The organism is Haloplanus sp. GCM10025708, from assembly GCF_042663985.1.
GTDB lineage: Archaea > Halobacteriota > Halobacteria > Halobacteriales > Haloferacaceae > Salinirarus > Salinirarus marinus.
Genome location: NZ_JBHSZA010000011.1, coordinates 2,800,513 through 2,891,075, shown reverse-complemented (window position 1 = coordinate 2,891,075; position 90,563 = coordinate 2,800,513). Strand labels below are relative to the sequence as shown.

The 90,563-nt window shown below is 67.9% G+C and carries 90 protein-coding genes, 1 tRNA gene and 19 pseudogenes (1 of these 110 running past the window's edge); 49 read left to right on the top strand and 61 right to left on the bottom strand.

What is annotated here, in order from left to right:
• Positions 1-216: 216 nt before the first annotated feature.
• Positions 217-1,197 (top strand): tRNA 2-thiolation protein NcsA, encoded by a 981-nt coding sequence (gene ncsA / locus ACFQJD_RS19295; RefSeq protein ID WP_379796104.1) that lies wholly within the window; start codon positions 217-219, stop codon positions 1,195-1,197.
• Between the two features lie 46 nt (positions 1,198-1,243).
• On the opposite strand, the pseudogene ftsZ reads toward ncsA, so the two are convergent.
• The 3 genes and pseudogenes from ftsZ to ACFQJD_RS19280 form a co-directional block, all read right to left on the bottom strand.
• Positions 1,244-2,429, bottom strand: a pseudogene (gene ftsZ, locus ACFQJD_RS19290) (cell division protein FtsZ).
• Positions 2,430-2,431: 2 nt separating this feature from the next.
• Positions 2,432-2,608: a ribbon-helix-helix domain-containing protein gene (locus tag ACFQJD_RS19285; RefSeq protein ID WP_379796100.1), complete on the bottom strand. Its 177-nt coding sequence runs from the start codon at positions 2,606-2,608 to the stop codon at positions 2,432-2,434.
• A gap of 221 nt (positions 2,609-2,829) precedes the next feature.
• Positions 2,830-3,366 (bottom strand): double zinc ribbon domain-containing protein, encoded by a 537-nt coding sequence (locus ACFQJD_RS19280; protein WP_379796098.1) that lies wholly within the window; start codon positions 3,364-3,366, stop codon positions 2,830-2,832.
• 134 nt (positions 3,367-3,500) lie between these two features.
• Here ACFQJD_RS19280 and ACFQJD_RS19275 point away from each other — a divergent pair.
• A tRNA-Tyr gene (locus tag ACFQJD_RS19275) sits at positions 3,501-3,573 on the top strand.
• A 69-nt stretch (positions 3,574-3,642) separates the two neighbouring features.
• On the opposite strand, the gene ACFQJD_RS19270 is transcribed toward ACFQJD_RS19275, so the two are convergent.
• Positions 3,643-4,659, bottom strand: coding sequence for a metal-dependent hydrolase family protein (locus ACFQJD_RS19270; protein ID WP_379800371.1), 1,017 nt, complete (start codon positions 4,657-4,659; stop codon positions 3,643-3,645).
• A gap of 296 nt (positions 4,660-4,955) precedes the next feature.
• Here ACFQJD_RS19270 and ACFQJD_RS19265 point away from each other — a divergent pair, with 296 nt between their 5' ends.
• The 12 genes and pseudogenes from ACFQJD_RS19265 to ACFQJD_RS19210 all read left to right on the top strand — a co-directional run bounded on the left by ACFQJD_RS19265 (position 4,956) and on the right by ACFQJD_RS19210 (position 13,367).
• Positions 4,956-5,093 (top strand): hypothetical protein, encoded by a 138-nt coding sequence (locus ACFQJD_RS19265; protein ID WP_379796094.1) that lies wholly within the window; start codon positions 4,956-4,958, stop codon positions 5,091-5,093.
• Positions 5,090-5,665 (top strand): annotated as a pseudogene (locus ACFQJD_RS19260) (amidohydrolase family protein); the annotation flags it as partial. The gene ACFQJD_RS19265 and the pseudogene ACFQJD_RS19260, both read left to right, overlap by 4 nt.
• Positions 5,666-5,672: 7 nt before the next feature.
• Entirely contained in the window at positions 5,673-6,554 is an 882-nt protein-coding gene (locus ACFQJD_RS19255; RefSeq protein WP_379800369.1) for an N-acyl-D-amino-acid deacylase family protein, read from the top strand.
• A 53-nt stretch (positions 6,555-6,607) separates the two neighbouring features.
• Positions 6,608-7,231: an HAD family hydrolase gene (locus ACFQJD_RS19250; protein WP_379800367.1), complete on the top strand. Its 624-nt coding sequence runs from the start codon at positions 6,608-6,610 to the stop codon at positions 7,229-7,231.
• A 16-nt stretch (positions 7,232-7,247) separates the two neighbouring features.
• Positions 7,248-8,149 (top strand): annotated as a pseudogene (cbiB, locus tag ACFQJD_RS19245) (adenosylcobinamide-phosphate synthase CbiB).
• Between the two features lie 77 nt (positions 8,150-8,226).
• Positions 8,227-9,003 (top strand): adenosylcobinamide-GDP ribazoletransferase, encoded by a 777-nt coding sequence (gene cobS, locus ACFQJD_RS19240; protein ID WP_379796093.1) that lies wholly within the window; start codon positions 8,227-8,229, stop codon positions 9,001-9,003.
• A pseudogene (locus ACFQJD_RS19235) lies at positions 9,003-9,553 on the top strand (NTP transferase domain-containing protein). The gene cobS and the pseudogene ACFQJD_RS19235 overlap by 1 nt, the downstream one beginning before the upstream one ends.
• A gap of 154 nt (positions 9,554-9,707) precedes the next feature.
• A pseudogene (locus ACFQJD_RS19230) lies at positions 9,708-10,716 on the top strand (aminotransferase class I/II-fold pyridoxal phosphate-dependent enzyme).
• Positions 10,709-11,416 carry an adenosylcobinamide amidohydrolase gene (locus ACFQJD_RS19225; RefSeq protein WP_379796091.1) on the top strand — a complete coding sequence of 236 codons (708 nt, stop codon included), beginning with the start codon at positions 10,709-10,711 and terminating at the stop codon, positions 11,414-11,416. The pseudogene ACFQJD_RS19230 and the gene ACFQJD_RS19225 overlap by 8 nt, the downstream one beginning before the upstream one ends.
• Positions 11,417-11,554: 138 nt before the next feature.
• Positions 11,555-11,908: a 4a-hydroxytetrahydrobiopterin dehydratase gene (locus ACFQJD_RS19220; RefSeq protein ID WP_379796089.1), complete on the top strand. Its 354-nt coding sequence runs from the start codon at positions 11,555-11,557 to the stop codon at positions 11,906-11,908.
• A gap of 79 nt (positions 11,909-11,987) precedes the next feature.
• Positions 11,988-12,254 carry a hypothetical protein gene (locus ACFQJD_RS19215; RefSeq protein WP_379800365.1) on the top strand — a complete coding sequence of 89 codons (267 nt, stop codon included), beginning with the start codon at positions 11,988-11,990 and terminating at the stop codon, positions 12,252-12,254.
• A gap of 96 nt (positions 12,255-12,350) precedes the next feature.
• Entirely contained in the window at positions 12,351-13,367 is a 1,017-nt protein-coding gene (locus ACFQJD_RS19210; protein ID WP_379796086.1) for a DUF7504 family protein, read from the top strand.
• Here ACFQJD_RS19210 and ACFQJD_RS19205 read toward each other — a convergent pair.
• From ACFQJD_RS19205 to ACFQJD_RS19190, 4 genes and pseudogenes are all read right to left on the bottom strand, one after another.
• Positions 13,321-13,644: a HalOD1 output domain-containing protein gene (locus tag ACFQJD_RS19205; RefSeq protein WP_379796084.1), complete on the bottom strand. Its 324-nt coding sequence runs from the start codon at positions 13,642-13,644 to the stop codon at positions 13,321-13,323. The two genes, ACFQJD_RS19210 and ACFQJD_RS19205, sit on opposite strands and share 47 nt — an antisense overlap.
• 55 nt (positions 13,645-13,699) lie before the next feature.
• Positions 13,700-14,149 carry an OsmC family protein gene (locus tag ACFQJD_RS19200; protein ID WP_379796082.1) on the bottom strand — a complete coding sequence of 150 codons (450 nt, stop codon included), beginning with the start codon at positions 14,147-14,149 and terminating at the stop codon, positions 13,700-13,702.
• Positions 14,150-14,232: 83 nt separating this feature from the next.
• Positions 14,233-14,773, bottom strand: a pseudogene (locus ACFQJD_RS19195) (hypothetical protein).
• Positions 14,770-15,543, bottom strand: coding sequence for an AAA family ATPase (locus ACFQJD_RS19190; protein ID WP_379796079.1), 774 nt, complete (start codon positions 15,541-15,543; stop codon positions 14,770-14,772). Before ACFQJD_RS19190 ends, ACFQJD_RS19195 begins: the two are co-directional and overlap by 4 nt.
• A 211-nt stretch (positions 15,544-15,754) precedes the next feature.
• Here ACFQJD_RS19190 and ACFQJD_RS19185 point away from each other — a divergent pair, with 211 nt between their 5' ends.
• Positions 15,755-16,423, top strand: a complete 669-nt coding sequence (locus ACFQJD_RS19185; protein WP_379800363.1) for a hypothetical protein — start codon at positions 15,755-15,757, stop codon at positions 16,421-16,423.
• 220 nt (positions 16,424-16,643) lie between these two features.
• On the opposite strand, the gene ACFQJD_RS19180 is transcribed toward ACFQJD_RS19185, so the two are convergent.
• A complete protein-coding gene (locus ACFQJD_RS19180) occupies positions 16,644-16,790 on the bottom strand; it encodes a rubrerythrin-like domain-containing protein (RefSeq protein ID WP_379796076.1) in 147 nt (48 codons plus the stop codon).
• A gap of 215 nt (positions 16,791-17,005) precedes the next feature.
• Between ACFQJD_RS19180 and ACFQJD_RS19175 the strand changes: the two are divergent.
• The 4 genes and pseudogenes from ACFQJD_RS19175 to ACFQJD_RS19160 all read left to right on the top strand — a co-directional run bounded on the left by ACFQJD_RS19175 (position 17,006) and on the right by ACFQJD_RS19160 (position 19,845).
• Positions 17,006-17,823 (top strand): annotated as a pseudogene (locus ACFQJD_RS19175) (M48 family metalloprotease).
• Positions 17,820-18,740 carry a hypothetical protein gene (locus ACFQJD_RS19170; RefSeq protein ID WP_379796075.1) on the top strand — a complete coding sequence of 307 codons (921 nt, stop codon included), beginning with the start codon at positions 17,820-17,822 and terminating at the stop codon, positions 18,738-18,740. The pseudogene ACFQJD_RS19175 and the gene ACFQJD_RS19170 overlap by 4 nt, the downstream one beginning before the upstream one ends.
• Positions 18,741-18,811: 71 nt before the next feature.
• Complete coding sequence (locus ACFQJD_RS19165) at positions 18,812-18,949, top strand: hypothetical protein (RefSeq protein ID WP_379796073.1); 138 nt, start codon at positions 18,812-18,814, stop codon at positions 18,947-18,949.
• Positions 18,950-19,113: 164 nt separating this feature from the next.
• Positions 19,114-19,845 (top strand): DNA-directed RNA polymerase subunit epsilon, encoded by a 732-nt coding sequence (locus tag ACFQJD_RS19160; protein WP_379796071.1) that lies wholly within the window; start codon positions 19,114-19,116, stop codon positions 19,843-19,845.
• A gap of 175 nt (positions 19,846-20,020) precedes the next feature.
• Here ACFQJD_RS19160 and ACFQJD_RS19155 read toward each other — a convergent pair whose 3' ends face one another.
• The 19 genes and pseudogenes from ACFQJD_RS19155 to ACFQJD_RS19065 form a co-directional block, all read right to left on the bottom strand.
• Positions 20,021-20,533 carry a TrmB family transcriptional regulator gene (locus ACFQJD_RS19155; RefSeq protein ID WP_379796069.1) on the bottom strand — a complete coding sequence of 171 codons (513 nt, stop codon included), beginning with the start codon at positions 20,531-20,533 and terminating at the stop codon, positions 20,021-20,023.
• Between the two features lie 143 nt (positions 20,534-20,676).
• Positions 20,677-20,886 (bottom strand): hypothetical protein, encoded by a 210-nt coding sequence (locus ACFQJD_RS19150; protein WP_379796067.1) that lies wholly within the window; start codon positions 20,884-20,886, stop codon positions 20,677-20,679.
• 92 nt (positions 20,887-20,978) lie between these two features.
• Positions 20,979-22,550 carry an amidase gene (locus tag ACFQJD_RS19145; protein WP_379800361.1) on the bottom strand — a complete coding sequence of 524 codons (1,572 nt, stop codon included), beginning with the start codon at positions 22,548-22,550 and terminating at the stop codon, positions 20,979-20,981.
• A gap of 2 nt (positions 22,551-22,552) precedes the next feature.
• Positions 22,553-23,250 (bottom strand): annotated as a pseudogene (locus ACFQJD_RS19140) (ABC transporter ATP-binding protein).
• Between the two features lie 2 nt (positions 23,251-23,252).
• Entirely contained in the window at positions 23,253-24,017 is a 765-nt protein-coding gene (locus ACFQJD_RS19135; protein ID WP_379796063.1) for an ABC transporter ATP-binding protein, read from the bottom strand.
• Positions 24,014-24,295: a hypothetical protein gene (locus tag ACFQJD_RS19130; protein ID WP_379796061.1), complete on the bottom strand. Its 282-nt coding sequence runs from the start codon at positions 24,293-24,295 to the stop codon at positions 24,014-24,016. Before ACFQJD_RS19130 ends, ACFQJD_RS19135 begins: the two co-directional genes overlap by 4 nt.
• Positions 24,286-25,119, bottom strand: coding sequence for an ABC transporter permease subunit (locus ACFQJD_RS19125; RefSeq protein ID WP_379800359.1), 834 nt, complete (start codon positions 25,117-25,119; stop codon positions 24,286-24,288). The genes ACFQJD_RS19130 and ACFQJD_RS19125 overlap by 10 nt, the downstream gene beginning before the upstream one ends.
• A gap of 35 nt (positions 25,120-25,154) precedes the next feature.
• Positions 25,155-26,021 carry an ABC transporter permease subunit gene (locus ACFQJD_RS19120; RefSeq protein WP_379796055.1) on the bottom strand — a complete coding sequence of 289 codons (867 nt, stop codon included), beginning with the start codon at positions 26,019-26,021 and terminating at the stop codon, positions 25,155-25,157.
• The gene (locus ACFQJD_RS19115) at positions 26,021-27,376 is read right to left on the bottom strand and encodes an ABC transporter substrate-binding protein (RefSeq protein WP_379800357.1); all 1,356 of its coding nucleotides are present in this window, start codon (positions 27,374-27,376) and stop codon (positions 26,021-26,023) included. Before ACFQJD_RS19115 ends, ACFQJD_RS19120 begins: the two co-directional genes overlap by 1 nt.
• A 159-nt stretch (positions 27,377-27,535) precedes the next feature.
• Complete coding sequence (locus ACFQJD_RS19110) at positions 27,536-28,057, bottom strand: Lrp/AsnC family transcriptional regulator (protein ID WP_379796051.1); 522 nt, start codon at positions 28,055-28,057, stop codon at positions 27,536-27,538.
• Positions 28,058-28,083: 26 nt separating this feature from the next.
• A pseudogene (locus tag ACFQJD_RS19105) lies at positions 28,084-29,425 on the bottom strand (aminotransferase class III-fold pyridoxal phosphate-dependent enzyme).
• 95 nt (positions 29,426-29,520) lie between these two features.
• Positions 29,521-29,988 (bottom strand): DUF7261 family protein, encoded by a 468-nt coding sequence (locus tag ACFQJD_RS19100; RefSeq protein WP_379796049.1) that lies wholly within the window; start codon positions 29,986-29,988, stop codon positions 29,521-29,523.
• Between the two features lie 240 nt (positions 29,989-30,228).
• Positions 30,229-30,606, bottom strand: coding sequence for a DUF7262 family protein (locus tag ACFQJD_RS19095; RefSeq protein ID WP_379800355.1), 378 nt, complete (start codon positions 30,604-30,606; stop codon positions 30,229-30,231).
• Positions 30,576-31,310 carry a DUF7263 family protein gene (locus tag ACFQJD_RS19090; RefSeq protein ID WP_379800353.1) on the bottom strand — a complete coding sequence of 245 codons (735 nt, stop codon included), beginning with the start codon at positions 31,308-31,310 and terminating at the stop codon, positions 30,576-30,578. Before ACFQJD_RS19090 ends, ACFQJD_RS19095 begins: the two co-directional genes overlap by 31 nt.
• Positions 31,307-31,744 (bottom strand): DUF7266 family protein, encoded by a 438-nt coding sequence (locus tag ACFQJD_RS19085; RefSeq protein ID WP_379796045.1) that lies wholly within the window; start codon positions 31,742-31,744, stop codon positions 31,307-31,309. The genes ACFQJD_RS19090 and ACFQJD_RS19085 overlap by 4 nt, the downstream gene beginning before the upstream one ends.
• Entirely contained in the window at positions 31,737-31,928 is a 192-nt protein-coding gene (locus ACFQJD_RS19080; protein WP_379795988.1) for a DUF7289 family protein, read from the bottom strand. The genes ACFQJD_RS19085 and ACFQJD_RS19080 overlap by 8 nt, the downstream gene beginning before the upstream one ends.
• Positions 31,929-32,005: 77 nt before the next feature.
• On the bottom strand, positions 32,006-32,452 hold the full coding sequence (locus ACFQJD_RS19075; RefSeq protein WP_379795986.1) for a DUF7289 family protein: 447 nt from the start codon (positions 32,450-32,452) through the stop codon (positions 32,006-32,008).
• Complete coding sequence (locus tag ACFQJD_RS19070) at positions 32,449-34,362, bottom strand: type II secretion system F family protein (RefSeq protein WP_379796038.1); 1,914 nt, start codon at positions 34,360-34,362, stop codon at positions 32,449-32,451. The genes ACFQJD_RS19075 and ACFQJD_RS19070 overlap by 4 nt, the downstream gene beginning before the upstream one ends.
• Entirely contained in the window at positions 34,359-36,611 is a 2,253-nt protein-coding gene (locus ACFQJD_RS19065) for a type II/IV secretion system ATPase subunit (protein ID WP_379796036.1), read from the bottom strand. Before ACFQJD_RS19065 ends, ACFQJD_RS19070 begins: the two co-directional genes overlap by 4 nt.
• A 156-nt stretch (positions 36,612-36,767) precedes the next feature.
• Here ACFQJD_RS19065 and ACFQJD_RS19060 point away from each other — a divergent pair, with 156 nt between their 5' ends.
• Both ACFQJD_RS19060 and ACFQJD_RS19055 read left to right on the top strand, forming a co-directional pair.
• On the top strand, positions 36,768-38,132 hold the full coding sequence (locus ACFQJD_RS19060) for a PH domain-containing protein (protein ID WP_379796034.1): 1,365 nt from the start codon (positions 36,768-36,770) through the stop codon (positions 38,130-38,132).
• A gap of 127 nt (positions 38,133-38,259) precedes the next feature.
• On the top strand, positions 38,260-38,973 hold the full coding sequence (locus ACFQJD_RS19055; protein WP_379800351.1) for a PH domain-containing protein: 714 nt from the start codon (positions 38,260-38,262) through the stop codon (positions 38,971-38,973).
• 34 nt (positions 38,974-39,007) lie between these two features.
• Here the strand turns inward: ACFQJD_RS19055 and ACFQJD_RS19050 are convergent, their stop codons facing one another.
• The 7 genes and pseudogenes from ACFQJD_RS19050 to ACFQJD_RS19020 all read right to left on the bottom strand — a co-directional run bounded on the left by ACFQJD_RS19050 (position 39,008) and on the right by ACFQJD_RS19020 (position 44,607).
• Complete coding sequence (locus tag ACFQJD_RS19050) at positions 39,008-39,247, bottom strand: hypothetical protein (protein ID WP_379795976.1); 240 nt, start codon at positions 39,245-39,247, stop codon at positions 39,008-39,010.
• A 44-nt stretch (positions 39,248-39,291) separates the two neighbouring features.
• Positions 39,292-40,287, bottom strand: a complete 996-nt coding sequence (locus ACFQJD_RS19045; protein ID WP_379796030.1) for a PAS domain-containing sensor histidine kinase — start codon at positions 40,285-40,287, stop codon at positions 39,292-39,294.
• A 212-nt stretch (positions 40,288-40,499) separates the two neighbouring features.
• A pseudogene (locus ACFQJD_RS19040) lies at positions 40,500-41,795 on the bottom strand (PAS domain S-box protein); the annotation flags it as partial.
• A gap of 167 nt (positions 41,796-41,962) precedes the next feature.
• On the bottom strand, positions 41,963-42,622 hold the full coding sequence (locus ACFQJD_RS19035; protein ID WP_379795970.1) for an ABC transporter permease: 660 nt from the start codon (positions 42,620-42,622) through the stop codon (positions 41,963-41,965).
• Positions 42,619-42,924 (bottom strand): hypothetical protein, encoded by a 306-nt coding sequence (locus ACFQJD_RS19030; RefSeq protein ID WP_379795968.1) that lies wholly within the window; start codon positions 42,922-42,924, stop codon positions 42,619-42,621. Before ACFQJD_RS19030 ends, ACFQJD_RS19035 begins: the two co-directional genes overlap by 4 nt.
• A gap of 4 nt (positions 42,925-42,928) precedes the next feature.
• Positions 42,929-43,276 (bottom strand): hypothetical protein, encoded by a 348-nt coding sequence (locus ACFQJD_RS19025; protein WP_379796028.1) that lies wholly within the window; start codon positions 43,274-43,276, stop codon positions 42,929-42,931.
• Positions 43,273-44,607: an ABC transporter substrate-binding protein gene (locus ACFQJD_RS19020; RefSeq protein ID WP_379800349.1), complete on the bottom strand. Its 1,335-nt coding sequence runs from the start codon at positions 44,605-44,607 to the stop codon at positions 43,273-43,275. The genes ACFQJD_RS19025 and ACFQJD_RS19020 overlap by 4 nt, the downstream gene beginning before the upstream one ends.
• Before the next feature lie 291 nt (positions 44,608-44,898).
• Between ACFQJD_RS19020 and ACFQJD_RS19015 the strand changes: the two are divergent.
• From ACFQJD_RS19015 to ACFQJD_RS18980, 8 genes and pseudogenes are all read left to right on the top strand, one after another.
• A pseudogene (locus ACFQJD_RS19015) lies at positions 44,899-45,967 on the top strand (dipeptide epimerase).
• Between the two features lie 60 nt (positions 45,968-46,027).
• Positions 46,028-47,206, top strand: coding sequence for a serine hydrolase domain-containing protein (locus ACFQJD_RS19010; RefSeq protein WP_379796024.1), 1,179 nt, complete (start codon positions 46,028-46,030; stop codon positions 47,204-47,206).
• Complete coding sequence (locus ACFQJD_RS19005; protein ID WP_379795998.1) at positions 47,137-47,418, top strand: hypothetical protein; 282 nt, start codon at positions 47,137-47,139, stop codon at positions 47,416-47,418. Before ACFQJD_RS19010 ends, ACFQJD_RS19005 begins: the two co-directional genes overlap by 70 nt.
• Positions 47,419-47,565: 147 nt before the next feature.
• Entirely contained in the window at positions 47,566-48,030 is a 465-nt protein-coding gene (locus ACFQJD_RS19000; RefSeq protein ID WP_379796022.1) for an ABC transporter permease, read from the top strand.
• The gene (locus ACFQJD_RS18995; RefSeq protein ID WP_379796020.1) at positions 48,003-48,479 is read left to right on the top strand and encodes an ABC transporter permease; all 477 of its coding nucleotides are present in this window, start codon (positions 48,003-48,005) and stop codon (positions 48,477-48,479) included. The genes ACFQJD_RS19000 and ACFQJD_RS18995 overlap by 28 nt, the downstream gene beginning before the upstream one ends.
• Before the next feature lie 10 nt (positions 48,480-48,489).
• Entirely contained in the window at positions 48,490-49,620 is a 1,131-nt protein-coding gene (locus tag ACFQJD_RS18990) for an ABC transporter ATP-binding protein (protein WP_379795962.1), read from the top strand.
• Positions 49,617-50,195 carry an ATP-binding cassette domain-containing protein gene (locus ACFQJD_RS18985; RefSeq protein WP_379795960.1) on the top strand — a complete coding sequence of 193 codons (579 nt, stop codon included), beginning with the start codon at positions 49,617-49,619 and terminating at the stop codon, positions 50,193-50,195. Before ACFQJD_RS18990 ends, ACFQJD_RS18985 begins: the two co-directional genes overlap by 4 nt.
• Positions 50,177-50,581 carry an oligopeptide/dipeptide ABC transporter ATP-binding protein gene (locus ACFQJD_RS18980; RefSeq protein WP_379795958.1) on the top strand — a complete coding sequence of 135 codons (405 nt, stop codon included), beginning with the start codon at positions 50,177-50,179 and terminating at the stop codon, positions 50,579-50,581. The genes ACFQJD_RS18985 and ACFQJD_RS18980 overlap by 19 nt, the downstream gene beginning before the upstream one ends.
• A 114-nt stretch (positions 50,582-50,695) precedes the next feature.
• Here ACFQJD_RS18980 and ACFQJD_RS18975 read toward each other — a convergent pair whose 3' ends face one another.
• Positions 50,696-52,081 carry an amidase family protein gene (locus ACFQJD_RS18975; RefSeq protein WP_379800347.1) on the bottom strand — a complete coding sequence of 462 codons (1,386 nt, stop codon included), beginning with the start codon at positions 52,079-52,081 and terminating at the stop codon, positions 50,696-50,698.
• 119 nt (positions 52,082-52,200) lie between these two features.
• Here ACFQJD_RS18975 and ACFQJD_RS18970 point away from each other — a divergent pair, with 119 nt between their 5' ends.
• The gene (locus ACFQJD_RS18970) at positions 52,201-52,392 is read left to right on the top strand and encodes a hypothetical protein (RefSeq protein WP_379800345.1); all 192 of its coding nucleotides are present in this window, start codon (positions 52,201-52,203) and stop codon (positions 52,390-52,392) included.
• Positions 52,393-52,396: 4 nt separating this feature from the next.
• Here the strand turns inward: ACFQJD_RS18970 and ACFQJD_RS18965 are convergent.
• Both ACFQJD_RS18965 and ACFQJD_RS18960 read right to left on the bottom strand, forming a co-directional pair.
• Positions 52,397-52,983 (bottom strand): annotated as a pseudogene (locus ACFQJD_RS18965) (FAD-dependent oxidoreductase).
• A gap of 55 nt (positions 52,984-53,038) precedes the next feature.
• On the bottom strand, positions 53,039-53,968 hold the full coding sequence (locus ACFQJD_RS18960; protein WP_379800343.1) for a VOC family protein: 930 nt from the start codon (positions 53,966-53,968) through the stop codon (positions 53,039-53,041).
• 181 nt (positions 53,969-54,149) lie between these two features.
• On the opposite strand from ACFQJD_RS18960, the gene ACFQJD_RS18955 reads away from it, so the two are divergent.
• A complete protein-coding gene (locus ACFQJD_RS18955; protein ID WP_379800341.1) occupies positions 54,150-54,863 on the top strand; it encodes an acyl-CoA dehydrogenase family protein in 714 nt (237 codons plus the stop codon).
• A complete protein-coding gene (locus tag ACFQJD_RS18950; RefSeq protein WP_379800339.1) occupies positions 54,791-55,309 on the top strand; it encodes an acyl-CoA dehydrogenase family protein in 519 nt (172 codons plus the stop codon). Before ACFQJD_RS18955 ends, ACFQJD_RS18950 begins: the two co-directional genes overlap by 73 nt.
• Here ACFQJD_RS18950 and ACFQJD_RS18945 read toward each other — a convergent pair.
• Genes ACFQJD_RS18945 through ACFQJD_RS18935 form a run of 3 tightly spaced genes read right to left on the bottom strand, consistent with a single transcriptional unit; the run spans position 55,206 to position 57,252 of the window.
• The gene (locus ACFQJD_RS18945) at positions 55,206-56,123 is read right to left on the bottom strand and encodes a DUF7351 domain-containing protein (protein WP_379800337.1); all 918 of its coding nucleotides are present in this window, start codon (positions 56,121-56,123) and stop codon (positions 55,206-55,208) included. The two genes, ACFQJD_RS18950 and ACFQJD_RS18945, sit on opposite strands and share 104 nt — an antisense overlap.
• Positions 56,124-56,173: 50 nt before the next feature.
• The gene (locus tag ACFQJD_RS18940; RefSeq protein WP_379800335.1) at positions 56,174-56,995 is read right to left on the bottom strand and encodes a mechanosensitive ion channel family protein; all 822 of its coding nucleotides are present in this window, start codon (positions 56,993-56,995) and stop codon (positions 56,174-56,176) included.
• A complete protein-coding gene (locus tag ACFQJD_RS18935) occupies positions 56,992-57,252 on the bottom strand; it encodes a hypothetical protein (RefSeq protein ID WP_379800333.1) in 261 nt (86 codons plus the stop codon). The genes ACFQJD_RS18940 and ACFQJD_RS18935 overlap by 4 nt, the downstream gene beginning before the upstream one ends.
• A 455-nt stretch (positions 57,253-57,707) precedes the next feature.
• On the opposite strand from ACFQJD_RS18935, the gene ACFQJD_RS18930 reads away from it, so the two are divergent.
• Positions 57,708-58,130: a hypothetical protein gene (locus ACFQJD_RS18930; RefSeq protein WP_379800331.1), complete on the top strand. Its 423-nt coding sequence runs from the start codon at positions 57,708-57,710 to the stop codon at positions 58,128-58,130.
• A 60-nt stretch (positions 58,131-58,190) separates the two neighbouring features.
• Positions 58,191-59,095: pseudogene (locus tag ACFQJD_RS18925) on the top strand (serine/threonine-protein kinase RIO2).
• Positions 59,096-59,139: 44 nt separating this feature from the next.
• Here ACFQJD_RS18925 and ACFQJD_RS18920 read toward each other — a convergent pair.
• From ACFQJD_RS18920 to ACFQJD_RS18910, 3 genes are all read right to left on the bottom strand, one after another.
• Positions 59,140-59,340: a hypothetical protein gene (locus ACFQJD_RS18920; RefSeq protein ID WP_379796005.1), complete on the bottom strand. Its 201-nt coding sequence runs from the start codon at positions 59,338-59,340 to the stop codon at positions 59,140-59,142.
• Entirely contained in the window at positions 59,337-61,295 is a 1,959-nt protein-coding gene (locus ACFQJD_RS18915; protein WP_379800329.1) for a hypothetical protein, read from the bottom strand. The genes ACFQJD_RS18920 and ACFQJD_RS18915 overlap by 4 nt, the downstream gene beginning before the upstream one ends.
• Positions 61,296-61,473: 178 nt before the next feature.
• Positions 61,474-61,848 (bottom strand): VOC family protein, encoded by a 375-nt coding sequence (locus ACFQJD_RS18910; RefSeq protein ID WP_379800327.1) that lies wholly within the window; start codon positions 61,846-61,848, stop codon positions 61,474-61,476.
• A 216-nt stretch (positions 61,849-62,064) separates the two neighbouring features.
• Between ACFQJD_RS18910 and ACFQJD_RS18905 the strand changes: the two genes are divergently transcribed.
• The 3 genes from ACFQJD_RS18905 to ACFQJD_RS18895 all read left to right on the top strand — a co-directional run bounded on the left by ACFQJD_RS18905 (position 62,065) and on the right by ACFQJD_RS18895 (position 65,664).
• Positions 62,065-62,655, top strand: coding sequence for a 50S ribosomal protein L15e (locus ACFQJD_RS18905; protein WP_379800325.1), 591 nt, complete (start codon positions 62,065-62,067; stop codon positions 62,653-62,655).
• Between the two features lie 945 nt (positions 62,656-63,600).
• Positions 63,601-64,410 (top strand): SAMP-activating enzyme E1, encoded by an 810-nt coding sequence (gene ubaA / locus ACFQJD_RS18900; RefSeq protein ID WP_379800323.1) that lies wholly within the window; start codon positions 63,601-63,603, stop codon positions 64,408-64,410.
• A 69-nt stretch (positions 64,411-64,479) separates the two neighbouring features.
• Entirely contained in the window at positions 64,480-65,664 is a 1,185-nt protein-coding gene (locus tag ACFQJD_RS18895; RefSeq protein WP_379800321.1) for a CaiB/BaiF CoA transferase family protein, read from the top strand.
• Positions 65,665-65,746: 82 nt separating this feature from the next.
• On the opposite strand, the gene ACFQJD_RS18890 is transcribed toward ACFQJD_RS18895, so the two are convergent.
• Positions 65,747-66,304, bottom strand: coding sequence for a MaoC family dehydratase (locus tag ACFQJD_RS18890; protein WP_379800319.1), 558 nt, complete (start codon positions 66,302-66,304; stop codon positions 65,747-65,749).
• A 110-nt stretch (positions 66,305-66,414) separates the two neighbouring features.
• Between ACFQJD_RS18890 and ACFQJD_RS18885 the strand changes: the two are divergent.
• A pseudogene (locus ACFQJD_RS18885) lies at positions 66,415-68,409 on the top strand (PAS domain S-box protein); the annotation flags it as partial.
• On the opposite strand, the gene ACFQJD_RS18880 reads toward ACFQJD_RS18885, so the two are convergent.
• Together ACFQJD_RS18880 and ACFQJD_RS18875 are read right to left on the bottom strand one after the other, a co-directional pair.
• Positions 68,336-69,022, bottom strand: a complete 687-nt coding sequence (locus ACFQJD_RS18880; protein WP_379800317.1) for an acetate--CoA ligase family protein — start codon at positions 69,020-69,022, stop codon at positions 68,336-68,338. The pseudogene ACFQJD_RS18885 and the gene ACFQJD_RS18880 overlap by 74 nt on opposite strands.
• Before the next feature lie 115 nt (positions 69,023-69,137).
• A complete protein-coding gene (locus tag ACFQJD_RS18875) occupies positions 69,138-70,547 on the bottom strand; it encodes a CoA-binding protein (RefSeq protein WP_379800315.1) in 1,410 nt (469 codons plus the stop codon).
• A 99-nt stretch (positions 70,548-70,646) separates the two neighbouring features.
• Between ACFQJD_RS18875 and ACFQJD_RS18870 the strand changes: the two genes are divergently transcribed.
• Entirely contained in the window at positions 70,647-71,114 is a 468-nt protein-coding gene (locus ACFQJD_RS18870) for a hypothetical protein (protein WP_379800313.1), read from the top strand.
• Here ACFQJD_RS18870 and ACFQJD_RS18865 read toward each other — a convergent pair.
• The 8 genes and pseudogenes from ACFQJD_RS18865 to ACFQJD_RS18830 form a co-directional block, all read right to left on the bottom strand.
• Positions 71,111-72,255 (bottom strand): annotated as a pseudogene (locus tag ACFQJD_RS18865) (CaiB/BaiF CoA transferase family protein). The gene ACFQJD_RS18870 and the pseudogene ACFQJD_RS18865 overlap by 4 nt on opposite strands.
• A 34-nt stretch (positions 72,256-72,289) precedes the next feature.
• On the bottom strand, positions 72,290-73,072 hold the full coding sequence (locus tag ACFQJD_RS18860) for an enoyl-CoA hydratase/isomerase family protein (protein WP_379800311.1): 783 nt from the start codon (positions 73,070-73,072) through the stop codon (positions 72,290-72,292).
• A gap of 94 nt (positions 73,073-73,166) precedes the next feature.
• A complete protein-coding gene (locus ACFQJD_RS18855) occupies positions 73,167-73,478 on the bottom strand; it encodes a hypothetical protein (protein ID WP_379800309.1) in 312 nt (103 codons plus the stop codon).
• A gap of 51 nt (positions 73,479-73,529) precedes the next feature.
• A pseudogene (locus tag ACFQJD_RS18850) lies at positions 73,530-73,823 on the bottom strand (2-isopropylmalate synthase); the annotation flags it as partial.
• A 32-nt stretch (positions 73,824-73,855) separates the two neighbouring features.
• Positions 73,856-74,269 (bottom strand): annotated as a pseudogene (locus ACFQJD_RS18845) (citramalate synthase); the annotation flags it as partial.
• 78 nt (positions 74,270-74,347) lie between these two features.
• Positions 74,348-74,683 (bottom strand): annotated as a pseudogene (locus ACFQJD_RS18840) (hypothetical protein); the annotation flags it as partial.
• Positions 74,684-74,807: 124 nt separating this feature from the next.
• Positions 74,808-75,752: pseudogene (locus ACFQJD_RS18835) on the bottom strand (MmgE/PrpD family protein); the annotation flags it as partial.
• Positions 75,753-75,906: 154 nt separating this feature from the next.
• Positions 75,907-76,308 carry an acyl-CoA thioesterase gene (locus tag ACFQJD_RS18830; protein ID WP_379800307.1) on the bottom strand — a complete coding sequence of 134 codons (402 nt, stop codon included), beginning with the start codon at positions 76,306-76,308 and terminating at the stop codon, positions 75,907-75,909.
• 23 nt (positions 76,309-76,331) lie between these two features.
• On the opposite strand from ACFQJD_RS18830, the gene ACFQJD_RS18825 reads away from it, so the two are divergent.
• Together ACFQJD_RS18825 and ACFQJD_RS18820 are read left to right on the top strand one after the other, a co-directional pair.
• Positions 76,332-76,763 (top strand): VOC family protein, encoded by a 432-nt coding sequence (locus ACFQJD_RS18825; RefSeq protein ID WP_379800588.1) that lies wholly within the window; start codon positions 76,332-76,334, stop codon positions 76,761-76,763.
• A gap of 6 nt (positions 76,764-76,769) precedes the next feature.
• Positions 76,770-77,783 carry a 3-hydroxyacyl-CoA dehydrogenase family protein gene (locus tag ACFQJD_RS18820; protein ID WP_379800305.1) on the top strand — a complete coding sequence of 338 codons (1,014 nt, stop codon included), beginning with the start codon at positions 76,770-76,772 and terminating at the stop codon, positions 77,781-77,783.
• Positions 77,784-78,110: 327 nt separating this feature from the next.
• On the opposite strand, the gene ACFQJD_RS18815 is transcribed toward ACFQJD_RS18820, so the two are convergent.
• Together ACFQJD_RS18815 and ACFQJD_RS18810 are read right to left on the bottom strand one after the other, a co-directional pair.
• Positions 78,111-78,590, bottom strand: a complete 480-nt coding sequence (locus ACFQJD_RS18815) for a halocarboxylic acid dehydrogenase DehI family protein (protein ID WP_379800303.1) — start codon at positions 78,588-78,590, stop codon at positions 78,111-78,113.
• 63 nt (positions 78,591-78,653) lie between these two features.
• Positions 78,654-78,785 carry a hypothetical protein gene (locus ACFQJD_RS18810; protein ID WP_379800301.1) on the bottom strand — a complete coding sequence of 44 codons (132 nt, stop codon included), beginning with the start codon at positions 78,783-78,785 and terminating at the stop codon, positions 78,654-78,656.
• 285 nt (positions 78,786-79,070) lie between these two features.
• Here ACFQJD_RS18810 and ACFQJD_RS18805 point away from each other — a divergent pair, with 285 nt between their 5' ends.
• On the top strand, positions 79,071-80,129 hold the full coding sequence (locus tag ACFQJD_RS18805) for a TatD family hydrolase (protein WP_379800299.1): 1,059 nt from the start codon (positions 79,071-79,073) through the stop codon (positions 80,127-80,129).
• Positions 80,130-80,367: 238 nt separating this feature from the next.
• On the opposite strand, the gene ACFQJD_RS18800 is transcribed toward ACFQJD_RS18805, so the two are convergent.
• Both ACFQJD_RS18800 and ACFQJD_RS18795 read right to left on the bottom strand, forming a co-directional pair.
• Positions 80,368-81,201 (bottom strand): amidohydrolase family protein, encoded by an 834-nt coding sequence (locus ACFQJD_RS18800; RefSeq protein WP_379800297.1) that lies wholly within the window; start codon positions 81,199-81,201, stop codon positions 80,368-80,370.
• Positions 81,198-81,647 carry a MaoC family dehydratase gene (locus ACFQJD_RS18795; protein ID WP_379800295.1) on the bottom strand — a complete coding sequence of 150 codons (450 nt, stop codon included), beginning with the start codon at positions 81,645-81,647 and terminating at the stop codon, positions 81,198-81,200. The genes ACFQJD_RS18800 and ACFQJD_RS18795 overlap by 4 nt, the downstream gene beginning before the upstream one ends.
• 170 nt (positions 81,648-81,817) lie before the next feature.
• Between ACFQJD_RS18795 and ACFQJD_RS18790 the strand changes: the two genes are divergently transcribed.
• Entirely contained in the window at positions 81,818-81,967 is a 150-nt protein-coding gene (locus ACFQJD_RS18790) for a hypothetical protein (RefSeq protein ID WP_379800293.1), read from the top strand.
• 118 nt (positions 81,968-82,085) lie between these two features.
• The gene (locus ACFQJD_RS18785) at positions 82,086-82,826 is read left to right on the top strand and encodes a DUF429 domain-containing protein (RefSeq protein WP_379800291.1); all 741 of its coding nucleotides are present in this window, start codon (positions 82,086-82,088) and stop codon (positions 82,824-82,826) included.
• 112 nt (positions 82,827-82,938) lie between these two features.
• On the opposite strand, the gene ACFQJD_RS18780 is transcribed toward ACFQJD_RS18785, so the two are convergent.
• The gene (locus ACFQJD_RS18780) at positions 82,939-83,133 is read right to left on the bottom strand and encodes a cold-shock protein (protein ID WP_379800289.1); all 195 of its coding nucleotides are present in this window, start codon (positions 83,131-83,133) and stop codon (positions 82,939-82,941) included.
• A gap of 97 nt (positions 83,134-83,230) precedes the next feature.
• Between ACFQJD_RS18780 and eif1A the strand changes: the two genes are divergently transcribed.
• The 5 genes from eif1A (at position 83,231) to solA (ending at position 90,310) form a co-directional block, all read left to right on the top strand.
• Positions 83,231-83,515: a translation initiation factor eIF-1A gene (eif1A, locus tag ACFQJD_RS18775; protein ID WP_379800287.1), complete on the top strand. Its 285-nt coding sequence runs from the start codon at positions 83,231-83,233 to the stop codon at positions 83,513-83,515.
• 176 nt (positions 83,516-83,691) lie between these two features.
• A complete protein-coding gene (locus tag ACFQJD_RS18770) occupies positions 83,692-85,680 on the top strand; it encodes an Eco57I restriction-modification methylase domain-containing protein (protein WP_379800286.1) in 1,989 nt (662 codons plus the stop codon).
• Between the two features lie 487 nt (positions 85,681-86,167).
• Positions 86,168-87,883, top strand: coding sequence for a hypothetical protein (locus tag ACFQJD_RS18765; protein ID WP_379800284.1), 1,716 nt, complete (start codon positions 86,168-86,170; stop codon positions 87,881-87,883).
• Positions 87,884-88,114: 231 nt separating this feature from the next.
• Positions 88,115-88,897: a 2-amino-3,7-dideoxy-D-threo-hept-6-ulosonate synthase gene (locus ACFQJD_RS18760; protein ID WP_379800282.1), complete on the top strand. Its 783-nt coding sequence runs from the start codon at positions 88,115-88,117 to the stop codon at positions 88,895-88,897.
• Positions 88,898-89,170: 273 nt separating this feature from the next.
• Positions 89,171-90,310, top strand: a complete 1,140-nt coding sequence (gene solA / locus ACFQJD_RS18755) for an N-methyl-L-tryptophan oxidase (RefSeq protein ID WP_379800280.1) — start codon at positions 89,171-89,173, stop codon at positions 90,308-90,310.
• Between the two features lie 246 nt (positions 90,311-90,556).
• On the opposite strand, the gene ACFQJD_RS18750 is transcribed toward solA, so the two are convergent.
• Positions 90,557-90,563, bottom strand: partial view of an FkbM family methyltransferase gene (locus tag ACFQJD_RS18750; protein ID WP_379800278.1) — the 3' end only. The gene runs 695 nt beyond the window's last position; only the last 7 of its 702 coding nucleotides appear in the window; the start codon falls outside the window, past its right edge; the stop codon is at positions 90,557-90,559.

The window sequence follows — 90,563 nt, the reverse complement described above, 5'->3', positions numbered from 1 at the left end:
CCGGCTGGCGAGCGAGGCGTACAGATCGCGGAGGGAAGTTCGTGACGTCCGTCGGCTGCGGTCGGGGCGCTGAAAGAGCGCTACGGGAACGAGAACGGACCGGCCGGGGCGACCGGTCGGACGCAGACGACGGAGGTCATCCCGTCGGACGGGTCCGTCATAGAAGCTGTGTCCGACAACGAAACCGACATACCCGCGCCGAGACAATCGGAGGCAATGGACTGCGACAAGTGCGACCGCGAGGCCGTCATGCACGCGGCGTACTCCGGGGCCCACCTCTGTGACGCCCACTTCTGTACGTCCGTCGAGAAACGCGTCCGGCGGCGCATCCGAAGCGACGCCCTGGTTCCGTCCGATGCGTCGCCCGAGAACCCCCAGACGTGGGTCGTCGGTCTCTCCGGAGGGAAAGACAGCGTCGTCCTCACGCACATCCTGGACGAGACGTTCGGGCGCGACCCGCGAATCGACCTCGTCGCCCTCACCATCCACGAGGGCATCGAGGGCTACCGCGACGAGAGCCTCGACGCCTGTCTCGAACTGTCGGAGGCGCTGGAGATGCGCCACGAGGTGGTCGCCTACGACGACGAGTTCGGCGTCCGCATGGACGACGTGGTGGAGTCGGACCCGATGGACATGGCCGCCTGTGCCTACTGCGGCGTCTTCCGGCGCGACCTCCTCGAACGCTACGCCGACGAGTTCGGCGCGGACAAACTCCTCACCGGTCACAATCTCGACGACGAGGCCCAGACCGCGCTGATGAACTTCCTGGAGGGCGACCTCGAACAGATGGCCAAGCATTTCGACGCGAGCATCGGCCCCTTCGCCGCCGGCGACGACGACCTCCGCGAACGCCCGGCGTCCGACCGGTTCGTCCCCCGGGCGAAACCCCTGCGCGACGTGCCCGAGAAGGAGATCGCCCTCTACGCGCATCTGATGGACCTCCCGACGCATATGGCGGAGTGTCCCCACGCCTCGGAGGCCTACCGCGGCGAGATTCAGGAACTGCTCCTCGAACTCGAAGAGAACCACCCAGGGACGCGACACTCGATTATGGCGGGCTACGAGGAACTCGCCGCGCTCGCGGCCCAGCGCTACCGCGACGACGGGACGGGAGCCGACCTGACCGACTGCGAGCGCTGTGGGTCGACGACCAGCGGAGACGTCTGTCGGAAATGCCGGCTACTGGAAGCGCTCTGAGCGTCGCTGGCGGCGCTGGGCTCGAAGAAACCGATCGACGGCGACGTTATTTGATGACGTCGACGCCGTTTCGCTGTTCGAGCTGGTCGTGTCCGCCGTCGGACTGCCACGACGCAGTGCTGGAGTCGGCGTTGGCGCTATCGCCGGCGTTCGCGTCGAACTCCGACCCGCCACCGTTGAGGCTCTGGCGGGAGCGGTCCGCCTGCTTTTGCGTGCTCGGGCCGAGGACCTGTGCGCTCTGGACGCCCGTCATGATGGCCATGACGCGGACCTTGCCCTTGTACTCGTCCTGAATGCGCGCGCCCCAGATGACGTTGGCACTGGCTTCCAGGCGTTCGGTGATGTTGTTGGCGATGCCTTCGGCCTCTTTCAGCGTGAGGTCGGGGCCGCCCGTGATGTGGACGAGACCGCCGGAGGCACCCCGGTAGTCGACGTCGAGCAGTGGGTGGTTCATCGCGTCGTTCACCACCTCCTGGGTCTTGTTCTTGTCCTGCGTCTCGCCGACGAGCATCACCGCGACGCCGCCCTGATTCATGATCGTGGACATGTCCGCGTAGTCCAGATTGATGAGAGGGCTGGGTGATGGTCTCGGAGATGCCCTTGACCGTCTCCGCGATGATCTGATCCATCACGGAGAAGGCCTTGCCGATGGGCAGGTTCGGGACGTAGTCGAGCAGGCGGTTGTTGTCGAGGACGATGATCGAGTCGGCCTCGCCGCGAAGCTTCTCGAGGCCCTCCTCGGCCTTGACCGTCCGCGCGCGTTCGACGTTGAACGGCGTGGAGACCATGCCGACGACGATCGCGCCCTGTTCTTTGGCGATCTTCGAGACGACGGGGGCGGCACCGGTACCGGTGCCACCTCCCATGCCGGCGGTCACGAACACGAGGTCCGCTTCGCCGAGGACCTCTTTGATGGTGCCCTGGGCCATTTCGGTGGCGCGCTCGCCCATGGAGGGGTCGCCGCCAGCGCCGAGACCCTGCGTGAGGGACTTGCCGACCAGGATCTTCGTGTCGGCCTCGACCATCTTGAGGTGCTGTTTGTCCGTGTTGATCGCGATCGTGTCCGCGCCGTCGACGCCGATGTTGTAGAGACGGTTGACGGTGTTGTTACCCGCGCCGCCACAGCCGACGATGACGATGCGCGGATCGCCGAACTGGTCGTCCTCGTCGTCGAGGTCGCGCTGTTGTTCGGCTTCTTCGTGCTCGATCGCCTCCTGAACGAATCCCTGCATCGTTACACCTTCGCCCAGCTGCGGTTGCTCCGCGACTCGCGGGACTCGTTCTGTTCGTTGAGCATCTCACGGACGGCCGAGCGAATCGCCTCGCTCCGATTCGGGAACTCTCCCGTCTCGACCATCTGCTCTACTTCCTCGATCTGCTGCTTCGGAATTCGTAGTGTCACACGCTCCATTGTTTCATTCCCCGGTAAGACGGCAGGGACGCGCCCCGTGATTTGTCTTACACGCCGAAATCGGCCGCACTGGGGTCGTCCCCGTGCGATTTCCGGCTATGTAAGACGGGCCGTCTTACGCAATCGTATTGACAGGGGGATACATTATAAAAGTAACGGCGGTTGTCTTACACATCCTCGGAAGTCGCGTATACACGGAGTATAGCGCGTTTACTCGGGGTTTAGGGCCTGTCGAGGACGTCAGCAGCGGGGGTACGGCGACCACAGCTGGGACAGAACGCCCAGCCTGACCGGATTTCGTCCCCGCATTCACAGAACACCCGGTGGGACGTCTTCTCCCCGCAGTTCGGGCAGTAAACGTGCTCGCCATCCAGATTCTCGCCGCATTGCCCGCACGTTTTACGCGACGCGTTCGACGTCTCCCCCGCGTTTTCGGCCCGCGTCTTACGCGGCGTGTCAGCCGTCTCACGTTCGACTGAGGCGTCGGGTGAATCGGACGTAGCGCCGTCGAGCGTGACGTTTACGTTGATATCGGGCGCGGCAGGCGACGCGCGGCCACCGACCGCGTCCAGCCGTTCCGCGATGAGTGCGTCCACGCGCGAGGCGAGCGCGTCGTCGACCGACGAGTCGGCGGTGCCCTCCTCAGCGTCGTCGAGATACGAGCGCAACGCTTCGCGCATGACCTCGCTCTTGGAGGCGTCGAACGCCTCCAGCCGTTCGACGAGGTCGTCGTCGGCGCGGAACGTTATCTTGCTCATCGTTAGCTCATGCGACCGGGGATTATTTGAATCTTCCCACCTGTCTGACGACTGTCTGTCGCTCGTCTGTCAGCGGACATCCGACGGACGCGAATGGCAATTTTTAAGCGCGAATCCTCGCTACCTGTAGCCGTCCGCTCTTAGCTCAGCCTGGTAGAGCAGCCGACTGTAGATCGGCTTGCCCCCGTTCAATTCGGGGAGAGCGGACTTCTCTTGCGAACGAAACGAGCAGCGAGAAGCGTCCTCGACCGAAGCGAGCGGACGGCTTCCCGCGCGTCATACGCGAGAGCATCCGCGCGGCGAACGGTACACCTCGCCGTCTTTCACGACGAGCGACGGCGAGCCGACCGCACCGATATCGTCGCGTGGGTCCCGCGAGTAGCCGACGACGTCCGCCGGCGTCCCCGCCTCGACGACGCCGAGGTCGGGGTGGTCCAGCTGGACGGCCGCGTTGTACGTCGTGGCCGCGAGTGCGTCCTCGGGATCCTGTCCGAACTCGACCATGCACTCGAGTTCCCGGTGGAGGCCCGGGTGCGGGAGGTTCGGTGACCCCGCGTCGCTCCCGGCGACGATCCGGGCGTCGTTCTCGACGGCGCGCGCGAACACCTCGGCGTGGCGCTCGTAAACCGACCGTGCGTTCTCGGCGGCGTATCCGGGTATCGAGTCGCTCCGGGCGATGTCGCGGTAGATGAACACCGTCGGATCGTAGGCGACGTCCTTCTCTATCAGGAGCGAGAGCGTCTCGTCGTCCATGAGGTTGCCGTGCTCGACGGTGTCGACGCCGGCCTCGACGGCGTTTCGGATCCCTTCGGTGCCGACCGCGTGAGCGGCTACCTGCAGGTCGAAGCGGTGCGCCTCGTCGACGACGGCGTCGAGTTCCTCGAACGAGAGTTCGCTCGCACCCGGGTCCTCCCCGACGGCCTGCCCGTAGACGCCGCCCGTCGCACTCACTTTGATCAGATCCGCCCCGCGACTCCGGAGCGTTCTGACGGCCGACCGAACCGCGTCGACGCCGTCGGACTCGATGCCCCAGAACGGGTCGTGTCCGCCGGTGATGATGATCGTCCGACCGCTGGCGAACGTGCGCGGCCCCGGAATCTGTCCCTCGCGTATCGCCGCGCCGACGGTTATCGCGACGTCGTCGGTGCTCCCGACGTCGCGAACCGTCGTGACGCCCGCCCGTAGCTGCCGGCGCGCGTTCTGGACCGCCTCGACGACCGTCTCCGCACGCGACTGGGCGCGGAGGGACGCGACCGGGTCTGCGCTCCCGTCCCAGACGTAGTGGACGTGCATGTCGACGAGACCGGGCGACAGAAAGCCGACGTCGTACGCCTCGGCGGACGACGACGGAGCGTCCTCGCAAACCTCCCGAATCTCACCGTCGGAGACGACGACCCCGGTCCGGTCGGAGGCCGTGTTTCGCGTCCCACACGTCGCCGTGGAGAACGACGTCGTCGCTCATCCCGACTCACCGCCGGTGCGCTCGGAGCGTGTCTCGCGCATCAGTCGCCTCAATGTGAATCGTTCACATCAAGCTACCGGCGAGGACCACGGGAGTACTTTTCACGGCGCTCGCCGAACCGAGTAGTATGTCGGACGTCGTCTTCGAACGCGCTCGCGTCGTCGACGGAACGGGCGCACCGTGGTTCCGAGGCTCCGTCGTCGTGCGGGACGGGGTCGTCTCAGCCGTCTCGAGGAGTCGACCCCCGACGTCGACGCCAGCGTGACCGTCGACGTGGACGACCGGGTGCTCTGTCCGGGGTTCGTCGACACGCATTCACACTCCGATCTGATGCTGTTCGACTCGCTTCTCGAACCCAAGGTTCGGCAGGGAATCACCACCGAGATACTGGGACAGGACGGATTCTCGATGGCCCCGATGTACCGGGACGGCGGCGCGGACGAGTGGCAACGGCAGTTGCGCGCGCTGGATGGCGACGTCAACGTGGACTGGACCTGGGGGAGCGTCGCGGACTACCTCGACGCCGTCGACGCCGCGGGCGTGCCGCTGAACGTCGGCCTCCTCGTCGGCCACGGGACGGTCCGGTTCAACGTCCTCGGCATGGCGGACCGCGATCCGACCGACGCCGAATTCGAAGAGATGGCGGAACTCGTGACCGAAGGCCTCGAAGACGGCGCGCTCGGCTTCTCGACCGGTCTCATCTACACGCCGTGTACGTACGCCAACCGAGCGGAGGTGCAACGACTCGCCGCCCGCCTCGGGCCGTACGGTCGCCCGTTCGTCGCACACGTCCGGAGCGAAGGGCGGTGGCTCTGGGACGCGCTCGACGAGTTCGTCGACGTCGGTGCCGAGGCGGGCATCCCGCTCCACCTCTCGCACTGCAAGGTCGCCGGGACCCAACAACAGGAAAGCCGACCGGGCGCTGGCGCTCGTCGAGGCGGCGCGCGACCGCGGCGTCGACCTCACCGTCGAGCAGTACCCCTACACCGCGGCCAGCACGATGCTCTCCGTCGTGTTACCGCCGTGGGTCCACGCCGACGGCCCGGACGGGACGATAGAACACCTGACCGACGAGCAGTCCCGCGACCGCATCCACGCCGACGTCGAACGCTGGCGCATCGACGGCTGGGAGAACTTCGGGGCGCTGACCGGGTGGGAGAACCTCGTCGTCTCGAACGTCGAGAGCGAGGCGAACGCCGCCCCAGAGGGGAAGAGCATCGCGGAGATCGCCGACGAACGCGGCGTCCGGGCCACGGACGCAGTCTGTGACCTCCTCGCGGAGGAGGAACTCGGCGTCAGCATCGTCGCCCACATGCTCGAGGAAGGCGACGTGCGAGAGATCCTGTCGAACGAGCGCGTCTGCGTCGCCACGGACGGCCTCTTCGGCGGCAAACCACACCCGCGCGTGTACGGCACGTACCCCCGAATCCTGGGGACGTACGTCCGCGAGGAGAACCTGCTCACGCTCGAAGAAGCCGTGCGGAAGATGACGTCGCTTCCGGCGCGGGCGATGGGACTCGACCGCAAGGGTCTCGTCCGCCAGGGCATGGACGCCGACCTCGTCGTCTTCGACCCCGCCACCGTGCGTAGCACCGCGACGTTCGACGACCCGCGCCGGCATCCGAAGGGAATCCACCACGTCCTCGTCGACGGCGAGTTCGTCGTCCGCGACGGCGAGACGACGGGCGAGACGCCGGGGCGAGCGATTCGCGCCGGCGTCGAGTAGCGGCGCGCGCTCGCACCAGCATATTCAAGTTCGTTTTCGCTAACTACGAGGCAGTGGCAGTCTCGTTCGACCTCTTCGGAACGCTCGTGTGCGTCCCGTCTCCGTCGGACCCGGCGGCCGCCGTCGGCGACGCCCTCGACGAGCGAGGCGTCCCCGTCCCCGCCGACTGGGACGACGCCTATCGCGAACGACACGTCGACGCGCCGCCGGGCGCGGAGACACCCCTGCCGGCACACGTCGCGGCCGCGCTCCGGAGCCGCGGCGTCTACGCGCCGGGCGCCGTCGTCCGCCGCGCCGTCGCCGCCGCCTTCGACCCGGACGTTCGAACACGAGAGGGAGCGGCCGTCGCCCTCGACGCCGCGCGCACCGCCGGTCCGGTCGCCCTCTGTTCGAACTGTAGCGTCCCTGGTCTCGTCTCCCGCGCGCTGGCCCGCGCAGAACTCGACCGCGACGCGTTCGACGCCGTCGTCACCAGCGTCGGGTGTGGCTGGCGGAAACCGGACGAACGCGCCTTCCACGCCGTCGCCGCCGAACTCGGCGTGCGTGCGGACGACCTCGTCCACGTCGGCGACGACGAACGAACCGACGGCGGCGTCGAGTCGGTCGGCGGCTGCTACGTCGACGTGTCCGACGCCCCGCTCGCCGAACTCCCACAGCGACTGGAGGCGACGCCGTGACGCCGTTTCCCGGGGAGTGGCGACGGCCGTCTTGCTGGCGGCCGCGCTCGACCGACTGGTCGCCGAGCCACCGGCCCGCGCCCATCCCGTGGCGTGGATCGGCCGGGCGATCACACGCGTCGATCGACGCTGGACGCGGCCGCGCCTCGTCGGCGTCGCCGTGGCCGTCCTCCTGCCGCTGAGCGCCGCCGGCCTCGTCGGCGCGGGCGTCGCCGTCGCCGAGCGCGCCCACCCGGCCGTCGCCGCCGTCGCCGCCGGCCTCGTCCTGTTTTCCGCGACGAGCCGTCGACTGCTGCTCGACACCGCGAGAGGCGTCACCGCGGCGTCGGACGCCGATCTCGACGCCGCCCGGACGGACCTGCGAGCCCTGGCCGGACGGGACGCGTCGACGCTGTCCGCCGCCGAGGTCCGAGCGCCGCCGTCGAGAGCGCCGCCGAGAACCTCGCCGACGGGCTGGTGGCTCCGCTCGCGGCCTTCGCGCTCGTCGCTCCGCTCTCGCTCCTCGCCGCCGCGGGCGCGACGTGGGTCAAGACCGTCAACACGCTCGACTCCGTGCTCGGCTACCGCTCGAAACCGGTCGGCTGGGCCAGCGCCCGCCTCGACGACGCCGTCATGTGGCTTCCCGCCCGCGCGAGCGCCGTCCTCGTCGCCGTCGCGGCCGGGCGACCTGGGTCGCTGGTCGCCGCCCGCCGCGAGGCCCGCGCGCCGGCGTCGCCGAACTCCGGGTGGCCGATGGCGACGCTCGCCGTCGTCCTCGGCGTCCGCCTCGAGAAACCGGGCCACTACGCGCTCGACGGCGGGAAGGGACTCCCGTCCGTCGACGACGCGAGACGCGGCGTCCGCGTCGTCGGCCGCGCCGGACTGCTCGCGTTCGGCGTCGCAGCGTGTCTCCCGCCGGGGGTGCGAGCGTGGTTCTGAGCGTGCTTCGCGGTGTGCTTACTACGCTCCGCGGTGTGCTTACTACGCTCCGCGCTGTGCTTACTACGCTCCGCGCTGTGCCCGCTGCACTTCGGGGCGCGCTCGCGTTCCTCACGCGCCTGCCCGTCGGCGGCGGCGAAGCAGCGTGGGACGCCTTCCGTCGAACCCCCGCCGCGTTCACCCTCGCCGGCTACGTCGTCGGGGCGCTCGCCGCGCTCCCGTTTCTGCTCGCGGCACCCGTCACCGCCGTGGCCGTCCTCTATCTCGTCGGCCTCTATCTCGTCACCGGCGTCACCCACGCCGACGGCCTCGCCGACCCTGGCGACGCGGCGGCCGTCCACAGCACCGGCGGCGGAGACGACGCGCCGTCGGCGACCGACCGCCGACGGGCCGTCCTGAAAGACTCCGCTACCGGCGTCGGGGGCGTCCTCGCGCTCTCGCTCGCGCTCGTGGCGCTCGCGTTCGGCGCGCTCGGGATGGCCGAAGCGACGCCGGCGGTCGGGGTCCGTCTCGCTCTCGCCGCCGAGGTGGGCGCAAAGGCGGGCGTCGCCACCGTCGTCTGCCTCGGCGACGCGGCACACGAAGGGCTCGGCTCCGCCGTCGTCGACGAATCCGGACCGGCGTCGCTCCTGCCCGCCCTCCTCGTGGCGCTTCCGGCCGCGGCGTTCGCGCCGGCCGGCAGTACGCCGGCCCTGGTCGTGGCCGTCGCCGCCGGTCCCGTCGTCGCGCTGGCCGTCGCCCGGTGGAGTCGTCGGCGGCTCGGCGGCGTGAGCGGCGACGTCCTCGGCGCGACGAACGAACTCGGGCGGGTCGTCGCCGTCCACGCGGGGGTGATCGCGTGGACGCTCTCGTGATGTGCGGCGGCGAGGGGACGCGCCTCCGTCCCGAGTACGAGGCGGAGAAACCGCTCGTCGACGTCGGCGGGATACCCATGGTCGACCGGGTGATCGAAGCCCTCGCGGCGAGCCACGCCGACGACGTCTTCGCCGTCGTCTCGCCGCAGACGCCGGCGACGCGGAGCCACCTCGTCGACCGGGGCGTGGCCGTTATCGACGCCCCAGGCGAGGGCTACGTCGCCGATCTGCAGTACGCGCTCGACCGGGTCGAGCGCCCCGTCCTCACCGCCGTCGCGGACCTCCCACTGCTCGAACCGATCCTCGTCGACCGCACTCTGGCCGTCGCCGGTGGCGGGTCGCTCACCGTTGTCGTGCCGGCGGAACTGAAACGCCGACTCGGCGCGAGCGCGGATTCGGCGTTCGAACGCGACGGGAGGAGTTCGCGCCGACCGGGCTCAACGTGGTCGGCGAGGCCGACGACGCCACGTACGTGAGCTACGACGCCCGACTCGCCGTGAACGTGAACCGACCGTCCGACGTCGAACTCGCGGCGGCGTTGTGTGCGTAGGCCCCGATGCGGGACAGGGATCGTCGCGGACGACGACGGGGTCGGGGCCGCCGAGTCCGGACGCCGGCCGCGTGCACTGGCTCGCGGAGGGAGTGTGTGCGAATCGTTGTCGCGGACGGAACACTTGAGGCATTGCAGTACATCACCCGCACCCATGGATCCTGAAGCCGTCGCTGGGGTCGAGCGCGTGGCACACGGGGGCAGCCGATCTGCGCCTGCTCGATTTCAGCGCGAACACGAACCCCGAGCGACCGTCGGGTGTCGTCGGAATCTACGAGTCCGCGTTCGGGGCCGCGAGCGAGTACCCCGCCGACGACTACTGCGAGTTCCGGACGGCGGCCGGGGCCTACGTCGGCTGTGAACCCCGAGATGTCGTCCCGACCAGCGGCGGTCTGGCCGCCATCCGTCTCGCGCTGAACGTCGTCGTCGAAGCCGGCGAGTCGGTGCTGGTCCCGACGCCGAGTTTCGGCGAGTACGACCGGGAGATCAGGCTTCAGGGCGGACTCCCGGAGGCGGTCCCGTACGACGAACTCCTCGACGCCGATCCGTCTGACCACGCCGCCGCCATCGTCTGCAACCCGAACAACCCGACCGGCGACGCCTACCCGACGGACGAACTCGTCCGGTTCGCCGAGCGCTGCCGGCGGGCCGGGACGACCCTCGTCGCGGACGAGGCGTTCCTCGATTTCACCAACCGCCCCAGCCTCGCGGGCGAGCCGGGCGTGGTCGTCGCGCGGTCGCTCACCAAGATGTTCGGCCTCCCGGGGTTGCGGGCGGGGTTCGCCGTCGCCACGGGCGACCTGCGCGACCGCCTGGAGACGGCGCGGCTGACGTGGACGCTCTCGACGCCCTGTGCCGACGTCGGCGCATACTGCATGAAACAGACCGAGTTCGTCGAGCGGACGCGCCGCCGCGTCGAGTCGGAGCGCGAACGGATGCGAGCGGCGCTGTCGACGCGGTTCGACGTCCACCCCTCGGACGCCCCCTTCCTCCTCCTCGACGTCTCCCCGCACGACGCGTCGACGGTGATCGACGCCGCGCGGGAACGCGACATCGTCCTCCGCGACGCGACGACGTTTCCCGGCCTCGACTCGCACGTCCGCGTCGCCGTCAAACGCCCCTCACAGAACGACTGCCTGCTCGACGCGCTGTCGGATGTTTGAGGCGACGCGCGCCCGCGGCGTCTGTCGCCTCCGGCGCGAGGGAGCGCGGTGGCTCTCGACCGGCTTCGGCGGCGGCTTTACCGACGCACCGGCCGCCTACAACGTCACCGTCCCCGAGGGGTTCTCGCGCACCGACCTCGGGGCGTTCGTCGCCGAACGGTGCACCGACGCCGGCTTCGACGACGAGGGCCCCGCCCTGCTGACCGGCGTCGACCAGCGCCACGCCCGGTGTGCCCGCTTCGGCCCCGTCGAGGCCGTCGTCACGGCAGGGCTCTCGAACCCCGCGGCGCTCCCGGTCGACGCCGACTCGCGGGGCACGGCCGTCCCCCGCGCCGATGACGACACGCCGACGCCCGGGACGGTGAACGTCGTCCTCGGGACGACGCGCGCGCTCGACGCCGGCGCGCAGGCGAACCTGCTGGCCCTCGTCGCCGAGGCGCGGACGGCGACGTTGCTCGCCACCACCGGCTTCACGGGGACGACCAGCGACGCCGTCGTCGTCGCCTGCGACCCGTCGGGCGAGCCGACGTCGTTCTCCGGGAGTGCCACCGAGGTGGGCCACGCCGCGCGCGTCTGCGTCCGCGACGCCCTCCGCGCAAGCCTCGCCTCCCGGTATCCCGACGACGACTTCCCCGACGCCGTCGCCGACGCCGACCACGGCGTCGTCACCGAGGGCCGGGCGGACGTCTCGCCGGTGTGAACGGCGACGGATCGGCCACCACGACGTCCGCGGGTCGCACCGACGCGGCGTCTTCGTCGAGCGCTGCGGTGGCTCGACGCCGGAATCTGCCTCACGCGAGGGGTGAAATACAAGCGCGGGGCTCCCGTACGGGGAGGCATGGACAAGGCACTGGCGGACTACGAGTGCGAGGCCTGCACCTCGGAGGACGAACCGCTCACGGAGGCGGAGTACGCCGACTATCTCGCGGAACTCGACGGCGACGTCTGGGAGGTAGTCGACGACCACCATCTCGAAGGGACCTACGCGTTCGACGACTTCCGCGACGCGCTGGAGTTCACCTACGACGTCGGCGAGCTGGCCGAGGAGGAATGGCACCACCCGGACCTCCACCTGTCGTGGGGCGAGGTGCGAGTCGAGATGTGGACGCACAAAATCGACGGGCTACACGAGACCGACTTCGTGATGGCGGCGCGGATGGACCGGATCCACGAGGCGTACGCGCCGGAGTGAGCGCGCCGCTCGGGTTCGAGCCCCCGCCGGCCACTGACGTACCGGCACGCACTTGTCCGTGTCCCGACAATCGCCGACCATGGTCGGGTCGCGGACACTCACCGCACTCCTGGGATTCGCCGTCAGCCTCGCCGCGAGCGTCGCCGCGTGGTACTACTTCGACACCCTGCTGGTGTTTCTGTTCGTCCCGTTCGTGCCGCTGCTCTTCCGCCGAGGGAACGAGGCGGAGCCACCGCCCGTCAGGGAGTGTCCGACGTGTGGATTCACCACCCGGAACCCGTCGTACGACTACTGTCCGCGCGACGGAACCGACCTCGACGTGCGCGGCGACGGAACCGATCGCTAGTGACCCGATTGCGTCGGGAAAGGGAGGATGCCAACAGTCGACACGGCACATTTATTAGTCCGTCCACAGGAATGTCTTCCCGACAGGACGTTCGATATGGTGGGCCCGAACGACGTCGACGACGAATCCACGGGGCAACGCGACGACTGGCAGGGCGACCCCGAGCCGGCGACGGCGCTCGTGCTCACGTCACGAAGCGAACTCGGGGCGGCGGACGCCTGCGCCCACCGACTGACGGCCGCCGACCCCGCCGAGGAGAACGTACTGGTGGTCACGTACACGCAGTTGGTCGACGACGTACTCGACCGCTGGCGTGACGTCTCCGGGGCGATGCCCGCTGCGTTCGGCCTCATCAGTTTCGCCGAGTCCACTCGTTCGGCCGCCCGGTCACCGTCGACGCCGACGTCTCTCCCCGGGAGCAACGTCACGCTCACGGCGATGAATGACCCGGGCGACCTGCAGGGCCTCGGGACGGCCATCACGCTGTATCTCGACGACTGGGCCGACGACGGCCGGCGAACGGTCGTCTGTGTCGACTCGCTGACCCCGATGCTCCGCGAACGCGGCACCGAGCAGGTGTTCCAGTTCCTCCACGTCCTCACGGGATACGTCAAGCGAGCGGACGCGTGTACACGTCCACCTCGACCCAACCCGACACGACGACCGGACGATAAAGACGCTCGAGCCGCTGTTCGACGACGTCTGTGGGTCCGAGACGGACGCCGGGGCCGAGCGGTCGTCGGCCGCGGACGTCGAACGCGACGTCGTTCGCAATCCGCGGCGGCGCTACATCCTCGCGTACCTCTACGATCACGAGAACCCGGTCGGACTGCGCGCGCTCGCCGCCGGCGTCGCCGCCACCGAGAACGACGCCGAGGTCGACGATCTCACGTCGTTAGAGTGCGACCGGGTGTACACGGCGCTGGCGGCCTCACACCTCCCGCAGTTACAGAACGCCGGCCTCGTGGAGTTCGACACCGACGGGAAAGAGGTGACCCTCTCGCCGGCGGCGAGGCGGAATCGACGGCTCAGGCAGTACGTCGAAGAGTTCTCCGAGTGACGGCGGCTACTCCTCGAACGACGGGTCGATCAGCAGTTCGCCGTCGTTGGTGATCTCGACTTTACACCCCGCGAGGACGAACGACAGGTCTCCGCCTCGGCGCGGCGTGCCGTCGTGTTTGTCCTCGAAGATGGCGTTGAGGGCGTCCGGCTGGACGACGTCGTTGAGATGTACCTGCGTCGGGTCGCGACCCGTGACGTCCATCACGGCGTGGACCACGGTCACGCTGAGTTCCGTGTCGCCCGTTTTCTCGTAATCGACCGCGTACACCCGTCGTTCGGAGTCGTATTCGGGAACTACCCGGCCCGGATCATCGCTTTCTTGGCGCATAGGGAGTCGTCTCGTCTAGTCAGTGCAGTGGAAGGATACATAAGTATGTGGGTGGTCACGCCGTCGAGACGCTGATGTCGAGAGGCGTCTCGTATCTGAGGTTGTCCGTGACCGGACATCGCTCTTCGACCGTCGCGATCCAGCCGTCGAGCGTCTCCTCATCGGCGTCGGTGTCCACGTCGACGGTGACGCGAATCTCCTCGTAGCCCGCACGCGGTTCGTCCGACGTTCCCTGGAACTTCCGCGGGTCGACGTCGCCCTCGGCCGAAAACGACATCGAGCGGACGTCGATGTCCATCTCGTCGGCGACGAGATGTCCGACGACGTTGAGACACCCCGAGAGGGAGGCGAGGACGTACTCGAGCGGATTGGGGCCGTCGTCGGTGCCGCCGAGGGACTCGGGTTCGTCGATTACCAGTTCGAAATCGCGGACCTCGACCGTCGTCTTGGTCGCGTTGTCGCTCACTGCCTCGGTGCCGAACGAAACGAGATTCTGCTCCGACATACGTCCGGGGACGATTGCCACGAACTAAATGCTACCGCAGGCCCGTGTCGGCGGAGTGGTCCAATGCGGCCGAGAGTCCCCACTCACCCGTCGTCCAATGCGGCTGAGAGTCCCCACTCCTCGGCGCGGGTCCGGGCTTCCTCCCGGGCTTGTTCGCGGATGGCCTCGATTTTCTCCTCGTCTTCGAGAAACGCCTCCACGGGATCGGCCGGGTCGCCGGCGTCGAGTCGGTCGTCGGGGGCCGCCTCGCGAGTGCGTTCGGCGAGAGCCAGGTCGCCCGCGAGGCGGTCGGCGGGGACGTCGGGTGCGACCCGGAGCTCGGGGGTGTCGTGGGTGTCTTCGAGGGCCGCGGCGTCGACTTCGTAGAGTTCGACGCTGTACGGGCCGGGACCGCGAGGTCGGCGAGGGCGTCCGCGCCGCCGCGGTCAGTCTCCGTGTTGTACGCGAGCACCGGCACCCCCGAGTCGAAGGTGACGATGCCGGCGGTCCCCTCGTCAGGAGGAGCGCGTCCTGCGGTTCGAAGACGGCGTACCCCGTGAGTTCGCGGTCGAGCGCCGACGCGAGGGCGACGCCGGGGTCGCTGACGACCCGCGATCGGACGAGACGGCCACGTGGGATTCTCATACTTCGTCGGGAACGACGGCGCTCCGGAAGCGGTCGGCCACGTCCTCGCTGTCGCCGGCGCGGACGTCGATGCGGGCGGCGGCGTCGCGGAAGGCCTCGGCCGCCGTCGACTCCGGCGCGTACGAGAGCAGGGGTTCGCCGGCGCGCCGGGCGTCGCTGGCGACGTCGCTCTCGGGGACGACGCCGAGCGTCCGACCGCCGAAGTAGCGTTCCGCCCGGTCGACCACGCGGTCGACGTCCGCGTCGTCGCGGATGCGGTTGAACAGGATGCCCGCCGTCTCCGTCCCGTACGACCGGGCGTACTCCTGGACCTTCAGGCCGTCGCTGAGCGAGGGGATCGTCGGCTGGAGGACGACGACCGTGCGGTCGGCGAGCACGACGGGCAGGACGGCGCTCTTCGAGCCGAGGGCGGCCGGCGAGTCGAGCAGGAGGACGTCGGTGTCGGCGGCGAGGTCGGCGACGACGCCGCGGAGGCGTTCGGGGTCTGCCGCCCGAAACGCGGCGAGACTCGTCCCGCAGGGGACGACGTGCATCCCGAATCGCTCGTAGACGGCCGCCGAGACGTCGGTGGCGACGTCCTCGACGAGCAGGTCGTGCAGCGTCACGTCGACGTCGTCGAGACCCGTATGAAAGAGGAGGTTCGCCATGCCCGTGTCGGCGTCTACCACCGTCACGTCGTACTGCTCCGCGAGCGCCATCCCCAGCGCGAGCGTGCTGGTGGTCTTGCCGGTCCCACCTTTCCCGCTCGCCACCGCGAACGCCTCGACCATTGGCGTGGACTCCCGTCCGCCCGCGAATAAAGCTTCGCCTCCCGCGCCGGTCACTCCGTCCGGAACCGAAGCCGATAGTCGTAGTACGCGCCGTCGTAGCGGAGCATCCGGCGTCCTCGTCGTCGACGCCAGCGTCCTTCCGGACGTCGCCGTCGAGGTAGGCCCGTTCGTGCATCGCTCGCAACACGTCCCGGTAGCCCGACGAGTAGGGGTGGGACTCGCTGTAACCCCCGGTTCGCGCCGACTCCATCACGTTCCGCGCCGCCGGCGAGAGAGCGTCTCGCGAGATACGGGCGTCGACGAACTTCGCCCGGAGAATCGCCTCCATGCGCTCGGGCGACTCCGCGACCGGTTCGACTGTCGCCCGGTAGACGGGTCCGTGAAACTGTTCGCGGTCGATTTCGACCGCGTAGACCGTCTCACGGTACGTGACGTGAGTCGGGCCGTCGTCGGCCAGCAGCCTGCTCGCGTCGACGGCCTCGCCGCTCCCGTAGACGTAGCCGCCGCGCCGGACCAATCCCCACGGCACGCCGCCTTCGTTGCCGCGCGCCCGGGCGGCGAAGTACGCGACTTCGACGGCTTTCCGGTCGACCGCGGGAAGGCGGGAGGCGGCCACGCCGTCGGGCGTCGCCGAGTCGTTCGGATCGCCGACGTCCGACAGTCGAAGGACCGGACGGGTCGCCGTCGCTTCGTCGACGACGACCGAGTCGAGGCGGTAGTAGGTGCCGTTCCGTTCGGTGTAGGTTGGGTCCTCCGGAGTCGAATCGAACGGCGTCCGGTACCGCGTCGTGTAGGGCCGGCCGTCGCGGGCCGCCTCGAACGCTCGTTCGTCGTGGGTGAGCCGAGTCTCCGAGAGGTCGTCGACGAACTGTTCGCGTAGCGATCGGCCGTCGCGGGAGAGCGTGAGCGCCAGCACCCGCGTCGAGTCGTCGGCGTCGCCCCCGTCGAACGCGCCGAGACATCCGGAGAGCGCCGTAGCCACGGTCGACGCGACGACCGCCGACAGAAATCGCCGTCGGGAGGGAGGGGAATCTGACATACGCCCTCTCGGCGAGGAACGCATAAATGCCTGCTCGTAGCTCAAACGCACGTCGTCGTCATCACTCGCGCGGGAGCGATACGTTCTGCATCCGCGACCCACACACCGGACAGACGCTGACGCGGTCGTCCGAGACGACGCGTTCCAGACAATCGATGCATTCGAACTGCTGTTCGTCCGTCGACGGGTGCGAATCCGATCGGACCATAACTCGTACCGAGCTTTTCGTTCTCGGATATAAACCTACTCTTAATATTCTTAAATGATTCAATATCAAATCCCGATATAGAGGTCGGTTCGTGAAATAATAGTAGCACGGCGGACCCGGGTTTTGTATCCGGTCGAGCGTCGCCTCCGCGGACGACCGGTCGCGTTTCGTCCCGAGTCAGTGGACATAAAGTCCGAGAACCGCTGGATTCGACCATGCGACATCTCGGGCTGAAGGTCCGAATGGTCGTCGTCGGCAGCATCCTGTTCGGCTTCTACGCGCTACTCGCCGCCGTGGCGTTCGCCATGGGCGTGGGGCTCCCCATCGTCCTCGCCGGATCGGTGCTGTTCGTCGGCGTCCAGCACGTCCTCGGGAAGAAAGTCGCGCTCTGGAGCGTCGGCGCTGAGGAGCTGTCCGAAGAGCGACACCGGACGGTTCACGACCGGGTCGACCGCCTGAGCGACGAGATGGGTATCGAGAAACCCCGGCTGATGGTGGCCGACATGGGCGTGCCGAACGCCTTCGCGGTCGGGCGCAAGGGCGCGGGCGTCGTCGTCGTCTCGTCGGAACTCCTCCGGCTGCTCGAACCGGACGAACTGGAGGGCGTCCTCGCACACGAACTCGCGCACATCCGCAACCGGGACGTGGTGATGATGGTCCTCGGACAGAGCATCGCGTCGCTCGTCGGCATCGCCGTCCAGTGGAGCATCTTGCTCACCGGCGACAACGACATCGCGGACTTCGCCCTGAGCATGGTCGCCGGAACGCTGAGCCAGTTGGTCGTGATGGTGTTCGTCCTCGCCATCTCGCGCTACCGCGAGTACGTCGCCGACAGCGACGCCGCGGACGCCATCGGCGGCGGCGACCCCTCGCTCGCGCCCTGGAGAAGATCCAGCGCGGCGCACGGGGCGGCGCGGACGTCGAATCGAACGTGAACGCCCTCTGTATTTTCGGTGGAGAGCGCGGTCTCCTGCGCTCCCTGTTTGCGACGCATCCGCCGGTCGAGAAGCGCATCGACCGCCTCCGGGAGTGAACGCGGCGACGATGGATCGACGCCGTCGGCTCTTCGCGGCCGCCCTCGGCGTCGGGGCGGGGGCGATCAGTCTCTCGCACAGTCGCGTCCCCGACGGCGTGCCGTTCTCGCCGGTGGTCGCCCGCGGTCGCGTCGGTGCGGACTTCGTCGACCGAACCGAGCTCGCCGCCGAGGGGACGGTTCGCGGCGAGATGGACGACCTGTCGGCCTACGCACGGCCGGGGTTCGACCCCGACGCCGTTGCCCCCGCAGTCCGCCGCTTCTACGAGGAGACGGCCGACTACCGGATGGCCTACCGCGTGCGGTGGCACCGCGGCTTCCGCCTCGGCGCGGCCGCTGCTACCCGGCTCACGAGTCGCCTCCGTCAGCTGAACCTCCCCGGCCCGGGCGACGCGGAGGTGCGTCACCTCGAGAGCCGTTTCGTCCCGCTCCGCACCGACTGTGACCCGCGCGACGGTGCGCGGGCGTGGATTCGAACCGATGCCGCGACGGGAAACGCCGTCTTCGTCGCCCTTTATGCGAGCCACGTCCACGACGGGATCCGCGACGTCAACATCGCCGTTCCGCTCCCGTACTGTAATCTGAGCACCGTGCTCCGTCCGGAACAGCTCGACGCGGGCGGCGTCGAACTCACCACGCGCCGTCCCGGCCACCCCGGCCTCTACCTCGTGACCCGCCGCGGAGCGGCCGCCGCGCCGATGGACCAGCGATTCCGAGTGTGGCCCTCGACGGCCGACGCACCCGCCCCCGACAGCGTACGGTCGCTCGCGCGTCGAGTCGACCGCGATACGTCGGACGACTGCGACGCGGTGCTCGCCCGCCACGCGATGTGGGTCCTCGGCCAGCGATTTCTCACCGTCGACTACGTCGCCGGGCGGTCGCCTTTAAGTCGTTCTCGTCACAACGGAGAGATATAGAGGGCGTTCGCGGGCGCTTCGTTTTCGACGACGCCGCTACAGTCAAGGTCACGACGCCGCTGTACGGAACCATGGGCGAATACTACGTCACCTGTGACGGACGGCGAGTCGACGGGCCGTTCGAGACGCGCGCCGAGGCCAAACGGGTCGCCGCCGACCGGAACGCACACGACGTCGGCACCCACTACGCGGTGACGAAAGTCGCGTGAGTCGGGGGACCCGCGTTCCTTTAAGTCGTTCTCGTCACAACGGGAAGATATAGAGGGAGTTTCTCGCGGGAACCGCACGCTTCGAGCGCTCGCGCCGCCGGGCGTGCCGGCCGCCGCGCCCGCGACCGAAGTTTGAACTACGGCGAGCGACGAGTCCGTACCGAATGACCGACCGCGGAATCCCGACTCGCTCGCGGCCGTCGGCAAACTCGGCGGAGCAGCACGCTCGTCTCGACGTTCGTCCGGGTTCGGGCGCGCTCGCGCGGTCCGCGGCCAACCGCGACGTCCACACGCGGCGCTGGGGCGTCGTCTCGCCCGCGGCGACGCTCATCGGTCGCGCGGAGTCGCCGTCCGCGGACGTCTCCGAGACGGTACGGCAGTTACACGACGAGCGCCACGCCGCGATGGCGGGTCACGGCGAACGGATGCACCGCCTCGACAAACTCCGCATCACCCACGCGCTGTGCAGTCACCTGTCGCTGACGCCGTGGCAGCGTGACCGCGCCCTCGGTATCGTCCGCGACCTGGACTTCTCGGCGTTCGGCAGCCAGCGCGCGATCGAGAAGGTGGCGCTGGTCGCCATCCGCTACGTCGTCGACGACGACCGGAAACGACGGCTCGGCCTGCACGACACCGAGTGGGTGAACGACCGCTCGCCCGAGGAGTTGCAGTCGCTGTACGACCGCTTCGACTCCGTCAAAGACGAGGCCGCCTTCGAGGACCTCCTGGACGCCCACGACCTGGACAAGACGAGTCTGAACCGCCTCCACCGGACGCTCCGCGAGGAGGTCGAGTCGCGGGGCGTCGGCGGGGTCGCTCTCGGGCGAAACCCGTATCGCGACCCGAACCTGCCGGACGTGCGGGACCGCGAACGGACGACCGAATCGGACGAGTAACGCCCCGCGCCGGGGCAACTGCGTACGCGACAACGGCCGCGTTCGGCGCGACGGGACCGCCGTCGGGGACGCGGGAATCCCCGACGCGTCCGGCTTCGGCGTCGCGGGCGCGAACGACTCGGCGATCGTCGCCGAAAGTCCGTACGGCCGACGGACGCCGAACGCGGGGCGCAGGTCAGGCTTCGAGCGGCGCTTCGAGTTTGGCCACGTCGAGGCGGAGTTCGTTGGTGCCTTCGTCGAAGGACTCGACCTGGCCGGCGACGACGAGACGCGTCCGCGGCGTGGGGCCGACGACGACGGCGTCGCCGACTTCGAACTGCGTGACCGGCTGATCGAGCGTGAGCCGGGCACGACACTCCTCCGGATGATTGACGTCGACGAAGTCGATCTCGTCGACGACGACGTCCCGACGTTCGTATTCGCGCGCGAGGACGAGCGATTCGGCGTCGTCCAGCGACTGCTCGTCGAGCGCCTCGTAGGCGTTCACCGTGGGCTTGTATCCGCCACCGGGACCGGGGATGCCCTCGACCAGATTGAGCGCGGTGAGGCTCTGCATCTGTCCGCGAACTGATCCCGTCGTCCGCCCGACGGCCTCGGCGACGTCTTCACCCGTCATCGGTTCCTCCGTCGACCGGTATCCGTCGACGAGTTCGGCGAGGATCTCCTGTTGGCGATCGGTTAGCTCCATTCGAGTCACGCGGTACGGGTCAGGGGGAAATAGGTGTTCTGATTACTAACCAATCGTCGCCGATGTCACGATGTTCGTCGAATACTGATCCAATATTCAAAAATAACACCCTGATATAGTCCAAGAAGTAGACGGTCTTCGAATTACGCTACCTCGTCCCAGCGGCGTAGCACCTCGACGCACGTCTCGACGAACCACGCCATCCACGCGACGAACGCGAGGAGATAGATGCCGTATCTGAGGGCTGTGTTCGAGACGAACTGCACCGCGAGGCCGAACGCGACGAGCGCACAGAGGGCGGCGACGTTCCGTCGGTTGGGCCGGAGCGTCTCGCGGATTGCGTCGAGTAGCATGGTTTCGCGTCCGGTGAGTACGACCGCGTCGTACGCGGGCGTACGACCGGTTCCCCGAAAAACGCACCGACCGTCGCGCGGACGAACGTCGTCTACGGCGAGACCGGCAGTTCGGGGGCGTCGGCGATTTCCTCGACCGTCTGGGCGACGGTGAACAGCGTCCGTTCGTCGAAGTGACTCCCCACCAACTGCATCCCGACGGGGAACCCGTCGACGCTCCCACACGGCAGGGTCAACGCCGGGTGGTGCGTGTGATCGAAGGTGGCGGTGTTCCGGTGGTTCTCGACGATGCGTCCGACTCGCTCTACCCGACTCAACGACTCGTCTCGCTCGTAGGGCAACATCGGAATCGTCGGCATCACCAGCGCGTCACAGCGGTCGAGGTGCTCGTTCAACTGGCGCTCGAGTTCGAGGATGACGTTCTTGGCTTTGGCGTAGAACTCGATGCCGAACTCGTCGGCGAGATACGTCCCCACGATGAGCGAGTTTTTCGCCGTCGGCGGGAGTTCGTCCGCGCGGGACTCCTTGCGCGGTTCGAACGCGTCGATCAGATCCGACCAGTACCACCCGGTGTGGTGCGTTCCGACTCCCGCCTCCTCGACGAGTCGCGTTCCGCCCTGAATCTCCATCGGCGTGATGAGCGAGAGGATGTCCCGGTGGTAGTCGACGCTCACCGACTCGACGTTCGCGCCCCGGGATTCGAGCTCGTCGACGACGCCGCGAACCGTCCGGTCGACCGCCGGATTCGACTCGTCCCAGCCGAACCCTTCCTCGAGGACGCCGAGGGTCATCCCGTCGACGGCCTCGTCGAGAGCGGCGGTGTAGTCGTCAGCCGAGACGCCGCGGGGCTGTCTGGCGTCCATCTTGACGCCGTTCTGGCGGTCTTCGCCGGCGAGGACCTCCGTGGCGACCGCCGCGTCTTCGACGCTTTGTGTCATCGGTCCGACGTGGTCGATCGTCGGGTCGAGCGGGAAAATTCCCGTGTACGGGACGAGCCCGGTCGTCGGTTTGAGGCCGACGATGCCACACCACGACGCCGGAATGCGAATCGATCCGCCCTGATCGCCGCCGAGGGCGATGTCGCACTCGCCGAGTGCGACGGCCGCCCCGCTCCCGCTCGACGATCCGCCAGCCAGTCGCGACGGGTCGTGCGGGTTGGGGACGGTGCCGTAGTCCGAGATGTCGCTGGAACCCGACCAGGCGAACGCCTCCATGTTCAGCTTCCCGGAGATGGTCGCCCCGGCGTCGAGCAGCCGAGTGACTACCGTCGCGTCGATCTGCGGGGCGTATCCCCGCAGCAGACGCGATCCACAGGTCATCTCGTAGCCCGCGAGCGCGATGTTGTCTTTCAGTCCGACCGTCCGCCCCGCGAGCGGTCCGCGTTCGTCCCCTTCGACGGTGCATTTCGTAATCCAGACGTTACACGGGTTGTCGTCGTCCGTCGGCCGGTGTCCCGCCGGGCGGTCCGTGTACGTGCGGCGGTGGAGTTCGAACTCGGGGGACGGAAGCTCCACGATGCGTTCGACGTCGGCTAACGCGCCGTCGAGGAGTTCGGCGTAATCCGCCAGTTCCTCGTCGGTCAACTCCAGCCCCAACTGTTCGGCGATGGCCGCCACCCGTTCCGGCGGCGGGCGATGGATCGTGGGATACGTTTCGGACGGCATCGTTACACCGTGATGTGTTGCTGGACGACCTCCGAATCCCGGAGCTCGTCCGGCGGGAGTTCGTTGACGATTTCGCCGGTCTCGATCACGTAACACCGTTCCGTGGTGTTGATGGTGAACTCGAGGTGCTGTTCGACGAAGAAGATCGTCGTCCCGATGTCGTCGTTGATCTCTTTGACGGCGTCGCTGATCTCTTCGACGATGGTCGGCTGGACGCCCTCCGAGGGTTCGTCCAGCAGGAGGAGGTCCGGCGCTCCGACCAGCGCGCGAGCGATGGCCAGCATCTGCTGTTCCCCACCGCTCATCGTACCCGCTCGCTGCTGGCGGCGCTCGTCCAGGATCGGGAAGTAGTCGTACATCTCTTCGAACAGTTCTTCGTCGCTGCGTTCGTTGACCAAGCGGCCGACCTTGAGGTTCTCGTGGACGGTGAGGCGGGGGAATATTTCCTTGTCCTGCGGGACGTAGCCGATGCCGCGTCGGGCGCGGCGCTCCGCCGGATCGTCGGTGACGGCCTCACCGCGGAAGCTGATCTCGCCGCTCGTGGGCGAGAGCAACCCGATGATCGTCTTCATCAGCGTCGACTTCCCGGCCCCGTTACGGCCGATGAGGGAGACGATTTCCCCTCCTGAATGTCCATGGAGATGTCGTGGAGGACGGGCGTTCGCCCGTAGCCCGCGTTGACGTCTTCCAGAGCGAGCAGGCTCATGCCGAACCCTCCGCGGCTTTCCCGAGGTAGATCCGTTTGACGTCCTCGTCGGCGGTGATCTCCTCGACGGTTCCCTCGGTGAAGATCCGACCCTGGTGTAACACCGTCACGCGGTCCGCGATCTGTCTGACGAGGTTGATGTCGTGTTCGACGACCAGAATCGTGACCCCCTCGTCGACGAGGTCCTGAATCAGTTCGCCGGTCTCCTGGGTCTCCTCGACGGTCATTCCGGCCGTCGGCTCGTCCAGCAACAGTAGCTTCGGATCGGTCGCCATCGCCATGGCGATTTCGAGCCACTGCTGGTCCCCGTGGGCCAGACTCCCCGCGCGCTCCGTGCGGCGGTCCGACAACCCGATGATGTCGAGTAGTTCCTCGACTCGGTCGGTCGCCTCCTGACCGCTGCGTATCCGCTGGGTGGGAACCCGGAGGTTCTGTTCGACCGTGAGCGCCTGATACGTGCTGATCTGCTGGAACTTCAGACTCATCCCCCGGCGAACCCGGTCGTGGGGTTCGAGGCCGGTGATGTCCTCCCCGTCGAATCGAACCGTTCCGCTCGTCGGGGAGTGTGCGCCCGTCACCAGTTTGAGGAACGTGCTCTTGCCCGCCCCGTTCGGCCCGATGAGGCAGCGGAGTTCGCCTTCGGGTAACTCGAAGTCGACGTCGTCGACGGCGGTCAGTCCGCCGAATCGTTTCGTCAGCCCGTCCGTCTCGAGGATGAGTCGCTCGTCCGTCTCGGATGTCGGTTGCTCTCGTGATGTCATGCGTCGACCTCCGCGGATCGCCTGCTGTCGGATTCGGCCGCGCCCTGTTTGCGGTCCTCCCACCAGTTCACGATGGCCGGAATCAGCCCGTCCGGGAAGAAGAGGACGACGAGCACGAACACGGCTCCGAGGAAGATGTTCGTGTAGCCGCTGCCGACCGTCGACAACTTCGTCGACATCGACTGCAGGGCGTAGGCCGCAACTATCGGTCCGATGAGCGTATCGCGACCGCCCACCGTGACCCAGATGATCGGCAGCGACGCGAGCGTCAGTCCCATGATGCTCGGGTCGATGAAGTTCCCCACGCGGCGTAGAGCGCGCCGGCGAACCCGGCGAGGCTGGCGGTGAGCGAGAACGATATCAGTTTCAGATTCCGGACGTCGTAGCCGAACATTCGAGTCCTGTCTTCGTCCTCCCGAATCGCGAGGAGCACGTAGCCGTAGTAGGAGTTCAGGAGGATCCTGAGCCCGAGATACGTCGCGACGAGGAGGGCCGCGACGAGGTAGTACTGGACGGTGATCCCCAGCTTGAACGACATCGGTCCGGCACCCAACGTCAGCGACGGGATGCCGGTAATGCCGTTGTTCCCCCCGAGTTCCGCCGCGCCGATGGTCGTGTTCGTCGTCCGGGTGAGGATGAGATTCCCGGTCAGCGCGACGGCGAGAGTGAGGATAGCGACGTAGAGGCCGCTGATCTCGCCGTAGAACATGAAATAGCCGAGCAACGCGCTGGCGATCGCGGCGACGACGACGGCGGCGACGATCGCGACGTTCGTCCCGCCGGTGACGTCGATGAGGGTGATCCCGACGATGCCGAAGGTGTAGCCACCGACGCCGAAGAAGGCCGTCTGTCCGAAGTTGAAGATCCCGGTGTAGCCCCAGACGACCGCGAGGCTGAGCGCGAGGAGAATCCAGATGAAGTAGTTGGTGTTGACCTTGAGGATATACGGGTTCGTAAAGAGCGGGTAGACGAAGACGACGCCGACGACGACGAGAAACCCGTACCAGAACTTCGTCGAGTTCCCGAGGGTGTTTTGCCCTTCGAGCAGATCGCGGACGCGAGCGATGCGGCCCGTCGACTCGTCGGTGACGTCCTCAGTCACGGCGCTCCACCTCGGTTCGGACGGCGAGCGCGTTCTCAGTCACGCGTAACCACCCCTGAGATGCCTTCCGGCAGGATGCGAATGATGAGAATCGTCGTGACGAGGAGCGCGACGCGGCCGCCGAGCGTTCCGAAGATCTGGGACGCTGGCGTCTGAATGAACCCCAGCGACAGCGCGGCCCCCGAGGTGCCGACGATGACGTTCGCGCCGCCGACGATGACGGTGACGAACGCCTTGACGATGTAGTCGCTCCCCATCGACGGTGTCAACACCGTCAGCGGGGCGAACAGGCCGCCCGCGACGCCGGAGAGCACCGATCCGAAGAAGAACGTCAGCATGTAGACGCGGTCGGTCTGGACGCCCAAACTCCGCGCCATGTCCTTGTTCTGCATCGCGGCACGCGCCTGCAGTCCGTAGTCGGTGTACATGAGGATGACGTAGGCGAGAGCGAACAGTGCGATGGCCGCAAACCCGAGCACGATTTTGTACATCGAGGCGCTGAATCCCCCGTACTGGAAGGTTCCGAACGGAACCGGAACGCCGGCGAACGAGCCGCCGAACTGGATCCGGACCACCTGCGTCAGTATGAGGCTCAATCCCCAGGTGGCGACCAGCGTGTCGATCAGCCGGTCGTACATGTGGCGGATGAGCAGGCGCTCGACGACGAGTCCGAAGACGCCCGTCGCGAGTCCGCCGACGCCGATCGCCGCGATCAGCGGGAGTCCGAACTGGTAGGCCATCGAGGTCGAGTACGCGCCGATCATGATGAACTCCCCGTGGGCGAAGTTGATGATGCCCATGATGCCGAAGATGATGGCGAGGCCGATGCCCGCCAGTGCGAGCGTCCCGAAGAAACTCAGCATCAACACGAGGAATCGGAAAAGTTCCTCGACGACTGCCATTAAGCGAGATCACCCTCGTCAGGAGTCAGATACTCCGTCTTCGGGTCGTCCCACGTGCTGTCTTCGACCAGGTTACACTGGTTGCGGAACCACTCGCTCGTCTGGACGTTCTCGGCGATCGGCTGATCCGTCTCGTTGCCGCCCTGGTCGAGGAAGGTGATGCTGTGGTCGTCGTTGACCTTCGCGAGCCACATGTTCTGCGTGGCGTGGTGCGTCTCGCCGTTGAACGTGATCGTCCCTTTCGGCGATTCGAGTTCGAGACCGTCCTCGTAGGCCGCGAGAACCTCCTGCTGATCGACGGTGCCCGCTTTCTCGACTGCCTTCCAGTAGAACCTGATCGCGTTCCACGCGTCCGCGATCGAGAGGAAGACGTACCCGCCGTTCTCCTTCGTGTAATCCGGGTTGTTCTCCTGGAACTTCTGGACGAACTGCCGGTTTCGCTCGGTGGGAATCTCCTGGAAGTAGCTGAAACAGGAGTACGTGTCGGACATCACCGGCGGCTCGAATTTGACGTGTTCGTACGTCCCCGCGATGTTCGCGAGCGACCCGTACGGGAGGTCTACTCCGGCGGATTCGGCCTGCTTGAAAAAGGACAGCTGCGACGAGCCGACGAGCAGGCTGAGGATCCAGTCGGGGTCCTCCTCTTTGATGCGGTTTATCGTCGAGCCGAACTCGGAGACTTCGAGCGGGATGAACTCCTCGCCGACCGGCTCGGCCCCGTTCTCTTGGGCGTAATGTCGCGCGTAGCGGTTGCTGACGCGCCCGTAGTTGTAGTCCGCGACGAGCGCGTAGTAGTCGGAGCCGAAGTTCTCGACCATGAAGTCGATCAGGGGGCGCTGCTGGGAGGTGAGGGTCGTGTTGAGGACCATGAACTCGTCGCAGACGCCGCCCTCGTACCAGCCGTTGTAGCTGAACAGCTGTTTGTTCTCGTCGACGATCGGACGGAGCGCCTCCCGGTTCGAGCTCAGCAGCGCTCCGAAGATCATGTCGACGTCGTCCTGCTGGATGAGCTTCCGGGTCAGGTTCTTGTACTTCGTGTTGTCGCCCGCGGGGTTGTAGTCGATCCACTCGACTTCCCGGTCGAGGAGCGTGTGATTCTGCTCTTCGAGCCACATCTTCGTGGCCGCGTCCTTCCCCTTGCCGACGAATCCCATGGGGCCGCTGTTGTCGTAGAGCGTCCCGATCTTGATCGGCTCTGCGCCGCCTCCACCGCCGAACTGTCCCGTACAGCCGGCGATCGAGACCGCGCCCGTACTCACCGCGACGGATTTCAGGAACCGACGTCGGGTGTTCCCGCTCTGACCGGTCGGGTCGCCTTTCTCGGTGCTATCGCTTGCGGTTGTCTCTCGTGACATCGGTTCGCCTATCTACCATAGCGCCATTTAAATTTGCTGATCCACCATCTCGATTATCAGAGTAATTTAGCGACAGGAGCCGACATTAGCAAAATTGTGTCACTATATCGCCAAACCTAGAACAAAGATCAATATTTCCGGTCGACGGCCGACGGCTCCTCACCCGTCGGCGTCGAGGACGGCGTCCCGCGCTTCCGGAGTGAGGTTCGCCACCACCGCGGCGTCGCTGTCGAACTCCTGCATCACGAACTTCGACGACGTCTCGTTGACGCCCTCGAGCGCGACGACGCGGTCGACGAGGTCGTTCAACTGATCGCGCGTCTGGACGCGGCTCAGAACGACGAAATCGACGTCGCCCATCGTGTAGTAGACCCGTTCGACCCCGCGGATATCGACCAGTTTCTCGCCGATGTTCTGTGAGTAGCCCGTCTCGTGAGTGACCGAAACGTCGGTGATCGCGACCATCTCCAGGCCGAACGCGAGCGGGTCGACGTCGGCAGTGACGCCCTCGATGACGCCTTTCTCCTTGAGTTTGTTCAGTCGGTAGTGGATCGCGGACTGGGAGATGTCGAGTTCGTCCGAGAGCGTCTTCAGGCTGACGTCGAAATCGTCCTCGATTCGTTCGAGGATGGCGAGGTCGGTCTCGTCGAGGTCGGGTATCGACCGTAATGTGTCGTTCATAGGAGAGAGAACTTCGGACGAAGCGCCTACGTCGTAGAGACCGAATCCATGGCGGCGTCGGAGACTTCGAGCGCGGCGTCGATCGCGTCGATCGCCTCGTCGATTTCGTCTTCGGTGATCGTCAACGGCGGCGCGATGATCAGGGTGTTGATCATGTTCGCGACGTACGTGCCGTGTTCTTTGGCCCGCGCGGACACCTCGTCGACGACCGTGCTACCGGGGCTGATCTTGTCCTCTCGCGTACCGAACGGGACGCGTTTCTCCGGGTGTTTCGTGAGTTCGATGCCGCGGAACAGACCGACGCCTCGCGTGTCGCCGACGCTCGGATGTTTCTCCGCGAGGTCCTCGATCCGCTCGCCGAGGTACTCGCCCACCTCGCTCGCGCGTTCGATGAGGTTCTCCTCGCGGTAGGTGTCGATCGCCGCGTTCCCCGCCGCGACGGCCGCGGGATGGCCGGCGTACGTGTGGCCGTGACAGAACATGTTCTCCTCGAAATGCTCGGCGATCTCGGAGGTGACGATCGTCGCGCCGAGCGGCTGGTAAGCGCGCAGCCCTTTCAGCCCTTTCGCCATCGTCATGCAGCCGAACCACGTCGGTCCGGCGCAGCCGGCCATCACCTCGTCGCAGATGAGCAGAGCCCCGTGATCAGATGAGCAGAGCCCCGGATCGAGATACTCGTCCGGCGGCACGAGGATGCCGTTCGAACGACGATCGGTTCGAACCCACGATCGGTTCGACGAGCACCGCGGCGACCGTATCGCCCTCGAGCTCGAGCATCTCGTCGATGTATTCGACGCTCTCCATCGGATCGAGCGTCGACCCGTAGGCGTACGGGTCGGGGGCCTTGATCGTCCCCGGAATCCCCGGCTCCGCTTTCAGTCGGCGGGGGTCGCCAGTGACGCTGATCGAACCGTAGGTCGCGCCGTGATACGAGCGGTAGCGCGAGACGATTTTCTGCTTGCCGGTGTAGGCGCGCGCGATCTTTATCGCCGCTTCGGTCGCTTCCGTTCCGCTCGTCGAGAAGAACGTCTTCGAGAGGTCACCCGGCGTCACCTCCGCGAGCTTCCGGCCGAGTTCCGAACGGGCCTCGGTCGTGTAGTTCGGCGCGATGTACGCCGTCTCGCGTACCTGCTCGTCGATCGCGTCCGCGACGGCGTCGGCCGAGTGGCCGAGGTTCGAACACATCAACTGACCCGAAAAGTCGATATACTCGTCGCCGGCCGCCGTCGTGAAGCGAACGCCGTCCGAGTCGACGACCTGGGTCGGACTCACCTCCTTCTGGAACGACCACGTCCCAAAGACGTGCTCTTTGTCCGTCTGCTCGACTTCGTTCAGTTCTGAACCGCTCGTAGGCTCTTGTTCCGACATGCTATATGCCAATCACTGATCCACCCCTGATTAATCTTTGGCTAAACCATGAAACAATGAAATTTGATTCAATTAATCCGCTCTGAATAGTGCGTTCAGCCCCATTTTCTCGTTTCTTCGGAAATATAATCCATCTCGTGGCGAGCGGAGCGACGGCGACGGGACGGACCGCTCCGCTGGAACGCCGTCCGCTCGGCGGGTCCGGGAGCGACGGTGGATCGGGGGTCGACGCCCGCGTTCACGACGCGTCCGTGCACCCCAGGAACGTGAGTCGAGGCGACGCTCCCGTTGACGCCCCAGTAGACGTACGTCGCCGACGCGTGGCCGCGGGCGCTCCGGGCGGTGACGTCGAACGCCGCAGCGACGACGACGGTCTGGTTCGCCCGCGACTGCGCGACGACGCCGCCGGTGGCCGCGCACGGTTCGAACTCGCGCAGTTCCCCGCCGGGACAGTGCGTCTCGGCGAACCGATCGGCCGCCGTGTCGTTGAACGCGACGGCGTAGTCGACCCCGTCGAGCGCCGGCGTCGTCCAGTCGGCGCAGGTCGGCGGCGAGTCGGTCACGGACCCGCGTCGCGACGACGTCTTCGCTGCCGTTCGCGTACTGGCCCGCCGTGGCAGCCGTGGCCGCCCGGACCGACCGCTGGAGATAGCCGTCGGCGTCCGCGAGGGCGTCGGCGTCGTCGACGCTCGACCGGACGTCGGGATGGTGTCCCAACTGGACGTAGGCGACGAGCATCGGAACGAAGGCGACGGCCACGGCGACGGCGGCCACGAGGACGAGCTGTCCCCGCGGAGCGTCCGTCATCCGTACCACGCCTCCAAGGTGACGGGTCCGTGCCGCGTCGACGCCGTCGTCCGGCCGACGGCCACCGTCGACGGCGGCGCGGGGCCGAACGTCCCGACCGGCGTCCGGACGTGGATCCGAACCGTCGCCGGGACGAGTTTCGTGAGATGCGACCGAGCCGCGGGCCGTTCGCGCTCGAACGACGCCGGCGTGTGCGCGAGCGCTTCGAGGAGCGTCCGGTTTCCGGCCGTCGCCGGCGTCGCTCCGAGCGTCGTCGCCGCGTCGTCCGCGTACCGATCGAGTTGTGCCGAGTCGGTGGGCGGGCCGGCGAGGCCGAGGCCGAACCCCGCGGCGACGCCGAGAATCAGGAGGACGCCGACGCCCGCCTCGAACACCGACAGCGAGAGCTGTCCCTGCCATCGACGGTCACCGTGAGCGTCCGTGCCGTGGTCTCCCGGCGACGATACGCGAGCGCGACCGTCCCGGAACTGTTCTGCGTCGCCGTCACCAGCCGGAGCGTCGTCGGCCCGGTCGCGGAGAGCGAAACCGTCGTCGTCCCCACCACGCCTCGCTGTGCGTGGAGAACGACGCGGTCGTTCGCTCGGACCGACTTCACCGTCGCATCCGCGCCCGCATCGATCCGCAGGCGGACGCGTTCGACGCCGCGCGGCAGGCGAACGGTTCGACTACGCGAGACGTTCACCGTCCGATTGACGGGCGTCCACGTCGCGACGAGGACGCCCCGACGAACGGTGACGCCGGAGACGGGCGTTCGTCGCTGCACCACCGTCTCGTCGTCGAGGGCGATCCGGAGCGGACGCCCCTCCGCGGCCGGTGCGAGACGGTCGACGTCCGCGGCCGTCAGCCGTTCGACGCTGCTCCCGTTCACGACGTTCGCCTCGGCGGTCCACGGCGCGTCGGCCACGACGAGGCGGTCTGCGACGGCGGCCGCTGCGTGGCGCTCCGCGGGGCTGCGGTCCGCACCCGCCAGCGCGCCGTCGGCGACGGCGACGCCCAGCGTCGTCACCGTCGTGAGCAACACGAGGGCGACGACCAGCGCGAAGAGGTTCGCCTGAGCCCTGCGGGACGGCGCGTTCATCGTAACGTCACCCGAAGCCCGTCCCCGCTTCCCCGAACGGCGACGGTGGCCGGCCGAGCGCTCTCCCACTCGCCCTCGACGCGGACGACCCTCGACGGAAGGCCGAGGGCCGTCTCGCCGCCGATTCGCGGATGCGGGTGGTCGAGCACGAGCGCCCGCCCGCGGGCGCGGATCGAATAGCCCGCGCCGCGGAGCGTCTCGGGGAGGTCGACGCGGAGTTCGACCGACACGGCGTCGCCCGTCTCCGGGACGGCCGATTCGACGCGGTCCGCCGCCGAGACGAGCGTCCGATCGCCGAGTTCGGCACCGACGGCCGCCCGGTAGGACGGCACGACGCCGCCGTAGAGCACCGTCGTCAACAGGACGATAAAGAGGACGACGATGCCGGCTTCGAGCAGTTTGCCGACGACGGGCGCGACGGCGCGGTCAGGCACGCCGAATCACCAGCCCCAGGTCGTGAACGGTGACGGACGCCTCGTCGACGGCGGGGAACCGAGCGACGACGCTGACGACGCCGTCGTCGTCGAACTCCCGGCGAGAGGTGCTCGCGCCGCGATCCTCGAAGAACCGCTCCCAGACGCCGGGCGTCGCCGTCTCCACGGCGAGACCGTACCCCACCTGCTTCGTGAACGTCCGACGGTCGTGGGTGGCGTTCGTGCGGAGGATCGCGCCGTCCGCCCCGGGGGCGAATCCGGTTACGCCGTCGGTCCCGAGCGTCGGGACACCGACGAACAGGCCCCCCTCGCCCGTCGAGATGGGTGGCTCGACGCGGAGGTTCGCGCTCCCGGGACGCCCCGTGACGACGGCACCGCCGAGGTAAGCGACGCGAGCGGAGTGCTCGCCGTAGACGAGGGCGTCCGCCCGCCAGACAGCGAGCGTTCGTGGGCCGTCGACGAGACGGACCGTTCGGGCGGCGGTTCGGAACTGGCCGCTGAGACGGCGATCCGTCGTTCGTGGGGCGTCCCGGCGTGAGGGTCGAGGGCGGCGTCGAAGCCGCGGACGACCCGTCCCGTCTCCGCCGCCCGCGAGCTATCCTCGACGACGGTGCCGATCGTCGCCGTGAGCGCGGCGAGACTCAACACGGTCATCGCGAGGAGCAACGCGACGCCGACGACGGCCGTCTGCCCCCGGCGAGCGGTCATATCATACCCACCCCGGCAAAGACGGCGTAACAGACCGCGACGAGCGAGCCCGAGTGCAACAGCGCCTCGTACCGACCGCGGCTCGCCGTCCCCGCGAACCACCCCGAGGCGAGCATCGTCGCCTGCGTGACGACGTAGATGCGAAAGCGCTCCCGTGGCAGGTCGATGGCCGTCGCGTTGAGGACGTACCCGCCCGGTCCCTCGACGGAGGAGAGCTGTGCGAACCCGTCGAACACCTGCATCCCGACGGCGACGGCGATGCCGATGACGAGCAACGCCGTCGTCCATCCGACGGCGACGTAGACGAGGAGATTGGACCGGAGTTCGCGCTTCTCGTGGTAGAGGCGGCCGATTTCGGTCTGGAGCGTGTCGAACACCGCGCCGGCGTCGCTCCCGGCGTCGAGCGCGCCAGTCACCAGCCCGACCGACTGTTCGGCCAGCGGCGTTCCGACCCGGGAGACGAACCGATCGAGCGCCGCGGCCCGCACGTCCACGTCGGTGGGTTCGCGGGTCGCGAAGCTCAGATTCAGCGCCAAATCGGCCACGTCGGGGTTCAGCGCGCCGAAGTCGACGTCGCGCGCGACGATCTCGACGGCCTCCTGAAACGGCCGCCCGAGGTTGACGTGCCCCGAGACGGCGTGGGCGAAATCCTTTATCTGCCGGTCTTTCGCGTCGTCGAGTCGCGCCCGGCGGACGGAGACGAGGCCGACCGGCACCGCGTAGGCGACGTAGCCGAGCAAGACCACGTTCGTCGGCCGGTAGCCCTCGTACCAGAGCGCGCCGGCCGCGGCGACGGCGACGAAGACGCCGACGGCGGCCGCGCTCGCCGGGTTGATAGCGGCCGTCAGCACGACGTCGGACGCCGACGCCGGTCGTTCGTACGCGACGGTCTGTCCCGGCGGCCGGAGTTCGCCGACGACGGCGCTCGCGCCGACGCCGAGGACGAACACGAACGCGGCGCTCGTGTAGACGACGACGGCGCGCGCGGAAATCGTGCCCAGCGGCGTCGCGACCGGTTCGGAGAGTCCGGGAGCGATGACCGCGAGGACGGTCAACACGATGACCAGCAGCGTCGGCAACACGAGCAGGACCATGAACATCTCGGAGAGCAGTTCGAGAAAGCCCTGTGCGCGCTGCCTGGCCCGGTCCTGCCGGTGGCCGAGCATCCGGCTCTCCATCTGGAGATACGTCGCCAGTTCCTCCTCGCCCTGTTCGGCGTGCTCGCGGAACTTCAACAGGAACGGCGAGAGCAGTTCGCGGGACGGCGTATCGCGGGCGACCCGTCGCAGTCCCTCGTTCAGGCTCCCGGTGAGCGCCGTCGTGTTCAACACCTTCCGGGTCGCCACCGCGGTCTCGCCGTAGGCGTCCGTACTCGCCACCTTTCGGAGCATCTCGCGGTGGCCGTCGCTCCCCGACGAGAGGACGTACAGATACCGCACCGCACCGGGCATCGTGCGTTCGACGTCGCTTCGGCGGGCCGACGCACGCCACGCGAGATAGCGCCCGCCGAGGCGAACGGTCGCCGCCTTGGCAGCGCCAGCGACGACGAGGGCGGCGGCGACAGCGACGGCGATCCGCGGGACGTACGGGAGGCCGTCCCGTCGAACGACCGGGAGACTGGCTTCGAGAACCGCGGCGATCGCGTCCGGCAGGTCGGGCGACGCCGTGACGACGACGAGTCCCGTCACCAGGGCCACGACGACGGCGACGACCCACGACGCGCCGTAGACGCGGGCGAGGAAGACGTCGAAACTGATCCGGAGGTCGGTGCCGCGGTAGTGGCGTCGGTCGCGGGCGTGGCGTCCGCTGTCGGCGTTACGGGCGAACAGGGCGTACAGCACCCGATCGAGCGCCGACAGCGAGGCCGCGGCGGGCGCGGGCTCGGCGGCGGCGACGGTCCCCTCCGTCACGCCGATCCGCCCCGTTCGCCGTCGGCGCGTTGCCGCCGGATGCGTTCGACCGTCGCCGCCTCGTCGGTCCGCAGATCCGAGATGAATCCGAACAGCCGGTCGAAGTCGGTGACGTCCTCGCGGACGAGATACTTGACGTAGCGGTGCTTGCGGTGGAACTCGGCTTCGACGGCCTTGACGTCCCGGTCGGTCCGGTCGGCGATGCGGTGAAAGAGGCGGAAGCCGAGCGCCCGCCGATCGTCGTCGAGTTGCGGGTGGTCGTAATCGAGGCGGAAGGTGCCGTCGGTGTCGCGTTCGGCGACGCTGTTCCAGTAGAGCGTCCGCCCGCCCTTCTCGACGACGCCGGAGCGGAGGTGGCCGGTCCCGTCACGGTCGTCCAGCGTCTCGTACTCCGACTCCGAGAGGAGTTCGACGGCCTCGCTGACGTACCGGTCGCCGTCGACGTGGTGCGGGAAGACCACCAGGTCGATCTCGCGCAGCAGATACGGCGGGAGTCCCTGCTCGATGACGCGGTTGATGAGCGTGTCGACGTTCTCGGCGTGGGTCGTGCCGATGACGCCGTGGCCTGTGTTGAGCGTCTCGCCGAACGTCTCGAAACTCGCGGGAGTGTTGATTTCGGCGATGACCTCGACGTCCGGATTGAGGTAGTTGGTTTCGGTCATCAGTTTCGCCATCGAGACGCGCTTGTACTCGTTCTCGTGGTCGCGCGTCGTGAGCGAGATGCCCGTCTCGTGGGGGAGTCGGACTTCCCGGGACCCCTCGTCGATGCTGACCGGTCGGTCGTCGTAGGGGACGAACGGCATGTGGGCGTTCATGAGCGTCGTCTTGCCGACGCCGGTCGGTCCCGAAAAGAGGACGACGCCGTGGTGTTCGTAGAGCAGCCACAGGAGCGTCACGAGCTCGGTCGAGATGGCCCCGTGACCCACGAGGTCGACCGGCGTCATGGCGTCGCTGGCCTGTTTGCGGACGGAGACGTGCGGGCCGTCCTCGGAGATGACCGGGAGGGCGACGGCACAGCGGATGGTCTCCTCGACGCCCGGCGGGTCGAGATTCACCTTCGCGCTCGGGCGACTCGCGTTCAGTTCGGTGCCGTCGTGGGCGGCGAGTTGCGTGACGATGTTGACGAACTCCGTCTCGTCGTCGAACGAGAGATTCGTCGGCACGCGACCGACCGGGAGTTCGTCCGCGCGCGGGATGACCTTCACGCGTTCCCCGACGCGGTTGGCCTCGACGTCTTCGAGATGCGAGTCCCGAATCGGGATCGTCAGCGCACCGTAGCCGACGTAGTCGCGGAGGACGTAGTAGACCAGGTCGTCGAGGCGGTCGGTGGCGTACCGACTGTCGACCGGCGGGAGCGCGAGGCCGTACTCGGCGAGAGCGGCCCGTATCCGGTAGCGGGTCGCCTCGAGCCACGCCCGCGTGTTCCGGGCGGTGAGCCGACGGGAGAGGAACTGTCGCGCACGCTCGCGGACGAAAGCGTGTCGGTTCTCGACTACGTCGTCGACGTTCGCCTCCCAGATGCGCTCCTTGCATTCGTCGATGAGGTTCTCGTCGCCCGGCAGCAGGTCGGGTTCGAGGACGGCGTACTTGGTCGAGAAGTGGTCGTTGCCGAGGAGGTTCTCGCGGTAGATGACCACCTCGACGTCGAAGCCCGCGAAGTCGACGGTGTACTTCCGGAGGCGCTCGCCGGCCACCCGGTCGACGAACGGCGCGTCGGCGTCGTATCGCGTCGTCGCCGGCGCGTAGTTTTCGGTGTGGACGACCACCCGACCGTCGTCCTCGACGACGTCCACGACGTCGATGCGGTCGTCGAGCGCCAGCGGCGTCAGTTCGTCGAGCAACCGGAGTTCACAGAGCGCGTGGTAGGTGACGCGCCGCCACGCCGAGGGCGACACGTCGAGCAGGCGGTCGAGGACGCGCCGGTATTTCGGCTCGAATCCGCGCGCCGCACGCTCGACAGCACCCTCCCGGGTCAGCGGCCGGCGGCGGTTGACGACGGTGAAGTGGTCGCGAACCCGCGAGAGCGCTCGGTCGACGCGCGGACCGAGACTCGGTTCTCGGATTCGATACTCGAAGCCTCGTTCGGTTTCGAGGATCGTGGCGACGACGCCCGGGTGGATCTCGTACTGCGAGCGGACGTCGGTCGCGTACCACGCGTCCGGATCGCCCGGGGGCAGCGGCGGAGGGACGGCTTCCTCCCCGTCTTCCTCGGGGACGCGACCGATCTCTAGCGACGGTCCGTCGGACATGGCACGCGATCCCGCGCGCTCGTATTTAAAATTCGTCCGTGATTATCTAGATGGATAATCGGGCGATGACGGCTCGGTCCGACGCGCCACCTCGCCACCGATGCGACCACCCCGCTCACTCGGAGTTTTATAACGAGTCGGCTGGAAACTGGACGCGTGCCCGCAGACCCTGAACGGTTCCCTTCCCTCGTGATCCTCGGCGTCGCAGTCACGCTCGTCCTCGTCTCGGGAGCCCCCGTCTCCGCATCCGGTCAGCCGTCGGCGACGACGGTACAGCCGGTGGAGAACGGAACGACACAGCCGTCGGCGAACGGAACGACACAGCCGTCGGCGAACGGAACGACGGACGCGCCGATCGTCGTCAGCGACGTCACCGCACCCGAGCGGGTGCGGCGCGGCGAGAACGTCAGCGTCACGGCGACGGTGACGAACCGGGGCAACGTCACGGGAACGGAGTCGATCGAGTACGTGTTCGACGGAACGGCGGTCGCCGTTCGGAACGTCACCGTCGACGCCGGCGAGACGCGGACCACGGCGTTCGACGTCCGATTCGCGTCGCTGCGGTCGACGAACGAGTCGGTGGCCGTCGGCACGTACGTCCACGGCGTTCGCAACGAGAGCGGGACGGGCGTCGCCCGCTATCTGCGCGTGACGCCCGACGTCGATCTCGCGGTGAGCGGGTTCGGCGCACCCGCCGAGATCACGCGCAACCGGTCGTTCGTCGTGCTCGCGACGCTGTCGAACCCCGCGAACACGACGATCACGCGCCGCGTCACGTACCGCTTCGACGGGGCGAACGTGACCACCAAGACGGTGACCGTCGCGGACGACGAGGAAGAGCGGGTCGCGTTCGCGGTTACGGTTTCCGCCCTCGAAGCCGCCGGCGCGACCCTCCGGGAGGGGACGACGTACGACCACGCCGTCGTCGCCGACGGCGGCCGCCGCGACGGCGACGCCGTCCGTTTCGTCGGGGAGCCGACCGGGGACGCCTCGGCGCTGGTCACGGAAGCGTTCAACGGCCCCGACGACGTGCGCCGCGGGGAGACGTACGTCGCCAACGTCACCGTCCGGAACGTCGACACGGTCGCGTTCGACGGCCGACTGACGTACCGGCTCGACGGGGCCGTCGTCGCCACGGAGCGCGCGTCGGTCCCTCCCGGCGAGCGCGAGACGGTCGTCTTCCGGATCAGTTACGAACAGGTCGAGCGCGCGGCCTTCCCGCTGTCGGCGCACCGAACCGACCAGAGCGTCTGGGTCGCCAACGAATCGATCGTCAGCCGGCCCGTGACCGTCGAGGACGGGGTCGAGACGCCGACCGCGACGCCGACGCCCACGCCGGCGTTCACGCCGACCGCGACGCCCACGCCGACACTCACGCCGACCGCGACGCCCGCGCCGACCTGTCAGCGCGGGTTCTTCACCCGGTGTGGGGACACGCCGCTGGATCAGACGACGCTGACGATCATCGGAACGATCACCTCGATTCTGGCCATCCTCGTCGAACTCTTCAGGGGTGAGTGACAGTGGCGCGAGGACTCCCGGCCGTCTGGAGCACGCTCTTTGCGCTGCCGCTGGTGGTCGTCGGCGCGTATCTGGCCGGGGGTATCCGGTGGTCGGACCGCGACCGGAGACGCCGCCGATCGTCGGAATGCTGCTGATCGTCTTCGGCCTCTTCGTCTTCGGGGTCGGGCTGTACGTCCACTTCGTCGCGGCCCCCGAGGCCCCGCGGATGCGGGAAAACGAGGCCGTCGTCGACGAGCGCGACCCCGCCCAGCGGAACGCCCTCGCGGAGGCGTTCGTCTCCGTGCCGTTTCTCGGGGTCGGCGGCTACCTGCTGTATTTCACGCAGACGCCGCTGGTCTACCCGACGGCGGTGCTCGCGCTGGGGCTGTACCTGTTCTCGCGCGGCGTCCATCGCTACTGGCGAAACACCCTGACGACGTACTTCGTGACCAATCAGCGCGTCATCGAGGAGTACCGCTTCATCTCGCTGATCCGCAACGAGGTGCCCCACGAGAAGGTACGAGCCGTCGAGGAACGGCGGAGCGCGTGGGACTCCCTGTTTGGCCTCGGCAACGTCGCGGTTCGCTCCGGAGCCAGCGGCGACCTGACCGTCTCCGTCGACGAGGTGTACGACCCCGCCGAGTTCGCCGACGTGGTGCGCGACGAGATTCGGGCCCACGACGGCACGGGAGGCGGCGCGTCTACCGACTCGGCCGGAGAGACGTCCGGCGATTCGGACGAATCGACTGGTGATTCAAACGAGGCATCCGGCGAATCCGAGGGCGACGCGTCCGGCGATTCGGACGAAACGTCCGGCGAACCCGGAAGCGACGGCCCCGAAAGTCGACGGACGGAGTGACGCGAGGCCGGACGGCCGCGGGGCGCGACGGCCCTCACAGCAACCCCAAATCTTCGGCGACCATGTCGGCCAACTGGTCGGCGAGTTCGGGGTCGACCTGCGCGACGTCCGCGCCGTCGTGTCGCTGTTCGTTGTGTCGGTCGAGCATCTCGGCCACGTCGGCGAGGGGAATTCTCGTCGTCGTCCCACAGGCTTCGCAAACGATGGGCACCTCGGGGTCGTCGTCGGTCATCGTCCGTACCTCGGACGGCGAGGAGAAAGAACGTTCGGACATGGCGAGGCGGCCCGTCGAGTCCGCCGCCCCGTGAGCGGCCCGTCTCAGTCGCCCGCCGACTCCGCCCGCAGGAAGATCAACTCGAACGTCGTCCCCGCGCCCTCGTTGTCCCGAACGTCGACCGTCCCCCCGTACATCTGCAGCATCTCCTTCACGAGGTAGAGCCCGAATCCGTTTCCGGGACGGGACAGTTCGGCGACGCCTTTCTGGAGGACCGCTTCCTTCTCGTCGTCGGGGATACCGGGCCCGTTGTCGGCGACGTGAACGGCGACGGCGGGTCGCTCTTCGACGTCGGTCTCGGTCTCTCGAACGTTCGGCGGGCGAACGGGCTCTCCCGTCTCGTCGTCGACGCGGACGGTCCGGGTCGTCTCGGTCGCCCACACCTCGACGCGGGGCACCTCCTCGTCGTTGTGGACGACGGCGTTCGAGAGGACGTTCTCCAGCACCTCGACGAGGAGTTCGTCGGCGTAGACGCACTCCTCGTCGGGCAGGTCGTGCGAGTCGAAGACGGCGTCCGGGTGCGACTCCCGAACGCGCGAGACGGCCTCGTCGAGCGCGTCCCGGAGGTCGACCGGCTGAAGTTCGTGCGTCGCCTCGCCGACGGCGGCGTCCATGAACGTCCGGATCGTGTCGATGAACGACGACATGTCCGCGACGCGGTCCCGGATCGTCTCGATGTGGCGTCGGGCGTCCGGAGACGCCACGAACTGGGCGTCGAGTATGTCCGTCCGGGCGTCGACGAGGTTCAGGCCGTTGAGGATGTTGTGGCGGACGATGCGGTTCACGAACTCCAGGCGCTCGCGTTCGTGTTCGATGGCGCGTTCGTACTCCCGCTGGTCGGTCAGATCCCGGACGATCTTCGTGTAGCCGAGGTGGTCGCCCGACTCGTCGTAGCGGGCGGCGATCGTGACGTCGGCCCAGAAGCGCGTGCCGTCCTCGCGGATCCGCCAGCCTTCGTCGCGCGCCTCGCCGGTCTCTGCGGCTTCGTCCAACAGCGCCGCCGGCTTGCCGTCGGCGACCGCCTCGTCCGGATAGAACACCGAGACGTGTTCGCCGACGATCTCGCTGGCGGTGTACTGGATGATCCGTTTCGCCCCCGATTCCACGACGTGACCAGCCCCTCCGTGTCGAGGCTGAAGATCGCGTAGTTGTCGACGGCGGCGACGAACTCCTCGAATTTGGACTCCTGTTCGCGAATCCGCTGCTGGCTCTCCTCGAGCAGGTGTTTCCGGTTGAGTTCGTACCCCATCCAGTTCCCCATCAGCTCGACCATCGTGAGCTGCCAGTCGTCGAATGGGTCGGCCTCCTCGCGGTCGAGAAAGCAGAGCGCCCCGTAGAGCGCGTCGTTCTCGTAGACGGGCGTCCCGACGTACATCTCGAAGCCGGCGTCCGTGCCGTACGCCTTGGCATCGACGTCGAAGGGGCGCGTCTCGAACTGGAGCGTTCGGTCCTCGCGTACCATCCGCTCGCAGTGGGTCTGAGTGAACGGGACGACGTCGCCCGCTTCGATGTCGCCCCGCTCGCTCTCGACGACTTCGAGGCGATACTCGTCGGACTCCCGGTCGATGTGCGCGAACGAGCCGTACTCGGCGTCGAACAGGTCGCGGCCGATGTCGACGAGACAGCCGACCTGGTCTCGGAACGTGAGCGCCGTGTCCGAGACGACGTCGTACAGTTCCCGGAGTTTGCGCTCCCGCATGTCGAGTTCCTGCTCGCGGCGCTTCAGCGAGGTGACGTCCGCGTACTGTTCGACGCGGCCGCCCTCGTAGAGCCCCGACCCGACGGGTTGGCTCCGGTGTTCGAGCCAGCGCTCCTCGCCGTCGGTCCCCACGACGCGGCACTCGAACCGCTCGGTGTCGCTGTTGTCGTCGTAGGTGGCGAGGATTCGCTCGCGGAACTGCGCCGGCTCCGCGACGCGGTCGGCGATGTGGTCCTCGACGAGTTCGCGCTGGTCGCTCCCCACGGCCGCCTCGCGATCCAGATCGAAGTAGTCGGCGGCCGCCTCGTTGAGCCAGACGACCTGGAACCGGTCGTCGAAGATGAACGTCGCCACCTCCGTCTCGTCGAGGACGTCGTCGGTGATGGTCCGGTAGCGTTCCCGACTCCGTTCGAGGTCGTCGCGGGCGCGTTGCTGGAGCGCGCTGTTGAGGCCGACCCCGAACGTGGCGACGGCACCGAACAACACGCCGTCGAGGACGAGTACCCACGGCTTGAGCGCGTGCATCGACCAGAGCTGGAGCGAGATGACGAGACCGTACAGGAGGACGACAGCGGCGAAGCCGCCGACGTTCCACTTCGCGACGGTCCAGGCGTATTTGGGGTCCCAGTCCCGCCGCGAGAGCCAGACGCCGCCGCCGACGAGGCCGAACGCGAGAAAGAAAAGCGGGGCGTTCTCGAGCAACGTCGTGACGAGCGCCCACGAGAGGTTCGAGACGTCGTCCCAGGTGTCGTACAGCGGAATCAGGGACACGAGCACACCGAGCGCTACGACGGCCGCCCCCGGCAAGTCGTCGACGCGTGGCTGTCGAGCGGTTCGAAGTAGTGCCATGCATCTACTCCCGGTCCTCAGGCAAGTAAAAGTCAGGTCCGCTGTGTGCGGTGTCGTAGAGTGCGCGGTTTCGCGCTACCGCTGTGAGCTACGCCGCTCGCTTCCGTCACGCCGCGAGGACGCCGTCCCCGAAGCGCGTGGGTCCGCGCCCCGAGTCGGAGCGCGCCTCACTCGCTGTCACCGACGACGACCCGGGGGTCGACCCACGTGTAGAGGAAGTCGACCACGATGTTCGCGAGGATGAAGACGACGGCGGTGACGATCGTGCCGACGAGGACGATGGGGTAGTCCCGCTGCTGAACGGCGTTGATGATGAGTCGTCCGAATCCCGACATCCCGAAGATGTACTCGACGACCATCCCGTAGATGATGAGAAATCCGATCCACAGCGCCGAAACGGTGAGGACGGGGGCCAGCGCGTTCTTGGCGGCGTGTTTGACGACCGTCTTCCGGGTCGAGATTCCCATCGCTCTGGACGTCTCGATGTAATCTTTCTCGAGGACGTCGCGCATCCCCGCCCGCATCATCCGGAACATCAGGGCTCCGATCGTCCCACCCAACAGCAGACACGGGAGCACGAGTCGCTGTAACCGATCGACGACGCCCACGCCGGCACCGGACGGCGGGACGAGTCGGAGGTGATACGAGAACACCAGAAGCGCCAGCACGCCGCTGACGAACACCGGGACGCTCACGCCGAGGATCGCGATGACGGTGAGGACGCGGTCCAACAGGGTGCCGTGTTTGTAGCCGGCGAGGATACCGGTCGGTATCGACAGCAGCGTCGCGAACACCAGACTCACCGACGTGATCTGTGCCGTGATCACCCATCGGTCCGCGAGCAACTTCGCGATTGGCTGTCCGGTCGCGTACGGCTGGCCGAGGTTCCCCGGAGAAGGTCGCCGGCCCAGAGAAGATACTGGACGTAAACCGGCTCGTCGAGGTGGTACTGCTCGATGATGCGCTGGCGCATCTCGTCGGTGATGACGCCGCCGCCGAGAACCGTATCGACGATCGATCCCGGAGCGAGATGCATGAGGAGAAACACCAGGGCGGTGACGGCCCAGACGGTGAACACGCCGAATATCAGGCGTTTGCCCAGATAGCGAAGCGATTGGATCGAGACCATTGCGCTACTGTTCGAGTGCGACGTCGCGGAGGAACGTGTTGAAGTGGGTGACGAACGAGGGCATCGCGCCTTCGAAGTTCTGGACGTTCTGGTTCAGGGCGCGGGTCGTGTCGGGGTGCACCATGAACACGGCGGGCGCGTCGTCCACGATGAGCTTGTTCGCCTCCTTGGCAGCCTGTTCCCGTTCCGCCTGGTCGACGCTCGTCCGCAACGTGTTCAGCAGTTCGTCGACGTCGGGGTTGCTGTAGCCGAACCAGTTGTTCCCGTCGGGGACGATGAAGTCCGAGTGGAACACGGGGTTCAGGATGCCGCCCGGGTCCGGGAAGTCGGACGCCCACCACGACGTGATCATACCCGGATGCTCGTCGAGGGGGCCCGGGAGACGCTCAGCATCTTCGACTGCTCGACCTGATTGATGTTCACCTTGATGCCGACTTCGCCGAGTTGCTCTTGCATGATGATCGACGGTTTCCGAAGGAACGTCGCGTTCGTCGTCATCAGCGTGAACTCGAAGCGAGGGTCGCCCGTCAGGCCGGCCTCGTCGAGCATCGAGCGCGCCCTGTCCGGATCGTATTGGTAGCCGCCGTACTCGAGGTCGTCCGGGGTCACGTGGCCGAACATGTTCTCGGGGAGCATGCTGATGGCCGGCGTCCCGTACTTCCCGACGACGCTCTCGGTGATCGCCTTGGTGTCGGTCGCGAAGTTGATGGCCCGGCGGACCGTGGGGTTGTCGAACGGCTCCATCTCCAGATTCATGACCTGAAACGTCGTCTGGAACGACGTCGTCCGGTGGAGGTCGACGTTCTGCATCTGCTCGACGACCGAATACTGGTCCGTCGAGAGCGAGTGGGAGCCGTGGAAATCGCCCTGTCGCAGCCCCGTCAGGCGACCGGTCCCGCCCGGGACGATCTGGAACGTCACCTCGTCGAGGTTCGGCAGGTCGTCGTCCCAGTACTCCTCGAAGCGACTCAGCGTCACCTGGCTTCCGCTCTGCCAGTTCTCGAATTTGAACGGCCCCGAGCCGACGGGTTCCTGACCGAGGTCCGTCCCCTTCTCGTCGATCGCTGCTTTCGGCGCGATGCCCATCGCCTGCGTCGCCGGCACGTACTGGAACGTGGCGTCGGGTTCGCTCAGCACGATTTCGAGCGTGTAGTCGTCGACTTTGTTGTAGCTGTCGACGCTGCTGAGCATCCACGCGAGCGGCGAGGAGGCTTCCGACGACGTCGTCAGGTTCGCGCTCGCGACGACGTCGTCGACGGTCATCTCGTCGCCGTTGTGGAGGGTCACGCCTTCCCGCAGATTGTACACGTAATGTGTCGGGTCGTCGATGGTCCAGTCTTTCGCCAGCGCCGGAGTCAGTTCCATATCCGGCCGGTTGAACTCGAGGAGGGTGTCGTACAGGTGAACGGTGATGGGGTTCGTGATGTCGTCGTACGCCTTCCACCACGAGAGGTTCACCGGTTGCGAACCGAGCGCGTACGTGAAACTCGCCCCACCGCTCTCAGAGGATCCGTCCTGGCCGCTGTCGGTCTGGCCACCCTGGTCAGTCGCCCCGCCGCTCGTCGGCGTCCCGGCTTCCTCGCCCCCGAAACAGCCCGCCAGCGAACCCGCGCCGGCCGTAGCCGTCAAATATTTGAGAAACCTTCGGCGGCGTTCACTGCCTACCTCGGTGTCGTCAGGCATAGCTAAATCAGGACGAGGGGACGTCTTAATAGTATCGCGAGCGTCCCGATACTGCAGGGTATGTAACTAATCACAGGTGAAATGATCGGGCGGCCAACGCCCTCCGGAGATGGGAGACGGACGACCGCGAGAACCGTCACCGCGGGCGGGTCAGCGGCGGATTCGGCCACGCGCCGACGCGGCGCGGAGAGCGACCGACACGGCGGCACTCATCCGACCGCAGGCGGTCGATCCGCGGGTCGGCAGGAGCCCCACCGCATCGTTATAACCGTGGTGTCCGACTCGGGCCGTATGGCAGTGATCTCTGACGTCACGGTCCGGCCGCTGGAGTTGGCGATGCGCGAATCGTTCACGATCTCGCTCGAAGCGCAGTCGAGCGCGGACAATTTCGCGGTCGTCGTCCACACGGACACCGGAACGACGGGGCTCGGAGAGGAGCGCCGATCCCCCGATCACCGGCGACAGTCGGAACGCGTCGATGGAAGTCGTCCGTGAGGCGGCGGACCTGCTGAGAGGCGAACCGCTCGGGGAGTATCGACGGCTCGTGGAGGCGGTGCGGGACCGATACCGCGGGGCGGTGTCGGCGACGACCGCCATCGAAACGGCGCTGCTCGACGCCGTCGGGCGGGAACACGACGTTCCCCTCTCGATGCTGTTCGGCGGCGACCCGTCGACGGTCACCACCGACGTGACCATCGACATGGCGGGACCGGAGACGGCGGCGGAGCGAGCGGAAACGTTCGTCGACGCGGGGTTCACCGAACTGAAGATCAAAACCGGCGGAACGGTCGCGGACGACGTCGACCGCGTAGTCGCCGTCCGGGACGCCGCGCCCGACGCCGAACTCAAAGTCGACGCGAATCAGGGCTGGCGGCCGAAAGAAGCCGTGCGGTTCGCCGACGCGATGCGTGAACGGGGCGTCGATCTCGCGCTGCTCGAACAGCCCGTCCACCGAACCGACGTCGACGGCATGGCGCAGGTCCGACGGCAGATTCGAATCCCCGTCGCCGCCGACGAGAGCGTGTTCACGCCGACCGACGCGATGCGGATCGTCCGGAACGAAGCCGCGGACGTCCTCAACGTCAAACTCGGGAAATCGGGCGTTCTCGGGGCGCAATCTATCGCGTCGATCGCGCTGGCGGCGAATCTCGACCTCATGGTCGGCTGTATGCTGGAGAGTTCGATCGGCCTCCACACGGCCGCCCATCTGGTCTCGGGCATCGGGGCGTTCTCGTATGTCGACCTCGACGGGAACCTGTTGCTCGGTGACGACGTCGTCGACCTGCAACTGACCCCGGACATCGAACCCGAGGGCCCGGGACACGGAATCGACGCGCCCCATCTACGCACGGAGCTGTAACCCGGTCGGACGAAGGAGTCCGGCGATAGGTCTAAGGTCCGAAATCGTAAATCCGAGCCCATGCCCGAACGGGGAGACGTAGACGCGGAGACGACGGACGCGATCGACGCGTTCGTCTGCGACTGGCTGTCGGAGAACGGCGTCCCGGGGGCGAGCATCGCGCTCGTCACGGCCGAGGAGTCGCTGTACACGCGAGGGTACGGCGCGCGGGACCTCCGCGCGAACGACCCGTCGACGCCGCGGACGCTGTACGGGATCGGCTCCATCACGAAGTCGATGACCGCCCTCTCGATACTGCAGCTCGCCGAGCGCGGGGAGCTGTCGGTTTCGGATTCGATCGCCGATCATCTCCCGGAACTCCGCGCCCTCGAAGCGGACGGGGAGATAACGATCGCCGACCTCCTGACCCACTCGTCGGGACTGCCGAGCGACGGGAGCGCGCACGTCCTCCTCAGCCGGGGGATCGGGGCCGATCCGTTCCCGATCCCGCTGAGTAGCCGGGACGACTACTACCGGTATCTTCGCGCCACGGCCGGCGACCGCGTCAGCGACGACGACGCGTTCTTCTACTACAACTCCGGCTACTTCGTGCTCGGATGCGTCGTCGAGGAGATCACCGGCCAGGAATACGACGACTACGTCCGCCAGAACGTCCTCGAACCGCTCGGCATGGAACGCGCGACGTTCACACGCGACGAGTTCGAATCGGACCCCGATCGCATGACGCCCTACCTGCTGGACGAGGGGACGCCGACGCCGGCGACGTTCCCGTTTTACGACGTCGTGCAGGCGGCCGGCGGTCTGCTCGCGTCGGTCGAAGAGCTCGGGGCGTATCTCCAGTGTTTCCTCGGGGACGACTGTGCCCTCGTCTCCGACGAGGCCGTCGCGGAGATGCACGAGCACCACGCGACGTGGAACCGGGCCATCGACGGGACGGAACAGGGGTACGGATACGGATGGATGGTCGGGCCGTTCGACGGCGACCGACTCGTCGGCCATCTGGGAGACGTGACCGTCTCGACGTCGTACGTCGGCTTCCTCGAACAACAGCAGGTCGGCATCGCCGTCTCCTGTAACACGGCCCCGCCGTGTCACCCGATCAACGTCGGGAAGGGCGTCCTCGCGCTGCTGAACGGCGAGACGCCCGAGCGAGCGGTCTCGTACTTCGGATTACGGGAGAAACGCCGGCCGCTTCCGGGGAGTACGAATCCCGACGGGGCGTCGCGCGAGCGACGGTAACGGCCGACGGGGCCGCCCTCTCGCTCGAACTCGACGACCTCCTCGAAACGGCCACGTACCGTCTCCTCCCCGAGACGGACGACCCCACCGACCGGTCGTTCTATACGATCGCACCGGACGGGACCCGACTCCCCGCGAAATTCGAGGTCGACGACGGCGACGTCGACCTGCGCTTCCAGCGGTGGCGACTGCGGAAAGTAGACTCGAATTGAGAGGGTTCGGGATCGCGTCGAAAGCGGGAAGCGATCCGACAGCTAACTCCCCGAGGACCGCACAGCGGCCGCCTCTTCGGGAGAATGTGTCGACGGCGTGGAGACCGTATCCACAAATTTAAATACCGGACCGCAAACGGATACGATATGTCCGGGTCCGCTGCTCGCCAGCCCGAATCATCGACGCTGGGGAGGATCCTCCAGACGCCCAGGCGGCTGTATCGTCTCGTCCGGCTGGACCCGCTGGCGACGGTCGGCGCGGCTATCGTCCTCGGACTCGTGTTCTGTGCGATTTTCGCCCCCGTTCTCACCCCGTACACCCCGACCGAACAGGACCTCGGAAACGAACTCGACGGGCCGAGTGCGACCCACCTGCTGGGGACGGACCACCTCGGCCGCGACGTGTTCACGCGCATCCTCTACGGGACGCGATACGCCCTCGCCATCGCCGTGTTCGTCGTCTCGTTGGAGACGCTCATCGGCGTCTCGCTGGGACTAGCCTCGGGCTACTACAGGGGGAAGGTAGACGAGACCATCATGCGGGCGCTCGACGTCCTGGTCTCGATCCCGTCGCTGTTGCTGCGATGGTCATCGTCTCGTCGTTCGGGGTGAACATCTGGAACGCCATGCTCGCGATATCCATCGTGTACATCCCGATGATGTCACGGACCGTCCGGTCTTCGACGCTGTCGTTGCGCGAGGAGACGTACGTCAAGGCCGCCCAGAATCTGGGGTACAGCGACCAGCGAGTGATGGTGAAACACATCCTTCCGAACGCGGTTCCGCCCATCGTCGTCCTCGGAACGACCGACGTCGCGTACGCGTTGATCGACGTCGCGACGCTCAGTTTCCTCGGTCTGGGCATCCAGCCACCGCATCCGTCCTGGGGCGCGATGGCGCACACGGCACAGGAGTATCTGCTGGTCAGCCCGCACTTCATCGTCTTCCCGACCATCGCCATCGCCATCACGGTCGTCGGGTTCAATCTCCTCGGGATGGGGCTGCGGGAGATCTTCCTCTACAAACGAGACGCCGTCGAGACAGAAGATATCATGGGGTAACTGCTGCGAGATGACCGAAAACACCAACACGCTCCTCGCGGTCGAAGGACTGAGCACACAGTATCGAACGGACAGCGGCCCGATCAGAGCCGTCGACGACAACTCGATCACCGTCGACGAGGGCGAAGTGCTGGGCGTCGTCGGCGAGTCCGGATCGGGTAAGTCGTCGCTCATTCGGTCGATTATGCGACTCCTCCCGGACAACGGTGACATCGTCGACGGGGCGGCCCGATTCAAGGGGAGAGACCTCTCGGAGATGAGCGAATCCGACCTCCGGGAGATCAGGGGCAACGAGATCAGTATGATCTTCCAGCACCCCATCTCCCACCTGAACCCCGCGTACACCATCGGCGACCAGATCGAAGACGTCCTGCAGGCCCACACCGACCTCGACGAAGCCGAGCGGTGGGATCGAATCCACACGACGCTCGAACAGCTCGGCATCCCCGCCCCGGAGGAACGGGCGAAAAATTACCCCCACGAGTTCAGCGGCGGCATGGCCCAGCGGGTGGCGATCGCGATGGCGCTGATCTGCCAACCCGACCTCGTGCTCGCCGACGAGCCGACCTCCGCCCTCGACGTGACGATCCAGGCCCAGATCATCGACCTGCTGAGTGACCTACAAGACGAGTTAGACATGTCCATCATCTGGGTCACTCACGACATGGGCGTCGTCGCCGAGGTGAGCGACACGGTCGCGGTCATGTACGCGGGGAACGTCGTCGAGTACGGGCCGGTGCGAGAGATCTTCGAGGCTCCGAAACATCCGTACACGCGGGCGCTCCTCGAAACGGTTCCGCGACACGACAGAGACAGGAGCGAGCGGTTCAACACCATCAGCGGGTCGCCGCCGGATCTGAGCGACCTGCCGACCGGCTGCGTGTTTCAGGACCGCTGTCCGGACGAGATGGACATCTGCGGGGAACACCGACCGCAGTACTACCGGTTCGACACCGAACGAGAGGACGAACATCTCGCGAAATGCTTCCTCCACGCTGACCAGCCGCGCGTCCCGCCCTCGCCGAGCGCACCGACGGATATCCGGATGGAGAACGGCGAGTTCGTCGTGGGCGGCGACTCGGACGTCGAAGACGGGGGACCAACACACCGCTCCGCGCAGACGGACGGTGACAGCCGATGACGCTGCTCGAAGTCGAGAATCTGAAAAAGCACTTCGCGCAGAACACCGGACTGCTGGGCGAACTCCTCGGCCGGACGAAGACGGTGCAGGCGGTCGACGGCATCGACTTCTCCGTGGACGAAGGCGAGGCGCTGACGCTCGTCGGGGAGTCCGGCTGTGGCAAATCGACCGCCGCGCTCGCCGCGCTCGACCACATCCCCCGGACGGCCGGAACGGTCAGGTTCGACGGCCGGGACATCGAATCGTATTCGCGGAAGCGACTCCGTAGCGAGGCCCAGATGATGTATCAGGACCAGCAGCGGACGCTCAATCCGCGAATCCGCATCGGCGACGCCATCGCGGAGGCGATTCGACACCACGGGACGGCGGGCGACCGGACCGTCGACGAACGCGTCAGCGAACTCCTCTCCGAAGTGGGCATCTCACCCGGGGACGCGAACAAATATCCGTCGGATTTCAGCGGGGGCAGAAACAGCGGATTTCGCTGGCGCGAAGCCTCGCCGTCGACCCGCGACTCCTGGTCGCCGACGAACCCGTCTCGGGGCTGGACGTCTCCGTGCAGGCGCAGATACTGAACCTCCTCATGGACCTCCAGGCGGAGTACAACCTCGGGCTGGTCTACATCACGCACAACCTCAGCGTCGCCCGGAAGATAAGCGACAAGGTCGGGGTCATGTATCTCGGGACCATCGTCGAGTACGGCGACGCGGAGACGATCTTCGAGGATCCGCAGCATCCGTACACGCAGGCGCTGCTGTCGGCCAATCCGATCCCCGATCCGACGGTCGACCGGGAGCGCATCCCGCTCGAAGGGACGATCCCCGACCCGATAGACATCGGAGACGGCTGTCGGTTCGCGCCCCGGTGTCCGGAAGCCGAAGCGCGCTGCGAGACGGCCGAGATGGGGCTGGAACCCTTCGAGGGCGACCCCGACCATCAGGTCGACTGCATCAAACGGTAGCTCACGCCAGTCGCTCGACGGCGTATCCGGCGTTCAGGACGGTCGCGTCGTCGAACTGCGATCCGACGAACTGGACGCCGACCGGCAGACCGTCGACCGGATCGACCGGGACGCTCACGGCGGGATGGCCGGTCGCGTTGAACTGACAGGTGTTGCCGAGACTCCCCAGGCGTCGTCGAGAAACGCAAAGCGGTCCTGGTCGGGCGTGTACTCGTGCGGGAGTTGGGGCGTCGTCGGCGTCGCGATGACGTCGTACTCCGAGAGGACGTCGTCGTACGCGTCGGTGACGTCCCGGCGGAGGTTCATCGCCTCCGCGTAGTATTTCGAGTGGTACGCCTCGGACGTGTAGGCACCGATCAGGAGCGTGTACTTGACCGACGGCGGCAGGTCTCCGCCCTGTGCGCGCCGGTATTTGCCGAACGCCTGGACCCAGGACGTGTTGTACCACCCCTCCCAGTTGTGGCCGACGCCTTCGCCGCGGAACGCCGCGACCGTCCCTTCGTTCAGCGCGACGGTGTAGATGTCGACGGCGTCGTGGTGCATCGGTATCGAGACGTAGTCGACGGTCGCACCGGCCGCCGCGAGGGCGTCGAGCGCCTCCCGGATTCGTTCGTTGACCGCCTCGTCGCTTTCGGGGCGTTCGAAACCCTCCTCGACGACGGCGACGGAGAGGTCGGAGACGTCGCCGCCGAGCGCGGCCGCGTAGTCATCGACGGGGACGGAGTCGGGCTGTCTGGGGTCGGCCGGGTCTTTGCCGGCCACGACGTCGAGCATCCGGGCGGCGGATTCGACGTCCGGCGCGATGGGGCCGACGTGGTCGATGGTGTTCTCGATGCCGACGATACCGGTGTACGGAACGAGCCCGTGGGTCGGCTTGTGACCGACGACGCCACACCAGGCGGCGGGGACGCGGACGCTGCCGCCCTGGTCGCAGCCGACGGCGAGGTCGACGTCGCCCGTCGCGACGGCGATGGCGCTCCCGCCCGACGACCCGCCCGCGAGTCGCTCGGGGTCGTGTGGATTCAGCGTCGGCCCGAACGCGCTCGAATGCCCGTTGCCGGTGAACGCGAAGTCGTCCATGTTGGTCTTCCCGACGATTCGCCCGCCCGCGCCGAGCAGTCGGTCGACGACCGTCGCGTCGCGGTCGGGGACGTACCCCTCCATCACCGTCGACCCGCAGGTCATCTCGACGCCCGCGACGGCGACGTTGTCTTTGACGCCGATGCGGGTGTCGTCCAAGGGACCGTCAGCGTCGCCCGACACCTCACAGCGGGTGATCCACGCGTTGAGCGGGTCCGAGTCCGGCGACGGACGACCGCTGACCGACCTGTCGGAGATCGTCGCCGACGTCGATCCGGCGCGTTTTCGGACCGTCTCGTACGACGCGAGCCCCTCGGTCACGAGCCGTCTGAAGTCTTCCACTTCCGATTCGTCGAGGTCCAGATGGAGTTGCTCCCCGAGTTCCCGAACGTCGTCCGCCGTCGGCGGTCGAAGCGTCATCGTCGTGGGACATTACGCACCGCGATATAAATTTTCGGAGCCGTGAGCGATCCGTCGAGGACGGTGCGTGGCGACGGTCGAGACGCGACGCCGTCGGTCCACACGACGACCGGACATCGATGGGGTCAACCCGTTCGAGCGAAAGTACCGGTATGGTCATCGTCTTCTCCTGTCCCGACTGCGGCCGCGGGTACAGTCGGAGCCGGTTTCTCGGCGACCGAGACGCCAACGGGGCGCGGCCGGTGCAGTGTCCGAACTGTTACGCGCTGCTCGGACACACGGGCCAGGACGAGACGCGCGCGGGACCGTGACCGACTACTCGGCGTCGACCAGCGACCCGAACAGTTCGGTCGCGTCGGCGGGCACGTCGAAGTCGTGGTAATGTTCGCCTTTCTCCTTCGAGAGGACGTTGAGAGCGGCGGCGGCACCGTCGCCGGCCGAGATGACGGCCTGCCACTCCTCGGCTCTGACCATCGCGCCCGTCGCGTAGGCGTCCTCGACGGACGTCTCCATGGTCACGTCGACGTCGACGATGCCCTCGTCGGTGAGTTCACAGCCGAGGCCCTCGGCGAGGTCGCGGTTCGCCCCCGTCGCGAGGACGAGATAGTCGCCGTCGAACTCCCCTCCTCGGTCGCGACGGTGAAGCCGTCGCCGGTCGACTCGACGCCGTCGACGGCGACGCCTTGCTGCCGGTCGACGCCGAAGTCGTCGACCTGTTCGCGGAGGACGCTCAGGTAGTTCGACCCGTCGATCGAGCCGATACCGGGGTAGTTGAACAGGTGCGCCTTGTGCATCCACGTCTTGTCGGTGTCGAAGACAGTGACGTCGAGGCCGTTCTTCCCGGCGAACAGTGCCGCGCTGAGGCCGGCGGGGCCACCGCCGACGACGAGGACATCAGCCATAGTGGACGGTCGGCGGCCATCGTGTTAAATTGTCGCCACCGAGCAGAACCTTCCGTCACCGGGACGGTAAGGCGGGGAGACCGGCCTGGATCTCGTCGCGCCGGTCCTCCAGCCACTCGGGGAGGACGAGTCGGTCGCCAAGGGAGTCGAGGTCCTCGTCGACCGTGTAGCCCGGCGACTTGGTCGCGAACTCGAAGAGGACGCCGCCGGGCGTACGGGCGTAGACCGACTTGAACCACTTGCGGTCGATGATTTCGGTCGGCCGGAGGCCGTGGTCCGTGAGGACCTGTCGCCAGGCCTCCTGTTCTTCCTCGGTCACCTGAAAGGCGACGTGGTGGACGGTGCCGGCACCGGGGGCGCCCCGTTGGGCCTGCGGGTCTTCGAGGAGGTCGACGGCGTAGCCCAGATCGCCGTCGGCCTCGAACCGCTGTCGGTCGCCCGCCTGCGCCGTCGCCTCGTACCCCATGTCGGCCAGCATCGACTCGTACCACTCCGTGCTGGCGAGGGCGAGATCGACGCCGAAAAAGCCCCGGATCGCGTGGTCCGCAGGGACGGGGCCGGCTGGCGGGTCGCCGGCGGGCGCGTCAGCGCGCGCGACGAGTTCCAGCGGGAGGCCGTCCGGGTCGCGAAACGGGACGACGGTGTCGCCGAATCGCTCGTGGGGGTCGTCGGCGTCGACGCCCTCGGCCGCCAAGCGGTCGACCCAGTAGTCGACCGCCGAGTCGGGGATCAGAAACTGCGTCGTGCTGACCTGCCCCTGGCCGACCTGTCCGGGCCGGGCGTTCTGGTACGGGAAGAAGGTCATGCTCGTCCCCGGCGAACCGCCGTGGTCGCCGTAGAACAGGTGGTAGACGGAGACGTCGTCCTGGTTCACGCTCCGCTTGACGAGACGGAGGCCGAGCGTCTCGGTGTAGAACGCGAGATTCCGGGCGGGGTCGCTGCCGATCGCAGTGACGTGGTGGATACCGGGGATGTCGGAAGGCATGGGCGTCGGTACGCGGGCGAGGCGGATAAACAGACGGGGACCTCCCGCGCGCCGCCGCGACGGGCGGGCGTCGGCGGTGGGCGGTCCCGTAGACGGTGCGCGGTTCGCGCCGGTCGTGTGTCGTCGCGGGAGAACGCTCCTTCTCCGAACACCTTTCTCCCTCCCCGTCGACGGCCCGTTCATGGACTTCGAGTTGACCGACGACCGGGCGGCGCTCCGGGACGAGGCCCGCGAGTTCGCCCGGACGGAGATCGCCCCGCGAGCGAGCGAACTCGACCGGAATCGGGAGTACCCCGCCGAGATCCTGGGCGAACTCGGCGAGCGACGGCTGACGGGGCTGACGATTCCGGAGGCGTACGGCGGCCGCGGCGAGGGGACGGTCGAACTCGCGCTGGTGACCGAGGAGCTGTCGGCGGCGATGATGCCCGTCGCGAGCGCGATGGGCCTCCACCTCGGCGTCGCGGAAGCGATCGAGCGGTTCGGCACCGAGGCCCAGCGCGAGGCGTACCTCCCGGAGATGGCGCGCTTCGAGACGGTCGGCGCGCTGGGGTTGAGCGAGACGAACGCCGGGAGCGACAAGCGCTCGATGGAGACCGAAGCGAGAAAAGCGGGCGACGAGTGGGTCCTCGACGGCCACAAGCGCTGGGTGACGAACTACTTCGACGCCGACGTGGTGTTGACCTACGCCAAGACGGGCGGCGACCCCCGCACGACGTCACCGCCTTCCTCGTCCCGACCGACGCCTTCGAGGTCGAACACATCTGGGACACCCTCGGTGCCCACGGCGTCGAGTCGCCGAAAGTGTCGCTCTCGGGCGTCCGCGTGTCCGACGAGGCGCGCGTCGGCGACGTCGGCGAAGGCTACGTCGACCGCGGCGACCTCACGACGGGCGTGAACGTCCCCGCGCGAGCGGTGGGCATCGCCCGCGCCACCCTCGAAGACACCGTCGCCTACACGACCGAGCGCGAGCAGTTCGGCCACCCGGTGGCAGATTTCCAGGGCCTCCGCTGGCGACTCGGCGAGATGGCCGAACGCGTCGAGACGGCCCGGTTGCTCACGCTCCGTGCGGCCGACCGGGCCGACCGGGGCCGCGACGCCACGCGCGAGTTCAGCATGGCCAAAATCCACGCCACTGAGGCCGCCGTCGAAAACGCCAACGAGGCGATGCAACTCCACGGCGGCGTCGGCTACACGACCGAACGCGACGCGGAGCGATATCTCCGCGACGCCCGCCTGCTCACCATCGCGGGCGGCCCGAACGAGGGCCATCGGGACACCCTCGCCGACGCCGTGGTCGAGCGGTACGGCAGATCCCGCGGAGAGACGTCCGGCGCGACGTAGAGACCACCGCCCCGTCGCCGTCGAGGACGCAGGTCAGGTCGCTCCCGTCGACGGAGACGGCGACGGCGACGCGCCACGGATCGCGGGAGCGGACGGACGCCGCCTCGCTCGCCACGAACGGGAGCGTCCACACCCGTCGCTCGCCGACGTCGACGCCGTGTCGCCGGTGGAAGGCGACGACTTCGGGGTGGTCGACGAGCAGTTCGCCGGGCGTGGTGCGGTGGACGCCGGAACAGGACGCACACCGGTGACAGAATCGACCGTCGGCGTCCGCCGAGAGCGCCGTCGGCGACCGACACCACGGACAGAGGCCGCGCGACAGGAACCCCGCGCGTTCCCGGATCGTCCGGTCGAGGGCGTCGAGAAACGCCGCGCGGCCGACTTCCGACGGGGTGACGAACGGCGTGGCGGCGCGCGCGGCCGTCCGCTCGCACTCCGAACAGGCGACGACGAACGCCCCGTCGTCCCGTCGGGCGACGAGGCGGCCGCCACAGGCGTGACAGTCGGCGTCGGTCTCGACCGGCGAGCGATCCGCGTCGCGGCAACACCGGACGGCGACGAGGTGGGCGAATCGCCCGGACGGGCGGAGCGCGTACTCGCCGTCGTCGCGGGCGAGAAAGCGCCCGTCGAGACGGGAGAGGTGGTAGTTCAGGCGGCCGTTGTCGCGGACGCCGACGCGCGACTGGAGATCGGAGTACGGAAGCGGCGTCTCGCCCGCCGCATCCGCCCGGGCGAGGACGGCGAGGATGCGTATCCGCGTCGGGTCGGCGAGCGACTCGAAGTACGCTTCGGCGGCCGCGGCGTCGTCGGTCATAGCGCGAGGTGACTCGACTCGGTCACTATCGCGGCCGGCGTGAAAAGCGTTCACTCCCCGAGTCGGGGCGGGACGGTCGGCGTCTCGATGCCGCGCTCGGCGAAGGCGGCCAGCGTCCGCCGGGTCACGTCCGACTCGAAGGCGAACTCGTCGCGCAGGTCGGCGACGTAGGCCTTCCCGCGAATCGTCCGGTAGTACGCCTCGTCGTCGACGAGGACGGCGACCAGGTGGTCGTCGTCGACGTAGACGTACTGCGAGGTGACGATGGCGTCTTCCATCACCTCCGTCGCCCGCGCGACGTCGGCGTCCGGGGCGACGGCCACCTCGACGACGACCATCATCTCCGGACGGCCGTCGTTGGCGTTGGCGACGTTCGACGTGAACATCGCGTCGTTGGGGACGACGACGGCCGTGTCGTCGGGCGTCACGAGCGTCGTCGACCGGAGGCCGATGCCCGTCACCTCGCCGTAATGCTCGCCGACGGTGACCTTGTCGCCGATCTGGTACGGCTTCTCGACGACGAGCACCAGACCGCCGACGACGCCGCCGAAGAGGTCTCTGAGCCCGAAGCCGAGCGCCGCGCCGACGAGACCGGAGACGGCGAGCAGTTGGGCCGCCGAGAGCCGAAACAGCGGACCGAGGACGAGATACACCGCCGTCCCGTAGATGAGGACCTTCGTGAGCGGGATGAACATCTTGATGGTGATGCGTCGACGGGCGCTCCGCTCGGCGGCCGTCGAGAGCACGTACGAGACGACGCGGGCCAACACGTAGGCGGCGACCAGCACCCCGGCCGCACTGACGAGCATCGCGGGGTCGACACCGAGCGATTCGGAGCCGGTCTGCAGGGCGATCGCGGGCGGGGCGCTCACTGGAACCGCCTCCGTTCGGTCGCCGTGGCGGCGGTCGGCACGGCAGCCGGGTCGAGCGCGACGACGCCGTCGGAGACGGTGACGACGCCCTCGCGGACGAATCGGGGCAGCACCCGATCGAGATCGGCGTCGACGACGGCGGCCAGTTCCGCGCGCTCGACGCGCTCTTTCGAGAGGACGATGCGCAGACAGAACGCCTCCTCGCGGTCGAACGACAGGTCGGTCCCGGTCGCGCCGACGTCGCTCGGGCGGACCACGTCGTCGAGGCCCCGTTCCCAGAGGGCGGTGGCGACGCCGACGTTTCCCCCGAGACGGCCGCGAGCCGCTCGAAAACGACGTCTTTCGGATCGGGACGAGCCCCCGTACGCGACGCCGCGAGAAACGTCGGCACGGGGATCGGCACCGAGAACGACCGGTCGCCCCATCCGAACTCGAATCGGCGGACGGCGACCGCCCCCGACTGCTCGGCTTTTTCGTCGACGAACGACGGCAGTTCGTCGTAGCGCGAGAGCAGGAGTTCGGCCAGCCGCTCGGCCGTCTCCGGGCCGACGTCGACGCGCGCGGGGAACGCCCGGTCGAGCGCCTTCACCGCCGAGAGATACGCCCACGCGTAGCGGTTCCATCCCGTCACGACAGGCGCGTCGGCACCGACGACGCGGCCGAGAAACGCCTCCAGCGAGTCGAATCCGCCGATAGCCCGTCTGTAGAGGTGGTGGCAGTCGTCGACGACGACCGGCGTCTCCCCGATCGCGTCGTCGATCGAGCCGGCGTCGTCGCCGGGAGCGAGTCGGATCCGGGTCGCGTCGAGGCGCTCTTCCGCGTGGTCGAGGAGTCGCTCCCGGCCCGCGAAGGGCGCGCCGACGACGGCGAGCGGGCCGGGTGCCCGCCCGGTCAGCACGGCCTCGAACGCCTCGCGGTCGTCGTCGGAGAGCGGAAGTTCGTCGGGAGACGCCGCGACGTCGGTCGACGTGGAGTCGGTCACCGTCCCAGGCTCCGGTTCATGTGGGCTGGATTCGGCGGCGGGGTCAATATAGCCCGGGGCAAGGACCTCCTGCAGTCGGTCGACGGCACGGTCGCGAGGCGAACGTCCACGGCCGGGAGCGAACGCGGAGGGAGACCGGGCGATTCGATGTAGCGACATGCGATACATCACCCGACGCGGTTTCCTTTTAGGGCTCGCCCACCCACGCTCAGTATGGTCCAGAACGTCGCGGGCGTGATGCGCGAACTCGAGTCCGAGGACTTCTATCTCCTCTCGGGCGTCGAGCAGGGGATGCGCTTCAGCGAGTGGGTGAATCGGGGGAACTCCCGGAGTACGCGGGGCTGACCGGCGAGGAGGTCGGCTACCGACTGGATCGGTGTATGGAACGCGACCTGATTCGCCGCAAGACGATGCAGTACGAGGGCTACCAGCTCACCTTCGAGGGGTACGACGCGCTCGCGCTGCGGGCGTTCGCCGAACGCGAGACCGTCCAGGGCGTCGGCGCGCCGCTCGGCGTCGGCAAGGAGAGCGACGTCTTCGAGGTGCAGTCCTACCAGCCGTTCGCGCTGAAGTTCCACCGCGAGGGGTACACCAACTTCCGCGAGGTGAACCGCGAACGCGAGTACACCGCCGATCATCACCACGTCTCGTGGTTCTACACGGCGCGCAAGGCCGCCGAACGCGAACACGAGGTGCTGGAGGCGCTCTACCCCAACGTCTCCGTTCCCCGGCCCGTCGACCAGAACCGCCACGCCATCGTGATGGAGAAACTCGCCGGCGTCGAACTCTCGCGGGCGAAACTCACCGCCGAACAGGTCGTCCCGATACTCGACTTGGTGTTGCGCGAACTCGAACGCGCCTACGACGCGGGCTACGTCCACGTCGACATGAGCGAGTACAACGTCGCCGTCCACGAGGACGGCATCACCATCTTCGACTGGCCACAGGCGGTCGCGACCGACCACGAGAACGCGCGCGAACTCCTCGAACGCGACGTGTCGAACGTCGTCCGGTATTTCCAGCGGAAATACCCGGGCGAAGCGCCCGATTCGGTCGACGACGCCGCCGTCGCCGCTGCCATCGCGACCGGGGAGTTCGACTCGGTTCGGGACCACTGATACACCGTATGTCGCGATAGCAAACCGGGAGAGCCGGTCCGTGCTCAGTTGAAGCGCCACACCGTCGCGACGACGCCGGCGGCGAACGCGACGAACGGCGCGACTCCCGGGGCGTGATTCGGTATCGGCGGCGACTGCGCTGCGGGAGCGCCCACTCGCGTCCGCCGGGTCGGACCAGCGGGCATCGCCGCCGGCGTCGGTTCGGCCGTCGCCGTCGCGCGCTGTCGGTCGGATCGTCCGCTCACGTCGAGCTGCAGCTCGGCGTCCGTCCGTCCGCTCGCGCTGTCGACGAACCGGAGTTCGACGGGGTACGTCCCCCGTTCGTCGGCGTTCCGGATCGAACGGATCGTGACCGTGACCCGATCGCCGGCGTGGAGCGTCGGGCGCACCGACCGATCGACCCCGGAGAGGAGACGGTGAGGACGCCGTCGTCGAGAGTGGTCGCGAGGCCGTTCGCCCCGTCGAGGGTGGTGGTGCCGTTCACGGAGACGACCTGTAGCGTGACGTCCGAGCGGTTCACCGGCGAGATCCGGCCGTCGGCGGCGCGGAACGAGTCGGAGTAGGACACGGCGAGCGACGTCAGCGGGTTTCTCGTCACGTTCGCACCGGGCGGCACTTTGACGGTGTATCGGTGGCTGGCAGTCGCGTTCGGCGCGCTCGGGGTCGCGTTCGCCGACGCCGAAACGACGTCGACGGTGAGGGCGTCCGACGCGACCGCGCCGTCGCCCGTCGACAGTCCGTTCAGCGACGTCAGCGACGCCTCGAACCGGCCGTTGTAGCCGGTGACGACGTCCGCGCGGTAGACGTACTGCGATCCGTTCCGCCGGCGGGTGAACTCCGACAGATCGAGCGTCCCCACCGCGCCGCCGCCCATCCGTACCGTCGCGGACTCCACCGGAGAGCCGAGGCGCACGACCAGGTCGACGTCCCGGCCGGAAGCGACGAGTTCGAACCGGCCGACGTCCGGCGGTGTGACCGTGATTTTGGCCCGCTGTCCGCCCCCGAGCTCGTCGCCGTCGATCGAACGCCCCCTCCGTAACTCGGCGACGTACGTTCCCCACGTCCCCGTGTCGACGGCGGCGGTGTAGCGAAAGACGCCGCCGCGCTGTTCCAACTTGAAGTTGCTCCGGACGAGCGTCGTGTCGTGCTCCCCGGAGACGTCGACGGAGACGTTCTCGAGTGGTTCGGTCGTCGCGAGGACGAGCGTGACGTCGCCGTCGCTCGAACGGAGGCCGAACTCCTCGACGCTGGCGACGCCGTCCGTCGACGCGTCGGCCGACGATTCGTCCGTGGTGTTCCAGACGGGCGGCCCGTCGGGATCGTCCGACGGCTCCCGGATCACCATGGCGTCGCTCCCGGTGAACGCGTGCGGCCCGTCGCCGACCGAGACGCGCGATTTGATCGACCTCGTCGGGTTTCGCGCGTCGTCTACGTCGAGCGTCACCGCCTCGCCGTCGTCGAGCGACGCCCCGTCGAGGGCGACGGTCAGTGAGCCGTCGGCACCGCTGACCGAGTCGACCGCGACCTCCTCGCCCCCGACGGTCAGATTGACGTCGCGTCCCTCGACGTTGCTGTAGTCGGCCCCGGGCGTGTCGACGGCGATCCGCTCGGCGGTCGTCGCGCCGGTCATCTCGAACGAGAACGTGTGCGTCACGACGCCGGCGTCCGCGCTGGCGTTCGTACTGGCCACGTCGAGCGCGGTGGTCCCGAGGAGGTCGAACCGGGCGTTCCACGACCCCCGTTCGTTCTCTTCTCTCGCCGTGTCGTACTGCCGGACGGCGTACTCGAGTCCGCCGGCGGGCGTCGCGCGGTCCGTGTCGAGGGTGAGCGTCACGTCGAACGTGACCCGGTCGTCGCCCCCGTCGCCCTCGCCGACCGAGAGCGTTACCGTCCCGTCGTCGGCGTGGTATTCGGGGCCGCGTTCGAGGACGTCGTCGCCCGCGTTCTCGAAGGCGACGTCCCGCACCGCGGCCCCCTGATCGACGGCGGCGGCGACGTCGACGACGTAGCGATTCGGCGTCTCCCCGTCCGTCGACCGCCCGACGACGGAGACCGTCTGTGTGACCGATCCCTGCCCGGTCCCGACGTCCGCGACCGTAACACTGCCGGCTGTCGCCGTCGCGGGAGCCGCGAACGTCCCCACGAGAGAGCACACCAGCAGCACCGTCACGAATCCGCTCTGGAGGCGTGTTCGTGTCATAGTCCTGTCCCACACCGGCCGCGGGGCGTCGTAGCGGGGTCGTCCCCGGTGCCCGTACAGCTGCTACGAGCGGCCGTCCGGCCGGTCCGGTGGTGCGGAAAGACTGCTTGGGCTGGCAAATCGTGTGTCCCTAATCAGGACCCTAATCGCCGGCACGAGGGGTAGCGAGGCGGGGGCGCTACCGGTAGGCGGCGATCTCGACCAGGTTCCCGTCGGGATCGTAGACGTAGACCGAGCGCAGTTCGCCGCGCGCTCCCGTCCGGGAGACGGGGCCTTCGACGACGTCGATGCCGGCGTCGTCGAGTTCGGCGGCGACGTCGTCCACGTCGTCGGTGACGAGACAGAGGTCCGCCGCGCCGGGCGTCGGGTCGCGTGCGTGCGGGTCGTACTCGTCGCCCGCCCGGTGGAGGTTGATCTTGTAGTCGCCGAAGTGGAGGGCGACTCGGCCGTCGCCGAACTCCCGGCGTTCCATCCCGAGGCGCTCGTAGAACGCGCAGGTCTCGTCGACGTCCGTCGCGTAGAGGACGAGGTGATCAAGGGTGTGGACGTCCATGGCGGACGCTCGTCGGGAGGGGTCTTGAGCCCACCGGCGGGGACGAGAGAAAACGACCGAACCGGATTCCGATTCGAAGTCCTTAAAGGCAGTCCGGCGGTAGAGTCGACAACTCGCTGGGAGACGGGCACCAGCGGGCACCTGTGAGAACGGGACGAAATGTGGCCGGGTGGTCGGACCACCCCGGCTGAATCGCAAGCGCCCGTGGTGATACCAATGGCACGAAGCTTCTACTCGCACATCCGAGAGGCGTGGCGTGACCCCGACGAGGGGCAGCTCGCCGAACTGCAGTGGCAACGAAAACAGGAGTGGCGCGAGCAGGGCGCACTCGAACGAATCGACCGCCCGACGCGTCTCGACAAGGCTCGCGAACTCGGCTACAAGGCCAAACAGGGCGTCGTCGTCGTCCGCGCCTCCGTCCGCAAGGGCGGAGCGCGAAAGCGCCGACACAAGGCCGGCCGCCGCACGAAACGCCAGGGCGTCAACCGCATCGGTCGACGCAAGAGCATCCAGCGCATCTCCGAGGAGCGCGCCTCCCGGAAATATCCGAACCTCCGGGTGCTCAACTCCTACTGGGTCGGCGAGGACGGCTCCCAGAAGTGGCACGAAGTGATCCTTCTGGACCCGAACCACCCCGCTATCGAGAACGACGACGACCTCAACTGGATCTGCGAACCCAAGCACAAGGGCCGGACCTTCCGCGGCCTGACCAGCGCCGGGACGAAAGGACGCGGTCAGCGCAAGCGCGGCAAAGGCACCGAGCACACGCGGCCGAGCATCTCGGGCGACCGTCGACGCGGCAAGTAACGCGCCGTTTTCTCCGTTTTTCGCACCCGACGAGCCGTGCGGCTCCCGGTCACGCGCTCCAGCAACGCCGGCATCACAGTACGATAAATCCGATATCGCGATAGCAAATCGGAGACGAGAGCCGAGATTTCGGCTGGCGCGTCGGGCGTCGAAAACGGTAGTCGGATGATGACGAGGGCGGCCTGGTCTCCAGCCGACTACGAGGCGGATCCTCACCCGACGGCGCGGTGATACCCGGACGCCCGCGGTGCGTAACGGTTTCGTCGACGGGACGTCGAAGCCGATGTCGGCGTTCCCGTGACCTGTAACCGCTACGCGTACAACGCCCGCAACGTTGCACGCCGTGAGTTCCACCTGCGGGTCGGCCGTCCGTCTCGACGTGAAACGCCGGGCGAGTCCCGTACGATTCGCCGATAGCGCGGCTACCCGTCGGATGTGCCCGCCGGCAGGCACATCCGCGCCAAGATGGCCCGCGGGGGCGCAGTCGAATCCCAGCGCGGTCGGGAACGCACGGCGAGAGCGTCGGAGAAAATACGCGTCCTACGGGGCGTCGGGGGCGGTATTCCGCCGGCATCGGTTCCGGGCCACGCCTCGTAGCCGCCGTCTCGTCGATTTCGTCGAGACACCCGATGAAGTCAGTGAGACGTCAGCCGTGGTTTGGTATCGCGGATAGTGGTTTATAGACGACACTCAGACGGCACGCCCGATCTCGCGGTAGCGCCACCGCGACGTAAACGCCGGCGGAGATGCCGACAGTCACCACGAACGAGTGAACCGACAGCGAGGCCGGAGTATGTTGTCGATGTTACAGCCGGGAGAGATCCAACACCCCATCAGGAAGCCGCCGATTCACGTCCCGAAACGGAGCGACGATCTGCACGCGAACCGGGATATCGGAGAATCTCACCAGCACGGATTTATCCGTCCGGACGACGGAGGAAGAGCATGAGCCTCTCGCTCGATGCGACGCAACTGGACCGGTACTCTCGACACATCATCATGGACGAAGTCGGGCCGGAGGGACAGAAACGGCTCCTCGACGGGCGAGCGCTGATCGTCGGCGCGGGCGGCCTCGGCGCGCCCGTCATCCAGTACCTCGCGGCGGCGGGCGTGGGCCACCTCGGCATCGTCGACGACGACGTGGTCGAACGGAGCAACCTCCAGCGTCAGGTGATCCACGCCGACGCCGACGTGGGGAAGCCGAAAGTCGAGAGCGCGAAGGCGTTCGTCGAGCGGCTGAACCCCGACGTCGACGTCGAGGCGTACGAGATGCGCCTCGATCCCGACGACGTCGAGGACGTCGTCGCGGGGTACGACGTCGTCGTCGACGCCAGCGACAACTTCCCGACGCGGTACATGCTCAACGACGCCTGCCGCATCGCCGAGGTACCCATCGCCCACGGAGCCATCTACAAGTTCGAAGGGCAACTGACGACGCTCAGTCCCGACGGGCCGTGTTATCGCTGTCTGTTCCCCGAAGCGCCCGAACCGGGGACGGTGCCCGACTGTGCGACCACGGGCGTCCTCGGCGTCCTCCCCGGCACCGTCGGCTGTATTCAGGCGACCGAGGCGGTGAAGCTCCTCCTCGACGACGGCGATCCGCTGGTGGGACGGCTGCTCTTCTACGACGCGATGGACATGACCTTCGAGACGGTGCCCTACCAGCGACGCCCGGACTGTCCCGTCTGCGGCGAGGACGCCGTCGACACCGTCGAGGGCATCGAGTACACCGGCGGCTGTACCGTCGGCGACTGAGTCGCCCCTCGGCGTCCGGTCCCCTCCGGAGACAGTACGCTTTACTACGCCCCCGTTCGCCCTCGTAGCATGGATACGCTCCCGCTCTCGGACGTGACGGTGGTCGAACTCGGCAACATCGTCGCCGGCCCGTTCGCGAGCCTGCTGCTCGCGGACCTCGGCGCGGAGGTCGTGAAGGTCGAACGGCCGGGCGTCGGCGACATCATCCGGAGTTCGGGCCGGACGGGCGACGCCATGTTCGCCGCGCTCAACCGGAACAAGCGGTCGGTGGCGCTCGACCTGAAGTCGGACGCCGGCCACGAGGCGTTCGTGGAACTCGTCGCCGACGCCGACGTCTTCGTCGAGAACATGGGCCGCGGGGCCGCCGAGCGCCTCGGCGTCGGCTACGACGACCTCGCGGCGGTGAATCCGGGGCTCGTCTACCTCTCGATCAAGGGCTTTCAGGAGGGGCCGTACGGCGACCGGCCGGGGATGGACGTCGTCGCGGAGGCGATGTCCGGGCTGATGAGCGTCACCGGCGAGAAGGGCCGCCAGCCAGTCCGCGTCGGCACCTCCATCGCCGACATGGGTGGAGCGCTCTACGGCGTCATGGGCGTGTTGATGGCGCTCCGCGAACGTGACGAGACGGGCGAGGGCCAGCGCGTCGACGGCACCCTCTTCGAGGCCAGCACCCACTGGATGAGCTACTGGATGACCTACGCCGACCTGCTGGGCGAGGACCCCGAACCCCTTGGGGCCTCGCACCCCAGTTGGGGCCTCTACGACGTCTTCGAGACGGACGGCGGCTGGCTGTTCGTCGGCGTCACCACCGAACGCCACTGGCCGGCGTTCTGTCGCGCCGCCGACATGGAGGAGTTGCTCGCCGACGAGCGCTTCGACACGGCGAAAAAGCGACGCGAACGCAAGGAAGAACTGACCGAACTCGTCGCCGAGCGCCTGCGGGGACGCGACCGGGAAACCCTCCTCGAATCGTTCCTCGACGAGGACGTCCCGGCCGCGCCGGTCAACGAGCCATCGGACCTCGTCGACGACCCGCACCTGGAGGAGACGGGGTTGATCGCGGAGTTCACCGCCGAATCCGAGGGCGAGGAGTACGACCTCCGGACGGCGCTGACGCCGATCGTCGGCGACCGGATGGCACCCGCACAGCGACGCGACCCGCCCGCGATCGGCGAACACACCGAGGACGTGTTCGAATCGCTCGGCCTCGACGTCGATCGACTGCGCGAGCGCGGCGCGTTCGGCGACGGGTAGCGACGGCTCCGCGGTCGCACACCGGACGTCGACGAACGTACCGACACCGGGTCGACCGCCTGCGGCACGCTGCCGACGGCGGTCACTCGAGATCTTCGGGTTGCGTGCCGACGCCTTCGATCCAGCCGGGTGGCGTGGCCGCGGTCGGCTGGGCGTGTTCGCGTTTCAACACCATCCCCGTCCGCTCCAGCGACAGCACCTGCTCGTCGTTCTGGTTGTACGCGCGCAGTTCCGTGGTGACGATGCCGACGTGGTCGCGGGAGTCGCTTTCGCGCTTGTCGAGGACCTCGCTCTCGGCGAAGACGGTGTCGCCGTGGAAGACGGGCGCGTGGTGGCGCACCGCGTCGTACCCGAGGTTCGCCGTGGCGTTCTGGGAGACGTCGATGACGCTCATGCCGACCGCCAGCGAGATGACCACGAGGCCGTTGACCAGGCGCTCGCCGAACTCCGTCTCGGCGGCGTACGCCTCGTTGAAATGCATCGGATTGAGGTTCATCGTCACGTTCGTCAACCAGACGTCGTCCGTCTCCGTGACCGTCTTCCCGTAGGGATGTTTGTAGATGTCGCCCACCTCGAAATCCTCGTAATACCGTCCCTGCCAGCCGGCGACGAGACGCCGGTCCGTGTGCGTGTCGCTCATGGAAACGCCTTCACAGAGGGGCGACGGTCGGATAAGGATGGAGGGTGTGCCGTCGGCGGCGTCGCCGCATTACGGGAAGCATATATACGCCCGTCGACAACCCGACGACGATGTCGTTCCCGAGGACGCCCGCGACGGGCGAGATTCGGGTTCTCTACGTCAGCCCGGACTCCGTGGCCCGAGGCGTGACGGCCGCGATAGAACGCGAATACGAGCGAGCCACCGTCGAGCAGGTTCGGCCCGAGAAGCTAACTGCACGTGTGGACGACGTCGACTGCGTCGTCTCCGAGCACCGCCCGCCGGAGGTAGACGGGATCGAAGTCCTTCGTGCGGTACGCAGGCGTGCGCCGGACCTGCCGTTCGTCCTGTTCCCGAGCCAGGGCGACGAGACGGTCGCCGCCGACGCCGTCGCCGCCGGCGTCAGCGAATACGTCCCGCGCGGATCGGACACGGTGGACCGACTCGCGTCGGCGGTCGAACGCGCGGTCGCCGCCGAATGCGAGCGCGACCGACTCGAGGATGCGCGGCGCGTCGCGGCCGTCGTCCGGGACGTGACCCACGCGGTCGTCAGCGCAGAGACGCGAGAGGAACTCGAACGGACGGTGTGCAGTCGCCTCGGCGAGTCGGACCAGTACCAGTTCGTCTGGTGGTGTCGGGTCGACGGGGTGGCGGACGCCGCCACTCCGAACGTCGTCGCCGGCGACGACGAGGGCTATCTCGACGACGTCGCCCTCGGCGAGCGACAGACCGGACGCGGGCCGACGGGCGACGCCCTCCGGACGGGCGAGATACAGGTGACACAGGACGTCCGCGAGGACCCGGCGTTCGATCCGTGTCGCGAGGCGGCGCTCGAACGCGGCATCCTCGCCGCCGCGGCCGTTCCCGTCGTCTACGAAGACACCACGTACGGCGTCCTCTCGCTGTACGCGAACCGCCCGTGGGCGTTCAACGACTCCGAACACGAACTGCTCGGCGACCTCGGCAATTCGATGGCTCACGGCATCCACCACCAGGAGACGCGGAGCGACCTCCAGACGTTCCGGAAGGCTGTCGAACACGCCGGCCACACGGTGTACATCACGCGCCGCGACGGCACCATCGAGTACGTCAACCCCCGGTTCGAGGAGGTGACGGGCTACGACGCCGAAACGGCCATCGGCCGGACGCCGAGTATCCTCAAGTCGGGCGAACACGGAACGGAGTTCTACCGGCGACTCTGGAGCACGGTCCTCTCGGGCGAGGTGTGGACGAACGAGATCGTCAACCGACGCGAGGACGGGACGAAATACCACGTCAACCAGACCATCGCCCCCATCACCGACGGCGAGGGGAACGTCGACCGGTTCGTCGCCGTCAACGACGACATCACTGAGAAGAAGCGCCAGCAGCGGGCGCTGAAACGGCAAAACGAGCGGCTGAACCGGTTCACCAGCATCGTCTCTCACGACCTCCGGAATCCGCTGAACGTCGCCCAAGGGGAACTACAGCGTGCTCGGGCCGGCGAACCGGATCGCCTCGACGCCGTCGAGAGGTCTCTCGACCGGATGGAGCGTCTCATCGAGGACCTGCTCCACCTCTCGAAGCAGGGCGAGACGATAGACGAACCGTCGCCGGTCGCCCTCGAACCGGTCGTTCGGACGGCATGGGAGACGACTGACACCGCCGACGCCACGCTCGACGTCGACGTCGGCGACGCGACCGTCGTCGCCGACCGGGACCGGCTCGTGCGGGTGTTCGCGAACCTCTTTCGGAACGCCGTCGAACACGGATCGGCGAGCGACCGGGGTTCGGCCGATGACGCCGTCGAACACGACTCGGTGACCCAGCGGTCGGCGACGGCGTCGGTCCAAGCGAGTGCGACCGGGGACCGCCGCCGGGACGACGCGAACGACGAGGTGCGGATAACCGTCGGCGTCGACGGGAGGGCGCTGTTCGTCGCCGACGACGGGCCGGGCATCCCGCCGTCGGATCGCGAGGACGTCTTCGACCACGCCTACACCACGAGCGACGGCGGCACCGGCCTCGGCCTCGCTATCGTCGACTCCATCGCGAAGGCCCACGGCTGGGGGACGCGAGCGACGGAGAGCGAGGCCGGCGGTGCGCGGATCGAGTTCCACGACGTCGAGTTCGCCAGCGCGTCCGCACGAGGACGTCCACCGGCGCGACGCCCTCGGCGTCGAGGACGACCGGGTTCAGATCGAGCTCCGCCACGTCGTCGCGTTCGGCGGCGAGGCGACCGACGTCCGCGACGAGCGACGCCAACACGTCGAGGGCGGCCGTCGTCCCGTACTCCGCGTCCAGAAGGTCCGGGAGTCGCGTCCGGTCGAGGGCGGCGCGGGCCTCCGTCTCCGTCACGGGCGGGAGGAAGTGGGCGGCGTCGTCGAACAGCTCGACGAACGTGCCGCCGGTGGCGACGGTGACGACGGGGCCGAACTCGGGGTCCTGCGTGAGGCCGACCAGCGCCTCGACGCCGGCGGCGACCTGGGGCTGGACGAGGACGCCCTCGACGTCGGCGTCGGGGAGGTGGTCGCGGGTGTTGTCGAGCACCTCGGCGTAGGCCTCGCGCACCTCGCCGGGCGTGTCGAGGCCGATTTTCACCGCGCCGACGCGGTTGCGGTGGCCCACGTCGGGCGAGTCCACCTTGCAGACGGCGGGGTAGCCGAGGACGTCGGCCGCCGCCGCCGCCTCCGTGGGGCTCTCGGCCCGCCGCGTCGCCACGGGTTCGACGTCGTAGGCTGCGAGCAGGTCCGTCGCGTCACCCCACGTCAGCAGGCGGTCCTCGGGGAGGTCCGGGCCGCTCTCGGTGGCGGCCGACTCCGGGGAGAGGGCGGCGTCAGCGGGGGGACGCGCTCCCGCGCCTCGCCGTAGTCGACCAGCGACGATAGCGCGTCCACCGCGTTCGACGGGTCGTAGAAAAGCGGCGTGGCCTCGCGGAGGCGTTCGTACGGTTGCGGGTCGTCGAGGTCGGCGGGGTCTTTCCGGCCGGTCCACAGGAGGACGACAGGGTCGTCGGCGCGGTCCACGACGTCGATGAGGTCGTCCGCGATCCGATCCGCCCGGTCGTCGACGGCCGAGAGGCCGATGGCGAACAGGTAGGCGTCGAACCGGTCGTCGGCGAACAGGTGGTCGGCGATTTCGGGGAGCACTTCGGCCCCGTAGCCGCGGATGTCCGCGGGGTTGTGGAGTTCGCCGAAGGTGAGCAGTTCCTCCATGTCGAGCAGGGCCCGTTCGGTGTCGGGAGCGAGCGGGGGAGTTCGAGGCCGCGGGCGTCCGCGAGGTCGGCCAGCAGGGTGGCGAGACCGCCGCTGGTCGAGGCGATGCAGGTCCGCGGCGAGTCGGGCGCGTCGAAGGCGGCGTGGACGCTCGCGCGGCCGATGAGATCTGGAACGTCGGGGACGCGCTCGACGCCCGCCTGCCAGAGGGCGCTCTCCCAGACGGCGTCGCTGCCGGTGAGCGATCCGGTGTGGGAGGCGGCGGCGGCCTGTGCGACGTCGGAGCGGCCGATTTTCACCGCCAGCACGGGCGTCCCCGACCGGGTGGCCGCCGACGCGACGTCGACGAAGCGCCGCGGGTCGTCGAGGCCCTCGACGTAGACGCAGATGACGTCGACCTCCGGGTCGCCAGCCATGTACTCGACGTAGTCGGTGAGCGACTGGTCGGCCTCGTTGCCCGTCGAGACGATGTGCGCGAAGTCGACGTCCTCGTCGGCGGCGCGTTCGAAGAACGTGGTGAACGCGAGCGCACCCGAGTGAGAGGCGAGGCCGATGTGACCCGGGTCGGGCTTCCGGGAGCAGGTGCTCGTCAACACGGTTCCCGAGCGCACGTTGGCGAGGCCGATGCAGTTCGGCCCGCAGACGCGGACGTCCTGTTCCTCGGCGACGGCGGCGAGTTCGGCTTCGAGTTCCGCGCCTTCCTCGTCGGCCTCGCCGAAGCCGGCGGTGATGACGAGCGCGGCGGGGACGCCCCGCTCGCCCGCGTCACGGACGACGTCGACGACGTGCTCGCGGGGGACGGAGACGACCGCGAGGTCGACCGCCTCGGGGACGTCGTCGATGCCGTCGTAACAGGTGCGTCCCCACGCCTCGTCGCGGCTCGGATTCACGGGGTAGACCGTCCCCTCGTAGCCGTAGTCGAGGAGGTTGTCCATCAGGCGCGCGGAGTACCACGAGTCGGGGCTCGCCCCCACGACGGCGACCGAATCCGGGTCGAACAGCGGGTCGAGATCGGGACGCGACTGGTCCATGGCATGGGCCAGGCGGGAAAGGGTAAACAGTGTGTCGTTTGCGACCGAGACGCACGGTCGACCGCCAGCTATTTGCAAACGTAGCCGGCAGACGGCGATATGTCGTTGCTCGCAACCCTCGAACTGGTCTTCTGGACGGGCGTGTACGCGACTCTCGCCGGCGCGCTCGCCGGGGTCGTCGCCGCCGTCCTCTGGTCGCCGTTTCTCCTCTCCGACCGTCTCCGGGCGCTGTTTCAACTCGGACCGACGGACCACTGGGGACTGAACTACGTCGTCGCGTGTGTCGTCGTCACCGCCGTCCACGGACTGGTTCTCGGCGTCGGCCTCGCGCTCGGGGCGGGTCGCGACGGGCCGTCGATCGCGGTGATTCTCCTCGTCAGCGCCCTCACTATCGGGCTGGTGTGGGCCGTTCCCGCCGTCGCGTTACCGGCGAGAGGGTACGAGTGGGACCCGAGAGGGTTCGACGCGGTCACGCATCTCCTCCTCGTCGGCGGCAGCATCTGGTACGCCGCCATCGTGACGGTGCCGATGTTCGTCCTCTCCCTGCTCCTCTCGCTCCCCGCTTAGTCGCCGAACGCGCCGCCGTCGCGCCACTGATCGAGGGTCGTCTGCTCGCCGGCCACGTCGGCGAACACCTCGTCGGTGTGTTCGCCGAGACGCGGGGCGGGCGACCGGACCGACACGTCGTGGTCGGGGAAGTGGATCGGGTGGCCCGGGAGCGTGATTTCGCCGCTGTCGGGGTCCTCGACGTCGACGAGGAGGTCGCGAGCGCGCGCCTGTTCGTGCTCGGCCACGTCCGCGACGTCGTTCAGCGGACCGTTCGGGAAGCCGTGCTCGGTGAGTTCCGCCAGCCAGTAGTCGGTCGACTCCTGTTCGAACTCCGCTTGAACGATGTCGACGACCGTCTCCCGGTTCTCGACGCGGTCTGCGTTCGTCGGGTAGTCGAGCAGTTCGTCGCGGCCGAGCATCTCGACGAAGTCCTCCCACCGGTCGTCGGAGGGGACGCCCGTGACGACGCTCCCGTCGGCGGTCTCGAACAACTGGTACGGGACGACCGTCTGGTGGCTCGTCCCCTGCGGGCCGGGCACGTCGCCCGTCAGCGAGTAGAGCGTGGGATACTCGTTCATGACGGAGACGATGGCGTCGAAGAGGCCGACGTCGAACCGGCCGCCGCCGTCCCCCGATCGCGTTCGTGCAGGCGCGCGAGGACGCCGATGGTAGCGAACATCCCGGCCGTCAGGTCGCCGACGGCCTGGCCTACCTTCACCGGATCGCCGTCCTCGGGTCCCGTCACGCTCATGATGCCGCCCTCGGCCTGCAGGATGAGGTCGAGCCCCGGTTTCTCCTTCAGGGGACCGGTCTTCCCGTACCCCTTCACGCTGGCGTAGACGACGTCCTCGTTCACCTCGGTGACGTCGTCGTAGCCGATTCCCAGTCTCTCGGTGACGCCGTAGCCGAAGTTCTCGACGAAGACGTCGGCGTCGGCGATCAGCTCCATGAACGCCTCACGGCCGGCGTCGGCTTTCAAATCGAGCGTCACCGACCGCTTGTTCCGGTTGAGCGCCTGGAAGTAGCCGGACTTCTTCTCCGGGCCGGGCCCCTGCGTCCGCGCCGGGTCGCCCGCACCGGGGCGTTCGACCTTTACCACGTCCGCGCCCATGTCGGCGAGCAGCGCGCCACAGAACGGCCCCGCGCGGTGGGCGGTCATCTCGACGACGGTGAGATCTGAGAGCAGCCCCATCTCACTCCTCGTTGAACTCGTCGACCAGTCGCCGGCGCTCCTCGGAGTCGAACTGCTCCCACCAGAGGTCGCGTTCGAACTCGCGGGCCTCCGCCATGCTCTCGGCGTTGGCGGCCTGATTGAGCGCGCGCTTCGAGTTTTTGACCGCCTGCCGGCCGGTGTCCTGGATGGCGTCGACGATGGACTGGACCTCCTCGTCGAGGGCGTCCGCGTCCTCGGCCACCCGGTTGATGAGGCCGATGCGGTGGGCCTCCTCGGCGTCGATGAAGCCGGCGGTCAGGATGAGTTCCTTCGCCTTCGCCTCGCCGACGAGCTGGATGGCGCGGTAGTTCGACCCGCCGGTCGGAATCTGTCCGATGTTACAGGTCGGGACGCCGAACGAGGAGCCTTCCGTGGCGACGCGCATGTCACAGAACAGCGCGAGGATGAGGCCGCCGCCGACGGCCCAGCCGTCGATCTTCGCGATGGTCGTCGCGTGGCTTTCGTAGGGCTGACGGTAGATGTCGTAGAAGAGGTCCTGGCGGTCCTTCTGTCTCGGGTCGTGTTCCTCCGCGGGGCCGGCGTACTCCTGGATGTCCGCGCCGGCCGAGAAGGCTTCCTCGCCCTCGCCTTCGATGACGACGACGTCGATGGAGCGGTCGAGTTGGATCTCGTCGAACGCGCGACGGACGTCCTGCATGACCGTCGTGCTGAGGGCGTTGAGTTTGTCGGGGCGGTGGAACTGGACGGTCGCCACGCCGTCGGCGACGTCCACGGTGATGCTCTCGTACGCTTCATATGCCATACCGCCCACCGTGGTGAGCGAGCGTAAAACTCCTTTGGGATGGGACAACCCGGGCCACGCGACGGCCCGCCGGGGAATCGCGGACGGACGCCCCTCAGACGGCGGTCTCGACGACGTCCCGCGCCTCCGACAGCGTCAGCGGATCGCCCTTGCGCTCGGCGGCGTCGCGGACGGCCTCGAGGGCGTCCTGCACCGATTCAGTCGTCGGCTCTGCGCCCACGTCCGCGAGCAACGCCCGCACCGCGCCCCGACCGGTACCGTCGCCGAACAGGAGTTCGCGCCGGCCGCCGTACATCGCGGGGTCGAACGGTTCGTAGGTGCTGGGTTCGCGCAGCATCGCCGCGGTGTGCATCCCGCTCTCGTGGCGGTAGGCCGACCGTCCGAGGACGGGTTTGTCGTCCGGCACGTCCACGTCGAGGGCGTCGAGAGCGCGCCGACAGGCCGGGACGAGTTCCGAGACGTCGACGGCCACGTCGTCGCCGCGCTGGCCGAGGAGAGCGACCACTTCCTCCAGCGGCGCGTTGCCGACGCGCTCGCCCACGCCGCCCACGGTGACGTCGGCGCTCGTCGCGCCCGCGTCGATGGCCGCGAGGGTGTTGGCGGCGGCGACGCCGAGGTCGTCGTGGGCGTGGACGGCGATGCCGATCTCGCCGCCCACCTCGTCGGCGACGGCGGCGACGGTGTCGGCCACCTGGTCGGGCGTCCCGCTCCCCGTCGTGTCCGCGAGGGTGACGTGGGCAGCGCCGGCGTCGGCGACCCGGCGCGCCCCTCGCGGAGGAAGTCGTTGTCGGCGCGGACGGCGTCCATCAGCGACGCGCCGACGTCAGCGCCCGCCGCGGCGCGGTCGACAGCCGTCTCCAGGGCGTCGAGCGCCTCCGCGCGGGACTTGCCGAGGGCGTGTTCCAGTTGCACGTCCGACGCGTTGACGATGACTTCGACCTCGTCCGGGTCGACGTCGAGGGCGGCGTCGACGTCGGCCTCGACGGCGCGCGCGAGAGCGGCCGTCCGCAGGCCGAGGTCGTCGGCGTGGCGGTACCACGACTCCCGGGGAGTCGCCCGCGGGAACGCGATTTCGACGCAGTCGACGCCCAGCGTGGCGAGGGCGTCGAGGACGGCCAGCCCGGACGCCTCGGCGATGTCGAGGCCGGGCACCTGTGCGCCCTCGCGGAGCGTGAGATCCTTGAACGTGGTCGTCATGGCGCTCCCTTCCCCGTCGCGTCTGTTAGGCGTTGCCATCGGACGCGCCACGTCGCCGCGGACGGGGTCGTCGACCCCTCAGTCGCTCGCGACGTCGGCGACCCGACCGGTCGCGACCCGGACCGCTTCGACGAGCGCCGACACGTCGTCGTCGTCCACGTCGCGAACGGCCGCGACCAGGGCGTCGGCGTCGGCGGCGTCGACGCCCGCGGTCCCCACCAGTTCGTGGAACTTCTCGGTGACGCCGTCCCATCCGAGCGGTCGCTCCGGTTCGCCCGGTGCGGTGTCGACGAACCGCTCGTGGGTGTCGTCGGCCGTTTCGACGACGACGCGTGCGGCCCACTGCTCGGGGAACAGCGACGCCACCTCGTCGGTCGTCACCACGTCGGTGGCGTCCATCAGCCGTCGGAGTTCGGGATCGTCGAGGTGGTCCTGCGCGTCGAGGAAGGCGGCGAGGCCGGCGTCGCCCGCCCGGAGAGAGCGCCGCCGCGAAGGGCATGCTGAACTGGCAGTCGACGAAGTTCTCTGGGCGGCGTTTGTCCGCGATCGGTGTGCCGGTGAGCGTGACGCCCGACTTCGGCAGGTCGACGAGGACGGATTCGACGTCCGCGGCGTCGACGTCCGCGGCGACGTCCAGCAGGGCGTCGATCGCCGAGTGCATGTACCGACAGCAGGGGTAGGGTTTGAGCGCGGTTTCGAGGACCGCGTGGCGATCCGAGACGTCGTTCAGCGCTTCGGGGTGGGGCGTCGGCGTGTAGGCGGCGAAGAAGCCGTGATCGCCGTCGAGGGGAGCCTCGGCCCCGCGAAAGCCCGCTTCCGCGAGGGCGACGGCGGTCAGCGCGCGGCGGGCGGAGAGGCCCGGATGGAGGCGCTTGTTCCACGCGCCGTTTTTCAGGAACTGGAGCGACCCGGCGACCTGACTGCCGTTGACGCCGAAGGCGTCGGCGAACGCCTCGCGCGAGAGGCCGGCGACGACGCCCGCGGCGGCCGTCGCGCCGAAGGTACCGCAGGTGGCGGTGATGTGGAAGCCCTGGTCGTAGTGAGCGTCGGGGTCTACCGCGCGCCCGACGCCGCAGGTGACGTCGTAGCCGGCGGCGATAGCGGCGAGTAACTCCTCGCCGCTGGCGTCCTCGCGTTCGGCGACGGCGAGGGCGGCCGGGATGACGGGCGAGCCCGGATGCAACGACGATTCGCGGTGCGTGTCGTCGAAGTCGAGGCTGTGCGCGAACGCGCCGTTGAGGAGGGCAGCACCGCCGAGTGACTGCGTCTCGCCGGTCGCGAGTACCGTCGCGTCGCTCCCGGATTCGAGCGAGTCGATCGCGCGTTCGAAGGCGGGACTGGACGCGGCGTGTTCGCGCGCACCGATGGCGAGCCCGAGGAAGTCGAGCAGATGCTGTTTGAGGCGGTCACGGACCGCCTCGGGGAGCTCTTCGTAGGTCGCCGAGACACAGCGCTCGACGAGGGCGTCGGTCGGCTCTGTCATACCGTCACACGTCGTCGCCGAAGTGAATAAACGTGCGGGGTCGGGCGCGGGTCGAGAGCGGAACGTCCGGAGTCGGACGGGAACGAGGGGTGAGCGGCGGAACGGCGACGGGCGAGGGGTTCGGCGTTGGACGTCGACCTGTACTATCGAGTGACTACTGGTCCCGATATTCGAGCATCTTCTCGCGCCACTCCCCGGGGATGGGTTTCGACTGCTCCGTCTCGGGGTCGAAAAACACCTGCACCGTCTCGGCGGTGGCGGCGACGCCCCGGTTGGTGCGGATCTCGTAGGTCATGGTGTTGCTCGACTCGCCGATGTCCTCGAGATGGAGGTGGACCGTCGGCGACTCGCCCATCTCGATGGGGCGTCGGTAGTCGATTTCGAGGTGGACGAGCACGGTGTCGATGTCGGTGAGGCCGACGCCGATGACCTCCTCGTAATACTCCAGTCGCGCCTGTTCGAGGTAGCTGGCGTAGACGGCGTTGTTGACGTGGTGCATCGCGTCGATGTCGCGAAACCGGACCTGTAGCTCGGACGTAAACTCGAAGTCGGTCATACGGTCGGAGTGGGCGACCAGCTATATGTGCGTTACCAACGCGGGACGGGGCAAGGATTTACCTCCCCGAGTGCGAGCCTACCCCATGGACGTCATCCACACCGCCATCTGGGTATCGGACCTCGAACGCAGCTACGACTTCTACGTCGAGGGGTTGGGGCAGAGGAGAGCCACCGGTTCGACCTCGGCGGCGTCGAGAACATCTACGTCGGCGGCGACCACGGCGAGATACAGTTGCGCTACGACGAGTCGAGCGGGGAGTAGATCCCGACCGGGAGACGCTCGACCACGTCGCGCTCGGCGTCGACGACGTGGACGCGACGTTCGACCGGGTGCGAGCCGAGACGGGCTGTCCGGTCGTAGAGGAACCGTTCACGGTCGACCAGGCCGGCGCGCGCGTCGCCTTCGTCGAGGACCCCGATGGGTACGTGATCGAATTCGTCGAGCAGCTGTAGTGAGCGATGACCGAGACGCCCCACGCGGTGAGCGTCGTCGGCGCGGGGACGATGGGCCACGGCCTCGCCGTCCAGGTCGCCCGCGCCGGCACCCCCGTGACGCTGATCGACCACCGCGAATCGAACCTGGCAGACGCCCGCGAGAGGATCGACGACGCGCTCGCCTTCCTCGCCGAGGAGTCGCTGCTGGACGCCGACGTCGAGGCGGTGCGGGGGCGCATCGACGAGACGACCGACGTCGAGGCGGGCGTCGGCGACGCCGACCTCGTCCTCGAAACCGTCTCCGAAGACGTCGACGTGAAAGCGGAGGTGTTCGACACGCTCGCCGACGCCGCGTCCGATGATGCCGTCCTCGCGTCGAACACGTCCGGCATCCCGATCACCGACGTCGGCGAGACGGTGCCGGCCGTCGCCGACAGAGTGGTCGGCTGTCACTGGTGGAACCCGCCGTATCTGATGCCGCTGGTCGAGGTCGTCCGCGGCGAGGCGACGAGCGACGAGACGGTCGAGCGGACCCGTGCGTTCGTCGACTCCGTCGACCGCGATCCCATCGTCGTCGAGCGGGACGTCCCGGGGTTCGTCTGGAACCGCATCCAGTTCGCCGTCCTGCGCGAGTGCATGCACATCGTCGAGGAGGGCGTCGCCTCGCTCTCGGACGTCGAGCGCGCGGTCCGCGACGGCTACGCCCTCCGGACGGCCACCGTCGGCCCCTTCGAGACGGTCGACCTCTCGGGGGTCGACCTCTTCCGGGACATCGCGGCGGAACTCTACCCGCACCTCGCCGACGACGACGAGCCAAGCCCGCTGTTCGACGAGCGAATCGAGGCGGGGCGAAACGGCGTCGAGGACGGCGCGGGCTTTCGCGACTACGACGATCCGCCGGCGGCCGTCGTCCGCCGGCGCAACGAGCGCATCGCGGCGATTCGGCGGGCGTTGGGCGACGACAGAACGCCTCGCGCGGCCCCTCGACGCCGAGCATCGCCGACAGCAGCGGCACCGCGGGAAGGAGCGTCTCGATAGAGCCGCGATTGAACTCGGCGAAGAGGGCCTGGAGTTCCGAAATCGTCTCCGGGTCGACGCCGACGCCCCGCAGGTCGTCGGGCGCGAGACGGGGGCTGTACGGGGTCGAATCGACGTACGCCGTCACGGTGTCGTCGGCGACGGCCCGGGCGCGGTCGTAGGCGTCGTCGTGGAGGACGGGTTCGATATCGGCCCACATCGACTCGAACAGGTCGGGCCACTGGAGGAGGCAGCGATAGATGCTCGGCAGGCCGTCGTCGAAGCCGTGGAACGACTCGACGGCGTCGAGCGTCTCGGGTATCGGGAGTTCCGACCCCTCGAAGGACGTCATCGACGGCGACACGCCGCGGTCGCGGTCAGCCAGTCGGGCATCGGCGCGGCCGCCGCCCGGTCCGTCGCCGGCGACGTGCCCACGTCGCCACCCTGGAGGAGTCGATCCACCGTCTCGAAGAGGACGGCCAGACGCGGGATGACCACGTCGAACGTCGCGAGTTGCGCCCCCGCCTCGCGGTATTCGGCGGGCGAGAGGCCGACCGTCTCGCGGCGATACACCGGCAGGTCGTGGCGATCCTCGACGGCCGAGAGCACCGAATCCCTGTAGGAAATGGTGTAGCGGCCGAACGCCGCCGTCTCGAACATCGGCTTTACTTGCCCCCAGAGATAGCGCGTGAACTCGGGTTCGTTCGCCGTCAGCGTGCGGAAAATCCAGTTGACGATCGGCGCACGGAAGGTGTGCTGGACGTCGTCGTAGAGGCCGCGTTTCCAGCCGGTCGCCTCGCGTTCGTACAGCTGTCGACTCGTGTCCATGCGACCGGGGAGTCCCCGGAGTGTGTTAACAGTTGCCCCCGTTTCCGACGGCGTGTCGGCCGGTCAGGCGAAGGGGGACCCGGGAGCGGGAGCGAGTCGGTCTCCGCTCGCGCCACAGCCGTCACAGCGGGGGTCGACGTCGAATATCGAGACGCGCTGCTCCGTCCCGCAGGCCTCACAGACGACGCGCGTCACGGCGTCGACCACCCCGGTTGGCGGCGCGTTCGGCCCCGTCTGGGAGGGTCGGTGCTCGGTCGAGCGTCGCTCGGAGCGTTGCGACTCGCGGGTCGTGGATTCATGGCTGGGTTCACCTCGTGGAGAGCGGCAGGGAAATCAGCGTGTGACGGGCCTTCGTCGCCGGATTCGGCGTCCCTCGCGTTCCACGCGTTCACGGCATACCAATAAGGGCCTTGTGGCAGCGGCGGGCGGCGCGCCCGGTGGACCAACAGAGTATTGGCGGGGACTGCGTGTTGTGTCGACATGGACCACGACGAACCGACGAAACGCCCGATCGGCCTACCGCCGGAATCGGGCGCACCGCCCGACCCCGTCGACGTCCCGTGGATCGACGCCCACCAGCACACCCAGTCGCTGACGTGGAACGACCGCGAGAAGTTCGATCTGAGCGGCGGCGAGGCGGCGGTGATGATCGCCGCGGGCTACTACTGGACGCCGTATCGACCCGTTCGGCCGGAACACGTCCGCTTCCTGTGGGACGACGCCCTCCGCCGGGCGGCGGCGTTCACCCACCGCCACTTCTACGATCAGTACGTCGCCGTCGGCGTCCACACCTGGTCGCACGTCGAGGACGCCGACGAACTGCTGGCTGCCCTCCCAGAGTACTGCGACCACGACCGCGTGGTCGCCGTCGGCGAGACGGGGATCGAGTCGACGCACCACACCTCGCAGTGGCCGCTCGACGGCCAGCGCGACGTGGTTCGCGAGCAGATGCACGTCGCCCGCGAGACCGGACTCCCCGTCCTGGTCCACACGCCCGGGTCGAGCAAGGGCGACGTGGATCCGCGGGAGTCACACAGTTACGAGGAGGGGAATCGGAACTTCACGGAACCGCTTCTCGACGCCGAGACGGCGAAACGCGACGCCGTCGAGATGGACGTCGAACTGGCCGACGAGGCGGGCCTCGCGGACGAGCAGGTGGTGATCGACCACGTCGACGGGGACGTCGTCCCGTACCTGATGGAGACCACGAACTGCCGCCTCTCTTTCACCGTCGGCGCGCCTTGGCTCCGCGGCGTCGACGCCCGCGACGTCGCCGACGCCGTCGAGGAGTACGGCCCGGACCGCATCCTCGTCGACACGGACCTCATCGGCGCGATGCGGTGTGACCCCTTCGCGATGAAGCGGACGATACTCGACCTGCTACGCCTCGGCGTCCCGCGCGAGGACGTGCGGAAAGTCGTCTACGAGAACCCGAAGGCGGTGCTCGACCTGCGCCACTCCGTGAGGGCGGCGAAGGCGTCCTCGTCCGCGGTGAGCCAGTGGGTCAGTCGCTCCTCCTCGGAGACGTCGGCCGGGTAGAGCGTACAGCGGTTCGCGCCGACGTCGTAGTCGACGACGACCGAGCGTAACTCGAACTCGCGGGGCGGCGGCGAGGCTGACGTCGAGGCACCGTCGAGGTGTTCCGTGCTCATAGACCAGTCGCTGCTCGGCGTCACGGGGAGAAAACGCCTGCTATGAGGGGTACGAGACGGTCAATCGCGGATCGGGTCGGAACCATTGGGAACCAATCCCACAATAGCGGACTCGAAGGTGACCGCTAGCCGAGAAAGCGCTCGGCCGTCCGGCGGAAGACATCGCGGTACGTCGCCTCCGAGAGGTCGCGCGAGAGCAGGTGGTCGCGCTCGGCGGCGTAGTCGTAGGGGATGTTCGGGAAGTCCGATCCGTACATGATGGAGTCGGAGAGTTCCTCGATCCGGTCGTCGGCGACGGTCCCGGGGTCGAAGTCCATGTACCGCTCGGCGGCCGACGACATGGCGAAGGTGGTGTCGAGGAAGACGCTGTCGTAGTCGTCGGCGATGGCGAGGAACTCCTCGACGTCGTACGCGCCCATGTGCGCACAGCAGGCGCGAACGTCGGGGAAGGAGGCGACGAACGATTCGAACGGGACGGGGCCGACGGCCGAGTCGCCGCGGAACATCGGCGCGGTGCCGGCGTGAAAGAGCACCGGGCGGTCGAAGTCGGCGGCGAGTTCGTACGCCGGATCGAGACGCGGGTCGTCGGGGGGACACCGCTGGACCGGACAGTGGAACTTCAGGCCGCGCGCGCCCGCTTCGAGGGCGTCGTAGACGACGTCGGCCACGTCGTCGTCCGGGTGAACGGTCGCGAACGGAATCAGCATCTCGGACTCCTCGGCGCGGGCGCGAACCCACTCGTTCAGGTCGGCAGCGACGCCCGAGCGGTGGGCGTAGGGGAGCGAGACGTACCGCTCGACGCCGGCCTCGTGGAGGACGGCCTCGATGGCCTCGCGGTCGGTGGGATGGGCGAACTCCCAGCCCGCCTCGTCGTTGAGGGCGTTCCTGACGGCCGCCAGCAAGCGTTCGGGGAGGACGTGAACGTGGGCGTCGATGGCGGGGGCGAAAGGGGGCGTCATTCGGGACGCTTCAGCGACAGCGCCGTTCGGTCGAGTTCGCAGACGAGTTCGTCGTCCTGATTGAACGCCTCGACGTGCATCGTGACGACGCCGCGGTCGCCGTCCGACGTCTCCCGCTTGTCCGTCACCGTCGACCGCGCGCGGACGGTGTCGCCGTGAAAGACCGGATTCGGGTGTTCGACGTTGTCGTACGAGAGGTTGGCGACGATGGTGCCGTCGGTGGTGTCGGGGATGGTGAGCGCGACGGCCAGACTCATCGTGTAGAGGCCGTTGACGAGGCGTTCGCCGAACTGCGTGTCGTCGGCGAACTCCGCGTCGAGATGGAGTGGTTGCTGATTCATCGTCATGTCACAGAAGCGCTGGTTGTCCGACTCGCTGATGGTCCGTCGCCGCTCGTGTTCGATGGTGTCGCCAACTTCGAACTCCTCGTAGTAGAGACCGGGCATGTCCGTTATGGGTGGGCGGGAAGTGATAGGTCTTTCTTCGGGCGCGGTGGCCAGCCCGAGCAAAGCCGACCAGTTTCACTTTCACTCCGCATGGCGGAGGTATATGGGCGATGGGGGCGTAGTCGTTCCTGTCGCGCCCCACGGTGGGACGCGCTCCATTCCCCCACTCCATGTCATCCACGAGTCGAAACACCGGCAGGTGTCCGCACTGCGAGGCGTCGATTCCGGCGTCGCGGGTCCTCATCGAGTACGAGACGGCGACGGGGCCCGCCGCGTACGCCGACTGTCCGGGGTGTGGCGACGTCGTCGACCCGACGTAGACACCCCGGCGGCGGTTCGTCCACCCCGGCCGTAGCGATCGCCACGCTCGCACCGCGAACGGCGGCCTCCACCCCCGTCTGACGGGGGTTTTTGCCCCCGAGAGAACTGATACGAACGATGAGCGACGACCCGCTGTACGTCGGTGCGGACTGGAGTTCCGGATCGTGGGTCGCGGTCGCGTTCGATCGGGAGGGGTACGATCACGCCGCCGTCTTCGACGAAGTCGGCGACCTCTGGTTGCGCTACGAGGAGCGGGCCGACCGAGTCCTTCTCGACGTCCCAATCGGCCTCGTCGAAGACGGCGGCGAGGGGCGGCAGTGCGAGACGCTGGCGCGGGAGGTACTGGGCCCGCGCCGATCGTCGGTGTTCACGCCGCCGGTTCGGGAGGCGACGCGCAAGCGCCGGTATCCGGCCGCCAAACGCGTCAACGAGCGCAAGGCCGGAAAGAGCCTCTCCAAGCAGGCGTTCGCCATCAGTGACGGCATCGCCGCGGTGGACGAACTCCTCCGGGAGGTCGCCGAGGCGCGGGACGTGATCGCGGAGGCCCACCCCGAGGTTTGCTTTCGCGCGTTCGCCGGCGAACCGCTCGAGTATTCGAAACGCGTCGCCGCGGGCTACGCGGAACGGATGCGGACGCTCGCCGAGTTCGACCGCGACGCGCCGCCGGTCGTCCAGTCGGCGGCGGAGGCGACGGGCGGCCACGACGTCGCCGTCGACGACGTCCTCGACGCCGTCGCTCTCGCGTACACCTCCCGGCCGGGGCCGGGCGAGCTGCGGACGTTACCGCCGACCCCCGAGACGGACCCGACGGGTCTCCCGATGCGGATGTGCTATCGGTCGGCGACGCCGCTGAAATAGGTGCTGTGGTGTCTCGCGTCCGATTTCGGCGGGTCGATCGATCACGACCGCTGCGCTACGGGCGTCGTTCCGCTCGAAAAATGGAGTCAGTCGGCTGCGACGCGTCGTCGACTTAGAGTCGGGTGACGTTCGTCGCGCGGGGGCCCTTGGGAGCCTGTTCGATGTCGAATTCGATCTCCTGTCCCTCTTCGAGGTCCGGGCCGCCGACGTCTTCCATGTGGAAGAATACGTCATCGTCCGCATCCTCAGTCGAGATGAAACCGTAACCGCCAGTGTCGTTGAAGAAATCAACCTTACCGTTTGCCATTGCAAGTACGGTGAGGGGGTCGTACAGTTAACCGTTCCGAGAGATGTGGTACCACGACTCTCCGATGAGTTATCAGTGTCCACCTCGTATGGATAGTATGAGCGAGGAAACAGGGCGCCGGAACCTCCGGATGCCTTCGAGCGACGAGCTGTTCGCCGTGGTGACACAGCACAACGGCGGGAACCACGTTCGCGTCCGCTGTGAAGACGGCGAGAACCGAATGGGCCGCATCCCAGGACGCATGAAATACCGGACCTGGATCAGCGAGGGCGACGTCGTCGTCGTCGAACCGTGGGACTGGCAGGACGAGAAAGCCAACATCGAGTGGCGGTACACGGAACAGGACGCCGATCAGCTGCGGCGCGAAGGCCACATCGACTGAGTTCTCTGCGGCGAGGTCGATCCCCGACTCGCGACGTGATTTTCTGACGCGGTAGCGACGGCGACGGACCGCCGGCGGTGAGAACTGCGGCGAGTCCCGTTCGGGAGCGCGGCGTGACGCCGGTCGCCGTTCGGCAGCGTTAAAGACGTTCCCGCCGTCCGTCCCGGCACACTGGAGTGTTCTATGGCAGGCGAGTCACCCTCTCGACGCACGGTACAACTGGACAAAGCCGAACGCGAACACCTCGAAGACGTCGTCGAGTCGCTCCGCGAGCGGGTCGAGGACAACGTCAGATTCCAGCTGGCCCAGCGGGGCTGGACGACGGCCCGGACGACGCGCCGGACCGTTCCGCGGACGACCGGCGACTCGTCGAGGCGATCGAACTCGAGGGCGTCGACGGCGAATCCTGGGGCGAGGCCGTCGAGCAGTACGTCGCCGGCGTGGGTTACACCGTCGTCAACCGCCTCGCCGCGCTGCGCTGTCTGGAGGTGCGCGATTTTATCGGCGAGGAGGTCACCGTGTTCAAGGACAACGGGCTGACCCCCGCGGCCGAGACGCTCGTCCACGAGGAGTTCCTGCTCGAAGACGAGGCCATCCGCCGGGCCTATCACGACGCCTGCGACGACCTCGCCGACGAAATCGGCATCCTGTTCGACCGGTCGTCGGCGTACAGCCTCCTCGAACCCGACGACGACACCCTCGAAGCACTCTGCCGACTCCTCGACGACGTCCCCGACGAACTCTGGCGCGCCGACGACGTCCTCGGCTGGGTCTACGAATACTACAACCGGCCCGTCGTCGAAGCCCTCGACGCGAAGAACGCGCTCGAACCCGAAGACGTCGGCCCGGCGAACCAGTTCTACACGCCCCACTGGGTCGTGCGGATGCTCGGCGACAACAGCCTCGGCAAACTCTACCTCGAAGCGACGGGGCGCGAGTCGTCGATCCCGGACCCCGCGGACCGCGGCGTCGACGCGCGAAAGGGCCGCCCCGTCACGCCCGAAGACGCGCCCGACGTCCCCGAACTCTGCACCTATCTCCTCCCCGACGACGCCGACGGGGACGCGCCGTCGTTCGACCACCCGTCGGACCTCCGGGTCATCGACCCGGCCTGCGGGAGCGGCCACTTCCTCCTCTACGCCTTCGACGTCCTCGAACGCATCTGGTGGGCCGAGACGGACCTCGACCGGGCCGAGATCCCGGCGAAGATCCTCGAACACAACCTCTACGGCGTCGACATCGACCTGCGCTCGTGTCAGCTCGCGGCGTTCAACCTCTATCTCAAGGGGCGGACGCGCGCCGAAGCCGAGGGTGCCGACGGCTTCGACATGCCGAGTCTCGGAGTCGTGTGCGGACGCCCGCGTCGCCGAAATCGAAGCGGCCGTCGGCGTCCTCGACGACGTCGCCGGCGAAGGGACGGACGTCCGCGACGCGCTCGGCGATGTCGTCGAGGAGTTCCAGCAGGTCGAGGCGCTGGGGAGCCTGCTCGACGTCCAGGGGGCGCTCTCCGAGGCGCTCATGGACGCCCAGACGGACGTCCTGGAGTGGGGCGGCGACGGTCCGCACACGCTGAACGGCTTCCTGCGCGACCTCCGGGCGGCCGTCGAGGAGCGGACGGCGGACTCGTTCGGGGAGCGGAACCTCCGGAGCTTCCTGAATCTGCTGGTCGTGTTGACCCAGGAGTACGACGTCGCGTTGATGAACCCCCGTACGGGGCCCGCGGCCGGATGCCGGACGACGTCCAAGCGTACGTCCGAGAGCAGTACAGTTACACGAGCGAGTACTACGTCAACTTCTTCGAGGCGTGCGACCGGCTGGTCAAATCCGACGGTCGCATCGGGATGCTCGTCCCCTGGTCGTTCATGTTCAATCGGTCGTTCCAGGGGTTCCGGGAGGACTTCGTCGGCGACCGGGGGTCGTTCGACTTCTTCGCGGAGTTCGGCTACGACGTCCTCGACAACGCCACCGTCGGAACCGTCGGCACGGTGGTTCGCTCGGACGCCGAGGGGGACAGGAGGGGACGTTCATCCGGCTCTCCGACGTGGCGAAAGCGGAGAAAGAACGGGCGTTTCTGCGGGCCGCCTTCGGGAGCGACGACCCCGACGTCGACCGGCTGTTCACCCGCGACCTCGCGGAGTTCAGCGCGATCCCGGGCACGCCGCTGACGTACTGGGTTCCGTGGGAGTTGCGGAAACTGTACGACGCGGAGACGGTCATCGACGCCGACAACGCCGGTCTCGACAGGGATGACGTCGGCTCGATCAAGATCGGACTCCAGACGGGGAACAACGACCGGTTCATCCGGTCGTTCTGGGAGCGGCCAAGCGACGAGTGGGTCCCGCTGGCGAAAGGCGGCCGCGACACCTGGCTGCTCCCCCGGGTCACCGAGACGGTGCTGTGGGCGGACGACGGCCGCGAAATTGCGCGGTATCCCAACTCGAACGTGAGCAACGCCGACCACTACTTCCGGGAGGGCGTCACGTACAACCGGGTCAAGCGGTCGGGGCGTCGCTTCGGCTACCTCCACCCCCGATCCGTCTTCGGCAACAAGGGCCCGGTCATCCTCGGCGACGTCGACCGGTGGCTCCTGCTGGCGTACGCCAACAGCCGGCTTGTCACCTACCTGATGCTGGCCCAGACGACGGAGCGGATGTGGGAGGGGAGCCAGGTCGCGAAGCTCCCTGGCCCGAGGCGCTGGCCGCGGACGACAACGCCGAACGCCTCGCGAAGCGCGCCATCGGCCACCTCGTGACGAAACGCCAGTACGACTTCGACTCGCCGCACTACCGGGGGCCGGTCCTGCTCTCCGTCCTCGGGATCGACGACCCGCTCCCGAGCTACGACCATCCGCACAGGGACCTCCGCGACCGGATCGAACTCGACGACCCGTCCGAGTCGGTGACCCCCGACAGCTCCCTGTCGGAACTCGGGGTCGCCGCCGCGAGACATCTCGAACGCGTCGAGGCGGATCTCCAGACGTGCGCCGACGCCATCGACGACGCCGTCTTCGACTGGTTCGGGCTCTCCGACGACCAGCGGGAGATGGTCCTGCGGGAGATCGCGCTCCGGACCATCGAGGACCCGCGCAACCGGCCGGCGTACGACCCCGAAGCCATCACGGAACCGACCGAGGCGTTCCCCGAGATGGTGAAAGACCTGTTGCTCCACCTCGCGATCCGGATCGTCCAAGACGACGACGACGGCGTCGTTCCGCTCTCCGACGTCGACGGCGAGCCCGACCTCCTCGACCGCGTCGAAGCAGAGTTTTCGCGGCTGTTCGGCGACCACGCGACGGACCGCCTCGTCGAAGTCGATCGGGTGCTCGGGAGCGAGACGGCCGACGACGAGGCGTATCCGAACATCCGCGAGTGGCTCGAAACCGACCTGTTCGACCACCACGTCGCGAAGTTCGACCGGACGCCGATCCTGTGGCGACTCACGACGGAGCGCCTCGTCTCCGATCCCGAGGGCGAAGGGTTCGCCTGTCTCGTCGACTACCACCAGCTCGACGCGGGCGTCTTCGACCGGCTCCAGAGCCGGTATCTCGAACCGCGGAAGGCCGTCCTCCGGGAGCGCCGGAGCGCGGCGAACCGACGGCGGAGCGACGACTCGCTCACGGCGTCGGAACGAGCGGCCGCCGCGGAGGCGTACGCCCGCTGTGAGAGCGGCCTCGAACAGATCGACGCGTTCGAGGAGCGACTGGCCGACCTCGCGCGGGGACGGCCGCGCGAGTGGCCCGTGGAGAACCAGCGGCTCGCGCGAACGGCGGCCGAGCAGGTGGCCGAGTTCCGTGCGGAGACCGCGTCGCGACTGGAGACGCTCGACGCACTGGCCGAACTCGACGGCGTCGACGTCGAGGAGCTGTTCAGCCCCACCTTCTACGAGACGGTCCAGGAGAACAGAGACGAGTGGCTCGACGCCCTCGACGACCTCCGAGACGCCTTCGAGGCGTACGCGACGGACGGGTCCGAACCCGTCGCGGCGCACCGCTACGACCTCTTCGAGTACTACGCCGACCTCGTCGGCTCCGCCCACTACGCCAGCAACGGCGTCCTCTTTACGACCTACTACTTCGATAAGTTCGACGCGGCCGACCAGGCGCGTCTCGACGAGGACGTCCCCCATCGCCGGCGGTTGTGCTCCGAGTTGGCGAGCGGCGTCGACGAGTACCGGGCGCTGGCGGCCGACGTCGAGGAGGCGTGCGACGCGCTCGCGAGCGACCTCCCGTCCGCCTGGGCGGACCGCGCGCTCGACGAGATCACGACGGCGGGCTACCGGCCGAACCGCAAACACGGCGTCGAAATCAACCTCGCGCCGCTCGCGGAGGCCGAAATCGTGCCGAAAGTGGTCGACGACGCGGTCCTCTGAGCGTCCGGGAGCCGGACCACGCCCCGTGATCCGGACGGCTTCCGCAAGCGAGGCGACGTAGGCCGGGGCGCGCCGGTCACCGATCGACTCACCGACGTGGCCGGTTACGTCGGCCCGCCGCCGAGATGCGCCGCGGGGGCGGGGCTGTACACCGTGACGCCGGACCGCGAATCCCTCGGCCAATCGCGCCGAAAGCAGAATACATTAAGTCCTATGTGAGAAGGTGACACCATGAACGGAACGCAGGCCAGGCTCGAACGAATCGGTACAGACGGGCGGATAGTCAACATCCCGATGGACCACGGCATCACCATGGGCGCGGTGACGGGGCTCAAAGACATCGAGTCGACCGTCGACGCGGTGACCCGAGGCGGTGCCGACAGCGTGCTCACCCAGAAAGGGCTCGCGCCGCTCGTCCACCCGAACAAGAACGGGGCGGGCTACATCGTCCACCTCAACGCCTCGACGGTGCTGGGCGAGGCCGACCCGAACGACAAGCGGCTGACCGGAACGGTAAAAGAGGCGGTCCGGGCGGGAGCCGACGCCGTCTCGATCCACCTGAACGTCGGGAGCCTGCAGGAAGGCGACCAGATAGAGGACCTCGCGGACGTGACGAACGAGGCCGCCGACTACGGGATGCCCGTCCTGGCGATGACCTACGCCCGCGGCCCCGGCGTCGACGAACACGACGCGGAGAACCTCGGACACGCCGCTCGACTCGGACAGGAACTCGGAGCGGACGTCGTCAAGACGGCGTGGAGCGGCGACGCAGAGAGCTTCGAACACGTCGTCGAGTCGACGCGGACGCCCGTCATCGTCGCCGGCGGGAGCCCCGACGACGACCGGACGCAACTCGAACAGGTCCGCGGCGCGGTCGACGCCGGCGCGGCCGGCGTCTCGATGGGGCGGTCGGTGTTCCAGCACGACGACCCCGAGGGGATCACACGCGCCGTCGCCAGCATCGTCCACGACGACGCCGACGTCGACGAGGCGATGGCCATCGGCGGGCTCTGACCACTGCGAGTCCGTCGCGCCACGCCCGGTATTCGTCCATCAACGTGACTTCGAGGGAGTACGGGATCCGGTGGGCGACCCACATCTCCGACAGCGCCTGGCGGACGGGCGTCGGGGGTCCCGTGCCCCCGGGGTGTCTCCACGACGGAGTGCTTGTCGTGAACCGCCCCGTAGACGTCGAAACGCGGCGTGGCGGCGCGCCCACGGCGTTCGAACGGGGCCGTCGCCTCCGAGCACCGGAGTTACTTTGTCGTTCCCTCCGAACGGCGATACATGACAAATCGGTACGACGTCGTCGTCGTCGGCGTCGGCGGTATGGGGAGCGCGACGGTGTATCAGCTGGCAAACCGCGGGCTGGACGTTCTCGGACTGGAACAGTTCGACGTCCCACACGACATGGGATCGTCACACGGCGTCACGAGAATCATCCGGAAAGTACAGTACGAGGATCCGGCGTACGTGCCCCTCGTCGAGCGGGCGTACGACCTCTGGCGCGACCTCGAGGAACGAACCGGCCGCGACCTGCTCTACATCACGGGCGGTGTCGACGCCGGGCCGCGGGACAGCGAGGTGTTCCGGGGAGCAGTGCAGTCGTGCGAAGCACACGACATCGACCACGAGATCCTGTCCGCAGCCGAGGTGAACGAGCGATTCCCCGGCTACGCGTTACCAGCGGACCACCACGCGGTGTATCAGTCCGACGCCGGCTTCCTCGTGCCCGAACAGTGCATCATCGCGTCCGTCGAGGCGGCGCAGGCGGCGGGGGCCGAGATCCGAGCGCGCGAATCGGTCGTGGATCTCACCCCGCTGTCCGACGGCGGGGTGCGCGTGACGTCCCAGAAAGGGACGTACGAAGCGGAGCGCGTGGTCGTGACGGCGGGCGCGTGGACGCGAAAGCTCGTCCCCGAACTCGAGGAGCTCGCGGTCCCCGAGCGACAGGTACTCGCGTGGCTTCAGCCGACCGTTCCCGAACGGTTCGACCGCGAGAATTTCCCCGTGTTCGTCCACGCGACCGAAGACGGCCACTACTACGGGTTCCCCCGCCACGACGTCCCGGGGTTCAAATTCGGGAAGTTCAATCACTTCGAGGAGACCGTCGACCCCGACGAGATGAATCGACAGCCACGCCCGAAAGACGAGCAACTGCTCCGGGCGTACGCGGAGCGATACTTCCCCGACGGGGCCGGGCCGACGATGAAACTCGCCACCTGTATGTTCACCAACACCCCGGACGAACAGTTCGTCCTCGACACGCTTCCCGACCGGCCTCGAATCACGGTCGGGGCGGGATTCTCCGGCCGCGGGTTCAAATTCGCGAGCGTGATCGGGGAGATCCTCGCCGACCTCGCGATCGACGGGGAAACCGATCACGACATCGACCTGTTCGGTCTGGACCGATTCGACCGGGCGTGACGCCGTTCCAGCGCTCACCGGGGCGATTTCGCCTGCGAACGACTCCCGCAGTCCGTACCGGGATCGGAAGGCCCCACCTGCTCTCCGCGACCGCCACGACAATGAGGAGACGTCACGAAACGGTATCTCTTAAAGAGATCCGCATGCGATCAGGCAGCACAGTTCAGGATTCTGTGAAAGTATACCCCCAAACGGGGAGAAATAGATGCTGAAAGGATGAAAATGTATTTCAAGAGTTTTCAGCAGTCACTGT

Excerpts from the sequence above, each read along its gene's own strand:
- ncsA (WP_379796104.1), top strand. The coding sequence starts at position 217 with ATGGACTGCGACAAGTGCGACCGCGAGGCCGTCATGCACGCGGCGTAC.
- ACFQJD_RS19285 (WP_379796100.1), bottom strand. The coding sequence starts at position 2,608 with ATGGAGCGTGTGACACTACGAATTCCGAAGCAGCAGATCGAGGAAGTA.
- ACFQJD_RS19280 (WP_379796098.1), bottom strand. The coding sequence starts at position 3,366 with ATGAGCAAGATAACGTTCCGCGCCGACGACGACCTCGTCGAACGGCTG.
- ACFQJD_RS19270 (WP_379800371.1), bottom strand. The coding sequence starts at position 4,659 with ATGCACGTCCACTACGTCTGGGACGGGAGCGCAGACCCGGTCGCGTCC.
- ACFQJD_RS19265 (WP_379796094.1), top strand. The coding sequence starts at position 4,956 with ATGTCGGACGTCGTCTTCGAACGCGCTCGCGTCGTCGACGGAACGGGC.
- ACFQJD_RS19225 (WP_379796091.1), top strand. The coding sequence starts at position 10,709 with ATGTTTGAGGCGACGCGCGCCCGCGGCGTCTGTCGCCTCCGGCGCGAG.
- ACFQJD_RS19220 (WP_379796089.1), top strand. The coding sequence starts at position 11,555 with ATGGACAAGGCACTGGCGGACTACGAGTGCGAGGCCTGCACCTCGGAG.
- ACFQJD_RS19215 (WP_379800365.1), top strand. The coding sequence starts at position 11,988 with ATGGTCGGGTCGCGGACACTCACCGCACTCCTGGGATTCGCCGTCAGC.
- ACFQJD_RS19210 (WP_379796086.1), top strand. The coding sequence starts at position 12,351 with ATGGTGGGCCCGAACGACGTCGACGACGAATCCACGGGGCAACGCGAC.
- ACFQJD_RS19205 (WP_379796084.1), bottom strand. The coding sequence starts at position 13,644 with ATGCGCCAAGAAAGCGATGATCCGGGCCGGGTAGTTCCCGAATACGAC.
- ACFQJD_RS19200 (WP_379796082.1), bottom strand. The coding sequence starts at position 14,149 with ATGTCGGAGCAGAATCTCGTTTCGTTCGGCACCGAGGCAGTGAGCGAC.
- ACFQJD_RS19190 (WP_379796079.1), bottom strand. The coding sequence starts at position 15,543 with ATGGTCGAGGCGTTCGCGGTGGCGAGCGGGAAAGGTGGGACCGGCAAG.
- ACFQJD_RS19180 (WP_379796076.1), bottom strand. The coding sequence starts at position 16,790 with ATGGTCCGATCGGATTCGCACCCGTCGACGGACGAACAGCAGTTCGAA.
- ACFQJD_RS19165 (WP_379796073.1), top strand. The coding sequence starts at position 18,812 with ATGGGCGAATACTACGTCACCTGTGACGGACGGCGAGTCGACGGGCCG.
- ACFQJD_RS19160 (WP_379796071.1), top strand. The coding sequence starts at position 19,114 with ATGACCGACCGCGGAATCCCGACTCGCTCGCGGCCGTCGGCAAACTCG.
- ACFQJD_RS19155 (WP_379796069.1), bottom strand. The coding sequence starts at position 20,533 with ATGGAGCTAACCGATCGCCAACAGGAGATCCTCGCCGAACTCGTCGAC.
- ACFQJD_RS19150 (WP_379796067.1), bottom strand. The coding sequence starts at position 20,886 with ATGCTACTCGACGCAATCCGCGAGACGCTCCGGCCCAACCGACGGAAC.
- ACFQJD_RS19145 (WP_379800361.1), bottom strand. The coding sequence starts at position 22,550 with ATGCCGTCCGAAACGTATCCCACGATCCATCGCCCGCCGCCGGAACGG.
- ACFQJD_RS19135 (WP_379796063.1), bottom strand. The coding sequence starts at position 24,017 with ATGACATCACGAGAGCAACCGACATCCGAGACGGACGAGCGACTCATC.
- ACFQJD_RS19130 (WP_379796061.1), bottom strand. The coding sequence starts at position 24,295 with ATGGGACTGACGCTCGCGTCGCTGCCGATCATCTGGGTCACGGTGGGC.
- ACFQJD_RS19120 (WP_379796055.1), bottom strand. The coding sequence starts at position 26,021 with ATGGCAGTCGTCGAGGAACTTTTCCGATTCCTCGTGTTGATGCTGAGT.
- ACFQJD_RS19115 (WP_379800357.1), bottom strand. The coding sequence starts at position 27,376 with ATGTCACGAGAGACAACCGCAAGCGATAGCACCGAGAAAGGCGACCCG.
- ACFQJD_RS19110 (WP_379796051.1), bottom strand. The coding sequence starts at position 28,057 with ATGAACGACACATTACGGTCGATACCCGACCTCGACGAGACCGACCTC.
- ACFQJD_RS19090 (WP_379800353.1), bottom strand. The coding sequence starts at position 31,310 with ATGAACGCGCCGTCCCGCAGGGCTCAGGCGAACCTCTTCGCGCTGGTC.
- ACFQJD_RS19075 (WP_379795986.1), bottom strand. The coding sequence starts at position 32,452 with ATGACCGCTCGCCGGGGGCAGACGGCCGTCGTCGGCGTCGCGTTGCTC.
- ACFQJD_RS19065 (WP_379796036.1), bottom strand. The coding sequence starts at position 36,611 with ATGTCCGACGGACCGTCGCTAGAGATCGGTCGCGTCCCCGAGGAAGAC.
- ACFQJD_RS19055 (WP_379800351.1), top strand. The coding sequence starts at position 38,260 with ATGCTGCTGATCGTCTTCGGCCTCTTCGTCTTCGGGGTCGGGCTGTAC.
- ACFQJD_RS19050 (WP_379795976.1), bottom strand. The coding sequence starts at position 39,247 with ATGTCCGAACGTTCTTTCTCCTCGCCGTCCGAGGTACGGACGATGACC.
- ACFQJD_RS19030 (WP_379795968.1), bottom strand. The coding sequence starts at position 42,924 with ATGGTCTCGATCCAATCGCTTCGCTATCTGGGCAAACGCCTGATATTC.
- ACFQJD_RS19025 (WP_379796028.1), bottom strand. The coding sequence starts at position 43,276 with ATGATCACGTCGTGGTGGGCGTCCGACTTCCCGGACCCGGGCGGCATC.
- ACFQJD_RS19020 (WP_379800349.1), bottom strand. The coding sequence starts at position 44,607 with ATGCCTGACGACACCGAGGTAGGCAGTGAACGCCGCCGAAGGTTTCTC.
- ACFQJD_RS19010 (WP_379796024.1), top strand. The coding sequence starts at position 46,028 with ATGCCCGAACGGGGAGACGTAGACGCGGAGACGACGGACGCGATCGAC.
- ACFQJD_RS19000 (WP_379796022.1), top strand. The coding sequence starts at position 47,566 with ATGTCCGGGTCCGCTGCTCGCCAGCCCGAATCATCGACGCTGGGGAGG.
- ACFQJD_RS18995 (WP_379796020.1), top strand. The coding sequence starts at position 48,003 with ATGGTCATCGTCTCGTCGTTCGGGGTGAACATCTGGAACGCCATGCTC.
- ACFQJD_RS18990 (WP_379795962.1), top strand. The coding sequence starts at position 48,490 with ATGACCGAAAACACCAACACGCTCCTCGCGGTCGAAGGACTGAGCACA.
- ACFQJD_RS18985 (WP_379795960.1), top strand. The coding sequence starts at position 49,617 with ATGACGCTGCTCGAAGTCGAGAATCTGAAAAAGCACTTCGCGCAGAAC.
- ACFQJD_RS18975 (WP_379800347.1), bottom strand. The coding sequence starts at position 52,081 with ATGACGCTTCGACCGCCGACGGCGGACGACGTTCGGGAACTCGGGGAG.
- ACFQJD_RS18970 (WP_379800345.1), top strand. The coding sequence starts at position 52,201 with ATGGGGTCAACCCGTTCGAGCGAAAGTACCGGTATGGTCATCGTCTTC.
- ACFQJD_RS18960 (WP_379800343.1), bottom strand. The coding sequence starts at position 53,968 with ATGCCTTCCGACATCCCCGGTATCCACCACGTCACTGCGATCGGCAGC.
- ACFQJD_RS18955 (WP_379800341.1), top strand. The coding sequence starts at position 54,150 with ATGGACTTCGAGTTGACCGACGACCGGGCGGCGCTCCGGGACGAGGCC.
- ACFQJD_RS18945 (WP_379800337.1), bottom strand. The coding sequence starts at position 56,123 with ATGACCGACGACGCCGCGGCCGCCGAAGCGTACTTCGAGTCGCTCGCC.
- ACFQJD_RS18915 (WP_379800329.1), bottom strand. The coding sequence starts at position 61,295 with ATGACACGAACACGCCTCCAGAGCGGATTCGTGACGGTGCTGCTGGTG.
- ACFQJD_RS18910 (WP_379800327.1), bottom strand. The coding sequence starts at position 61,848 with ATGGACGTCCACACCCTTGATCACCTCGTCCTCTACGCGACGGACGTC.
- ACFQJD_RS18905 (WP_379800325.1), top strand. The coding sequence starts at position 62,065 with ATGGCACGAAGCTTCTACTCGCACATCCGAGAGGCGTGGCGTGACCCC.
- ubaA (WP_379800323.1), top strand. The coding sequence starts at position 63,601 with ATGAGCCTCTCGCTCGATGCGACGCAACTGGACCGGTACTCTCGACAC.
- ACFQJD_RS18895 (WP_379800321.1), top strand. The coding sequence starts at position 64,480 with ATGGATACGCTCCCGCTCTCGGACGTGACGGTGGTCGAACTCGGCAAC.
- ACFQJD_RS18890 (WP_379800319.1), bottom strand. The coding sequence starts at position 66,304 with ATGAGCGACACGCACACGGACCGGCGTCTCGTCGCCGGCTGGCAGGGA.
- ACFQJD_RS18875 (WP_379800315.1), bottom strand. The coding sequence starts at position 70,547 with ATGGACCAGTCGCGTCCCGATCTCGACCCGCTGTTCGACCCGGATTCG.
- ACFQJD_RS18870 (WP_379800313.1), top strand. The coding sequence starts at position 70,647 with ATGTCGTTGCTCGCAACCCTCGAACTGGTCTTCTGGACGGGCGTGTAC.
- ACFQJD_RS18860 (WP_379800311.1), bottom strand. The coding sequence starts at position 73,072 with ATGGCATATGAAGCGTACGAGAGCATCACCGTGGACGTCGCCGACGGC.
- ACFQJD_RS18830 (WP_379800307.1), bottom strand. The coding sequence starts at position 76,308 with ATGACCGACTTCGAGTTTACGTCCGAGCTACAGGTCCGGTTTCGCGAC.
- ACFQJD_RS18820 (WP_379800305.1), top strand. The coding sequence starts at position 76,770 with ATGACCGAGACGCCCCACGCGGTGAGCGTCGTCGGCGCGGGGACGATG.
- ACFQJD_RS18815 (WP_379800303.1), bottom strand. The coding sequence starts at position 78,590 with ATGGACACGAGTCGACAGCTGTACGAACGCGAGGCGACCGGCTGGAAA.
- ACFQJD_RS18805 (WP_379800299.1), top strand. The coding sequence starts at position 79,071 with ATGGACCACGACGAACCGACGAAACGCCCGATCGGCCTACCGCCGGAA.
- ACFQJD_RS18800 (WP_379800297.1), bottom strand. The coding sequence starts at position 81,201 with ATGACGCCCCCTTTCGCCCCCGCCATCGACGCCCACGTTCACGTCCTC.
- ACFQJD_RS18795 (WP_379800295.1), bottom strand. The coding sequence starts at position 81,647 with ATGCCCGGTCTCTACTACGAGGAGTTCGAAGTTGGCGACACCATCGAA.
- ACFQJD_RS18790 (WP_379800293.1), top strand. The coding sequence starts at position 81,818 with ATGTCATCCACGAGTCGAAACACCGGCAGGTGTCCGCACTGCGAGGCG.
- ACFQJD_RS18785 (WP_379800291.1), top strand. The coding sequence starts at position 82,086 with ATGAGCGACGACCCGCTGTACGTCGGTGCGGACTGGAGTTCCGGATCG.
- ACFQJD_RS18780 (WP_379800289.1), bottom strand. The coding sequence starts at position 83,133 with ATGGCAAACGGTAAGGTTGATTTCTTCAACGACACTGGCGGTTACGGT.
- eif1A (WP_379800287.1), top strand. The coding sequence starts at position 83,231 with ATGAGCGAGGAAACAGGGCGCCGGAACCTCCGGATGCCTTCGAGCGAC.
- ACFQJD_RS18760 (WP_379800282.1), top strand. The coding sequence starts at position 88,115 with ATGAACGGAACGCAGGCCAGGCTCGAACGAATCGGTACAGACGGGCGG.
- solA (WP_379800280.1), top strand. The coding sequence starts at position 89,171 with ATGACAAATCGGTACGACGTCGTCGTCGTCGGCGTCGGCGGTATGGGG.